General features: G+C 68.3%; 110 protein-coding genes, 2 tRNA genes and 1 riboswitch (2 of these 113 running past the window's edge). Of the genes, 57 read left to right on the forward strand and 55 right to left on the reverse strand.

The genetic code is table 11. The annotated features are described in order from the left end of the window. A protein-coding gene (locus L0977_RS02155; protein WP_234263014.1) for a rhodanese homology domain-containing protein crosses the window boundary here: on the forward strand, window positions 1-1346 show its 3' portion. Its footprint begins 253 nt before the window's first position; only the last 1346 of its 1599 coding nucleotides appear in the window; its start codon lies beyond the left edge, outside the window; its stop codon occupies window positions 1344-1346. Window positions 1347-1535: 189 nt separating this feature from the next. Here the strand turns inward: L0977_RS02155 and L0977_RS02160 are convergent, their stop codons facing one another. Then, window positions 1536-2513 (reverse strand): sulfonate ABC transporter substrate-binding protein, encoded by a 978-nt coding sequence (locus L0977_RS02160; RefSeq protein WP_234263016.1) that lies wholly within the window; start codon window positions 2511-2513, stop codon window positions 1536-1538. 209 nt (window positions 2514-2722) lie between these two features. Here L0977_RS02160 and L0977_RS02165 point away from each other — a divergent pair, with 209 nt between their 5' ends. Further along, entirely contained in the window at window positions 2723-4570 is a 1848-nt protein-coding gene (locus tag L0977_RS02165) for a hypothetical protein (RefSeq protein ID WP_234263017.1), read from the forward strand. Between the two features lie 22 nt (window positions 4571-4592). On the opposite strand, the gene wecB is transcribed toward L0977_RS02165, so the two are convergent. The 6 genes from wecB to L0977_RS02195 are packed head-to-tail and all read right to left on the reverse strand — an operon-like array spanning window position 4593 to window position 12389. Beyond that, a complete protein-coding gene (gene wecB, locus L0977_RS02170; protein WP_234263018.1) occupies window positions 4593-5729 on the reverse strand; it encodes a non-hydrolyzing UDP-N-acetylglucosamine 2-epimerase in 1137 nt (378 codons plus the stop codon). Then, window positions 5726-6763 carry a polysaccharide biosynthesis protein gene (locus tag L0977_RS02175; RefSeq protein ID WP_234263296.1) on the reverse strand — a complete coding sequence of 346 codons (1038 nt, stop codon included), beginning with the start codon at window positions 6761-6763 and terminating at the stop codon, window positions 5726-5728. The genes wecB and L0977_RS02175 overlap by 4 nt, the downstream gene beginning before the upstream one ends. A gap of 1 nt (window position 6764) precedes the next feature. Continuing rightward, window positions 6765-7625, reverse strand: coding sequence for a dTDP-4-dehydrorhamnose reductase family protein (locus tag L0977_RS02180; protein ID WP_234263019.1), 861 nt, complete (start codon window positions 7623-7625; stop codon window positions 6765-6767). Then, on the reverse strand, window positions 7622-10666 hold the full coding sequence (locus L0977_RS25375; protein ID WP_267966302.1) for a rhamnan synthesis F family protein: 3045 nt from the start codon (window positions 10664-10666) through the stop codon (window positions 7622-7624). Before L0977_RS25375 ends, L0977_RS02180 begins: the two co-directional genes overlap by 4 nt. Then, window positions 10663-11391 carry a nucleotidyltransferase family protein gene (locus L0977_RS02190; protein ID WP_234263020.1) on the reverse strand — a complete coding sequence of 243 codons (729 nt, stop codon included), beginning with the start codon at window positions 11389-11391 and terminating at the stop codon, window positions 10663-10665. Before L0977_RS02190 ends, L0977_RS25375 begins: the two co-directional genes overlap by 4 nt. Next, entirely contained in the window at window positions 11388-12389 is a 1002-nt protein-coding gene (locus L0977_RS02195; protein ID WP_326491039.1) for a GDP-mannose 4,6-dehydratase, read from the reverse strand. The genes L0977_RS02190 and L0977_RS02195 overlap by 4 nt, the downstream gene beginning before the upstream one ends. A gap of 84 nt (window positions 12390-12473) precedes the next feature. Between L0977_RS02195 and L0977_RS02200 the strand changes: the two genes are divergently transcribed. The 3 genes from L0977_RS02200 to L0977_RS02210 are packed head-to-tail and all read left to right on the forward strand — an operon-like array spanning window position 12474 to window position 16626. Beyond that, on the forward strand, window positions 12474-12923 hold the full coding sequence (locus L0977_RS02200) for a hypothetical protein (protein WP_234263022.1): 450 nt from the start codon (window positions 12474-12476) through the stop codon (window positions 12921-12923). An 8-nt stretch (window positions 12924-12931) separates the two neighbouring features. Further along, a complete protein-coding gene (locus L0977_RS02205; protein WP_234263023.1) occupies window positions 12932-14131 on the forward strand; it encodes a glycosyltransferase in 1200 nt (399 codons plus the stop codon). Beyond that, on the forward strand, window positions 14128-16626 hold the full coding sequence (locus tag L0977_RS02210; RefSeq protein WP_234263024.1) for a glycosyltransferase: 2499 nt from the start codon (window positions 14128-14130) through the stop codon (window positions 16624-16626). The genes L0977_RS02205 and L0977_RS02210 overlap by 4 nt, the downstream gene beginning before the upstream one ends. 16 nt (window positions 16627-16642) lie before the next feature. Here L0977_RS02210 and L0977_RS02215 read toward each other — a convergent pair whose 3' ends face one another. From L0977_RS02215 to L0977_RS02265, 11 genes are all read right to left on the reverse strand, one after another. Continuing rightward, a complete protein-coding gene (locus tag L0977_RS02215) occupies window positions 16643-17593 on the reverse strand; it encodes a CysB family HTH-type transcriptional regulator (RefSeq protein ID WP_234263025.1) in 951 nt (316 codons plus the stop codon). A 55-nt stretch (window positions 17594-17648) separates the two neighbouring features. After that, complete coding sequence (locus L0977_RS02220) at window positions 17649-18944, reverse strand: O-acetylhomoserine aminocarboxypropyltransferase/cysteine synthase family protein (protein WP_234263026.1); 1296 nt, start codon at window positions 18942-18944, stop codon at window positions 17649-17651. 137 nt (window positions 18945-19081) lie between these two features. Beyond that, entirely contained in the window at window positions 19082-19297 is a 216-nt protein-coding gene (locus L0977_RS02225) for a TOBE domain-containing protein (protein WP_234263028.1), read from the reverse strand. Window positions 19298-19334: 37 nt separating this feature from the next. After that, complete coding sequence (locus tag L0977_RS02230; protein WP_234263029.1) at window positions 19335-20144, reverse strand: ATP-binding cassette domain-containing protein; 810 nt, start codon at window positions 20142-20144, stop codon at window positions 19335-19337. A gap of 2 nt (window positions 20145-20146) precedes the next feature. Continuing rightward, entirely contained in the window at window positions 20147-21112 is a 966-nt protein-coding gene (locus tag L0977_RS02235) for an aliphatic sulfonate ABC transporter substrate-binding protein (RefSeq protein WP_234263031.1), read from the reverse strand. A 152-nt stretch (window positions 21113-21264) separates the two neighbouring features. Continuing rightward, window positions 21265-22134, reverse strand: a complete 870-nt coding sequence (gene ssuC, locus L0977_RS02240) for an aliphatic sulfonate ABC transporter permease SsuC (protein ID WP_234263032.1) — start codon at window positions 22132-22134, stop codon at window positions 21265-21267. A 12-nt stretch (window positions 22135-22146) separates the two neighbouring features. Continuing rightward, a complete protein-coding gene (ssuD, locus tag L0977_RS02245) occupies window positions 22147-23370 on the reverse strand; it encodes an FMNH2-dependent alkanesulfonate monooxygenase (protein WP_234263033.1) in 1224 nt (407 codons plus the stop codon). Window positions 23371-23391: 21 nt separating this feature from the next. Beyond that, on the reverse strand, window positions 23392-23613 hold the full coding sequence (locus L0977_RS02250) for a hypothetical protein (protein WP_234263034.1): 222 nt from the start codon (window positions 23611-23613) through the stop codon (window positions 23392-23394). Then, window positions 23610-23819 (reverse strand): hypothetical protein, encoded by a 210-nt coding sequence (locus tag L0977_RS02255; protein WP_234263036.1) that lies wholly within the window; start codon window positions 23817-23819, stop codon window positions 23610-23612. The genes L0977_RS02250 and L0977_RS02255 overlap by 4 nt, the downstream gene beginning before the upstream one ends. An 85-nt stretch (window positions 23820-23904) precedes the next feature. Further along, window positions 23905-24501 (reverse strand): NADPH-dependent FMN reductase, encoded by a 597-nt coding sequence (ssuE, locus tag L0977_RS02260; RefSeq protein ID WP_234263037.1) that lies wholly within the window; start codon window positions 24499-24501, stop codon window positions 23905-23907. A 32-nt stretch (window positions 24502-24533) separates the two neighbouring features. Beyond that, a complete protein-coding gene (locus L0977_RS02265; protein WP_234263038.1) occupies window positions 24534-25547 on the reverse strand; it encodes a sulfate ABC transporter substrate-binding protein in 1014 nt (337 codons plus the stop codon). A 244-nt stretch (window positions 25548-25791) separates the two neighbouring features. On the opposite strand from L0977_RS02265, the gene L0977_RS02270 reads away from it, so the two are divergent. From L0977_RS02270 to L0977_RS02280, 3 genes are all read left to right on the forward strand, one after another. Beyond that, entirely contained in the window at window positions 25792-26817 is a 1026-nt protein-coding gene (locus L0977_RS02270) for a ZIP family metal transporter (RefSeq protein ID WP_234263040.1), read from the forward strand. A gap of 169 nt (window positions 26818-26986) precedes the next feature. Then, entirely contained in the window at window positions 26987-28351 is a 1365-nt protein-coding gene (locus L0977_RS02275; protein WP_234263041.1) for an MBL fold metallo-hydrolase RNA specificity domain-containing protein, read from the forward strand. Window positions 28352-28428: 77 nt separating this feature from the next. After that, window positions 28429-29640: a lytic murein transglycosylase gene (locus L0977_RS02280; protein ID WP_370465307.1), complete on the forward strand. Its 1212-nt coding sequence runs from the start codon at window positions 28429-28431 to the stop codon at window positions 29638-29640. Window positions 29641-29662: 22 nt separating this feature from the next. Here the strand turns inward: L0977_RS02280 and L0977_RS02285 are convergent, their stop codons facing one another. After that, complete coding sequence (locus tag L0977_RS02285; RefSeq protein ID WP_234263042.1) at window positions 29663-30085, reverse strand: hypothetical protein; 423 nt, start codon at window positions 30083-30085, stop codon at window positions 29663-29665. Further along, a complete protein-coding gene (locus tag L0977_RS02290) occupies window positions 30082-30429 on the reverse strand; it encodes a heavy metal-binding domain-containing protein (protein ID WP_234263043.1) in 348 nt (115 codons plus the stop codon). Before L0977_RS02290 ends, L0977_RS02285 begins: the two co-directional genes overlap by 4 nt. 210 nt (window positions 30430-30639) lie before the next feature. Between L0977_RS02290 and bfr the strand changes: the two genes are divergently transcribed. After that, complete coding sequence (bfr, locus tag L0977_RS02295; protein WP_234263298.1) at window positions 30640-31104, forward strand: bacterioferritin; 465 nt, start codon at window positions 30640-30642, stop codon at window positions 31102-31104. A gap of 24 nt (window positions 31105-31128) precedes the next feature. Here the strand turns inward: bfr and L0977_RS02300 are convergent, their stop codons facing one another. The 3 genes from L0977_RS02300 to L0977_RS02310 form a co-directional block, all read right to left on the reverse strand. Then, window positions 31129-31773, reverse strand: a complete 645-nt coding sequence (locus tag L0977_RS02300) for an ABC transporter ATP-binding protein (RefSeq protein WP_234263045.1) — start codon at window positions 31771-31773, stop codon at window positions 31129-31131. Next, window positions 31766-33409 carry an ABC transporter permease gene (locus L0977_RS02305; RefSeq protein WP_234263046.1) on the reverse strand — a complete coding sequence of 548 codons (1644 nt, stop codon included), beginning with the start codon at window positions 33407-33409 and terminating at the stop codon, window positions 31766-31768. Before L0977_RS02305 ends, L0977_RS02300 begins: the two co-directional genes overlap by 8 nt. Window positions 33410-33557: 148 nt before the next feature. Continuing rightward, the gene (locus L0977_RS02310; protein WP_234263048.1) at window positions 33558-34598 is read right to left on the reverse strand and encodes a thiamine ABC transporter substrate-binding protein; all 1041 of its coding nucleotides are present in this window, start codon (window positions 34596-34598) and stop codon (window positions 33558-33560) included. A gap of 64 nt (window positions 34599-34662) precedes the next feature. Beyond that, a riboswitch (TPP riboswitch) is annotated at window positions 34663-34767 on the reverse strand. Window positions 34768-34905: 138 nt separating this feature from the next. Between L0977_RS02310 and L0977_RS02315 the strand changes: the two genes are divergently transcribed. Beyond that, on the forward strand, window positions 34906-35292 hold the full coding sequence (locus L0977_RS02315; RefSeq protein WP_234263049.1) for a hypothetical protein: 387 nt from the start codon (window positions 34906-34908) through the stop codon (window positions 35290-35292). 20 nt (window positions 35293-35312) lie between these two features. On the opposite strand, the gene L0977_RS02320 is transcribed toward L0977_RS02315, so the two are convergent. From L0977_RS02320 to L0977_RS02335, 4 genes are read right to left on the reverse strand one after another with little or no spacing between them, the layout of a single operon-like run. Then, window positions 35313-36932 (reverse strand): DHA2 family efflux MFS transporter permease subunit, encoded by a 1620-nt coding sequence (locus L0977_RS02320; RefSeq protein ID WP_234263050.1) that lies wholly within the window; start codon window positions 36930-36932, stop codon window positions 35313-35315. An 11-nt stretch (window positions 36933-36943) separates the two neighbouring features. Further along, on the reverse strand, window positions 36944-38263 hold the full coding sequence (locus tag L0977_RS02325; RefSeq protein WP_234263052.1) for an HlyD family secretion protein: 1320 nt from the start codon (window positions 38261-38263) through the stop codon (window positions 36944-36946). Between the two features lie 53 nt (window positions 38264-38316). Then, complete coding sequence (locus L0977_RS02330; RefSeq protein WP_234263053.1) at window positions 38317-39765, reverse strand: efflux transporter outer membrane subunit; 1449 nt, start codon at window positions 39763-39765, stop codon at window positions 38317-38319. Window positions 39766-39808: 43 nt separating this feature from the next. Beyond that, window positions 39809-40324, reverse strand: a complete 516-nt coding sequence (locus L0977_RS02335) for a MarR family winged helix-turn-helix transcriptional regulator (RefSeq protein ID WP_234263055.1) — start codon at window positions 40322-40324, stop codon at window positions 39809-39811. 100 nt (window positions 40325-40424) lie between these two features. Here L0977_RS02335 and L0977_RS02340 point away from each other — a divergent pair, with 100 nt between their 5' ends. From L0977_RS02340 to L0977_RS02350, 3 genes are all read left to right on the forward strand, one after another. Then, entirely contained in the window at window positions 40425-42980 is a 2556-nt protein-coding gene (locus L0977_RS02340; RefSeq protein WP_234263056.1) for an ABC transporter permease, read from the forward strand. Beyond that, window positions 42980-44083, forward strand: a complete 1104-nt coding sequence (locus tag L0977_RS02345; protein ID WP_234263058.1) for a lipocalin-like domain-containing protein — start codon at window positions 42980-42982, stop codon at window positions 44081-44083. Before L0977_RS02340 ends, L0977_RS02345 begins: the two co-directional genes overlap by 1 nt. A gap of 119 nt (window positions 44084-44202) precedes the next feature. Next, window positions 44203-44544, forward strand: a complete 342-nt coding sequence (locus L0977_RS02350) for an Mpo1-like protein (RefSeq protein WP_234263059.1) — start codon at window positions 44203-44205, stop codon at window positions 44542-44544. Window positions 44545-44581: 37 nt separating this feature from the next. On the opposite strand, the gene L0977_RS02355 is transcribed toward L0977_RS02350, so the two are convergent. Then, on the reverse strand, window positions 44582-45610 hold the full coding sequence (locus L0977_RS02355) for a LacI family DNA-binding transcriptional regulator (RefSeq protein ID WP_234263060.1): 1029 nt from the start codon (window positions 45608-45610) through the stop codon (window positions 44582-44584). A gap of 221 nt (window positions 45611-45831) precedes the next feature. Here L0977_RS02355 and L0977_RS02360 point away from each other — a divergent pair, with 221 nt between their 5' ends. From L0977_RS02360 to L0977_RS02390, 7 genes are read left to right on the forward strand one after another with little or no spacing between them, the layout of a single operon-like run. Next, entirely contained in the window at window positions 45832-46521 is a 690-nt protein-coding gene (locus tag L0977_RS02360) for an amino acid ABC transporter permease (RefSeq protein ID WP_234263062.1), read from the forward strand. Between the two features lie 33 nt (window positions 46522-46554). Then, window positions 46555-47226 carry an amino acid ABC transporter permease gene (locus L0977_RS02365; protein WP_234263063.1) on the forward strand — a complete coding sequence of 224 codons (672 nt, stop codon included), beginning with the start codon at window positions 46555-46557 and terminating at the stop codon, window positions 47224-47226. A gap of 45 nt (window positions 47227-47271) precedes the next feature. Beyond that, entirely contained in the window at window positions 47272-48000 is a 729-nt protein-coding gene (locus tag L0977_RS02370) for an amino acid ABC transporter ATP-binding protein (RefSeq protein ID WP_284306319.1), read from the forward strand. Window positions 48001-48049: 49 nt separating this feature from the next. Further along, window positions 48050-48844: a transporter substrate-binding domain-containing protein gene (locus tag L0977_RS02375; protein WP_234263066.1), complete on the forward strand. Its 795-nt coding sequence runs from the start codon at window positions 48050-48052 to the stop codon at window positions 48842-48844. 48 nt (window positions 48845-48892) lie between these two features. After that, entirely contained in the window at window positions 48893-49435 is a 543-nt protein-coding gene (locus L0977_RS02380) for a VOC family protein (protein WP_234263067.1), read from the forward strand. A 10-nt stretch (window positions 49436-49445) separates the two neighbouring features. Next, window positions 49446-50726, forward strand: a complete 1281-nt coding sequence (locus L0977_RS02385) for a ribulose-bisphosphate carboxylase large subunit family protein (protein WP_234263068.1) — start codon at window positions 49446-49448, stop codon at window positions 50724-50726. Further along, the gene (locus tag L0977_RS02390) at window positions 50723-52060 is read left to right on the forward strand and encodes a four-carbon acid sugar kinase family protein (RefSeq protein WP_234263070.1); all 1338 of its coding nucleotides are present in this window, start codon (window positions 50723-50725) and stop codon (window positions 52058-52060) included. The genes L0977_RS02385 and L0977_RS02390 overlap by 4 nt, the downstream gene beginning before the upstream one ends. A gap of 18 nt (window positions 52061-52078) precedes the next feature. Here L0977_RS02390 and L0977_RS02395 read toward each other — a convergent pair whose 3' ends face one another. Further along, on the reverse strand, window positions 52079-52483 hold the full coding sequence (locus tag L0977_RS02395; protein ID WP_234263072.1) for a transcriptional repressor: 405 nt from the start codon (window positions 52481-52483) through the stop codon (window positions 52079-52081). 752 nt (window positions 52484-53235) lie between these two features. Between L0977_RS02395 and L0977_RS02400 the strand changes: the two genes are divergently transcribed. The 15 genes from L0977_RS02400 to L0977_RS02470 all read left to right on the forward strand — a co-directional run bounded on the left by L0977_RS02400 (window position 53236) and on the right by L0977_RS02470 (window position 63378). Then, the gene (locus L0977_RS02400) at window positions 53236-54573 is read left to right on the forward strand and encodes a tyrosine-type recombinase/integrase (protein WP_234263074.1); all 1338 of its coding nucleotides are present in this window, start codon (window positions 53236-53238) and stop codon (window positions 54571-54573) included. A 21-nt stretch (window positions 54574-54594) separates the two neighbouring features. After that, complete coding sequence (locus L0977_RS02405) at window positions 54595-54918, forward strand: type II toxin-antitoxin system RelE/ParE family toxin (protein ID WP_234263075.1); 324 nt, start codon at window positions 54595-54597, stop codon at window positions 54916-54918. Further along, complete coding sequence (locus tag L0977_RS02410; protein ID WP_234263076.1) at window positions 54915-55193, forward strand: helix-turn-helix domain-containing protein; 279 nt, start codon at window positions 54915-54917, stop codon at window positions 55191-55193. The genes L0977_RS02405 and L0977_RS02410 overlap by 4 nt, the downstream gene beginning before the upstream one ends. Before the next feature lie 98 nt (window positions 55194-55291). Beyond that, window positions 55292-55873: a hypothetical protein gene (locus tag L0977_RS02415; protein ID WP_234263078.1), complete on the forward strand. Its 582-nt coding sequence runs from the start codon at window positions 55292-55294 to the stop codon at window positions 55871-55873. A gap of 142 nt (window positions 55874-56015) precedes the next feature. Then, entirely contained in the window at window positions 56016-56216 is a 201-nt protein-coding gene (locus L0977_RS02420) for a DNA-binding protein (protein ID WP_234263079.1), read from the forward strand. Beyond that, window positions 56216-56548 (forward strand): helix-turn-helix domain-containing protein, encoded by a 333-nt coding sequence (locus L0977_RS02425; RefSeq protein WP_234263081.1) that lies wholly within the window; start codon window positions 56216-56218, stop codon window positions 56546-56548. The genes L0977_RS02420 and L0977_RS02425 overlap by 1 nt, the downstream gene beginning before the upstream one ends. Then, a complete protein-coding gene (locus L0977_RS02430; RefSeq protein ID WP_234263082.1) occupies window positions 56545-56712 on the forward strand; it encodes a hypothetical protein in 168 nt (55 codons plus the stop codon). Before L0977_RS02425 ends, L0977_RS02430 begins: the two co-directional genes overlap by 4 nt. A gap of 1 nt (window position 56713) precedes the next feature. Further along, on the forward strand, window positions 56714-57838 hold the full coding sequence (locus tag L0977_RS02435) for a hypothetical protein (protein WP_234263083.1): 1125 nt from the start codon (window positions 56714-56716) through the stop codon (window positions 57836-57838). Between the two features lie 95 nt (window positions 57839-57933). Continuing rightward, the gene (locus L0977_RS02440) at window positions 57934-58185 is read left to right on the forward strand and encodes a helix-turn-helix transcriptional regulator (RefSeq protein ID WP_234263085.1); all 252 of its coding nucleotides are present in this window, start codon (window positions 57934-57936) and stop codon (window positions 58183-58185) included. Beyond that, a complete protein-coding gene (locus L0977_RS02445) occupies window positions 58185-58448 on the forward strand; it encodes a hypothetical protein (protein ID WP_234263086.1) in 264 nt (87 codons plus the stop codon). The genes L0977_RS02440 and L0977_RS02445 overlap by 1 nt, the downstream gene beginning before the upstream one ends. Before the next feature lie 14 nt (window positions 58449-58462). Next, window positions 58463-60061 carry a hypothetical protein gene (locus L0977_RS02450; protein ID WP_234263088.1) on the forward strand — a complete coding sequence of 533 codons (1599 nt, stop codon included), beginning with the start codon at window positions 58463-58465 and terminating at the stop codon, window positions 60059-60061. 112 nt (window positions 60062-60173) lie between these two features. Next, entirely contained in the window at window positions 60174-62210 is a 2037-nt protein-coding gene (locus L0977_RS02455) for a hypothetical protein (protein WP_234263090.1), read from the forward strand. Between the two features lie 58 nt (window positions 62211-62268). Beyond that, window positions 62269-62841 carry a terminase gene (locus L0977_RS02460; RefSeq protein ID WP_234263092.1) on the forward strand — a complete coding sequence of 191 codons (573 nt, stop codon included), beginning with the start codon at window positions 62269-62271 and terminating at the stop codon, window positions 62839-62841. Further along, complete coding sequence (locus tag L0977_RS02465; RefSeq protein ID WP_234263093.1) at window positions 62838-63092, forward strand: hypothetical protein; 255 nt, start codon at window positions 62838-62840, stop codon at window positions 63090-63092. Before L0977_RS02460 ends, L0977_RS02465 begins: the two co-directional genes overlap by 4 nt. Then, window positions 63034-63378, forward strand: coding sequence for a hypothetical protein (locus L0977_RS02470; protein ID WP_234263095.1), 345 nt, complete (start codon window positions 63034-63036; stop codon window positions 63376-63378). The genes L0977_RS02465 and L0977_RS02470 overlap by 59 nt, the downstream gene beginning before the upstream one ends. A gap of 441 nt (window positions 63379-63819) precedes the next feature. Here L0977_RS02470 and L0977_RS02475 read toward each other — a convergent pair whose 3' ends face one another. Beyond that, a complete protein-coding gene (locus L0977_RS02475) occupies window positions 63820-64152 on the reverse strand; it encodes a hypothetical protein (protein WP_234263097.1) in 333 nt (110 codons plus the stop codon). Between the two features lie 905 nt (window positions 64153-65057). Between L0977_RS02475 and L0977_RS02480 the strand changes: the two genes are divergently transcribed. From L0977_RS02480 to L0977_RS02510, 7 genes are all read left to right on the forward strand, one after another. Then, window positions 65058-65354, forward strand: coding sequence for a hypothetical protein (locus L0977_RS02480; protein WP_234263099.1), 297 nt, complete (start codon window positions 65058-65060; stop codon window positions 65352-65354). A gap of 314 nt (window positions 65355-65668) precedes the next feature. After that, complete coding sequence (locus L0977_RS02485; RefSeq protein WP_234263100.1) at window positions 65669-65911, forward strand: hypothetical protein; 243 nt, start codon at window positions 65669-65671, stop codon at window positions 65909-65911. Further along, window positions 65908-66171 (forward strand): hypothetical protein, encoded by a 264-nt coding sequence (locus L0977_RS02490; protein WP_234263101.1) that lies wholly within the window; start codon window positions 65908-65910, stop codon window positions 66169-66171. Before L0977_RS02485 ends, L0977_RS02490 begins: the two co-directional genes overlap by 4 nt. A gap of 3 nt (window positions 66172-66174) precedes the next feature. Next, entirely contained in the window at window positions 66175-66465 is a 291-nt protein-coding gene (locus L0977_RS02495; RefSeq protein WP_234263103.1) for a hypothetical protein, read from the forward strand. Then, window positions 66462-66809, forward strand: a complete 348-nt coding sequence (locus tag L0977_RS02500) for a hypothetical protein (protein WP_234263105.1) — start codon at window positions 66462-66464, stop codon at window positions 66807-66809. The genes L0977_RS02495 and L0977_RS02500 overlap by 4 nt, the downstream gene beginning before the upstream one ends. Next, window positions 66802-67182: a hypothetical protein gene (locus tag L0977_RS02505; protein WP_234263106.1), complete on the forward strand. Its 381-nt coding sequence runs from the start codon at window positions 66802-66804 to the stop codon at window positions 67180-67182. The genes L0977_RS02500 and L0977_RS02505 overlap by 8 nt, the downstream gene beginning before the upstream one ends. Continuing rightward, window positions 67175-67654, forward strand: coding sequence for a hypothetical protein (locus tag L0977_RS02510; RefSeq protein ID WP_234263108.1), 480 nt, complete (start codon window positions 67175-67177; stop codon window positions 67652-67654). The genes L0977_RS02505 and L0977_RS02510 overlap by 8 nt, the downstream gene beginning before the upstream one ends. 678 nt (window positions 67655-68332) lie before the next feature. Here L0977_RS02510 and L0977_RS02515 read toward each other — a convergent pair. From L0977_RS02515 to L0977_RS02535, 5 genes are all read right to left on the reverse strand, one after another. Continuing rightward, window positions 68333-68408: transfer RNA gene (locus L0977_RS02515), tRNA-His, on the reverse strand. 48 nt (window positions 68409-68456) lie between these two features. Continuing rightward, complete coding sequence (locus L0977_RS02520; RefSeq protein WP_234263109.1) at window positions 68457-70361, reverse strand: SurA N-terminal domain-containing protein; 1905 nt, start codon at window positions 70359-70361, stop codon at window positions 68457-68459. A gap of 62 nt (window positions 70362-70423) precedes the next feature. After that, window positions 70424-70499, reverse strand: a tRNA-Val gene (locus tag L0977_RS02525). A 21-nt stretch (window positions 70500-70520) separates the two neighbouring features. Then, complete coding sequence (locus L0977_RS02530) at window positions 70521-70832, reverse strand: HU family DNA-binding protein (protein ID WP_284306318.1); 312 nt, start codon at window positions 70830-70832, stop codon at window positions 70521-70523. A 259-nt stretch (window positions 70833-71091) separates the two neighbouring features. Next, a complete protein-coding gene (locus L0977_RS02535) occupies window positions 71092-72186 on the reverse strand; it encodes a tartrate dehydrogenase (RefSeq protein WP_234263112.1) in 1095 nt (364 codons plus the stop codon). Window positions 72187-72288: 102 nt separating this feature from the next. Here L0977_RS02535 and L0977_RS02540 point away from each other — a divergent pair, with 102 nt between their 5' ends. After that, complete coding sequence (locus L0977_RS02540; protein WP_234263114.1) at window positions 72289-73263, forward strand: LysR family transcriptional regulator; 975 nt, start codon at window positions 72289-72291, stop codon at window positions 73261-73263. Here the strand turns inward: L0977_RS02540 and L0977_RS02545 are convergent. Genes L0977_RS02545 through uvrC form a run of 3 tightly spaced genes read right to left on the reverse strand, consistent with a single transcriptional unit; the run spans window position 73211 to window position 76793 of the window. Continuing rightward, window positions 73211-74113, reverse strand: coding sequence for a DMT family transporter (locus L0977_RS02545; protein ID WP_234263115.1), 903 nt, complete (start codon window positions 74111-74113; stop codon window positions 73211-73213). The genes L0977_RS02540 and L0977_RS02545 overlap by 53 nt on opposite strands. Window positions 74114-74126: 13 nt before the next feature. Further along, window positions 74127-74696 carry a CDP-diacylglycerol--glycerol-3-phosphate 3-phosphatidyltransferase gene (gene pgsA, locus L0977_RS02550; protein WP_234263117.1) on the reverse strand — a complete coding sequence of 190 codons (570 nt, stop codon included), beginning with the start codon at window positions 74694-74696 and terminating at the stop codon, window positions 74127-74129. Between the two features lie 27 nt (window positions 74697-74723). Continuing rightward, window positions 74724-76793: an excinuclease ABC subunit UvrC gene (gene uvrC, locus L0977_RS02555; RefSeq protein ID WP_234263119.1), complete on the reverse strand. Its 2070-nt coding sequence runs from the start codon at window positions 76791-76793 to the stop codon at window positions 74724-74726. A 17-nt stretch (window positions 76794-76810) separates the two neighbouring features. Between uvrC and earP the strand changes: the two genes are divergently transcribed. From earP to L0977_RS02575, 4 genes are all read left to right on the forward strand, one after another. Further along, window positions 76811-77878 (forward strand): elongation factor P maturation arginine rhamnosyltransferase EarP, encoded by a 1068-nt coding sequence (gene earP, locus L0977_RS02560; protein ID WP_234263120.1) that lies wholly within the window; start codon window positions 76811-76813, stop codon window positions 77876-77878. A 325-nt stretch (window positions 77879-78203) separates the two neighbouring features. Continuing rightward, window positions 78204-78758, forward strand: a complete 555-nt coding sequence (gene efp / locus L0977_RS02565) for an elongation factor P (protein WP_234263121.1) — start codon at window positions 78204-78206, stop codon at window positions 78756-78758. 137 nt (window positions 78759-78895) lie between these two features. Further along, on the forward strand, window positions 78896-79774 hold the full coding sequence (locus tag L0977_RS02570) for an AEC family transporter (protein WP_234263123.1): 879 nt from the start codon (window positions 78896-78898) through the stop codon (window positions 79772-79774). 44 nt (window positions 79775-79818) lie between these two features. Next, the gene (locus tag L0977_RS02575) at window positions 79819-80706 is read left to right on the forward strand and encodes a TIGR00730 family Rossman fold protein (protein WP_234263124.1); all 888 of its coding nucleotides are present in this window, start codon (window positions 79819-79821) and stop codon (window positions 80704-80706) included. Between the two features lie 60 nt (window positions 80707-80766). Here L0977_RS02575 and L0977_RS02580 read toward each other — a convergent pair whose 3' ends face one another. The 3 genes from L0977_RS02580 to L0977_RS02590 are packed head-to-tail and all read right to left on the reverse strand — an operon-like array spanning window position 80767 to window position 86599. Next, a complete protein-coding gene (locus L0977_RS02580; RefSeq protein WP_234263126.1) occupies window positions 80767-82173 on the reverse strand; it encodes an efflux transporter outer membrane subunit in 1407 nt (468 codons plus the stop codon). Next, complete coding sequence (locus tag L0977_RS02585) at window positions 82166-85318, reverse strand: efflux RND transporter permease subunit (protein WP_234263127.1); 3153 nt, start codon at window positions 85316-85318, stop codon at window positions 82166-82168. The genes L0977_RS02580 and L0977_RS02585 overlap by 8 nt, the downstream gene beginning before the upstream one ends. Before the next feature lie 12 nt (window positions 85319-85330). Continuing rightward, entirely contained in the window at window positions 85331-86599 is a 1269-nt protein-coding gene (locus L0977_RS02590; RefSeq protein ID WP_370465187.1) for an efflux RND transporter periplasmic adaptor subunit, read from the reverse strand. A gap of 172 nt (window positions 86600-86771) precedes the next feature. Between L0977_RS02590 and L0977_RS02595 the strand changes: the two genes are divergently transcribed. Beyond that, on the forward strand, window positions 86772-87473 hold the full coding sequence (locus L0977_RS02595) for a TetR family transcriptional regulator (RefSeq protein WP_234263131.1): 702 nt from the start codon (window positions 86772-86774) through the stop codon (window positions 87471-87473). Here L0977_RS02595 and L0977_RS02600 read toward each other — a convergent pair. Genes L0977_RS02600 through L0977_RS02620 form a run of 5 tightly spaced genes read right to left on the reverse strand, consistent with a single transcriptional unit; the run spans window position 87436 to window position 93022 of the window. Further along, a complete protein-coding gene (locus tag L0977_RS02600; RefSeq protein WP_442786602.1) occupies window positions 87436-88641 on the reverse strand; it encodes an MFS transporter in 1206 nt (401 codons plus the stop codon). The two genes, L0977_RS02595 and L0977_RS02600, sit on opposite strands and share 38 nt — an antisense overlap. Further along, window positions 88638-90161, reverse strand: a complete 1524-nt coding sequence (gene rmuC / locus L0977_RS02605) for a DNA recombination protein RmuC (RefSeq protein ID WP_234263132.1) — start codon at window positions 90159-90161, stop codon at window positions 88638-88640. The genes L0977_RS02600 and rmuC overlap by 4 nt, the downstream gene beginning before the upstream one ends. Window positions 90162-90211: 50 nt before the next feature. Beyond that, window positions 90212-91201, reverse strand: coding sequence for a 2-hydroxyacid dehydrogenase (locus tag L0977_RS02610; protein WP_234263134.1), 990 nt, complete (start codon window positions 91199-91201; stop codon window positions 90212-90214). A gap of 16 nt (window positions 91202-91217) precedes the next feature. Further along, on the reverse strand, window positions 91218-92642 hold the full coding sequence (locus tag L0977_RS02615; protein ID WP_234263136.1) for a sodium:proton antiporter: 1425 nt from the start codon (window positions 92640-92642) through the stop codon (window positions 91218-91220). Window positions 92643-92674: 32 nt separating this feature from the next. Next, window positions 92675-93022, reverse strand: coding sequence for an FKBP-type peptidyl-prolyl cis-trans isomerase (locus tag L0977_RS02620; RefSeq protein WP_234263137.1), 348 nt, complete (start codon window positions 93020-93022; stop codon window positions 92675-92677). 203 nt (window positions 93023-93225) lie between these two features. Here L0977_RS02620 and L0977_RS02625 point away from each other — a divergent pair, with 203 nt between their 5' ends. Genes L0977_RS02625 through L0977_RS02635 form a run of 3 tightly spaced genes read left to right on the forward strand, consistent with a single transcriptional unit; the run spans window position 93226 to window position 95552 of the window. Next, window positions 93226-93696 (forward strand): RidA family protein, encoded by a 471-nt coding sequence (locus tag L0977_RS02625; RefSeq protein ID WP_234263139.1) that lies wholly within the window; start codon window positions 93226-93228, stop codon window positions 93694-93696. 22 nt (window positions 93697-93718) lie between these two features. Then, complete coding sequence (locus L0977_RS02630; RefSeq protein ID WP_234263141.1) at window positions 93719-94297, forward strand: flavin reductase family protein; 579 nt, start codon at window positions 93719-93721, stop codon at window positions 94295-94297. A 16-nt stretch (window positions 94298-94313) separates the two neighbouring features. Further along, the gene (locus L0977_RS02635) at window positions 94314-95552 is read left to right on the forward strand and encodes a glycosyltransferase family 4 protein (RefSeq protein ID WP_234263143.1); all 1239 of its coding nucleotides are present in this window, start codon (window positions 94314-94316) and stop codon (window positions 95550-95552) included. Window positions 95553-95577: 25 nt separating this feature from the next. On the opposite strand, the gene L0977_RS02640 is transcribed toward L0977_RS02635, so the two are convergent. The 6 genes from L0977_RS02640 to L0977_RS02665 are packed head-to-tail and all read right to left on the reverse strand — an operon-like array spanning window position 95578 to window position 103343. Next, window positions 95578-96858, reverse strand: coding sequence for an alanine racemase (locus L0977_RS02640; RefSeq protein ID WP_234263144.1), 1281 nt, complete (start codon window positions 96856-96858; stop codon window positions 95578-95580). 18 nt (window positions 96859-96876) lie between these two features. After that, a complete protein-coding gene (locus tag L0977_RS02645; protein ID WP_234263145.1) occupies window positions 96877-98004 on the reverse strand; it encodes an MBL fold metallo-hydrolase in 1128 nt (375 codons plus the stop codon). Between the two features lie 55 nt (window positions 98005-98059). After that, on the reverse strand, window positions 98060-98248 hold the full coding sequence (locus tag L0977_RS02650; RefSeq protein WP_234263146.1) for a hypothetical protein: 189 nt from the start codon (window positions 98246-98248) through the stop codon (window positions 98060-98062). Between the two features lie 2 nt (window positions 98249-98250). Further along, window positions 98251-100608: a DNA topoisomerase IV subunit A gene (gene parC, locus L0977_RS02655; protein WP_234263147.1), complete on the reverse strand. Its 2358-nt coding sequence runs from the start codon at window positions 100606-100608 to the stop codon at window positions 98251-98253. 3 nt (window positions 100609-100611) lie between these two features. Then, a complete protein-coding gene (locus L0977_RS02660; RefSeq protein ID WP_234263148.1) occupies window positions 100612-101376 on the reverse strand; it encodes a lytic transglycosylase domain-containing protein in 765 nt (254 codons plus the stop codon). Then, complete coding sequence (locus L0977_RS02665; RefSeq protein ID WP_234263149.1) at window positions 101376-103343, reverse strand: DNA topoisomerase IV subunit B; 1968 nt, start codon at window positions 103341-103343, stop codon at window positions 101376-101378. The genes L0977_RS02660 and L0977_RS02665 overlap by 1 nt, the downstream gene beginning before the upstream one ends. Before the next feature lie 180 nt (window positions 103344-103523). On the opposite strand from L0977_RS02665, the gene L0977_RS02670 reads away from it, so the two are divergent. The 5 genes from L0977_RS02670 to bamC all read left to right on the forward strand — a co-directional run bounded on the left by L0977_RS02670 (window position 103524) and on the right by bamC (window position 107622). Continuing rightward, window positions 103524-104768 carry an MFS transporter gene (locus L0977_RS02670; protein ID WP_234263150.1) on the forward strand — a complete coding sequence of 415 codons (1245 nt, stop codon included), beginning with the start codon at window positions 103524-103526 and terminating at the stop codon, window positions 104766-104768. Next, window positions 104765-104893, forward strand: coding sequence for a hypothetical protein (locus tag L0977_RS25380; protein ID WP_267966304.1), 129 nt, complete (start codon window positions 104765-104767; stop codon window positions 104891-104893). The genes L0977_RS02670 and L0977_RS25380 overlap by 4 nt, the downstream gene beginning before the upstream one ends. Then, window positions 104890-105480 carry a class I SAM-dependent methyltransferase gene (locus tag L0977_RS02675; RefSeq protein ID WP_234263152.1) on the forward strand — a complete coding sequence of 197 codons (591 nt, stop codon included), beginning with the start codon at window positions 104890-104892 and terminating at the stop codon, window positions 105478-105480. Before L0977_RS25380 ends, L0977_RS02675 begins: the two co-directional genes overlap by 4 nt. 78 nt (window positions 105481-105558) lie before the next feature. Beyond that, complete coding sequence (gene dapA, locus L0977_RS02680; RefSeq protein ID WP_234263153.1) at window positions 105559-106446, forward strand: 4-hydroxy-tetrahydrodipicolinate synthase; 888 nt, start codon at window positions 105559-105561, stop codon at window positions 106444-106446. A gap of 51 nt (window positions 106447-106497) precedes the next feature. Then, window positions 106498-107622, forward strand: a complete 1125-nt coding sequence (gene bamC / locus L0977_RS02685) for an outer membrane protein assembly factor BamC (RefSeq protein ID WP_370465184.1) — start codon at window positions 106498-106500, stop codon at window positions 107620-107622. A gap of 70 nt (window positions 107623-107692) precedes the next feature. On the opposite strand, the gene L0977_RS02690 is transcribed toward bamC, so the two are convergent. The 3 genes from L0977_RS02690 to L0977_RS02700 form a co-directional block, all read right to left on the reverse strand. Continuing rightward, window positions 107693-108001 carry a hypothetical protein gene (locus L0977_RS02690; RefSeq protein ID WP_234263154.1) on the reverse strand — a complete coding sequence of 103 codons (309 nt, stop codon included), beginning with the start codon at window positions 107999-108001 and terminating at the stop codon, window positions 107693-107695. Between the two features lie 215 nt (window positions 108002-108216). Beyond that, window positions 108217-108729, reverse strand: a complete 513-nt coding sequence (locus tag L0977_RS02695; RefSeq protein ID WP_234263155.1) for a hypothetical protein — start codon at window positions 108727-108729, stop codon at window positions 108217-108219. 55 nt (window positions 108730-108784) lie between these two features. Further along, the gene (locus L0977_RS02700) at window positions 108785-109936 is read right to left on the reverse strand and encodes a JmjC domain-containing protein (protein WP_234263156.1); all 1152 of its coding nucleotides are present in this window, start codon (window positions 109934-109936) and stop codon (window positions 108785-108787) included. 14 nt (window positions 109937-109950) lie between these two features. Between L0977_RS02700 and L0977_RS02705 the strand changes: the two genes are divergently transcribed. Further along, window positions 109951-110039 carry the start of an FKBP-type peptidyl-prolyl cis-trans isomerase gene (locus L0977_RS02705; RefSeq protein WP_234263157.1) on the forward strand. Its footprint extends 439 nt past the window's final position, so 89 of the gene's 528 nt are visible here — the first part of the coding sequence; it begins with the start codon at window positions 109951-109953; its stop codon lies beyond the right edge, outside the window.

A 110039-nucleotide genomic window follows, 5' to 3' on the forward strand; every position in this document is an offset into this window, starting at 1 on the left:
ATACCCGCGTGAGCCTGCTGCAGGGCGGCCTGCAAGGCTGGCGCGAGGCCGGCGGCGAAATCTTCATCGACGTCAACGTGCCCAGCAAAGCCTTTGGCGAACTGGTCGAAGCGCAGCGGCACACGCCCTCGCTGCCGGCACCCGAGGTGCAGGCCCTGCTGGCGAATGGCGCCGACGTGGTGGTGCTCGACGCGCGCCGCTTCGACGAATACCAGACCATGAACATCCCCGGCAGCACCAGCGTGCCCGGCGCCGAACTGGTGTTGCGCGCCCGCGCGCTGGCGCCCGACCCGGCCACGCGCATCATCGTCAACTGCGCCGGGCGCACGCGCAGCATCATCGGCACGCAGTCGCTGGTCAATGCCGGTATTCCCAACCCCGTGGCAGCGCTGCGCAACGGCACCATCGGCTGGACCCTGGCCGGCCTCACGCTCGAAAACGGCGCCAACCGCCGCGCCCCGGCCGGGGTACCGGCGGAACAGCACGCCCAGGCCCGGCAGTCGGCCCGGGCCGTGGCCGACCGCGCCGGCGTGCAGCGTGCCGGTCTGGCCGACCTGGTGGCCTGGCAACACGAAAGCGACCGCACCACCTACCGCTTCGACGTGCGCACGCCCGAGGAATACGCGGCCGGCCACCTGCCGGGCTTTCGCAGCGCACCGGGCGGCCAACTGGTGCAGGAAACCGATGTGTCGGCACCGGTGCGCGGGGCACGCCTCGTGCTGGTCGACGACGACGGCGTGCGGGCCGACATGACCGCGTCGTGGCTGGCCCAGATGGGCTGGGACGTGTGGGTGCTGGACGGCGCCGCACCGGGCGACTTCACCGAAACCGGCGCGGCCCCGCTGGCGCTGCCGGCGCCCACGCAGCCGGTGGCGCACATCGCCCCGCAGGCGCTGGCCGACGCCCTGGCGCACGAGCCCGCCGGCAGCGTCGCCGTGATCGATCTGGCGCCCAGTGCCCAGCACGTGCGGCGCCACATTCCGGGCGCGTGGTTCGCGCTGCGCTCGCAGCTCGCCCAGGCCGTGGCACGCATCCCGCGCGCCCGGCGCTACGTGCTGACCTGCGACAGCGGCCTGCTGTCGCCCTTCGCCGCCGCCGAGCTGGCCCAGGCCACAGAGGGCGCCACGGTGCAGGTGCTCGACGGCGGCAACGCCGCCTGGTTCGCGGCCGGGCTGCCGGCCGAAGCGGGTGAACAGCGCCTGGCCAGCCCGCGCATCGACCGCTACCGGCGCCCCTACGAAGGCACCGACAACCCGCGCGAGGCCATGCAGGGCTACCTGGACTGGGAGTTCGGCCTGGTCGAACAACTGGGTCGCGACGGCACACACGGTTTCCGGGTGATCTGAGCCGGCCCGGCATGCCGCGGTGCTGCGCACGGACGGTACAAAAAAAGGCCCGCGATGACGCGGGCCTGTGAACCGATGACCGCTGATGGACGGCCATCGACAGCGCCTGACAGCATCAGGCAAGCACATCCGCCCCCGTTTCCACCCCCATGGTTCCCTCCGGGGCGAATGTGGACTGCACGGGCACGCTCACTGGTCTTTCCAGCGCCAGACGATCTCGCTCACGTTGATCTTGCGCGGAATGATGCCCAGCGACTGGAAGGTGTCGGCAAGTTGCTGCTGTTGGGCCAGGTGCGCGTCGGTCACCGGGCCGAGCGAGAACTCGGCGCGATCGAAAGCGGCGGTCCAGGACTTGACGTCGATGCCCGTGGCTTCGGCCGCCAGCGCCGCCAGTTCGGCCCGGTTCTGCCCGGCCCATTCGGTGGTCTTGCGGATTTCGTCCAGCACCGTGGACAGCACGCCCGGGTACTGGTGCGCGAAGCGCCTGGACGCGATGTAGTAGGACGAACTGGCCAGCCGCCGGTCCGCCGTGTCGGCGATGGAGCGCGCACCATAGCGTTCTTCGGCAATGGCGTAGTACGGGTCCCACACCACCCAGGCGTCGATGTTGCCGCCGTTGAACGCGGCGGTCGCATCGGCCGGCGACAGGTAGGTCGGCTGGATATCGCTGAACTTCAGGCCCGCCAGTGCCAGGGCCTTGACCGTGACGTTCTGGGCGCTCGACCCCTTGCCGAACGCCACCTTCTTGCCCTTCAGTTCGGCCACGGTCTTGATGGGCGAGTTCTTGGACACCAGCACCGCGTGCTGGGCCGACGGCGTGGCCGCGGCGTAGACCAGATCGGCACCCCCCGCCTGCGCGAAGATGGGCGGCGTGTCGCCCACCGATCCCAGGTCGATGGCCCCGGCGCCCAGCGCTTCGAGCATGGGCGGGCCGAACTGGAATTCGACCCACTTCACGCTGTCCACGCCCAGCGCCTTCAGGCGCTTTTCAATGACCGCCTGCTTCTTGGTCAGCACCAGCACGGCCGAGCCTTTCTGGAAGCCGATGCGCACCTCCTTGGGCAGGGCCTGGGCGGCTGCCGGGCCGGCCTTCAGCCCCAGCAGCGAGGCGGCGTAAAGAGCCGCCAGCGCGGCCCCCAGTTGTCGACGGTTCAAACGGTTTTTCATGCGGCGATCGGCTTGTTGATGGAACAGGCTGTCAGCGTAGGGGGCCGAGGCGAGCGCGTCGACGAAGCAAAGCGCAGATCGATATGCGCAAACGAGCGGCGCACCAGCGGTTCTGGCATCGATCACCTGGCTCGGGCGGCTACCATGTCGGACGTTGCGCCGCATCGGTGCAGATCGAAGCAATACACGGACTTACGTTGGAGCACGGGATGGGCGGAATGCGGGACGAACAGTGGCGGCTGGATGCCGAAGAGACGTCCACCTTGGAAGACACTGCCGGTGCGCGCAGCTGCGGTCCGGACACCCGGTTGGGCTGCGTAGCGGTGCCCATCCTCGCGAGCGACATCGACCACCGCTTCCGAGACCTTCTGGCCCTGTGGTCGGATCCGCGCTTTTTCCCCGTGACGCGGCGCCACGCCCGCAAGCCCCACCTCCTGGTGGTGGTCAACAACGCCCCCCCAGAAGCCCTGGCGAAAGCCGAAGCCGTGTTCCGGGCGTTCCCCAGCCTGGCCGAGTGTTTCGCCGCTTGCCACGCGCACAGTGCCGGGCTGGAAGGCGATCGCGATCTGTACGTGCGCGGAGCCACGCGCATGCACGGCCGCTTCGGCAACAAGGCGGGCCCCAACCTGCTGTTCCAGCAGACCATGCAGTTCGCCCGGCAATTTGGCGGGTTCACCCTGCAGACCGAGCTCGACTGTCTCCCGGTGCAGGCGGGATGGCTGGAGTCGGCGCAGGCCGTGATCGCGGCCAATGCACGGGCCTGGATCATCGGGTCCACGTTCGCCGGCAGGCAGCGGTTGACGCACGAAATCCAGATGCACCTCAATGGCAATGCCATTTACAAGGCAGGCGACGACGGCTTCCAGGCCTTCCTCAACAACGTCTGGATGCCCGGCATCTTTTCGCGAGCAGACACCGACCCGAACCTCGCCTACGACTGCTGGTGGGCCTTGATGAAGCACAAGGCCAATCAGAACGACGGCGAAGAAGCCTGGCAACTTTTCCAGCGCTACGACGCCTACTTCCACAACGACCCGTTCATCGTGAACCTGCTGTCGGCACGCGCCGAATGCCAGGAATACCGAAACGTCTTCGAGCGCCTGGTGGAAACCGGACGCACACCGGTATTCCTGCACGGGCCGGCGATGACGAGCCTGCTCAGCGTGCTGCTGAACCACCCCAAGGACAGCGTCTTCGACGCGATCGACCGCATCGCGCCGCCCGCACATCCCCATGAGCGCACGCATGCCCTGGTTGGCGCAACGGGCACCTGGGCATTCGCCCCCCGCGGACATACCGACAGGGGCCGCACCACGCCATCGCCCCTGGCCGATTTGGCCGTGCTGGCTGACGAGGTCGTGGCCGGGGCCACTGAGTGGTCGTCTGCCCTGCTCGCCGCGCTGGCCACAGAACTGCTCCTGCACCCGGTCGAGACCCTGGCCTGGCTGGCGGAAGACGAGCCCCTGCGCCAGGCCATCGCCCGGGCCAGGACGGACGACAGCCTCGAAGCCCCGTTGCGCGCCCACTTCAACGACCTGCTGCTGTCGCTGCCGGGCCAATGGGGGCAGGCCCTGTTGACGGGCGAACACGGGGAAGAGACGCAGCTCCGGGCCCCGGCAGGGCAGGACGATATCCGCCTGCTGCGCAACCAGCTTAGCCTGCTCCAGCACACACTGGCCCGGTTGCTTGCCGGCAGCGTGCTGCCGCCCTCCGATGTGTTGCCCGCGGCAGAAAAAGCCCTGGCCCGGGCGATGGCGGTCGTGCGGGCCGAAACCGATGCGCGCGCCGGGCTGCTTGTCCACCCGCAAACGCCGCCTGCGACGTCGCCGGAGCGGCAACGGATCGAGCAGGAATGGCGCGCCACCCAGGACCTGCTCCAGCGGGCGGCCCAGAAAGGCGGCTCCCTGGTCAAGGCCATTGCCAGCCAGGCCCAGGAGATCGAGACGGGGCACGCCATACGCGAGGAACTCGATCGCGTCTACGCCTCGCGTTCGTGGCGGCTGACCCAGTTGCTGCGCACGATCTCCCTCCGGTTCGGCCAGAAACCACGCGACTGAACCGCGCGACGCGAGCCCCCGCTCAGATGCGCGGGCGTCGCCAGGTGCGTTCGTTGACCGCGTCGATCAAGCTGGCAACGATCCGCACCACGGCGTCGGAAACGGCGCCGGCCTCGTAGTCGGAAACCGGGCGGCGGTCTGCGGCGGCTCGCGAAAAACCGTCACGCACGATGCGAACCGCCTCCACCAGCCGGTCTGCACGCGCGTCGCAGAAAACCAGAACCCCGGCATCCACGCCTTCGGGCCGCTCGTGCGAGTCGCGTACCGACACGGCCGGCAGACCCAGCAGGGATGCCTCCTCGGTGATCGTCCCGCTGTCGGAGATGACACAGAACGCGGCCTGCTGCAGCCGGATGTAATCCGAGAACGAGAACGGTGGCAGGAAGCGGATCGGCCCGTGCGCCACGTCGCGGCCGGCCACCGCGAGCCGGGCTCTGGTGCGTGGATGGGTGGAGACGATCACGGGCATGCCGTGGCTGTCGGCCAGCGCCAGCAGGCCATCAACGAGGTGACGGAGCCGGGCCGGGTCGTCGACGTTTTCTTCGCGGTGCAGGCTGGCAACGAAGAACCGGTCGGGCACCAGCCCGAGGCGCTCCAGCACGTCGGAAGCAGCGATGCGCTCGCGCTGGTGCGCCAGCACTTCCGGCATGTGCGACCCAAGCTTGTAGATCCGATCGGCGGGCAGGCCCTCGGCCAGCAGGTGGCGACGGGCGTGTTCGGTCAGCACCAGATTGACATCGCTGGCGTGATCGATGACGCGGCGGTTGAGCTCCTCGGGGACCCGATCGTCGAAACAGCGGTTGCCCGCCTCCAGATGGAAAACAGGAATCCGTCGACGCTTGGCCGCCAGCACGCACAAGCCCGAATTGGTGTCGCCGTACACGACCAGCGCCTCGGGGCGTTCGGCCTCCAGAAGCGCATCGACACCCTCGATGACACGGGCCACCGTTGTCATCGCATTGCCGCCAGCGACAGCCAGGTGGTGGTCAGGCGCCCGGATCTCCAGATCCTCGAAAAAAATCCGTGCCAGGGCGTCATCGTGGTTCTGCCCGGTATGGACCAGCACGTGATCGAAGGCCCGGTCCAGCTTGTCGATCACCCGCGACATCTTGATCAGCTCGGGACGGGTGCCCACCACGGTCATCACCTTGCGCTTCATGCCTTGGGCTCCTGCACCGGTTGAGAAGCACACAATTGCGCCTGGATGTAATCCAGGCCCAGCAGCAGCTCGATCAGTTCGGCACGGTCGAGCCGGCGGGCGTTGCGGGAGCTGAAGTCGTCGGCGTCGTCGAGCATCACGCCGCCATCGGAGAAGAAGCCTGCGTAGTCGAGGTCGCGCCCATCGGGCGGAATCCGGATGTAGCGGTCGCCGTCGACGGCACGCGCCATCTCTTCGTGCGCCACCAGGGTCTCGTGCAGCTTCTCGCCGTGGCGGGCGCCCATGTTCTGCAACGGCGTGCGGCCGCCGAAGATCTCGATCAGCGCCTCGGCCAGATCGAGCACCGTGGCCGCAGGCGCCTTCTGGACCAGGATGTCCCCATGGCCACCCCGGGCACAGGCTTCGAGCACCAGCTCCGCCGCATCGGGCAGCGACATCATGAAGCGCGTCATGCGCGGGTCGGTGAGCGTCAGGGCCTGGCCCTGCCTGATCTGTTCGACGAAGTGCGGAATGACCGAACCGCGCGATGCCATCACGTTGCCGTACCGCGTGACACAGATGCGGGTCGGCCCGTCGGGCCAGCGGCGTGCCTTGGCAATGGCCAGCTTCTCCATGAGTGCCTTGGACATGCCCATGGCGTTGATCGGGTAGACCGCCTTGTCGGTGCTGAGCAACACCACCGCCCCCACCTCCCGCGCCAGGGCAGCGTCCAGCACGTTTTCGGCACCCAGTGCGTTGGTGCGGATCGCCTCCAGCGGATGGAACTCGCACGAAGGCACCTGCTTGAGCGCCGCGGCGTGGAATAGCAGATCGACCCCGCGCAACAGATCGAGCAGGCCGTCGCTTTGCCGCACGTCGCCAATGTGGAAGCGCACCCGCGAGTCGTTCAGTGCCAGCCGCAGGTGGTGCTGCTTGTTTTCGTCGCGGCTGAAGATGCGGAGTTCGGCCACCCCCTCGCGCAACGCCCGTCGGGCAATGGTTTCGCCGAAAGACCCCGTGCCCCCGGTGATGGCCAGGATCTTCCCTTTCAGCAAGTCAGTCATATCGCTCCAGGGTGTGCAGGTCCGTCAGCATGTCCTGCCAGGACGGGGGGCGATAGCCCAGGGCCTCGCGCAGTCGCGTGCTGTCCAGGGAGCGGTCGATGACCGGCTGATCGCACGGCTCGATGGGAATGGCATGGCCATAAATGCGCCCCGCCAGCGACAGGAAATCGAGCTTCGAAATCGGATCGGCGCTCAGGTGGTAGACCCCGTGAAGATCCGGCCTCGCCAGCAATCGATCCCGGACGATGCGCGCCAGTTCCAGAGAAGTGAAGCCCGAAAAGATGGCGTGCCGAAATCCGCGCACGGCTTGGTGCTGCGCCAGGAACCAGGCCAGCAGGCCATGGGTTGTGCCGAGCTCGGGCCCGACGAACGACACCCGCAAGGTCAGCACCGCCGGATCGTTCGCCACTTCCCCCAGCAGCTTGGTGCGCCCGTACAAGTCGACCGGATCGCTCGGGTCCGACTCGCGGTAGGTGCCGCGTGCGCCGGAGAACACGCAATCCGTGCTGAAGTGGATGAGGCGTGCCCCCACCTGTTGGCACAGACGGCCCAGTTGGTGAGGCAGCACAGCGTTGACTTGCAGCGCTGGCAGCGGATCGCAGGCGGCCATGTGCTGCTTGACCAGACCGACACAGTTGAGCACGACGTCGGGCCGGACCTCGGCCATCAGGGCCCTCAGACCACCGGTATCCAGCGCGTCGACGCCGGTGCACAGCGCAACGCGACCGAATCCGGTCAGCGCCGGCGCGGGTGCACGCACGGTCCCGATGACCGTCAGGTCGCGGGACGCCCCCAGCTCCCGCAGCATCATGTGGCCGAGCATGCCGCCCGCTCCCAGGATCAGCACCTTCATGCCAGTTCTCCGTGAGGCGCCAGGGCCAGTCGGCGCAAGATGGCCCGCAAATCTTCGTCGGTCAGGTCGCTCAGCAACCAGGGGTGGTGGCCGTGCCCGAAGAAGCGGCGCTGGCGCTCCACCAGGTCCACGGCATGGGACAGGCTCGCCCCGTCGGCCGCCAGAAACACCTCGCTGGCGCGGGTATCGAGCGGCGGCGGCAGACCCGGCCCCGGCAGCGGCACGGTCATCGCCCGGCATTCAACGCCGGGCAGCATCGCCTGCGCCAGAACCTGGCACGCGGCCCAGCGTCGCGCCGGCACCTCGGTGCCGGTCAGCAGCGTCAGGCGCGGCGACCGGTCTGGGTCCGGCCGCAGGCGCCAGCCTCCTCGCCCAGCAGCCGAAGTCCACAGCCCCCGGTCGGAGAGCAGGAACGTCACGGCCCGCAGGTGCTCACGCAGGGGTGCGGCGCCATGCACCACCTGCGGAGGCGGATGCACTGGTGCGAGGTCGGGGCGGGCCAGTTTGACCCAGGTGTGTCCGGCGTGTTCGCAGAGCCGCGGCAACAGGCGCAGAGCGGCCTCGAAGCCGCCGGGTTGGCCCGCCTCCGCCGGCAGGTCACGCAGTGGCGCCAGGGCGGCAGGTCGGGCCCAGAACAGGCCGGCTGCGGGAAAATCCAGCGGCTGATCCGGACGGACGACCAAGCCAGCACCACGGGCCATGGCCTCGGCCTGTCCGAACACGCCCTGCCATCCGGTGTGGGCGCGGTCTGCCTCGCTGTGCTGGGGGAACACCACGCCCAGCAACGGATCGGCGCTGAAGGCAGCCAGCACCGAAGCCACCACCCGGGGCGAACCCAGCAGGGCCTGGCAGGCGGCGCCCGGCAAGGGCTGACGGTCGTGCAGGTGCAGCACCAAGTCATGGTGGCGCTCGTCTGTCAGGACATCGACCGCGAAGGCCAGTTTGCCATCGCGGTATGGCACGGTGCACAGATCGACGCTGCCGGCCGCCCAGTCCGCAAAGACCGGGGCAATCGCGTGGCGCCGCTCGTCATCATCGGTGCGGATGAACAGATCGCAGGGGGCGGGCACATGGCGCAACAGCTCCCGCATCGGTTCGGCCGTGTCGTCTCCCCACAGGTGAACGACGGCCGCCACGCGCTGCGCCGGCGACAGGGGGATGTCCAAGGCAAAAGGCACGACCAGACTCTGGTCCAGTCCTTCGGGCACCGCGCTCGGCGCGCCGTCGATGGGCTGGCAGGGTACCGGTGGGCTGGGGGTGTCCCGCTCACCCGTTCTTGCGCGCCACCAGGACAGCAACGCGTGGTCGCGACCGCCCCAGGAAGTGCCTGCCCCGGGCGTGGCAGGCGGCGGAACCGCCGGCATGGACAGTCCCCGGACCTCCAGCGCGGAGCGCACCTGCTCGATCAGCGGCGCGCTGCGCCATTTGTGGGCCAGCCACCAGGCCGCGCCCAGCAGGCGGTGGCTGATCAGTCCCTGGGCAGTGGCTTCGATGGCCGTCAGGTCGAGCGACGGGTCGGCGGTCGGCAGACTCACCACCGGCAAACCCAAGACGTCGGCGCGCAACGCCAGATCGGTCAGTGCGGCGCTGGCGTCCAGGTGCTCATCCAGCTCACCGACGCGCTGCGCCAGCGCGCGGGAGATCACCACGAAGCAGCCAGGGATCCGGGGCAGGCCCGCAGTGGCCGCTGCCGGTATCTGCACCAGCGCCTCCGGCCCCTGTTGACCGAACACCGCGAGCGCGTCGGCCAGGGTCTTTTCATCGAAACGGCCGTGCGGGTCGGTCAGCACGTAGACGTCGGCCCCCTCATCGAAAGCCCTCTCGATCAGGCGCCGGTGCGCCGCGACAAACCCGGCCGCCCCGCGTGACAGGCAGACGGTTTCGGGCGGCAGCCAGTTCTCCAGTGCGAAGGCCGCACCGTCATCGGCCACCAGCACCAGACCGGTTCTGGCCTGTCCCACATGGGCAAGGGCCGAGCGTGCGCGGCCGACGACACGCTGGACACGAAAAGGGGCATCGCCAGCCACCGCGATACCGAACGCCACCCGCATTCCGGCCATGGGTGCCCCCACCGCGCTGAGCACCGGTCCGGCGCCCGAAGCGGCCCCTGCAGGCGCAGCCGGTGGCATCGGGGACGGGGCATTCGCCTGCGCCGCCCGTTGACGCAGGGCTTCGCGTCGGGCATGCAGGCCCTCCCGCAAGCGCCCCCGCAAGGTCCACCAGGCGAGCCTGAGTGCTCGGCGCAGAAAAACCCGCAGGCCGTCGGGCAACCGGCTCGCCACCCGTTGCAGCACCATGGCCACGCGGTAGGTGTTGCTGCCCTCGATCGCCTCGATCCGGTGCGAAAGCGTCTGCTCGCGCTCCGCCGCGGCCTGCAGGCCAGCCCGGTATCCGGCCTGCACACGCGCCTCAAGCACCTGCGCCTGCTGCAGCCAGTGCATCTCCCGCTCGGCCATTGCAGCGCGTGCCGTTTCGGCTTCGCGCCAGCGCTGCGCATGGGAAAGACCGGCTGCAGCCTGGTGGGCCGCATCAAACAGGGCGGCCAGGGCCGGCCCGCCTGCGCACAGCTCCCGCACCGACGCCGGGGCGTGTTCGGGCGTCGGCAACAGCAGGCCCAGGCCCGGACCGGCGGGAAGGTCGAACGCCGCATCCCCGGGCACCGACTCGCGCCAGCGGCACCACAGCGATGCTGCCGCCTCGCCAGGCTGGACGCCCACGACCATCACCACGGCGCCCGGAGCGAGACGCCCGGTCCAGTAGGCGGGGTCCGACTGGTCGCCCGCCAGCGGCGACTCGATCACCAACAGATCGGCCAGCGGCTCGCTGCCCAGGCACAGCTCGCAGAGACTGCCCGCCTGAGGAATCAGGCGCCGCATCTCGTCAAAGGCCGGGCCGCACCCGGCGAGCCGCCAGACATCGCGGGCCCGCGCCAGCCAGTGCCCCACGGCGACATGCTCCCAGCGCGTTGGCACCCCGAATGAATGGACAAACAGGTCGGGCAGGCTGTCCCGCAGCGCGTTTCCGGAGAGGGTGTCCGTCATGGTCTCGTGGCGGCTTCCGACAGACCCTGTACCAGTGCCTGGGCCTTGACGAAGTCTTCCGGCCGCCCGATGTCCAGCCACGCACACTCGGCCTCGTAGGCACGCACGTCGTGGCCTGCGGCCACGAGGGCCTGCAGCAGTTCGGGCATGTCGAGCCGCTGGCCCAGGGGCAGGTACGGCCGCACGCAGGCGCGCGTGAGCGCGTACACGCCCATGTTGATCAGGTACTCGGTGCGTGGCTTCTCACGGATGCGGGTGATCTGCCCTTGATCGGTCACGTCGAGCACCCCGTATTCCAGCTGGGCGCCATAGCGCAGGGCAGCCACCGAGGCGGCCGCTCCGGACTCCGCGTGATGGGCGATCAAGGCCTCCATGTCCATATCGGTGACGAGATCACCATTGAGCAACAGAAACCGCTCTTCCATCTCGTCGATCACTTGCGCCAGCAGACCGCAAGTGCCCAGGGGCTCGTCTTCCACCGCGTAGGTGATCTCCATACCGAGCGCATGCCCGTCGCCGAACAGGGCCTGAATCAGGTGACGCAGGTGATTGACCGCCAGGCACACGCGACGCACCTGGTGGCGCCGCAGCAGACACAACAGGTGTTCGAGCACCGAAGCATCACCCAGGGGCATGAGCGGCTTGGGCAGCACCGTGGTGTAGGGCAGGAGACGGGTGCCCTTGCCGCCCGCCATGATGAGAGCCTGGAACGGCGCCGAACTCATTGGGCGAAACCGCTGCGAGGCAGCTCGTCGGGGTGTGCCTGGAAGAACTCGATGGTGCGCTGCAAGCCTTCGGCCAGCGACACGCGGGGTTGCCAGCCGGTGGCGGCACGGAACGCCTGGTGGTTTGAGACCAGACGGTCAACCTCGCTGGCGGCGGGCCGCAACCGACGCGGGTCTTCTTCGATGCGGGCAGACACCCCCATCAGGTCGAGAATGGTCCGCGCCAGGTCGCCAATGGCGATCCCCTGCCCCGTGCCCAGGTTGTAGCAGCCCCCCACGACCGAATCGGGAGCGGTCGCGGCGGTGATGAAACCGTCCACGGTGTCCGACACGAAGGTCAGGTCGCGCACCGGTGTCGTGGTCCCCAACTGGATGACCGAGGGCCGGCTCAGCGCCTGGGCGATGACGGCCGGGATCACGGCACGCGCGGACTGGCGCGGACCGAAGGTGTTGAAGGGGCGTACCGTCACGGCGCGGACGCCAAAACTGCGCACATAGGATTCGACCAGCTTGTCGGCACCAATCTTGGTCGCGGCATAGGGCGACTGCGCCTGCAGCGGATGCGCCTCGTCCATCGGGATGTAGCGCGCGCTGCCGTAGACCTCCGAGGTGCTGACATGGACCAGCCGCGGGGTTTCGCAGGCCTTCACAGCCTCGAGCACGTTCAGCGTGCCCAGGACGTTGGTTTCGACATAACTGCGGGGGGCCGAATACGAGTGCGGGATCGCGATGAGCGCGCCAAGGTGGAACACCGCATCCACCCCTTCGACCACCCGTTTCATGAACTCACCATCGCTCAGGTCGCCATGAACGGTGTTGACCGCGGCCAAGGTCCCGGGATCAAGCCATCGCAGGTTGCCCAAGCCGTTCTGGGCGTTGTAGTGAAGCAGCGCTTTCACCTCTGCGCCGGCATGAACGAGCGACTGAACCAGATGGCTGCCAATGAATCCGCCAGCCCCGGTGACCAAGATTTTTTTCTGCTGCAAAGCGCACTCCAACGATGGGCCGCCCTGATCAAGACCGGCTGGTAAAGTGAGAACGGGTGGCCCATCCGGCGCGCGCTGCCCAGGATGGATTGCCATATGACTCTACCGCAAAACGACGCCGCGACAGATGACAGACCGCTGGTCGTCGATGGCCTGGAAAACATGCAGGGACGCGGCTTGCTGACGATCTCCGCGCTGGCACTGATCGCCGGATCGCTGGACAACGTGCCGGTCGCGGTCCTGACGCATGGGGACCCGGTGGTGAGCACGGCAGCCCAGTGCCTGCAGCACGACCGGGCGCTGCGGCTCGCGGTGGTCGAGGACGACAGCCGGGCTCTTGCCACGCTGCACCGGGCACGGCTGTACGTGGCGGTGGGCTTCAAGGCCTTCGTGTCGCCCTATCACGCCCAGGCCATTGCCCTGGGCATTCCCATGCTGGTGGTCGTGCAGTTTCCGGAAGTCCGTGCCTCGGGCCATCTGCTGTCGCAGGTGCGTGCAGCGCACGACCCTCGCGTGCTCGGCGAAACGATCCTCGCCCACCTGTGAGCCACCACATGACCCCTTGCATCCTTGTCGTTGCGCTCGGCGCCAGCGTGCACACCCAACGCTGGCTGCAGATGGTGGCCTCCCCCCGGCACCGGCTGGTGCTGCTGTCGTCCACCCCTCTGCAGCCCAACCTGCCTGCATTGGCGGCCCTGCCGACCATCCGCTCGCGCGAGGATCTGGATCGGCTGCCACCGGGCATGGCGGGCCAGTGGGCCCGCGATCCGCTCGACGAACAGCCAGCCGACGACGACCTGCCACCACCCGTCTTTCTGAGCGCCCGCGCAGCGCTGGTCCGGAGCGCCAGTGTCGAGCACGCGGTCCGTGTGCTGCAACCGGTCCTGGTGCATTCGATGGAGATACAGATGGCGGGGTATGCCTGTCTCAAGGCGGCTCAGGCCATGGGTACGGACTTCCCGCTCTGGCTGGTGTCGAACTGGGGCAGCGACCTCTATCTCTACGAAAAGCTCGACACGCACCGGCCCGTGCTGCAGGCACTGGCCGCCCGCGTGGATGCCCTGCACTGCGAATGCGCGCGGGACGTTGCGATGGCGCAGCAGCTGGGCTACCGGGAGGGGTGTCCCACCCATGTCCAGCCCGCATCGGGCGGGGTGGACTTTGCCGACATGCCCCTGCCCGGGACACCACCGTCGCAGCGCAACCTCATCGTGATCAAGGGTTATCACGGCTGGTCGGGACGGGCCCTGCACATCCTGTCCGCGCTGCTGATCGCCGCCCCACACCTGCAGCGGTTCCAAGTGCGTATCGCCCTCGCGGGACCAGAGGTGGCCGAGATGGCCGCCGAAGTGGCTCGGGTGACCGGACTCGATATCCAACCGGACACATGGCAGGCCGATCATGGCCCGGCCCTGGACCGGACCGCCCAGGCGCGCCTGGTTGTGGGGGTCGGCATCTCGGACGGGATCGGAACCTCCTCTCTCGAGGCCATGGCCCTGGGAGCGTTTCCCATCGCGGCCGACACCGGCTGCCTGTGCGAGTGGATACGGCCCGGCATCGACGGCCTGATCGTCGACCCGCACGATGTGGCGGCACTGGCGGACGCCATCGTCACAGCCGCGACCGACGACGCCCTGGTGGACGCGGCCTACAGGCGCAACCGGCAGGAGGTGGAAAAGCGCTGGGACGCGCGGACCAATGGCGCACGCGCCCTGCGCATGTACGACGACGTCATCGCCCGGGGTTGCGCATGAAATCGACACACCACGATCTGGTGAGCATCGTCATTCCGGTCTATAACGGCGCACGCTACGTGGGCGAGGCCATCGAAAGCGCCCTGGCCCAGACCTGGCCGGCGATCGAGGTCATCGTGGTGGACGACGGCTCGAACGACGCGGGGGCGACCCAGCGCGTGATCGCCCGCTATGGCGATGCGGTTCGCGTGCTCGCCAAACGCAATGGGGGCGTCTCCAGTGCATTGAATGCCGGCATTGCCGCCATGCGCGGGCAATGGTTCTGCTGGCTCAGCCACGACGACGTGTATTTGCCCACGAAGGTCGCGGACTACATGCAGGCGGTGCGTCAGGCTGGCGGTCCCGCGATTGCGTTCGGCGAGATCGACTTCATCGACGAGACCGGCACGGTCACCCAGCGGGGGGGCTTGTTGCGCCACTGGGATGGCCGGACCGACGATCCCCGCTGGCTCGTGCTGGAAGGCCGGCTCCACGGCTGCGCCATGCTGATTCCCGCCGAATGCCTGCCCAGAAGCGGCGCGTTCGACCCCGGTCTGCCAACGACCCAGGACTATGCACGGTGGTTCGATCTGGCCGAAAGCCATCCCTTCGTGCCGGTACGTGCAGCGCTGGTGCGTGCACGCCAGCATGCCGGGCAGGACTCGCGCGCCGGGCGGCATCCCGAAGAGGCTGGCCTGTTGTGGATCCGGCTGCTGGAACGCATGGCACAGACCGACGGTGCATCGACCACCACCCTGGTGCCCCGACTGCGCCGGGTCCAGCGCTACCTCCGCCAGGTGACCTACCACGGTGCACGGTCCTACGTCGATGCGCGCCTGCGCGAGTGCCTGGACGGCCGCGCTGTCGCGCTGGTCTGTATCGCCCATTCCGGGACACCGCCCGCGCTGGCGTTGCAGGTGCTCGCCGAAGCGGGAGGACGCTGCACCGAACTGCTGCTGCTGGACCCGGACGATGACATCGCCAGCGCGCAGCGCTGGTCAGATACGGCGTGGCCGGTTCCGACGCAGGCCGCGCCGCTGCTGGCCTCGCAAGCACACCCGGCTGGCGTGCTGGCGATGGCGCTGGCGCGCACCTCGGCCGAAACCCTGGTGGTGATCGACCCGTCGGCACCCGTGGACGTGCCGACATTGCGCGAGGGCCTGCATGCCCTTGCTGCCGGAGAAATCGACGCCTGGCTGTGCAACATTCCACCCATTTCCTGGCTGGGCAGCCTGCAGGGTGCGGCGCTGTCGCGGCAGGCTGCCGAAAAAGCCATCGCCCCCGGACCGCAGGCCTTCGCCATGATCGGCCTGCGGGTTCGCCTGCGGCCTGCCCGCCTGGACGGCTCTGTCGAACCGGAGGCGCCGTCGGCAGCGGCGCCTGCGGCACCCGGTGTGACCCGTGACGCCACGGGCCATGGGGCTCTGCCGCTGCGCACCATGCCACAGGCCCACCGCCCTACTGTGCTGGTGCTGACACCACCGCCCAACCGGGACACGGTGCGGCAGGCGCGCTTGCTCGCCGCATCCTTGGGCCCCCGTGTGAACCTGTTGTGGGGATGGCAAACCGGGGACCAGGAGCTTCACCTGTCCTCTGTGGCCCCCGGTGCTGCAGAAATCACGTATACCTTGCCCAGGCAATGGAGAGAACTGGTCGCCGACCTGTGCGCCCTCTTCATCGCGCGGGTCAATGTGATGCAACCGCCAGACGCAGCCGGTGACACTGCCGAGCTGCTCGCGCGGCTGGACCGCCCTTACGACGTCACGCTGCCCGACGACGCCTTCTTTATCCCCCCGGCACCCGAAGCGCTCAGGCTTGTGGCGAATGCCGACCGAGTGATCGCCAGCAGCCGCGAACAAAGCACGCTCGTGGCCCAGCGGGTCCAAGGCGCAGCGGTCATCGCCGCGCGCCTGCCGGAACCTGGCCGTCCCGAGCGCTTTGCACCGCACCCCGCACCACTGGCCGATGGTGAGTGGATGCGGGTGCTGTATCTGGGCACCTCGTCCCCGAACCCGGACGTGGTCATGCTCACCGAAGTGACCCATTTGCTGGCGCAATGGCAATGTCCGGTCCGCATCGAATGCCTGGGACCACTGGCCAACGACCCAGCGTTGCCGGCCGACGCCCTGTCAAACCCCCATCTGCGCCTGTGGGGCCAGTGCGCACCTGAGAGCCTGCACATGCAGATCTGCCGCATCCGGCCTCATCTGGCGTGGCTGCCGTTTGCCACACCGCCGTCGCATGGCTTCGTACTGTCCGATGCCCTGCTGCAGGGCCTGCCGGTGCTGGCCTCCGGGGTTGGCCCGACCGCGGAACGGCTCCACAGCCGACCAATGAGCTGGGTGCTGCCACCTGGCCAGGCCGATGCCAGGAGCTTCGCCGAATGGTTGGACCGCTTGCAAACCGAGCGCTTGTCAACCCCCCCGTGCGGGCCATCCCTCGACCACCTGCCGCCCCTGTTCGACGCCTTCTACCCGGACGCATACCTGCGCCCAATCGGCTGGCCGCACCGTTGACGCCGGCCCAGCCTGCTCAGGCGGGCAGCGCCTCGGCGCTCACACCCTCGCTCAGCGCCTGATCCACCACCTCGCGCGTCAGCGTGGGCGCAAAGATCTCGATGAACTTGTAGGCATATCCGCGCAGCCAGACCCCGCGCCGGATCGCCAGCCGCGTGACGTTGATGCGGAACAGATGGCGCGCGTCGAGCGTGCGCAGGTGCTGGTCGCGCTCGGGGTCGACAGCGATCGACGCCACGATGCCCACCCCCATGCCCAGCTCCACGTAAGTCTTGATCACGTCGGCGTCCATCGCCGTGAGCACCACCTCGGGCTGGATGCCCGCTTCGTGGAACGCTTCATCAATGTGCGAACGGCCGGTGTAGCCCACGTCGTAGGTGATGATGGGATAGCGGGCCAGATCGGCCAACGTGACCGGTCCGGCCACCTGCAGCAGCGGGTGGCCCGGTGGCACCACCACGCTGTGCGTCCAGCGGTAGCACGGCAGCGTCACCAGTTGCGGGTAGTTGGCCAGGGCTTCGGTGGCGATGCCGATGTCGGCCTCGCCCTGCAGCAGCATCTCGGCAATCTGCCGGGGCGAGCCCTGGTGCAGGTGCAGCGTGACCTGCGGAAACACCGAGCGGAAGTCGCGCACCGCATGCGGCAGGGCGTAGCGCGCCTGCGAATGGGTGGCGGCCACGGTCAGGCCACCTTCCTGGCGGGAGACAAATTCCTTGCCGGCCTGGCGCAGGTTCTGGGCCTCCTGCAGCAGGCGTTCGACGATGGGCAGCAGCGCCGCGCCGGGTTCGGTCAACCCGGTCAGGCGCTTGCCGGCACGCACGAAGATGGACACACCCAGCTCCTCCTCCAGCTCGCGGATCTGGCGGCTGACACCCGGTTGCGAGGTGTACAGCATGGCCGCCACCTCGGTCAGGTTGAAGCCGCAGCGCACGGTTTCGCGCACGGATCGAAGTTGCTGGAAATTCATGGTGTGTCCCTCTGGCGGCCAGGCGCTCACCGCCCTGGCCGCCGCGGTGGTCCGCTCAGACGGCGGCCAGCGCCAGGTCCAGATCGGCGCGCAGATCGTCGATGTGTTCGATGCCCACCGACAGGCGCACGGTGTCTTCCGACACGCCGGCCTTGGCCAATTCGTCGGGCGACAGCTGGCGGTGGGTGGTCGACGCCGGGTGCGTGGCCAGCGACTTGGCATCGCCGATGTTCACCAGGCGCGTGAACAGCTGCAGCGCGTCCAGGAAGCGCGCGCCCGCAGCCCGGCCCTCGCCGGCCGCGCTCTTGACGCCGAAGGTCAGCAGACCCGAGGACTTGCCGCCCAGGTACTTCTGCGCCAGCGCGTGGTCCGGGTGCTCGGGCAGACCGGCGTAGTGAACCCAGCCCACCTTGGGGTGCCGCTGCAGGTGCTGCGCCACGGCCAGTGTGTTGGCATGGATGCGGTCCATGCGCAGGGCCAGGGTTTCGATGCCTTGCAGGATCTGGAAGGCGTTGAACGGCGAGAGCGCCGCGCCGGTGTTGCGCAGCGGCACCACGCGGGCACGGCCGATGTAGGCGGCAGCGCCCAGGGCCTCGGTGTAGACCACGCCGTGGTAGCTCACGTCGGGCTCGTTGAGGCGCTTGAAGCGCGCCTTGTGTTCGGCCCAGGGGAACTTGCCGCTGTCGACGATGGCGCCGCCGATGGTGGTGCCGTGGCCGCCCAGGTATTTGGTGAGCGAGTGCACCACGATGTCGGCCCCGTGTTCGAACGGGCGCAGCAGATAGGGCGAAGCCACCGTGTTGTCCACGATCAGGGGCACGCCGTGGCGGTGCGCCACCTCGGCCACCGCCGCGATGTCGGTGATGTTGCCCAGCGGGTTGCCGATGGACTCGACGAAGATGGCCTTGGTGCGCTCGTCAATCAAGGCCGCGAAGCTGGCGGGGTCGCGGTGGTCGGCGAACCGCGTGGTGATGCCGAACTGCGGGAAGGTGTGCGCAAACAGGTTGTAGGTGCCGCCGTACAGGGCTGCGCTGCTGACGATGTTGTCACCGGCTTCGGCGATGGTCTGGATCGCATACGCCACGGCCGCCTGGCCCGAGGCCAGCGCCAGTGCGCCGATCCCGCCTTCAAGCGACGCGATGCGCTGCTCCAGCACGTCGTTCGTCGGGTTCATGATGCTGGTGTAGATGTTGCCCGGCACCTTGAGGTCGAACAGGTCGGCGCCGTGCTGCGCGCTGTCGAACGCGTAGGCGGCGGTCTGGTAGATCGGCACCGCCACGGCCTTGGTGGTGGGGTCGGGCTGGTAGCCGGCGTGCACGGAGCGGGTCTCGAACTTCCAATGGGCTGACATGGGATCTCCTGGGATGACGGGGTGTTATGAAAAAAGGCTCTCAGACATGAGGCACCTGGTTCTGGCCGGACGGCCACAGGCCCGCCGATTCTCGACCATGAACGCAGGGCCGCTTCACCCTGCAGCGTGCACCGGCATCAGAGCTTGGCGATCGACACCTCGGTCGACTTCACCAGCGCCACGACCTCGGAGCCGATCTGCAGGCCCAGGTCCTTGACCGAGCGCGTGGTGATGACGGAGGTGACGATGCCCCAGGGCGTTTCGACATCGATCTCGGTCACGACATCGCCCTGGATGATTTCCTTGACCTTGCCGCGGAACTGGTTGCGCACGTTGATGGCTTGGATGGACATGGTGGTTTCCTTTCGGGTTGGGGGTAAAAAAACCGGTTCAGACGGCCCAGCGCAGGCCGTGGGCGGGCACACCGGTCCACGACAGATCGGCGTCGGGTTGTTCGGCATCGGGCTGCTGCAGCACCCGGTCGAGAATGCGTTTTTCGATCGCAGCAAAGTGGACGTCGCCCCGCGAGCGCGGCCGCGCCAGCGCAATGCGCTCGTCCAGCGCGATGGCGCCGTTCTCGATCAGGATCACGCGGTCGGCCAGCGCCACCGCCTCCTGCACGTCGTGCGTGACCAAGAGCGCGGTGAAGCCGTGGCGTTTCCACAGCCCTTCGATGAGTGCGTGCATTTCGATGCGGGTGAGCGCGTCCAGCGCACCCAGCGGTTCGTCGAGCAGCAGCAGGTGCGGCTGGTGCACCAGCGCGCGGGCCAGCGACACGCGCTGGCGCTGGCCGCCCGACAGGCGTGCCGGCCAGTCGCCCAGCCGGTCGCCCAGGCCCACCTGGCCCAGCACCGCTTCGGCATCCTGGCGGCGCTCGGCCGGCAGGCCCAGGGCCACGTTGTCCAGCACCCGCTTCCAGGGCAGCAGGCGCGCGTCCTGGAACATGATGCGCGTGTCCGGGTTGAGCCCGGCCACCGGCCGGCCGTCAAGCAGCAGTTGGCCGCCGGTGGCGCGCTCCAGCCCGGCCACCAGGCGCAGCAGCGTGCTCTTGCCGCAGCCGCTGCGCCCCACGATGGCCACGAACTCACCGGGTTCGATCACCAGGTTGTTCTGGCGCAGCACCTCGCGCGGGCCGTAGTGCTTGCTGAGCTGGCGCAGTTCCAAGCGCACGCCCGGGGTGTTCGGGTCGGTGTCGGCCATGCTCACGCTCCGGGCTGGTAGAGCGCCACGTCCAGCGCGTTGAGGCGCCGTGGCAGCAGCTTCTCGGCGAAGAAGGCGTCGGCGATCTTCTGCTGTTCGCTCAGGTTCTGCGGTGTGACCGCGCGCACCGCGTAGCTGCGGCGTGCGTTGGCCTGTTCAATGATGGCCGCGTCGAGCCCCCAGAACGGCGCCAGCAGCGCAGCGGCCTCCCGGGGGTTGCCCTTGACCCAGCGACCGGCCTTTTCGAGTTCGGCGTACAGCACGCCCAGCACGTCGGGGCGGGCTTGCGCGAACCGCGTGCTGGCCAGGTAGTAGCGCTGGTACGAGGCCAGGCCGGTGCCGTCGGCCAACACGCGCGCGCCGGCCTGCTTCTGCGCGGCCGAGAGGAAGGGGTCCCACACCACCCAGGCGTCGAGCGATCCGCGCTCGAACGCCGCGCGGCCGTCGGCCGGCGTGAGGTAGGCCGGGTCGATGTCGGCAAACGACAGACCGGCCTTTTCCAGGGCAGCCAGCAGCAGGTAATGCACGCCCGCGGCCTTGGCAAACCCCACGCGCTTGCCCTTGAGGTCGGCCACCGATTTGAGCGGCGAATCGGCGCGCACCAGGATGGCCTGGGCGGTCGGCGACGGTGCTTCCTGCGCCACGAAGGTGAGCTGCGCGCCGGCGGCCTGGGCGAACACCGGCACGGTGTCGGCCACGTCGGCGCTGAGGTCGATGTTGTCGAGATTGAGCGCCTCCAGCAGCGGCAGCCCGCTGGTGAACTCGTGCCAGCTCAGCTTCACGCCCAGCGGCGCCAGCCGCTGCTCCAGCGAACCCTGCAGCCGCAGCACGGCGATCAGCGTCGACGACTTCTGGTAACCCAGGCGCACCGTGCGCGGTGCCGTGCCCTGGGCCAGCGCCGCCCCGGCCACGAACGAACCGATGGCGCCCAATGCGGCGCGGCGGTTGAAAGAAGAAACGTGTGTCATGACTGGCCTATGAAAAGAAAAGAAGGTGGTGTGAGAGGCGTTCGCTGCAGGGCAGCGAGGGTCCGGCTCCGCCGGCCCCAGCTGCCGTCCCCCTGACCAGCGCCGAAGGCGCGCCAGAGCGGGGGGAAGCCGCGCAGCGGCGCAGGGGGGTGTCACCCCTGGTACCCCGGATGCCAGCGCAGCCAGTAGCGCTCCAGGGCACGCGCCAGCACGTCGGCCAGCTTGCCCAGCAGGGCGTAGAGCAGGATGCCCACCAGCACCACGTCGGTCTGCAGGAATTCGCGCGCATTCATCGTCAGGTAGCCGATACCGGCCTGCGCCGAAATGGTCTCGGCCACGATCAGGATCACCCACATCAGCCCGAGCGAAAAACGCAGGCCGACCAGGATGGACGACAGCGCGCCCGGCAGGATGATCTGGGTGTACAGGCCCCAGCGCGACAGGCCGTAGCTGCGCCCCATCTCGATCAGGCCCGGGTCCACGTTGCGGATGCCATGGAAGGTGTTGAGGTAGATCGGGAAGAACACCGACACCGCGATCAGGAACAGCTTGGCCGCCTCATCGATGCCAAACCACAGGATGACCAGCGGAATCAGCGCCAGCGCCGGGATGTTGCGCACCATCTGCACGGTCGAATCGAGCAGGGTTTCGAAAAAACGGACCGAGCCCGTCAGCAGCCCCAGCACCAGCCCCAGGCCGCCGCCGATGGCCAGGCCCAGCAAGGCCCGGCCAGCGCTGACCTTGACGTGGGTCCACAGCTCGCCGGAAGCGGTCAGGGTCCAGAAGGCCACCACCACGTCCACCGGGGCCGGCAGCACGCGCGAGGACAGCCAGCCGGCCGACGACGCGGTCTGCCAGGCCACGATCAGCAGCACCGGCACTACCCAGGGCAGCAGGCGCGCGCCCACCGCCTGGAACCAGGGCGCCAGGCGGCTGCGGGCCCAGCCGGTACCGGCGCCATCCGCCGTGTCGCCAGCATGGGGAACGGGGGTGACCTGCAATTCGCGCACAGAGGTGTTCATGTCGGGCACTCCTCAGCTTTGGGCGGCACGGGGCACGTAGACATTGGCAACAGCCTCGCCCACAGAGCCGGTCGGCCCCTGGTCGTTCGCCGGTGCGCGCCACGCTTCGCGCAGGCGGCGCGGCAGCAACGGGAAGACCAGCTCCGCGAAGCGGTAGGCCTCTTCCAGGTGCGGGTAGCCCGAGAACACGAAGGTCTCAAGCCCGAGGTCGGCGTACGCCTGGATGCGGGCCGCCACCTGCTGCGGATTGCCCACCAGCGCGGTGCCGGCGCCGCCCCGCACCAGACCGACACCGGCCCAGAGGTTGGGGCTGATTTCCAGCGCAGCGCGGTCGCGCCGGACCCCGCCCGCATGCAGCGCGGCCATGCGGCGCTGGCCCTCGGAATCCATCTTCGCGAACGCGGCCTGCGCGCGCGCCACCGTGGCGTCGTCCACCTTGCTGATGAGCCGGTCGGCGGCGTCCCAGGCCTCGGCCTCGGTCTCGCGCACGATCACGTGCAGGCGGATGCCGAACTTCACCGTGCGGCCGGATCGGGCGCCCTCGGGGGACAGCGCAGCGTGGGGGTCGTCGTATTTCGCCGCGCGGGAGCGCACGTCGGCCACCTTCTTCGCCACCTCGGCCGGCGGTTCGCCCCAGGTCAGGTAAGTGTCGACCTGCTCGGCCGCCAGTTCGTGCGCCGCTTCCGAAGACCCGCCGAAGTACACCGGCGGGTGCGGACGCTGCAGCGCCGGAAACAGCAGCCTGGCGCCCTTGACCTGCAGATGCTGGCCGTCGTAGTCGAAGGATTCGCCGGTGTGGCCGCGCGCGATGATCTCGCGCCAGATGCGGATGAACTCGGCCGACTGCGCGTAGCGCTCGGCATGGTCGAGAAACACGCCGTCGCCCTCGAGTTCGGCACGGTCGCCGCCGGTCACCAGGTTGATCAGCAAGCGCCCGCCCGAGAGCCGGTCAAACGTGGCGGCCATGCGCGCGGCCAGCGCCGGCTGGTGCAGGCCCGGCCGCACCGCAACCAGGAACTTGAGCCGCTGCGTCACCGGCAGCAGGCTGGCGGCCACGACCCAGGGGTCTTCGCACGAACGGCCGGTGGGGATCAGCACGCCTTCGTAGCCCAGGCTGTCGGCCGCCTGCGCGACCTGCTTGAGGTAGTCGTGGTTGACCGTGCGGCCGCCTTCGGCGGTGCCCAGGTAACGGCTGTCGCCGTGGGTGGGGATGAACCAGAAGAACTGGAGAGACATGGAAACAGGCTCCGGAAAATGTCAGGCAAAGGGGTGCGCGGCGTGGCACACACCGAGCGGGGTGGCGCTGCACGGCCAGAACCGGAAGCGGTCGGCAAGGGGCAGCGGGTCGCGGCGAGAACGCTCGGTGGCCGGGGAGGCCAAGGCTTCGCCGGCCTGCGCGGGATCGAGCCCCCACTGCACCGCTGTCACCGCACGGATGCGCAGCCAGGGCGCAGAGGGGTGGACCACGGGCCGCGTCATGGCTGGTGCTCCAGCGGGGGCGTCAACAGCCAGCCCGACACCGGGACCACCGGCTGCAGCAGCAGCGCCAGGCCAAAGATCGCCAGCACCACGGCCACCGCGACCTGCAGCCACCGGCGCCAGCCGCGCTCGCTGAGGTCCACCTCGTCGGGCACGGGCAGCGGCGCGTCACCGGCCCGCTCTTCGGGCGATGAATGAATGTTCATGAACCACTCCTGAAAGGTTTGGCGGGCGCAGCACGCCCCGGGCTGCCGACGGCAGCCGCCAAAAAAAGCCGATGGGGGGGAATGCTCAGACGCTACATCGCACCTGAGCGAACGGCACGGGCGCGAACCCGGCCGCGATCGGCATTCGAAGCCCTTCCTGGAGCAGGAGATTCACCGCATCGTCCAGCCGCTGGCCGATGTCGGTAACGAGGCGGTACTGGCCCTCAACGTCTTTGGGAATCTGCACGTCGGTGGCGTAGACACCGGGCAGGATGTGGCGCGCCCCGAGCGACTGCAACACCGGCCGCAGCGCGTAGTCCAGCGCCAGCATGTGGTGCGGGCTGCCGCCGGTGGCCAGTGGCAGCACCGCCTTGCCCTTGAGCGCGGTCTGCGGCAGCAGGTCCAGAAACACCTTGAGCACCCCGCTGTAGGCCGCCTTGTAGACCGGCGTGGCGATCACCAGCGCACGGGCCTGGGCCACCTGCTCGATGGCCCGGGCCACGCTCGCATGGCCCCAGTCGGCCAGCAGCAGCGCCTGCGGCGACAGGTCGCGCACGCGCAGCCGGTCGACCGGAAGGCGGCGCGCATCGACCAGTTGGTGCAGGCGTTGTTCGACCCCGTCGAGCAGCGCCGCAGAACGCGAGTGCTCGGTGGGGCTGCCGCCGATCAGCAGGACAGACATGCTCAGAGACTCCGGTGATTGGGCCGCGCGGCTTACTTCTTGGTGTAGATCTGGTCGAAGGTGCCGCCATCGGCGAAATGCACCTTGGCCGCCTGTGTCCAGCCCCCGAAGGCCTCGTCGATCTTGAACAGGTTGATCTTGGGCAGTTGCTTGGCGTACTTGGCCTGCGCCTTGGCCGAGGTGGGTCGGTAGAAGTGCTTGCCGATGATGTCCTGCGCCTCTTCGGTGTAGAGGAATTCCAGGTAGGCCTGTGCCACGGCGCGCGTGCCCTTCTTGTCCACGTTCTTGTCGACCACGGTCACGGCCGGTTCGGCCAGGATCGACAGGCTCGGGTAGATGAAGTCCACCTTGCTGCCGAACTCCTTTTCCAGCAGGTAGGCCTCGTTCTCCCAGGCGATCAGCACGTCGCCCTGGTTGCGCTGCGAGAAGGTGATGGTCGAGCCGCGCGCGCCGGTGTCGAGCACGGGCACGTTGTTGTAGAGCTTGGCCACGAACTCTTTGGCCTTGTCGTCGCCACCGTACTTGCGCTTGGCGAATTCCCAGGCGGCCAGGTAATTCCAGCGGGCACCGCCCGAGGTCTTGGGGTTGGGCGTGATGACCTTGACATCGGGGCGAATGAGGTCGTCCCAGTCCTTGATGTTTTTGGGGTTGCCGGCGCGCGTCACCAGCACGATGGTGGAGGCGTAGGGCGTGCTGTTGAGCGGCAGGCGCTTCTGCCAGTCGGCCGGGATCCAGTTGCCGTGCGTGTGCAGCGCGTCGGTGTCGCCCGCCAGGGCCAGCGTGGCGACATCGGCGTCCAGGCCGTCGATGATGGCGCGGGCCTGTTTGCCCGAACCGCCGTGGCTTTGTTTGATGCTCACGTCCTGGCCGGTCTTGGCCTTCCAGAACTTGACGAAGGCCGCGTTGTAGTCGACGTACAGCTCGCGCGTCGGGTCGTAGGACACGTTGAGCAGGGTCACGGGCGCAGGCTGGGCCCAGACGGGCAGCGCCGGCAGCGCGATCGCGGTGGCCAAGGCAGCGGTGAACAGGTGGCGGCGGGTGGTCATGAAAAAACTCCAGGCGGTGAAGAGAACGGAACGGATCATGAAAGCCGCACCACAAAACTGGAACGAATACGTTTTCAGTTGTTTATGACGAAAACAGCTATGGAGACCCCGATGCGCCTGCCGCACCCGCCATTCGCCCCCCCAGGTCCCGCCATTTTTCCTATGGAAGCCTTAAAAACTATCAAACCAAAAATATCGATAGATTTATAGAATCCTCCCATCCCCACCCTTTCTTTCCGTGCCCATGACCGCTCTCATTCGCCAGTTGAATCCGGTATGGACCCAGGTGCAGCGCCTGGAACTGCCCGTCCCGCCCCATGCCCTGCGCCAGGTCCTGCTCGCCCTGGGCGCCGGTCTGCTGCTGATGGCCGGCCTGGCCGCGGCCAGCACCTTCTGGGCCCCGACGCGCCACTGGTGGGACGCGGCCGGCGCCGGCAGCGCGCTGACCGCCGGTGTGCAGGCCTCGCTGCTCGCGGCCCTGGCCACGGCCGTCGGCGCGCTGCCGGTGTTTCTGGTGCAGCGCGTGAGCAAGCGGCAGGAGTCGGCCCTCATGGCTTTTTCGGCCGGCGTGATGCTGGCCGCGGCCCTCTTCGCCCTGCTGCTGCCCTCGCTGGCCGCCGGACGCGCACTGCTGGCGCCGTCCGGCCAGGCCAGTTCCGGGGCTGCGGGCCTGACGGCCATCGGCCTCGTTCTGGGCATGGGCCTGATGATGGCGATCGACCGCTTCATGCCCCACGAACACCCGGTGCTGCCGCCGGCCGCGCCCGGCCATGCCGGCATGTGGGTGGCGGCCGACGGGCTCGCCAATCCGGCCCACCAGCGCGCCTGGCTCATGGTGCTGGCCATCCTCATCCACAACGTGCCCGAAGGCCTGGCCGTGGGCGCCGCCTACGCCGGCCTGGACCCCTCGACCTCCGAAGGCGGCCAGGGCGGTGCCTCGGTCGCGCTGGCCATCGGCCTGCAGAACATGCCCGAAGGCCTGATCGTTGCCATGGCCCTGCGCACGCTGGGCCAGAGCGTGGCCAGGTCCTGGGCCGTGGCCGCGCTCTCCGGTCTGGCCGAACCCTTCGGCGCCCTGCTCGGCCTGGTGGCGCTGGGCAGCCTGCCCGCCTTCTACCCGGTCGGCCTGGCCGTCGCGGCCGGCGCCATGCTGTTCGTGGTCAGCCACGAAATGATCCCCGAGACGCACCGCAACGGCTTCGAGGGCCTGGCCTCGGTCACGCTCATGGCGGGCTTCATCTTCATGATGGGGCTGAACGAGGTGCTCTGACGCCCTGGCCCGTCATGCCCGCGCTGCGGTGGCCCGCCACACCACGCTGCCTGGGCCCATCGTGCCCCCACCACCTCGCCCGTCATGCCCGCGCAGGCGGGCATCCAGCGTTCCCGCACCCCGGCGGCCAGCACCCCGGGCGCCCAGACAACGGGGGTAACATGGCCGCATGAGCGTCCTCGTCCGATTCCTCGGAGCCGCCGGTACCGTCACCGGCTCCAAATACCTAGTCGAACACGATGGCCACAGTCTCATGGTGGACTGCGGCCTGTTCCAGGGCTACAAGCAGCTGCGGCTGCGCAACCGCGACCCGTTGCCCATCCTGCCCAACAAGCTCGGGGCGCTGATCCTCACGCACGCCCACCTGGACCACTCGGGCTACCTGCCGCTGCTGGCCAAGGAAGGCTTTCACAGCAAGGTCTGGTGCACACCGGCCACCCGCGATCTGGCGCAGATCCTGCTGCCCGACAGCGGGCATCTGCAGGAAGAAGACGCGGCCTTCGCCAACCGCAAAGGCTTCAGCAAACACGCGCCCGCGCTGCCGCTCTACACCGAAGAAGATGCGCTGCGCAGCCTCAAGCTGCTGCGCACGGTGCCGCTGCACCAGCCCTTCGAGCCGCTGCCCGGCTGGCAGGCCAGCTTCACCGGCGCCGGTCACATCCTCGGTGCGGCCAGCCTGCTGCTGGAAGTGGGCGGCAAGCGCCTGCTGTTCTCGGGCGACCTCGGCCGTCCCGACGACCTGCTGATGCTGCCGCCCGAACCGCCGCCGGCGGCCGACGCGGTGTTCATCGAATCCACCTATGGCGACCGCGAGCATCCGCAGGAAGACGTGCTGGCCGAACTGGGCCCGGCCCTGCAGCGCGCAGCGGCCCGCGGGGGCACGGCGGTGGTGCCGGTCTTCGCCGTCGGGCGGGCCCAGGAAATCCTGCACGCCATCGTGCAGCTCAAGGCCCGCGACGCGCTGCCGCGCCACCTGCCGGTGTACCTGGACAGCCCCATGGCCATCCACAGCACAGGCCTGTTCGCCCGCCATCTGGGCGAACACCGGCTCGACGCGGCCGAATGCCGGGCCATGGAACATTCGGCCGAGATGGCCATGTCGGTCGAGCAGTCCAAGGCCATCGCCATGAACCACGGCCCCAAGGTGATCCTGGCCGCCAGCGGCATGGCCACCGGCGGGCGCGTGCTGCACCACCTGGCGCGCTACCTGAGCGACCACCGCAACATGGTCGTGCTCACCGGCTACCAGGCGCCCGGCACCCGGGGTGCCTCGCTGGCCGGGCACGCGCTCACCCTGCGCCTGCACGGGCAGGACCTGCCGGTGCGCGCCGAAATCGTGCAACTGGCGTCGGCCTCCGCCCACGCCGACGCCAGCCAGCTCATGGCCTGGCTGCGGGCCCTGCCCGCCGCCCCCCACCGCGTGTTCGTGGTCCATGGCGACATGGAAGCCTCCGACGCGCTGCGCCACCGGGTCGAGGCCGAACTCGGCTGGCCCGCACTCGTGCCGGAACACGGCAGCACCTGGCGGGTCTGACACCGTCTGCCCCACCCACCCCACCGAACGGGGCAGGCCTGACCTGCCCCGCCCTGTTTCAGCCGCCACAGACCGTCATGAACAAGTCCCTCCCCCTGCTGACCGCGGCCCTGCTGATGGGCGCCGGCCTCCCCGCTTCCGCCCAAACCGAAAACAGCGTCTCCGACGCCGCTTTCCAGGCCTGCCTGCAACGGCTGGCGCCCGCCGCGCGCGAAGCGCGCGTGTCCGCCGAAGCCTATGCCCGTTTCACGCGCGGCCTCACCCCCGACGCCGACGTGCTGGCCAAGCTGGACAACCAGCCCGAGTTCCGCACCCCGATCTGGGACTACCTGGCCGGTCTGGTCGATGACGAGCGCGTGGCCGAAGGCCGGGCCCTGCTCGCGCGGCATGCCGAGGTGCTGGCCCGGGTCGAACAGCGTTTCGGCGTCGACCCCGCCACCGTGGTCGCGGTCTGGGGCGTGGAAAGCAATTTCGGCCAGAGCTTCGGCCGCTACCCGCTGCCGCAGGCCCTGGGCACGCTGGCCTGTTTCGGCCGCCGGCAAGGCTTCTTCCAGGGCGAGTTCTTTTCGGCCTTGCGCATTCTGCAGGCCGGTGACGTGACGCCCGAACGCCTGGTGGGTTCCTGGGCCGGCGCCTTCGGTCACACCCAGTTCATGCCGACCACGTTCGAACGGCTGGCGGTCGACTTCGACGGCGACGGCCGGCGCGACCTGATGGACAGCACGCCCGACGCACTGGCCTCCACCGCCAACTTCCTGGCCAAGGCCGGCTGGCGCGGCGGCCAGCCCTGGGGATTCGAGGTCCGGCTGCCCGCCCACCTGAACACCGCCAGCGAGGGCCGGCGCACCAAGCGCCCGATGAGCGAGTGGATCGCGCGCGGCGTGCGGCGCGTCGACGGCAGCCCGTTGCCCGACGGCCTGGGCAGCGCCGGGCTGATGACGCCGGCCGGTCCGCGCGGGCCTGCCTTCCTCGTGTTCCGCAATTTCGACGCCATCTACAGCTACAACGCCGCCGAAAGCTACGGCTTGGCCATCGCCCACCTGAGCGACCGCCTGCGCGGTGCCGGCCCCTTCGCCACGCCCTGGCCGACCGACGACCCCGGGCTCTCGCGCGCAGAGCGGCGCGAACTGCAGGGGCTGCTGATCATGCGCGGGCACGATATCGGCGCGGTGGATGGCATGCTGGGCGAACGCAGCCGCGACGCCATCCGCGTGGAACAGCAGCGCCTGGGTCAGGAGACCAACGGCCGGGCAGGCCAGAAACTGCTGCGCGCGCTGCGCGGCGGCTGAGCCGGCCGCGCGGCCGCTGCGGTCACATCACGACCGCAAAGTTGAACGCGTCGGCTTCCTGGACCCAGCTGCGCACGAACGCCAGCACCTCGCGCAGCTCGGTCGCCACCGCCTCGCGGTCGTTGCGCAGCAGGCCCAGGCGCGGGCGCTGGTTCTCCACATGGATGAGCAGCCCTTCGAGCAAGGCCAGCGCCTGCCCCATGGGCAGCCACTGGCCCCTGCGCGCCATCACCTCGTCGGTCGACGACAGCCCTTCTGGCAAGGCCTGGTCCGAGGTGTTGTAGTGCAGATCGGTGGTGTCGCAGGCCGACAGGAACGGGGGCAGTTCCAGGCGCCGCGACAGCACGTCGAGCCGATTCCGGTGCCGGTACAGCGCCAGGCGGTCCGTGCCGTCGCTGAGCGCCTGCCCCCGCACCCGCACATAGGCCCAGAGCACCATGCTCATGGCAGTTTCACCGCCGTGCCGCTGACCGCCACCATCATCATGCCGTTGGTCTCGCCCAGCACTTCGTAGTCGAAATCGATGCCGATGACGCCCTCGGCACCGCGCTCCCGCGCGGCCTCGATCAGGTCTTCCAGCGCGGCATCACGGGCACCGGCCAGGGCCCGCTCGTAGCCACCGGCGCGCCCGCCGACCACGTCGCGCACCGAGCTGAACAGGTCGCGAAAGATGTTGGCGCCGATGATGGCCTCGCCGTTGACCACACCCAGATAACACGCGCGCGGAATGTCCGGCGGCGTGGTGGTGGAGAGGAAGAAACCGTCCGTGTTTTTGGAAAACCAGCCCATACCCACCTTCCAGTCAAAGAGACGCCAGCCGCCCACGCGGCCTGCGCCGATTCTCGCACCAGCGACCTGTGGCGCCGGCGGAATGCGAATGCCTCCAATGCGGCTCTTCAGGCCCAGTCGCATCCAGACCGGGCTCGCAAGGCCAAACCGCCCAGCAGCCGCCAAAAGCCCGATACTGCGCATTTGATCCTGAATACCGAGACCGACACCATGCAAGGCCACCCCGACGTCATCGAATGCCTCAAGGAACTGCTGCGCGGCGAACTCGCCGCCCGCGACCAGTACTTCATCCACTCGCGCACCTACGAAGACCAGGGCTTCACCCAGCTGTACACGCGCATCGACCATGAGATGGCCGAAGAGACCCAGCACGCCGACGCGCTGATCCGCCGCATCCTGATGCTGGGCGCGCGCCCCGACATGCGGCCCCACGCCTTCGAGCCGGGCCTGACGGTGCCTGAGATGCTGCGCAAGGATCTGGACGTCGAGTACAGCGTGCGCGCCAGCCTGAAGGAAGGCATCGCGCTGTGCGAGCGCCTGGCCGACTTCGTCAGCCGCGACATCCTGGTCGCGCAGCTCGGCGACACCGAAACCGACCACGCCTACTGGCTGGAAAAGCAGATCGGCCTGATCGACAAGGTCGGTCTGCAGAATTACCTGCAGTCGCAAACCTGATCGGTCGCTGCCGGGCGCCGGCCGCTACCAGGCGGATTCGAGGCGCCCACCACGCAAGGTCCAGGCCCGCTGCGCCATGCCGCGTGCTTCCGTCTCGTCGTGCGTGACCAGCACGGCGGCCATGCCGGCCGCGCCAATGCGCTCGGCAAACTCGGCCCGCAACTGCTCGCGCAGCGCCGCGTCCAGCGCCGAAAAGGGCTCGTCCAGCAGCAGCACCCGCGGCCGGGTGATCAGGGCCCGGGCCAGGGCCACGCGCTGCTGCTCCCCGCCCGAGAGGGTCCACACCCGGGCCCGCGCGTGCGCTGCCAGGCCCCAGGGCGCGAGCAGCGCTTCGGCCTGCTCGCGCGCCTGCGCGCGCCGATGCCCCTGCTCGATCAGGCCGAAGGCCACGTTGTCGCGCACGTTCAGGTGCGGGAACAGCGCAAAGTCCTGGAACATCAGCGCAAAACCCCGCCGCTCGGGCGGCAGCGCGGTGATGTCGGTGTGGTCGAACCAGACCTGCCCCGATTCGGGCGCCTCCAGCCCGGCCGCGATCTTCAGCAGCGTGCTCTTGCCGCTGCCCGAAGCGCCCAGCAGGGCCACGGTCTCGCCGGCGGCCACGCCCAGGCTCACGCCCCGCAGCAGGGGCTGGCCGTTCCAGTGTTTGTGAATGTCGCGCAACTCAAGCATGGCTGGCAGTGTCGCCCTTCTGGCCGGATGAGGCACCCGCACCTTCGATCAGCACGAAGGCCAGCAGCGCAAGCCCCATGAGCAGCGCGGCCAGCACCATGGCCGCGTCGAGATTGGCCGCCCCGGGCCGGCCCAGGCGCTGGTGGATCAGCGTGGTGAGGGTGATCCACTCGGGCCGCGACAGGAACAGCGTGACCGCAAACTCGCCCAGCGCCGTGGCCGCCGCGAAGGCGGCGCCGCGGCGCAGCGCGGGCTGCACCAGCGGCAGTGTCACGCGCCAGAACACGCGCCAGGGGGTGGCCCCCAGCGTGGCCGCCGCCTGGGCCCAGTGGGCCGGCAACTGGTCGAGCGCGGTGGTGAGCGCGCGCGCCACGAAGGGATAGCCCAGCAGCGCGTAGGCCACCAGCAGCAGCCCCAGGCTGGCGGTCCAGTCGGGGTACAGCAGCAGCAGGCCGAAGGCCACCATCACGGGCGACACCACCAGGGGCAGGTAGGCCAGAGCCCGCCAGCCCAGCGCCAGACGGCCACGCCCACCGCGCCGCGCCGACACGGCGCCCAGCCAGCGCTGGGCCAGCGCGTGCGCGAGCCCGAGCGCCACGGCGAGGGCCAGGGCCGCCGCCGAAAAGCGCAGGGTGTTGCCCAGCGCCTGCAGGGTTTCGGGCGCCCACAGCACCGGTGCGGCGCCCGCCGCCAGCGCGTGCGCCGCGCGCCACGCAATGGCCAGCAGGGGGGCAGCGCACAGGATGCCAAAGCCCCCCATCACCGCGGCCACGGCGGCCCACTGCCCAGCGCCGGCCGGCCGGCGCCGGGGCACCGGCACCACGCGCGCCGGCGCTGCCAGCCGCTGCTCGATGGCGGCATACCCCAGCGCGACCGCGCCGGTCAGACCGATCATCCAGAGCGCCAGCACGCTGGCTGGGCCCAGCGCCAGTTCGTGCGCCACCAGGGTGTAGATCTCCACCTCCACCGTGCTGTAGCGCGGCCCCCCCAGCACGAGCGCCAGCCCGAAGCCCGAAAAACAGTACAGGAACACCAGGCACACCGCCGCCGCCATCCAGGGCGCGATGGCCGGCCACTCGACGCGCCAGAACGCCCGCCAGGGTGTCGCCCCCAGGCTGCGCGCGGCCGCCAACCGCGTGGCGTCGATCCGTTCCAGCGCTTCGACACCGGCGCGCACGACCACGCAAAGGTTGAAGAACAGGTTGCCGTACAGCAGCAGCCAGGGCGTGTCTTCCAGTTCGATGCCCCAGGCGGCCAGCGGTGCGCCAAGCACACCGCGCGGACCCCACAGCGCCAGCACGCCCATGGCCGCCACCAGCGTGGGCACCACGAAGGGCAGCATGAGCAGGCGCAGCAAGGCGCCCCGGCCCGGGAACGTCCAGCGCGCCAGCACCCAGGCCATGGGCAGCCCGATGGCGAACGCGGCCAGCCCCGTGACCGAAGCTTGCAGGAACGACCACAGCAGCCGCCAGCGCAGGTGCGCGTCCTGCCACAGGGCCCACCAACGCAACGGCTCACCGCCGAAGGCGTCCCGCCCGGCAAAGGCCTCGGCCAGCAGCCGCATCAACGGCGCCACCTGCACCAGCCCCAGAAACACCAGGGGCGGCGCCAGCAACAGCCAGCGCGCGCGCTTCATGCGAAAAGGACGCTTCGCGAACGAAGGCCCGCCCCCGCCACAGGGCATCGTGGAACCGGTTTCGCCGGGCCACAGGGTGCCGCCACCCCTCGAAGCGCCACCAGCGCGCTACGGAGGGGGGAAGCCGCGGCAGCGGCGCAGGGGGGGGTCACTTCAACACCACCTGGGTCCAGCGCTGCAGCCAGGCGCGGCCCTTTTCGTCGGCGAGCGCAGGCGGCGGATTGTCGAAGGTGGCGGGCTCGGGCGCGTGCAGGCGCATGACTTCGGCGCGTGCCGCACCGGCCTCGGCCGGGTACATCCACATCGTGGTCTGCAGGGCCTGCTGCACGGGGGCCGAGCGCAGGAACTCGATGAAGCGGCCCGCCGCCTCGCGCGCGGCCGGCTGGCCCCCGCGCACCAGCGCCACGCCCTCCACCTGGCGGAACACTGCACCCTTGAACGCCAGGTTGGCCGTGGGCGATTCGGTCAGCTTGTCCTTGGCGTAGAACACCTCGGCGGCCGGGCTGCTGGCATAGCTCACCACGATCGGGCGGCTGCCGCCGTTGCGCGTGAATTCGGTGTAGTAGGCCTCGGTCCAGCCCTTGACCACCTTCACGCCGTTGCTGCGCATCCGGGCCCACCAGGCAAAGGCGGCTTCTTCGCCCAGGCCGGCGATGGTGGCGTGCAGGAAGGCCTGCCCCGGGCTCGATGTACCCGGGTGCTGGACCACCAGCAGCTTCGCGTAGGCCGGCTGGGCCAGGTCGTCCAGGCTGGTCGGCAGCGCCAGGCCCTTCTGCGCGAACCAGGCCTTGTCGACATTGAGGCTCACGTAGCCGTAGTCGACCGGCACCACGCCTTGGCCCAGGGTGACCGCCGCCGCGCGTTGCGCCGCCGGGCCGGTGTAGGGCTCGATCACGCCCGCAGCCAGCGCCCGCGGCAGCAGGCTGTTGTCGATGCCGAACACCACGTCGGCGATCGGGCGTGCCTTGGTGAGGATGAGCTTGTTGGTCATCTCGCCGGCATCCCCCGACTTGACCAGTTGCAGCCGCACGCCAGCCGCTTTCTCGAACTGCGTCAGCAGTTCCTTGGGCAGGTCGAACGAGCTGTGCACCAGCACGCGCAACGGCAAGGGCTCGGCAGCCCATGTGGCCGGTGCCAGCGCTGCCAGGGAAAGAGAGGTGAGAGCCGAAAACAGAAACCGCCGTTGCATGGGAGACGCCTTGTCCTACGAAAAACGCCGCTCGGGTGGCGCTGGACGGCGGCTCGCCACCACGGCGGCCGGTCGTTCACGCTCCCTACGCTGGCACAACCCAGATCAGGTGAGAGGGGTATTTCTCAGCCGCGACGCCTATCGGCGCGCCGCACCCCCGGTGAAGCCTGGATTGTAGGCCGCGCAGGACCGCGCGCCAGCCGCCGGGCGGTGCTTGTCCGAACCACCAAACGCCCTCTAGCATGCGTCCACCCGGCCCCAGAACCGGCGTGGCCGGCCCCCGCCACCTTCTGCCCAGGAGACCCTCATGCGCCTGCGACCACATCTGCCCCTGCTGCCCTGGTTGTGCCTGCCCGCACTGGCCTGGCCGCAAACCGCCGCGCCCCCGGCCTTTCCGCCCGAGGCCCAGGCGCTCGCACCCGAAGCCCTTCGAGAGCGCCTGGTGGGCAAGTCCTTCGCCTACCAGAACCTCAACGGCAGCGAGGTCCGCCTGCAGTTCAAGACCGACTACGTCTACGTCGACACCCCGCAGGTGAGCGATTCGGGCCGCTGGCGCACCGAGGGCTCGGCCCTGTGCGTCGAATGGAACCGCTTGCGCGGCAGCAGCGGCTGCAGCGAGATGCGCGCTGCCGGCCCGCAGCTGTACCTGATGCGCCTGACCACCAACGACGTGGTCAGCCTGCGCGAGCGCTGAGCGGCGCCCGGCGCGGCGGCTCAGTGCGCGCCGCCGGCGTCGCCACTGCCCGCGCCGTGCACCGGCTTGGCGAACCAGATCACGGCCACCAGCACCAGGAACAGCACGGCCGAGAGGTGGAACAGGTCGTTCACCGCGAGCGTGAACGCCTGCTGGTTCACCAGCCGGTCGATGGTGGCCAGCGCCTGCTCGCGGCTCATGCCGGCCGCCATGAACTGCTGCAGGCTGGCCATGGCGGTGGCGTTGCCCGCGTGCACGGCTTCGGCCAGTTGCGCGTGGTGCAGCGAGGCGCGGCTTTCCCACAGCGTGGTGAACAGCGAGGTGCCCACGGCGCCGGCGGTGATGCGCACGAAGTTCGACAGGCCCGACGCCGAAGGCAGCTTCTCCGGCGGCAGGCCCGAGAACACGATGGCCTGCAGCGGGATGAAGAAGAACGCCATCGCCGCGCCCTGCAGCAAGGTCGGGATCAGGATGGTGGTGAAGTCGGCGTCGGTGTTGAAGTGCGAGCGCATCCACAGCACCCCACCGAAGCCCAGGAAGGCGATGGTGGCGAGCTTGCGCGGGTCCAGCCGGCCCACGTTCTTGCCGACCCAGGGCGACAGCACCAGCGCCAGCAGCCCCACCGGTGCGGTGGCCAGCCCGGCCCAGGTAGCCGTGTAGCCCATGAACTGCTGCAGCCACAGGGGCAGCAGCACCACGTTGCCGAAGAACAGCCCGTAGGCAATGGACAGCGACAGCGTGCCGGCGACGAAATTGCGGCGTGCGAACAGGCGCAGGTCGACGATGGGGTGCTTCTCGGTCAGTTCCCAGGCCAGGAAGAACAGGAAGGCGATCACCGAGACCACGGTCAGCATGATGATCTCGCCGGACTCGAACCAGTCCAGCTCCTTGCCCTTGTCGATCATGATCTGCATGGCGGCCACGAACAGCACCAGCAGCACCAGACCCACGCGGTCCAGCGGCACCCGGCGCGGGCCGGGGTCGCGCGTGCGGTAGATCGACCAGGTCAGCGCGGCCGCGAAGATGCCCACCGGGATGTTGATGTAGAAGATCCAGGGCCAGGCGATGTTGTCGGTGATCCACCCGCCCAGCAACGGGCCGGCCACCGGCGCGATCAGCACCGTCATCGACCACATGGCCATCGCCACGCCCGCCTTGGCGCGCGGGTAGCTGCCCAGCAGCAGGGTCTGCGACAGCGGGATCATCGGGCCCGCCACCAGCCCCTGCAGCACGCGGAAGGCGATCAGCATGCCAATGTTGGGTGCCAGCCCGCACAGCCACGAGGCCAGCACGAACAGCAGCACGCTCATGGTGAACAGGCGCACCTGGCCGAAACGCTGGGTCAGCCAGCCGGTCAGCGGCACCGAGATGGCGTTGGCCACCGCGAACGAGGTGATGACCCAGGTGCCCTGCGCCGGGCTCACGCCCATGTCGCCGGCGATGGCGGGAATCGACACGTTGGCGATGGACGTGTCGAGCACGTTCATGAACGTGGCCAGCGACAGCGCCAGCGTGCCCAGCGCGAGCTGGGCTCCTTGCAGCGGCGCGAAGGCCGGTCCCGCCGCAGCGGGGGGTGGCGGTGGCGCAGCGGGCGCGGGCGTATCCGCCCCGGCCGCCGGCCGGATGGCTTCGGTGCTCATGGTGCAGACACTCAGTGGGTGGCGGCGGTGCTGGCGGCGGCAGCGACCGTGGCGGCCCCGGGCGCGGAGGCGGCCGCCGCCTTCAGGGCCTTGGGCGCCTGGGCCACGGCCCGCGCAGCGCCCCCAGTGCCCAGGTTGCGGGCAATGATCTGGCGCACGCGCTCATCGGCGGCCGCGGCGTCCTGCGCGAACACCTCGGTAGCCTTGCTCGACGACGCGGCCGAAGCGGTGGACAGCACCGCGCCGTCGGTGCGGGAGATGTCCACCTTGGCTTCCATCGACAGCCCCACGCGCAGCGGGTGTTCGGCCAGTTCCTTCGGGTCGAGCTGGATGCGCACCGGCACGCGTTGCACCACCTTGATCCAGTTGCCGGTCGCGTTCTGCGCCGGCAGCAGCGCGAACGCCGCGCCGGTGCCCGCGCCCATGCCTTCGATGGTGCCGTGGTACACGACCTTGCTGCCGTAGACGTCGGCGGTCAGTTCCACCGGCTGCGCCAGGCGCAGGTGGCGCAACTGGCTTTCCTTGAAGTTGGCCTCGACCCACACCTGCTCCAGCGGGATCACCGACATCAGCGGCGAACCGGCGGCCACGCGCTGGCCCAGCTGCACGTTGCGGCGCGCCACGTACCCGTCCACCGGCGCCACCAGATCGGTGCGCTGCACCGCCAGCGCGGTTTCGCGCACGCGGGCCGCCGCGCGCTGCACGCTCGGGTGCTGTTCGGCGGTGGTGCCTTCGGTCAGCGACTCGCTGGCCGCGAGTTGGTCGCGCGCTGCCTGCAAGGCCGATTCGGCCGCAGCGGCGCTGCTGCGGGCCGCCGTCAGTTGCGCCCGGGCGTGTTCGAACTCTTCGCGCCCGACGGCACCCGTGGCCACCAGCGGCTGGCGGCGGTTGACGTCGTCCTCCAGCCGCGCCAGCTCGGCCCGCACGCGCGCCAGGTCGGCGTTGCGGGTGGCCACCTGCGACTGCGCGGTGCGGTTGTTGGCGTACAGGGTGCGCACCTCGCGCACGGTCTGCGCCAGTTGCGCCTCGGCCTGCTCCAGCGCCACGCGGGCGTCGGCCGGGTCCAGCCGCACCAGGGTTTGACCGGCCTTGACGTGGTCGGTGTCTTCGGCCTCGATGGCCAGCACGGTGCCGCCGATCTGCGGCGTGACCTGCACCACGTTGCCCGACACGTAGGCGTTGTCGGTGGTTTCGTAGTGGTTGAGCACCAGCGCCCAGTAGGCGCCATAGGCGATGCCGGCCACGGCCACGGCGGTGGCGACGGCCGTCAGGGCCTGGCGGCGGGCGGGGTTGTTTGAACGGGATTCGGAAGGCTGGACGGGAGCGTTCATGGTGGTCTCGGAGGCGTCGGGGTGTTCGGGAAAAGAGGTTCTCGCAGCGGTCTTCAGGCTTGCGGCACGTAGCCGCCGCCCAGGGCGCGCGCCAGCGCCGCCTGGGCAGCCAGGGCGCGGGCCTGCAGGTCCAGCGCCTGCCGGCGTTGCGACAGCACGGTCGATTCGGCCTGGATCAGCACCAGGTGGCTGGTCAGGCCGGCACCGTAACGCTGGCGTGCGATGTCGTAGGCCGACTCGGCCGCCGCCTGGGCGCGGGCCTGCTCGGCCTGCTGGCGGGCCACCGAGCCCAGCACGTTGAGCTGCTCGGCCGATTCGCGCACCGCGTCGATCACGGCGGCGTTGTAGCTCGCCACCGCCGCGTCGAGGTCGGCCGTGCGCACGCCCAGCTGGGCGCGCAGCGCGCCGGCGTCGAACACCGGCAGGTGGATCGCCGGGCCGATGCCGTACTGGCGGCTGCCGGATTCGACCAGTTGGTCGAGCCCGATGCTGGACAAGCCGGCAAAAGCGGTGAGGCTGATGTTGGGATAGAACTGGGCCTTGGCCGAGCGCACCGCCTGCCCCGCCGATTCGATGCGCCAGCGCGCGGCGGCGATGTCGGCGCGGCGGCCCAGCAGGTCGGCCGGCAACGTGCCGGGCAGCGGCAGGGCCTTCAGGCCCGCGAGCGACGGCGCCAGCGCCTGCAGCGCTTCGGGCGCCTGCACCGTCAGCGCCGCCAGCGTCAGGCGGGTGGCCGTGATCTTCTCGTCGATGGCCTCGATCTGCTGGCGGGCGTCGGGCACCGCGCCTTCGCCCTGGCGCAATTCCACCACGGTGTCCAGGCCGGCGGCGACGCGCTGGCGCGTCAGGGCCAGCAGGTCCTGGCGCTGCTGCCACGACTGTTGCGCCACACCGCGCTGGTCGTTCAGCAGGGCCAGTTGCACATAGGCCTGCACCACCTGGGTGGCGAGCCACTGGCGCGCGGCGGCCAGATCGGCCTCGGCCGCGCGCTCGCTGCCCACGGCGGCTTCGAGCGCGGCGCGGTGGCGGCCGAAGAAGTCGATCTCCCACGAGCCGGCGAACTGCGCGTTGGCCAGCGTGCGGGTCGAACCGCCCAGCGGGGCCGGGTAGATGCTGTTGGCACTGAAATGCTGGCGGGTGGCGTCGGCGCTCAGGCCGACCTGCGGGCCGCCAGTGGCCGCTTGTGCCGACACGGCCGACGCCGCACGCGCCAGGCGGGCCTGGGCCGCGCCGAGCGAGGGGTGGCCCGCCAGCGCGTGTTCAACCAACGCATCGAGCCGGGCGTCGCCCAGGCCGCGCCACCACTCGGCCTGCACAGCCGGCGCCGTGGCAGCCGCGGGCGCCGTCGGGGCGGCGGCGGTGGGCAGCCCCAGGCGCGCCGGGTCCAGGCGTTGGGCCTGGGGTTCGATGCCCGCGCTGCTGGCACAGCCGGCCAGCAGCGCCGCCAGCGCGAGGGGCGTCAGCAGCAACGCGGTGCGGGAAGACAGGAAAGGGGATTTCATGGGTGGGCTCGTCAACGGAACGGATGGGGAATGGCCAGGGGCATCAGGGGTTGTCGCTGCGCAGGCGGTCGCCGTTGTTGGCCATGCGCTGCAGCAGGTCGCGCAGCGTCAGCCACTCTTCGTGCGAGAAGCCCGCCAGGTGCTGGTTGAGCAGGTCGGACAACACCGCCGGCACGTGTTCGAGCGCCGCCTCGCCTTCGGGCGTGAGCCGCACGTGCACCACGCGCCGATCCTGCAGCGACCGCTCGCGGCGGCACAGGCCCTTCTTCTCCAGGCGGTCGAGCAGGCGCGTCATGGCGCCCGCGTCGGTGTTGTGCCAGCGTGCGAGTTCGGCCACCGTCATGCTGTCTGCGGTCTTGAGTCGCATCAGCGGGCCCCATTGCGCGGTGGTCAGGTCGTGCGAGGCCAGGCGCCGGTCAGCCTGCTGGCCCATCGACAGCAGGATGCGCTTCATGAGAAAGCCCACGCTCTCTTCGGCGGTAAAACGCTCGGCTTCGTAAAAGCGGGGGGCGCCATCAAGGGGCAAGGAGGGATGGGCAGCGGGGTCTGACGGTGACATGGCGGTAAATGTACAGGCAATTACTGCCTAGGCAATTAAAGCCCGGGCAAATAGTACCGCTGTCCGCAGGGTCTTTGCCCACACCGCGTAAGCTGCCGGCATGACCGCCCTGCTCCGCCACCTCTGCCTGCCCGAATGGCGCCACCACCCCTGGCGCACGGGCGTCGCGGTGGCGGCCATCGCGCTGGGCGTGGCGCTGTCGCTGGCGGTGCACCTGATCAATGCATCGGCGCTGGCCGAGTTCACGGGCGCGGTGAGCGCCGTCAACGGCCAGCCCGACCTGACCCTGCGCGCGCGCCAGGGCTGGCTGGACGATGCACTGCATGAGCGGATGGCCGCCCTCCCCGGCGTCGCCCAGGCCAGCCCGGTGATCGAGCAGACCGCCGCCCTGCACCTGCCCGACGGCCGGCGCGAGGCGGTGCGCGTGGTGGGGGTGGACGCGCTGTCGACCGCCGCCGTCTCGCCCGCGCTGCAGCCGCTGCTGGCGCGCGGCCAAGGCGACACGGGCCGGCGGCTGGACCTGTTCGCCCCCGACACCGTGTTTCCCAACCCGGCTGCCGCGCGCTTGCTGGGCGATGCGGTCGACGCCGTGCTGCGGGTGGATGGCGCTGAGGTGCGCCTGCGCGTGGCCGGCCGCGTGAATGCGGGCGGCGCTCCGCTGCTGGTGATGGACGTGGCTGCCGCCCAGGCCCTGCTGGGCCGGCCCGGGCAGCTCAGCCGCATCGACCTGCGGCTGGCGCCCGGCACGGCGGCCGACGCCGTGCTGGCCGGGCTGGCACTGCCACCGACCCTGCTGGCGCAACGCCCCGAACAGGCCGGCGAACGCGCCAGCAACCTGTCGCGCGCCTACCGCGTCAACCTCACCGTGCTGGCGCTGGTGGCGCTGTTCACCGGCGCCTTTCTGGTGTTTTCGGTGCTCTCGCTGTCGGTGGTGCGCCGCCAGCCGCAGTTCGCACTGCTGGGGGTGATGGGGCTGTCGGCGCGCGAGCGCCAGCGCCTGGTGCTGGCCGAATCGGCCCTGCTCGGCACCCTGGGCAGCGCCACCGGGGTGGCGCTCGGCACCGCCCTGGCGGCCCTGGCGCTGCGCCTGCTCGGCGGCGATCTGGGCGGCGGCTACTTCTCGGGCGAGACCCCGCCGCTGCAATGGTCGGCCACCGCAGCGGCGGTCTATGGCGCGCTGGGGGTGGTGGCGGCACTGGTGGGCGGCTGGTGGCCGGCGCGCGCCATGCGGCACCTGGCCCCCGCCCAGGCGCTCAAAGGGCTGGGCGGCCAGCACGCGGCCCGCCTCCACCCGGCGTGGGCGCTGGGGGCCATGGCGGTGGCCGCCGCGCTGGCCCTGCTGCCGCCGGTGCAGGGCCTGGCCCTCGGGGCCTATGTGTCCATCGGCCTGTGGCTGGTGGGTGGCATCGCCGCACTGCCGCTGGCCGTGGGTGCCTTGCTGGCCTGGCTGGCACCGCGTGTGCAAGGCCATGCGCTGGCGCTGCTGGCGGTGGAGCGCGCCCGCCGCCAGCGGGAAACCGCCGCCGTGGCCACCAGCGGCGTGGTCGCCAGCCTGGCCCTGTCGGTGGCGCTGACCGTGATGGTGGCCAGCTTCCGCGACTCGGTCGCCCAGTGGCTGGACAGCGTGCTGCCCGCCCCGCTGTACCTGCGCCTGGCCGAAACCGCTGCGGGCGAGCGCCCCCCGCTGCCCGACGCCTTCGTGCAGGCGGTGCAGCAGGTGCCCGGCGTGGCGCGGGCCGATGGCCTGCGGGCCGTGCCCGTGCAACTGGCGCCCGCCCTGCCCCCGGTGACACTGCTGGCGCGCCCGCTGCACACTGGGCCTGGTACCGCGCTGGCCCTGCCCCTGGTTGGCGAAGCCCTGCGCGCGCCACCCGGGTCGGGCGAGGTGCCGGTGTACGTGAGCGAAGCCTTCCGCGATCTCTACAGCGCCCGGCCCGGCCAGTGGCTGCCGGCGCTGGCCACCGCGTTCGCGCCCGAGCGCCTGCAGGGCCGGCGTTTCTTCGTCGCCGGGGTCTGGCGCGACTACGCCCGCCAGCACGGCAGCGTGGTGATCGACCGCGCCGACTACCTGCGCCTGACCGGCGATGCGCGCGTCAACGACCTCGCGCTGCAACTGGCCGACGGCGCCGACGAGGCCGACGTGCGGGCCGCCGTCACCCGCCTGGCGGCCAGCGCCGCGTTGCCCGAGGCACTGGCCTTCGCGTCGGCGGCGCAGATCCGCGCCACCTCGCTGCGCATCTTCGACCGCAGCTTCGCCGTCACCTACTGGCTGCAGGCGGTGGCCATCGGCATCGGGCTCTTCGGTGTGGCCGCCAGCTTCAGTGCCCAGGTGCTGGCACGGCGCAAGGAATTCGGCCTGCTCGCGCACCTGGGGCTGACGCGGCGGCAGATCCTCGCCGTGGTCGGCCTCGAAGGCCTGGCCTGGACCACGCTGGGCGCGCTGGCCGGCCTGGCCCTGGGCCTGGTGGTCAGCCTGGTGCTGGTGCACGTGGTCAACCCGCAGAGCTTTCACTGGACCATGGACCTGTCGCTGCCCTGGCCCCGGCTGGCGGCGCTGTGTCTGGCCGTGGTGCTGGCCGGCACGGTCACGGCCTGGCTGTCCGGGCGCGCCGCCGCCAGCCGCGACGCGGTGCGCGCCGTCAAGGAGGACTGGTGATGCCGATCCAGCGCCGCCACCTGCTGGCCACCGCCCTGGCCGCCGCCCCCGGGCTGCGCAGCGGCCCGGGGTGGGCCGAGACCCGCACGCTCGCGCCGCGCCCGCTGGCCTTCCCGCGCGACCACGGCAGCCACCACGACACCCGCACCGAATGGTGGTACCTCACCGGGCACGGGCAGGCTGGCGACGGCCGGCTCTATGGCTTCCAGATCACGTTCTTCCGCAGCCGGGTCGACGCGGCCGCCCGCTTGCCCGGGCGGCTGGCCGCGCGCCAGTTGCTGTTTGCGCACGCCGCCATCACCGACGTGGGCGGCGCCCGCCTCTGGCACGACCAGCGCATCGCGCGCTGGAACGGCGAAGTGCCCGCCGACCCGGAGCGCGGCGTCTTCGCGCGCGAGACCGACACCGAGGTGGTGCTGCGCGACTGGCACCTGCGGCGCCGGCCCGATGGTGGCTACGAAGCCCGCATCGGCGGCGACGAGATCGGCATCGAGCTGCAGGCCACACCGCGCCAGCCCCTGCTGCTGCAAGGCGATGCCGGCTTCTCCCGCAAGGGCCCGCAGCCCGCACAGGCGAGTTTCTACGTCAGCCACCCGCAACTGGCGGTGCAGGCCCGCCTGCGGCTGCCCGGCACGCGGGTCGCGGTGCGCGGCAGTGCCTGGCTGGACCACGAATGGAGCGAGGCGCTGCTGCACCCCGATGCCGTGGGCTGGGACTGGATCGGCATGAACCTCGACGACGGTGCGGCGCTCACCGCCTTCCGCCTGCGCCGCGCCGACGGCTCGGCGCTCTGGGCCGGCGGCTCGTGGCGCACGGCAGCGGGCGCGCTCACCGTGTTCGGCCCGGACGCGCTCACCTGGACACCACGGCGCCGCTGGACCAGCCCGCGCACCGGCGCCGACTACCCGGTCGCCTGGCGCCTGGACACGCCGGCCGGCAGTTTCACCGTGCAGTCCCTGGTGGACGCGCAGGAACTCGACAGCCGCGCCAGCACCGGCACCGTCTACTGGGAAGGCCTGTCCGACCTGCTCGACGCACAGGGCCGGCGCACCGGCCGGGGTTATCTGGAGATGACCGGCTACGCCGGCCGGCTGGCGCTCTGACCCACGTGCCCAGGCCGCGTCACGGGCGCGACCGCTGTGCGGGAAATCCCCCAAAGCCAGGCCGGACAACCCCCGCCTAAGATGCCCCTCGGCCGTCCGCCGACGGCAGGAGACCCGCCATGAACACCGCCACCGGTGCCGCCCCCGAGGCGGTCGACCCGCGCAGCTTCCAGCGCTTCGCCGACTTCTACCCCTTCTACCTGAAGGAGCACAGCCACCGCACCTGCCGCCGCCTGCACTTTGCCGGCTCGACACTGGCGCTGGTGTGCCTGGCCCTGCTGCTGGCCACGGGCCAGCCGGGCTGGCTGCTGGCCGGGCTGCTGTGCGGCTACGGCTTCGCCTGGTTGGGCCACTTCGGTTTCGAAAAGAACAGGCCGGCCTCGTTCAAGCGCCCGCTCTACAGCTTCATGGGCGACTGGGTTATGTACAAGGATCTCTGGACCGGCCGCATCCCCTTCTGAGCCACCCCGCGAGCGGGCGCCCGCAGCGCCCCGCCCATCAGGGCAGGTTTTCGCGGAACATGATCTGCCCACGCGTGACTTCCACCCCCGTCATCGCGTCGCGGCCATCGCGCAGGTTCGCGAAGATGCGCACGCAGGTCATCATGGCGCCCTGCGGGTTCTGGCTGATCACCGCGTCCATGGTGCCGTCGATCAGCAGCGCGCGCGTGTCGGGCGACAGGCCGTGCCCGATGAACACCACCTTGTGCGCGCGGCCGGCCTCCTTGAGCGCGCGGCCCACGCCGTCGGATGCGCCGCCGATGTTGTAGAGCCCGGCCAGGTCGGGGTACTGCTCCAGCAGCGTGCGCGTGAGTTCGTGATTGCGGTCGGCATCGTCGTGCCCTTCGCGCAGGCCCACCACCTCGATGTGCGGGAACGACTCCTTGAACAGGTGCAGGAAGCCCACCTCGCGCTCCTCGTGCGCGCGGTAGCTCAGGCTGCCCGCGATCATGGCCACCTGCGCCGGGCGCTCGCCGATGAAGCGCGCGATCAGGTACGCCGCAGTGCGGCCGGCGGCGCGGTTGTCCAGGCCCACGTAGGCGGCCCGCTTCGAGCCCGAGATGTCGGAAATCAGGGTCACGGTCGGCACGCCGCGTGCGGCCAGCGCGTCCACCGCATCGCGCACCAGCGGGTGCTCCAGCGCCATGAAGGCCACGCCGTCGGCCTTGGCGCCGTGGCGCAGCAGCGCCTGGGCCAGCACCTCGGGATTGAACCCCTCGACCCATTCGACCCGGCAGCGCACGTTGTAGGGCGACCAGTGCGCCTCGGAATAGCCGATGGTGTCGCCGAGCATGCGCAGGAACCGGTTGTGGCCCGCCGGCAGCAGAAACACCAGTTGCATGGGCGCGGGCTGCAGCGCATGGCGCAGGTCGGCGTCGGGCAGGTACTGCAGGCGCTCGGCGGCCTGCAGCACACGCTCGACCGTGGCCCGGCGCACGCCAGGACGGCGGTTGAGCACGCGGTCCACCGTGGCCGTGGAAACGCCGGCCAGCTGGGCAATGTCGGGAATGCGGGCAGGCTTTGCCATCAATAAACCATCAAAAAACATCAATCAAGAAACTGGCAATCTGGCGATGCCGGCAGTTATTATTCCCTCACGTTTGATGGATGTACACATCAAATTTGATCAAACAACACATCTTGTACCAGCCGCACCGCCGGCCCGGTACCCGGAGACAGGCATGCCGTTTTTCCCCCTGGGGCTGCGCCCCTTGAACCGCCGCTGCGCCGGCTGAACGGACCCCGCGCGTGGATTACGAATTCGATTTCGCCAGCGTGCTGGCCGCCTGGCCGCAGTTTCTGGACGGCGCCTGGCTGACCATCCAGCTTTCGGTGCCGGCCACCGTGATCGGTTTCATCATGGGCACGCTGCTGGCCATCGGCCGGCGTGGGCCGGTGCGCTGGATGTCGGCGCTGTGCGGCGCCTACGTGGAAGTGATCCGCAACACGCCGTTGCTGGTGCAGGTCTTCCTGGTGTTTTTCGGCCTGTCCAGCCTGGGCTGGAAGGTGCCGGCCTTCACGGCCGCGCTGCTGGCCATGGTGATCAACGTGGCCGCGTACTCGTGCGAAATCATGCGCGCGGGCATGGACGCCATCCACAAGGGCCAGCTCGAAGCCGCCGAATGCCTGGGGCTGACGCGCCGGCAGGTGTACTGGCACGTGATCCTGCGCCCGGCCATGGAGAAGGTCTACCCGGCACTGACCAGCCAGTTCGTGCTGCTGATGCTGGCCACCTCGATCACTTCGCAGATTTCGGTGGAAGAGCTCACCGCGGCTGCGGCCCGCGTGCAGTCCGACACCTTCCGCCCGTTCGAGGCCTACATCCTGGTGGCCGTGGCCTACCTGGCGCTGTCGCTGCTGATGCGCGCCGGCCTGTGGCTGTTCGGCATGGCGGTCTTCACCCGCCGCCGCCGTCTCGGCACGGGAGGCACCCGATGAACACGCTGTTGCTTTGCCTTGCGGAGGCCTTCCATGGTTGATGGCGGCCTGAATCTCTACCACCTGCAGTTTCTGGCGGTGGGCGCGCTGTGGACGGTCTGCCTGTCGCTGATCGCTTTTGTCGGCGGCGGCCTGGCCGGCGGGGTGATCGCGCTGTGCCGCATCAGCGCCTTCAAGCCGCTGCGCTGGCTCACCATCGCCTGGATCCAGATCATCCAGGGCACCCCGCTGCTGGTGGTGCTGTTCGTGTGCTACTTCGGCCTGAGCATCATGGGGCTGGAGCTGCCCGGCCTGGTGGCGGCCAGCATCGCGATGATCGTCTACGTCAGCGCTTACCTGGGCGAGATCTGGCGCGGCTGCATCGAGGCGGTGCCGCGCACCCAGTGGGAAGCGGCCGAGTGCCTGGCGCTCTCGCGCTGGCAGCGCATGCGGCTGGTGGTGCTGCCGCAGGCGCTGCGCATCGCCACACCGCCCACGGTGGGCTTCATGGTGCAGATCGTCAAGAACACCTCGCTGGCCTCCATCGTCGGCTTCGTCGAGCTGGTGCGCGCCGGCCAGCTCATCAACAACTCCACCTTCCAGCCCTTCCTGGTCTACCTGATCATCGCGGCCGTCTACTTCGCGATGTGCTACCCGCTGTCGGTCTGGAGCCGGCGCCTGGAAGCACGCCTGCACTTCGGCCAGCGTGCTGCCGGCCAGGCCTGAGACACCGCAGAACAAGGTTTCCGAGACATGAAAGCAACCCCCTCCATGAACGCGGTCGTCGAACTCCAGGACGTGCACAAGCGCTTCGGCAGCAACCCGGTGCTCAAGGGCGTGTCCTTCGCCATCCCCAAGGGCCAGGTGGTGGCCATCATCGGCCAGAGCGGTTCGGGCAAGAGCACGGCGCTGCGCTGCATCGACCGGCTGGAAACCATCGACAGCGGCACCATCCAGGTCTGCGGCCACGCGGTGCACGCGCCCGACGTGGACCTGCGCCGGCTGCGCCAGGACGTGGGCATCGTGTTCCAGAGCTACAACCTGTTCCCGCACTTGACGGTGGAGCAAAACATCACGCTCGCACCCAAGGCGGTCAAGGGCCTGTCCAGCGCCGACGCGCGCGCCATCGCCGAACGCACGCTCAGGCAGGTCGGTCTGGCCGACAAGGCCCAGGCCTATCCCGAACAGCTCTCGGGCGGCCAGCAGCAGCGCGTGGCGATCGCGCGATCGCTGGCCATGGAGCCGCAGGTGATGCTGTTCGACGAGGTCACTTCCGCACTGGACCCCCAGCTCACCGGCGAGGTGCTGCGTGTGATCGAGCAGCTCGCCGAAGGCGGCATGACCATGGTGCTGGTCACGCACGAAATGGAATTCGCCGCCCGCGTGGCCGACACCATCATCTACATGCACGCGGGCAAGGTCTGGGAGACCGGCCCCGGCGCCATGCTGAAGAACCCGCAAACGCCCGAGCTGCGCGACTTCCTGTCGCACGGGCTGTGATCCGGCGGCGCCCCTTTTTCCTTCACCACCACCCCAACGGAGACACACCATGACCCCTTCCCGCTTCCTGCGCCGCACCCTGCTGGCCACTGCCGCCGCCACCCTGTGCCTGCCCGCGCTGGCCGAACTGGCCGACGTCAAGGCCGCCGGCAAGATCCGCATCGGCATCGACCTGAGCGCCCCCTTCTACGGGTACGTGGACGACAAGGTGCAGCCCGCCGGCTCCGACGTGGACGCGGCCAAGCTGCTGGCCAAGGACCTGGGCGTGGAGCTGGAGATCGTCAACACCACCAACTCGGCGCGCATCCCCAACCTGCTGTCGAACAAGGCCGATCTGATCATCTCCTCGCTGTCGATCACGCCCGAGCGCCAGAAGGCGGTGGACTTCTCCATTCCCTACGGCGCCATCCAGGCCGCCGTGGGCGCGCCCAAGAGCCTGGCGATCAAAGGCATCGACGACCTGGCCGGCAAGACCGTGGCCGTGACCCGCGGCGGCCCGCAGGACAAGATCCTGTCGGAGCGTGCACCCCAGGCCAAGGTGGTGCGCTTCGACGACGAAGCCGCCTCCATCACCGCCGCCGCCAGCGGCCAGACCGACATCGTGGCGATCACGCCGCCCATCATCGCGGCCATCGCCAAGCGCGCACCGGCGCGCGAGTTCGAGGTCAAGTTCATCCTCCAGTCCTACCAGCTCGGCATCGCCATGCGCAAGAACCAGCCCGAGCTGATGAACTGGGTCAACGGCTGGGTCAAAACCAATCTGCACAACGGCAAGCTCAATGAGATTCACCTCAAGCACGCCGGCGTCGCCATCCCCAAAGAAATCATCGACGGCGCCAAGTAAGCGGCTGGCACCGCCACCCGCGCCCACGCCACACAGGAAGGAATCCGCATGAGCCGCCACTTCGGCGAAATCCGCCAACTCGGCTATGTCGTGCACGACATCGAAGCCGCCATGGACTACTGGAGCCGCACGCTGGGCGTGGGCCCGTGGTACTACAACCCGCGCGTGCCGATCAAGCACTACCGGTACGACGGACAAGACTACGAGCCGCACAACTCGGTGGCCCTGGCCAACTCCGGCTTCGTGCAGGTGGAGCTGATCCAGACCCGCAACGACGTGCCCTCGATGTACCGCGACTTCCTGCAGGCCGGGCGCACCGGACTGCAGCACGTCGCCTACTGGACCAGCGACTACGACGCCGATCTGGAACGCCTGCTGGCGCAAGGCTTCAAGCCCAAGATGCAGGGCGAGGTCGGTGAAAAGGGCCGCTTCATCTACTTCGACACCGAGTACCACCCGGGCACCGTGATCGAGCTGTCGGAAGTGGCCGGCCCCAAGGGCCGCATGTTCGACCTGATCCGCGAATCCTCCCTGACCTGGGACGGCGTGACCGACCCGGTGCGCCCCTTCCCCGACCTGAGCACGATCTGACCTCTCGCCCATGACGACGCCCGCCGACCGGCTGCAAGCCACCTACCTGATCGAAACCCCCCTGGAACCCGCGAAGGTGGCCGAGGTGATGGCGGGCGAACAGTCCTGCGGGACCTTCACCCGCGTGCAGGGCGAAACCGACGCGCTGCGCGAACGTGCCCGCGCCACGGTCGAACAGCTCGACGAACTGCCCGCGGCCGAAACGCCCAGCCTGCCCAACGCCTGGCTGGACCGCCAGGGCCGGGGCGGTCCGTGGCGGCGCGCTCGGGTGCGGGTGAGCTTTCCCACTGCCAACATCGGCGCCAACCTGCCGACGCTCGCGGCCACGGTCAGTGGCAATCTGTACGACCTGGGCGAAGTCACCGGGCTGCGGCTCGAATCCATGCAGGTGCCGGCCAGCTACCGCGCCCGCTTCGAGCGCCCGGTGGCCGGCATCACCGGCACGCGCAAACTCACCGGCGTGACCCACGGCGCGCTGGTGGGCACCATCATCAAGCCCAACGTCGGCTTCTCGGCCCAGCAGACGGCCGAACTGGTGGCGCAGCTGTGCGCGGCCGGCGTGGACTTCATCAAGGACGACGAGGTCTGTGCCGACCCCGACCACGCCCCGCTCGCCCAGCGCGTGCCCGCCGTGATGGCCGCCGTGCGCGCCCACCAGGCGCGCACCGGCAAACACGTGATGGTGGCCTTCAACATCACCGACGAAACCGAGGCCATGAAGCGCCACGCCGACCTGGTGGAACGCGAAGGCGGCTCCTGCGTGATGGTCAGCCTCAACTGGTGCGGCTTCTCGGCCGTGCAGACGCTGCGCCGCCACACCCCCCTGGTCATCCACGGTCACCGCAACGGCTTCGGCGCGCTCTCGCGCCACCCGCAGCTGGGCATTGGCTTCCAGGCCTACCAGACGCTGTGGCGGCTGGCCGGCGTCGACCACATGCATGTGCACGGCCTGCAGGGCAAGTTCTCGCAGCCCGATGCCGAGGTGAAAGAATCCGCGCGCGACTGCCTGGCGCCGCTGGCCGAAGGCTGCGACGACGCGGTGATGCCGGCCTTCTCCTCCGGCCAGTGGGCCGGCACCGTGCCCGCCACCTGGTCGGCCATCGGCACGGACGATCTGATGTTCATGTCGGGCGGCGGCATCCTGGCCCATCCGGGCGGGCCGGCCGCCGGCGTCACCAGCATCCGCCAGGCCTGGGCCGCGGCGCGCGCCGGCATCGCCCTGCCTGACGCCGCGCGCGCGGCGCCCGAACTGGCCGCCGCCCTGGACTTCTTCGGCCCCAAAACGCGGTGAACCCCGACACCGCCCGCCCCCGACTGGCTTGGTACGGCGACGACTTCACCGGCGCCACCGACACCCTGGCCACAACGGCCCAGGCCGGCCTGCGCAGCCTGCTGTTCCTGGGTGTGCCCAGCGCCGCGCACCTGGAGCGCGCCGGTCCGCTCGACGCGGTGGGCATCGCCGGCGCAGCACGCGCCATGGGGCCGGCCGAGATGGCCACCGAGCTCGAACCCGTCGGGCGTTTTTTCGCCCGCCTGGGCGCGCCGGTGGTGCACTACAAATGCTGCTCCACCTTTGACAGCGCGCCGCACGTGGGCAGCATCGGCGAAGCGGTGCGCTGCCTGCGCCCGCACCTGCCCACCGCCTGGGTGCCGATCGTCGGCGGTCAGCCCAATATCGGGCGTTACTGCTGCTTCAGCCAGCTGTTCGCTGCGGCCGGCACCGGCGGCGAGGTGCACCGCATCGACCGCCATCCCACCATGAGCCGGCACCCTGTCACGCCCATGGGCGAAGCCGACCTGCGCCGCCACCTGGCCGCACAAGGCCTGCCCCGCGTGCTTGGCCTGCATTACCCGAGCTACCAGACCGCACCCGCGCAGCAGGACGCCCTGCTCCAGCAGCTGCTGGCCGACGCACCCGACGCGGTGCTGTTCGACATCGCCAGCCCCGCCGACCTCGCCGCGGTGGGGCGGCTGCTGTGGCACCAGGCGCTGCAGGCTCCCCTGCTGGCCGTCGGCCCCAGTGGCGTGGAACAGGCCCTGGCCGCCCACTGGGCCGAGACCGCCGATGCGCATCCAGCCGCATCGGCCCCCTTGCGGCCCCCGAGACCGGCGCAGGGCCCGGTGTTCGTGTTTGCCGGCAGCCTCTCGCCCCGCACGGGCGAGCAGGTGGCGGCGGCCCATTCCTTCGAACGGCTGTCGCTCGATGTTCGCGATTTGTTGAGTGATCCGGCCGCGGCCCGCCACCGGTGTCAGAGCGTGCTCGCCGCCCTCGCCGCCGGCCAGCACGTGCTGCTCCACACCGACGCGCAGGCCCGCCATGGCGACCTCGATCCCCACGCCGTCGCCAACGCCACTGGCGAACTGGTGGCGGCCATCGTCAACGCGTGCGCCCAGACGGGCCGCCCGCTCCAGCGCATCGGCATCGCCGGTGGCGACACCTCCAGCTTGGCCGTGCAAAAGCTCGGGCTCTGGGGCCTGGCTTGCGAGGGCGTGCTGGCGCCCGGCGTCACCCTCAGTCGGGCACGCAGCGATCAGCCCGCCCTGGATGGGCTGGAGCTGATGCTCAAAGGGGGGCAGATGGGCCCGGTGGATCTGTTCGAGCGGCTGTTGCGCGGGCTGGCCTGAGCCCCGCCGTCATCCCCCTCAAGCCGGGCGACCGAACACCGTCACCACGTAATCCGTCATGGCCAGGCCGTGCGACTGCGCGATCGCCTCCAGGCGCGCCTCGATGGCGGGATCGTGGAATTCGTGCACCTCACCGTCGCGCAGCGACACCAGATGCCCATGGTGCGGCTCGCCATCGCACAGTTCGTAGACGGCACGCCCACCCCCGAACTGGCTCTTCTTGAGAATGCCCGTCTGCTCGAACTGCGCCAGCACCCGGTACACGGTGGCCAGCCCCAGGTCCATGCCCAGACCGACCATCTGGCGGTAGACGTCTTCGGCGGCCAGGTGGCGTTGTTCGCTGCGCTGAAACAACTCCAGCACCTTGATGCGCGGCAGCGTCACCTTCAGGCCAGTGGTTTTGAGCTTGTCCAGATGCTCCATGCGTCAAGGCCCTCAGGGCGCTGGCAACGCGCCACGTCGACAGGAATGCGGGAAAAAAAGCATGGCTGGTCGGAAGTCTTCCGATGGCTAGCTAAAAACGACCTTGAGGTGATGAAACCCCGGGTCGCCCCACGATGAAACACTGGCAGCCCCCGAACATCTGGAAATCCCCTGCCCGGTTGGCTGCAATGACTGCATCATAACATTGAATGCGAATAATTCCCATTAATTCGGAAAAATTTTTCCACCACCACGCCCACGGATGGGGACGCTGCTGCAACGGGCTGCCGGCGCCACGATGCCATCCCAGATCGGGTCGGGTCGGCCGGGAGCAACGAATGGCTGTTACAGGCTGGTCAGCGGGAGGGAAATCCAATGTGCGCAGACAGCCCATCGGTACCTGATGCCGCCGTTCCCTCAACTCCGCGGACCATACAAAGTGCTCCGCCGCACTGTGGCGGGAGGCGGCTCCGGCGCCCAACCCCATCGGTGATGGCCAGAAACGACAAAGCCCGGTGAAAACCGGGCTTTGTCAGGGAACTATCTGGGGTGGCTGATGGGACTCGAACCCACGACGACAGGAATCACAATCCTATTGAATATGTGTTTGCCTGTGTTGATTGTCGTTGGTAGAATCCATAAAAATCAACGGTTTATGGTGTTTTATCGCTGACAGACTGTTGATTTTCACATATCTGTATTCGGCTAATCTGCCTACAGATTGCCTACAGATTCCAGCCAAGCAGGAACACATGAGCAAGCAGCAGAACCGGGTCCGCATCACCGCCGGGCGCGTGGCCGCGTTCACATGCCCCGAAGGCAGGGCCCAAGCATTCCTGTGGGACACCGACACCCCGAGCATGGCGCTGCGGGCGACCCCCACGGGCAGGAAGACCTACGTTTTCGAGTCGCGCCTGAACGGAGCGACGCTGCGCATCAACATCGGCACCGCCGCCGAGTGGCCAATCGAGAGAGCCAGGGTAGAGGCCCAGCGGCTCAAGATGCTGGTGGACCAAGGCATCGACCCGAGGGAGCTAGAGCGCCAGCAGACAGCCGAGGCAGAGGCCAAGGCCATCGCAGCGGCTCGACAGGCCGTTACCGTAGGCGAGGCATGGAGTGCCTACATCGACGCCCGCCATCCGCATTGGGGAGAACTGAGCCTGCGCGACCACCAGAACATGATGCGCCCCGGCGGCGAGGCCAAGCTGCGCGGCAAGGGGCTGACGAAGCCTGGCCCGTTGCACCACTTCGCCGCCATGCGGCTGGTGGACGTGGCCCCGGATGTCGTGCAGGCCTGGGCCACCAGGGAAGCCCAAGACCGCCCCACCCGTGCCCGTCTGGCCTTGAATCTGTTGCATGCGTTCCTGGCCTGGTGTGCCGAGCAGCCGGAATATGCCGCCCTGGTGCCAGAGCGCAACCCAGCCCGCAGTCGCCGCGCCCGCGAGGTGCTGGGCAAACCCAAGGCCAAGGCCGATGCCTTGCTGCGCGAGCAGTTGCCGGCGTGGTTCGTGGCTGTGCGAGGCCTGCGCAACCCGTTGCACGCCGCCTACCTGCAATGCCTGCTATTGGTGGGCGCCCGCCCCAGCGAGTTGCTGGCGCTGCGCTGGGATGACTTGAACATCCAGTGGAAGGGGCTGACGCTGCGCGACAAGGACGAATCCAAGGGTGGCCAGGACGGCGTGCGTGTCATCCCTCTGACGCCCTATGTCCGTCATCTGCTGGCGAGCCTGCCGCGTCGTGGTCCCTGGGTGTTTGCAGGTACCGACGCAAAAGGCGAACCGCAGCCCATGAGCCCGCCCAATCGCACCCTTGCCGATGTCTGCTCCGTGGCCGGCATCGAGCACCTGACACTGCATGGCCTGCGCCGCAGCTTCGGCACCCTGTCGGAATGGCTGGAACTGCCGGCCGGCGTGGTAGCGCAGATTCAGGGCCACAAGCCCAGCGCCACCGCAGAGAAGCACTACCGCGTGCGCCCGCTGGACCTGCTGCGTGTCCACCACGAGCGACTGGAGGCTTGGATTCTGGAACAAGCTGGTGTGACATTCGACCCAAAAGCTGAACCGGGAAAGCTCCGGGCGGTGGCTTCATGAATATCGCAAAAAAGGCATAATATGAATCAGTGGTCAGTAGAAGTACTGCCGCAGGCCGAAGCGGAGTTGATGGGTTTACCTGCTGACATGCAGGCGCGCTTTCTGCACATCGCGGACCTGTTGGAGAGCTTCGGCCCGCAGCGCGTCGGCCTGCCGCACATTCGCCCGCTGGAAAACAAGCTGTGGGAGATGCGCATGCAGGGTCGTGACGGTATTGCCCGTGCCGTGTATGCCGCTGTCCACGGCCGCCGCCTGCTGGTGCTGCATGTGTTCGTGAAAAAGACGCCGGCGACACCTCGCAAGGCCATTGAAATTGCCCTGAACCGACTGGAGGCGCACCGATGAAATCGCTCAAAGCCCTGAAGGCCGAGATGCTGGCTCAACCTGACATTCGTGCCGAATACGAGGACCAGGTGGCCGAGTTTGAAATCGCCCGTGAACTGATCGCGGCCCGCGCTCGCGCGGGACTCACTCAGGTTGAAGTTGCGCAGCGCATGGGCACAACACAGAGCACCGTAGCCAGGCTAGAAGGCGGTAAAGACCTGCCCTCCCTGCGCAGTGTGCAGCGTTATGCCAAGGCCATCGGCTACCGCGCCGTTGTGCGCCTGGAACACGCCTGACTGTTTCGCCCCGGCTAGGCCCGCGAACCGAAAAGCGGGATACCTTCACCCGCCTGCCGGGGCATCCTCATGGAGGGCGCCGAGAAGGAGGCGCGATCATGGCACTCAAGCTGTCAAAAGGGGCTCGCGAAGCGCTGTACTCCGGCTCGTTCAGAGAGAACTTTCAAAAAAAGCTCGAAGAACACCGAAGAGCTTTCGAGGGGGGAGAGAAATTCGCGTTGTTCGAGGTTCTGTTGTGGTGCGGCATCCTCCAGGCGGTGATCCCCGAATGGGCCGTCGATGCACTGATTGCCATCAAAGATGATGTTGATCATGGACGCATCGCGGACGCCGAGAGTTTTGGCAGCACCATGGGCCCACCTGGGCGTCCAGTTGCCAGAGCCAAAGCCACGGCAATTAGGGATCACAGCGGCGTGGTCCTCATGATGATCGCGCGGCTACGAACTGAAGGCCTTGCCCTTGATAACAATGGGTTCGAAGCGGTAAAAGAAAGGCTTCTGCAGGAGTGCGGGCTCAACCTCTCCCGTAAAGACATTGAGGACGTTTACAAGGGAAGCGGTAAGGACTGGCTAAAGAAGATACCGCAGGGGGAGATGCCACAAGGTGGGCTATCGATCGGCCACGCGGTGGTCCCGTACGCAGAAATGAAGATGAGAGGACGCCCGCTTTTTAAACCGTAGGGGGCAAGGCTCCAGAAAAATACCCCCCAAAAACCATTGATTACCTCTCGGCTCACAACGCCGAGCATCAACGCCATCAACAACCCCAACAGGCAATTGATGATGGCAAGAAAAGCCATCGGAATTGTCAGAAAGGCAGACGATGGCACAGACCACCTACCCCCCGCTTGAGAGTGAAACCCGGCCGCTGATCGGCACCGACGCGGCGGCTTTCTACCTGAACCGAAAACAGCAGACCCTGCGCTGGTGGGCGACGTACGAGCGTGGCCCGGTCCTCCCGATCCGCATCAACGGCCGCTTAGCCTGGCCCGTGGCGCGCATCAAAGAAATCGTGGGGGTGTGATGAGCGCGGGCAAGAAAAAGCCCCGCTCGCTGCGCCAACAGCAACACGGGGCCACATCAAAGAAATCGCAACGCCAGTATAGCCGCAAGAGCACGTCTGGTGCAGCCCAACGGCAGCGCATTTTGGAAGCACTGCGCGTCGGGCCGAAGACCTCATTCGATCTGCGCAAGCTCGGCGTCTACCAGCACAGCGTCCGCATCTTCGAGCTGCGTGAAGCAGGCTTCGACATCGAGACAGCCCGCGTGACCATTGTCGACCACGACGGTTTCGAGCATCGCGGCTGTGCGCTGTACGCCCTGACCGGCGAACCGGTTGATGGAGGCGCGGCATGACCGACAAAGCCTTTGCCACGATGCAGGCTCGCTTTGCCCTGTTGGGGCACGAAATGCGTGTTGCCCGAGGCGGTGGCTTTGTCGTCACCGTCAACCGCCTGGGCGCGCATTTCTGCCCCGATGCGGCCGCGCTGGCCAGCCTGCTGGTGGTGCTGGGGGGCTGACATGCTCGCGCCCGCCTTCGAGGCCATGCCGGCCGAGCTGCGTGCGTGCCCCCGGTGGGTGACGCACCGGGCCAAGGTTCCCTTCGACCCATCACACCCGCGCAGCAAGGCCAGCGTGACCGACCCGGCCACCTGGGGCGCGTTCGGCCAGGCCGAGGCCGCCTATGGTGAGGGTGGGCGCGACGGCGTGGGCTTCGTCCTGGCCGGTGACGGCGTGGTCGGCATCGACCTTGACCACGTTGTCGACGATGGCGTGACCGAACCGGCCGCGCTGGAACTGTTGGACGCCGTGGGGGCTGAGTATGTCGAGCTGAGCCCCAGCGGCACCGGCCTGCACGCCTGGGGCCGCTGGAGCGAAGCTTTCCCCGGCCGCCGGGGCCGTCTGGACGGCCTGAGCGTGGAGGTCTACAGCCGCGAGCGCTACCTGACCGTGACCGGCCACCCGCTGCCGGGCAAGGCTGGGCCACTGGTGCCGCTCGATCTGGCCCCGCTGTTTGATCGGCTGGGGGCTGAGAGAGCTACCCCACAGAGACAGCAGAAGACAACACAGTGTCATTCTGTTGTCTCCGCTGACTCTGTTGTCTCTGTGGGTCTGGTGTCCGAACCGGCCACGGCCCCGCTGCACGAAGGCGAACGCAACCGCGCTCTATTCGAGTTGGCCCGCCGGCTGAAAGCGGCCCGGCCAGAAGCATCCGAGAGCGAGCGCCGCGCCCTGGTGCAGCAATGGCACAAGGCCCACTATGCGGTCATCCGGACGAAGGCCTTCTCGGTGTCGTGGGACGACTTCGAGCGGGCATTCAGGTCTGTCCGCATCTTGCCGGGCGAGACGATGGCGCGGCTGCTGGCGGGCGCGAACCTCCACGCACCACTGCCGCCCGCCCTGGTGGCCAAAGGCTACGGTCCGCACGAGGCTCCGCTGTGGCATGCCTGTCGTGCCTTGCAGGCGCACGCAGGTGACGAGCCGTTCTTTATCGGCAGCCGTACCGCCGCCGAATTGCTGGGGCATGCCGACCACAAGGCGGCCGCTGCGATGCTGCGAGCCTTCGTCCGCGACGGCGTGCTGGAGCTTGTCAGCAAGGGGGCGGGCCGGGTTGCGAGCCGCTACCGCATGAGGGTCGGGGCATGACTCCGGCAGCGTCCAACAGCCGCCGACGGTGTACCCCCTGTAGGGTTTTTCAGGCGGTCGACAAAGGTGGAGAGTTACCCCAGCAGGAGAACGACATGCGCGACGAACAGATTGAAAACCTCACCCGTTTGCCCGACGGCGCCATGGTGGATGTGCGGGCCTGGCCAGTGCTGGCCGGCATCTCCGTCTCCACCGCCTGGTATCGGGCCGCGAAAGACCCCGAGTTTCCCAAGCCGGTCCGGTTGGGCGAGCGATGCACGCGCTGGCGGCTTGGAGACATCCGCCGGTTCCTCGCGGGCGAAGCAGTTGCTATGGCCGGCAGCCATTTTTCAATGGAGCAAACCTAATGTCATCTCATCAGTTTGAACAAGCGCCCACACCGATCTACAGCCAGTTGGGAATGAGTGAAGCCGAGTATCTGGCCCTGCTCGTCGAGCGTGACCAGCGACAACTCGATGCTTTGAAATCAATCATGAAAACGCGTGGGTACACCGTGAACGATGACGGTCACGGGCGGTTCCATGTATGCCGTGGCAACTTTGACCAAGTTGCCAGAGGGTATGACGAGCTTCGAGCCATTGCAGTGCAACGCGGCGTCATTTTTTCTTGATGGAGGGGTACACAATGGACACGCAATCTGCCGCATCGATTTTGGGCAATATCTCAATCCGCCCTGCATCTGCCAGTAACCCCTCGGGGGCACCAACATCGGCCTATTCCGTTCTCTCTACTCTGCCGGCTGGAACAAGGCAGATTTCGCCAGGCATCATCCGGCAAGGGAACAGCTACAGCGATAAGCCACTCGGTGCTGTGGCGCGGGCGCTTATTCGGTTGCCGGCGCAGCAACCGGCGCCTACCGCCACACCGCCTGTCTCGCCGGCCGCTACCGTCTTGGGACAGGTTGACCCGACGAGCGCTGTGCGAAAGGACCCGGCCAATCCGGATCGGCTATCCGGTGCGGCGGCCACCCTCGGCACGCTGCCCACAGCAAGGCCTGTCGCGCCCGGCGTTTACAACCACGGCCGTGGTCAGTATTCCGACAACGCGGGCGGCATGAACTTCGGCAGTTTCACCGGCCAGCCCAGCGCCAGGAACAGCGCGGCGGCAGAAGCTCTGGCCAGCCTGCCGAGCAACCGGGGCACTGCTCCAACCATGTCGGCCGCCCAGGCATTGGCGCAACCGCCGTCGCAGAACCTGACCCCGCAAACCAGCGGCTCGGGCTATGGCCTGCTGGACCAGGGCTACCGTGACCGCCGCGCCGCGATGATGGCTGCGGAACAACACAAGCCGGGCGCCCGAGCCGCTCTGGCAGCCTTGTTGCAGCGCCAGAACGCAGACGCCCAGCGTGGGTTCGACCAGCAGCAGGCCACGGCCGACCGCACGTTCCGAGCATCGGAGAGCGCGGCCGAACGGGGGCTCAAGCGCGAGGGCATGGCCTCCGATGCGTTCAGCGCCCTTTCCCGGCTCAATATCGACCAGCAGCGCGTGAACCTCGACGCTACCGCGCCCGCACGGACGGCAGCGCAACAGTTGGCCCATGTCCGCCAGAGTTATCTCGACGCGGATAATCCGCAGGACGAGGAACGGGCCGCGCGGCGACTGGCAACGATCAATGGCAAGCCTGTTGAGGGTACAGAGAAGCCTTTGCCCGTCGCCGCGCTGAAGATGCAGCAGGACGACATCGACGCCATGGGGCTGGCTTCCACGACATCGGCAGACCTGGGGGCCATCGCCCAGCAGATCGACGACGGCACGTTGAATTTGGGACTGGTTCGCAACGCCTGGAACAAGGCGCGCAACTCAGTAGGCATGAGCACCGAAGAAAGCCGGGCCTTGGGCAGCTTCCAGTCCACGCTGGAGAAACTGCGCAACGACTCCCTACGCTTGAACAAGGGCGTTCAGACCGAGGGCGACGCACAGCGGGCATGGAACGAACTGTTCCAAAGCCTGAGCGACCCGAGGCTGGTGCGCCAGCGCCTGGGCGAGATCCGGGCCATCAACGAACGGGCGGCAGCCATGCGGGGTAGCAGCGTCCAGACACTGCGGGAGAACTACGGCGCGGCGCCGCTCGACATGAGTCGCCACACCACTGTACAGCCAGTGCTGGGCCAGCAGCAGGCAGCAGAGGCACAGCAAGGCCAGCGCACCATCGCCCGCACCGGGACGATGAACGGCCGCCGGGTGGTGCAGTACGCGGACGGGAGCATCAGCTATGCTGATTGATCCCAATCAAGTGCAGTGGGACGACGCACCCGCGCCGGGTGGCCAAGCCATCGACCCCGGGAAGGTGGTTTGGGATGAACCCGCTGAGGCCTCTCAACCCCAGCAGCGCGGCATGATCGCCGAACTTGGGCGCCAGGCGGGGCTGACGGCACGCTACGGCATTGAAGGCATCGCCCAGGCCGCCGAGATCGTGACCGAGCCCGTCCGATTCGTTACCGACCATGCCGCCCGCGCCATGGGCTTCTCTGGCGGCAAACCGTTGGGCGAGGTCGCTTCGGGGTTTGCCGACACCCTGGGCCTACCCAAGCCGGAGAACGCCACAGAACGAGTTGTTGGCGATATCAACCGCTTTGCCGCCGGTGGTGCCGGTATGGCCGGGGCCGCCCGTGGTGTTGCTCGTGCAGTGGCGCCAGCAGCACAGCAGGCCATGGGCGCGGGTGCCGCGCAGGTTGCCAGAGGGCCACTTCAGGCAGCCGCTGAAGGCATGGCCGCCAACCCTGGCATGCAGATCGCTGGTGCAGCAGGTACGGGCCTCGGTGCTGGCATCGCCCGAGAAGAAGGCGGTGGCACAGTTGCGCAGATCGTGGCGGGGCTGGCAGGTGGCATGTCCGCTGCGGGGCTGACTCAGGCTGCACGGTCTGTCGGGCAAGCCGCCAAGCGCCTGGTGCCGGTGCGCCATCGGGTTGTCGACCAACGCATTGACGAGGCCCTGAAGCAGGCCGGCGTGAATTGGTCTGAGGTTCCCGAGCAGGTCCGCCGCCTGGTGCGCGAGGATGCCGCGCAGGCGCTCAAGACCGGGGATGACCTCAACGCCGATGCGCTGTCCCGCCTGGTGGAGTTTCGCCGCGTGGGCGCCACGCCGACCCGAGGGACAGTCAGCCTCGACCCGGTGCAGATCACCCGCGAGCAGAACCTGGCCCGCATGGGTGCCAATGCTTCCGACGAGGGCCTGCACGGTCTGGCACGGGTGCAGAACGACAACAACCGCGCCTTGATCGACAACCTGAACCGCCTGGGGGCTGATTCGGCGGACGACGCCTTTGCGGCCGGCGAGCGGGCCATCTCCGGCTTGCAGCGTGGTCTGGACGCGCAAAAAGCAAATGTCGATCACCTCTACAGCCAGGCCCGTGACAGCGCTGGCCGCAGCTTCCCGCTGGACGGCCACAGCTTCACCACCACGGCATCCAAGCTGCTGGACGACAACCTGCTGGGCGGCGCGCTGCCGGAGTCGGTGCAATCCCACCTCAACCGCATCGCACAGGGTCAAGTGCCGTTCACCGTGGACTACGCCCAGCAACTGGCCACCGCCATCGGCAAGTTGCAGCGCGGTACCAGCGACGGGCAGACCCGCATGGCCCTGGGGCTGGTGCGCCGCGCCCTGGACGACACGCCCATCATGGAGATGGGCCAGCAAGGCCCCGCAGCCGGCGCCCGCATGACCGGCACGACCGCGCCCTACGCAGGCGGCCCGGAGTTGGGCCAGCAGGCTGTCGATGCCTTCAACAAGGCGCGGCTGGCCAACAAGATGATGATGCGGCGCATCGAGCGCATTCCGGGGCTCAAGGCCGTCTACGAAGGCAATGCCACCCCCGATGACTTCGTGCAGAAGCACGTCATCAGCTCGGCCGCCAAGGGGCAGGATGTGCAGGCGCTGGCTTCGCTGCTGAGGTCCACCGACCACCAGGCGCACGAGGCCGTGCGGGCCAGCATCGCCCAGCACCTCAAACAAGCCGCCATCGGCATTGCCTCGGACGAGGGCGGCAAGTTCTCGGCCAGTGGGTTCAACCGCGCTTTGTTTAGGCTTCGTGCCCAACGCAAACTGAAAGCCTTTTTCAGCCCCGAGGAAATCGAACAGCTCCAGGCTGTGGGCAGGGTCTCACACTACACCACGGCACAGCCGGCCGGCAGCGCAGTGAACAACTCCAACTCCGGCACCTTCCTGATGGGCCGTGGGCTGGACCTGCTGGACCGCCTTTCCTCGAAGCTGCCGCTGTTCAACATCGGCACGACGGTCTCGGGCGGCATCCGCTCGGTGCAGCAGCGCCAGGCGCAGAACGTCGGGGCGGCGCTGGCCAGACGCCCCCAACCCCAAACCGGCAACCCGCCGGCCATCACCTTCGGCACCCTGCAAAACGCTGGCGCCGAGTAACCCACAATCAAGAGTCAAGCCATGAATCCCGACGACAAAGCGAAGGAAACCCGTTTACATGTACACCCTGCCGCGCTGGCAACCTGATTCGAAGGGATCAAATATGCCGGCACCTATGGGCAATCGATATGCAGCAGGCAACAAAGGTGGCGGCCGGCCGTCGAAGTACGACCCCGCTGATCTTCGGTTTGTTGAGGCCATGTGCAAGCTGGGTGCAACCGATGAAGACTTGGCCAGAGAGCTTGGGGTAAGCGTGACAACAATCAATGCGTGGAAGAAAGAGCACAAAGAGTTTTCGAAAGCCCTGAAAAAAGGCAAGGCAATCGCTGATGCAGAGGTAGCCAGTAAGCTGTTCCACCGCGCCACCGGCTACGAGCATCCCGAGGACGACATCAGGGCGATCAATGGCGAGATCGTCATCACGCCGACGATCAAACACTACCCGCCTGACACCACGGCGGCGATTTTCTGGCTGAAGAACCGCCGACCCGACGTGTGGCGGGACAAGGTGGAGAACGCGCTTACCGGGGCTGACGGCGGGCCGATTCAGGTTTCTGTCAAGGACATGACGGATGCCGAGCGGGCCGTGCGTCTCTACGCCATCCTGGCCAAGGCAGAGGGGGGCGCATGACGGCTGTGCTCCCCAAGCCATCCGGCCGGCAGAAGGTGCTGGATGTGGTGCATGAGCAGTTCCGCCAAGGGCAGCAGGTATCCACGCGGGAAACCGTGGCGGACATTACCCGGCTGCCGCTGGTGACGGTCGACGACACCCTCAAGCGCCTGCACAACGACGGGGAGATTCAGCGCATAGCCCGAGGGCGGTATGCACCAGCCCCCCCCCATCAGGCCGTTCAGGGCGGTGCGCTGGGGCTGCGGTGGTGATGGCCAGTGGTTCATCGAGGCCGGCAGCGAGCGCATCGGCCTGGACATGGATAGCACCCACACCCTGGTGCGCAGTGTCTGCGACGACGCCATCCTCTACACCCTGGGCGATCAGTCCATCGAGCTGTCGGCCGACGAAGACCGGCGGGCGCGCGTTCTGCGGCAAGCAGCGGTATTGGCTGCTGGTGGGGCTGATTGGCGCGATGCCTTCGAGTCGCTGGCTGATCGGGCAGAACGGGCCATTGATGCTGTCCGGGTAGCTCGCAGACGGTCAGGCGGTCAGTGAAAGTTAGTGCCCGGCCTTTTTCTCCCTAAGCCGGCACCAGCCGTTGATAGCTGATGCCCCAAAAAAACAACCCCTGCCACCAGATCGTTCCAACCGCGATTGACTGGGCTGCCTGGTGTGCAGGGGCGGGTTCCTTCACCTGGCAGCGCGCCGGGGTCACCCCCCGGACAGGCCGCAAAGCATCAGGTTCCGGAGGAATGGTACCCAAGAAGCGGCAGGCCATAAAGGGGTAGCGTTTGGCGACCCCATGCGTTGATTGCAGCCTGCCGCGACGACGCCAGGGGGCGCCGCCAAGCAACACCCGTTAAACACCCGTGCAACAACCGTTGGGAAATCGTTCGGTAACCGTTCAACTACCGTTCGCGAACCCTCGCGAGCCTTCCCCGAAGCCTTCCCCGAAGCCTTCACCCAAGCCCCTGTCCGCAAGGTCGTGAAACCGATTCACACCCCTGCGGAACGGGGGTTATCAGAACCCCCCTCGGCCAGCTCATCAGCAGAGGTTGGCGCGGCCTTGGCCTGCGGTAGTTCGCGCTTGACCTTCTTGGTCGGCCTGTTCTCAACCTGTTGCACCGCCTTGGGCAAGCTGACCTCACCATGGGCCACCTTCTTTGCCAGCTCAGGGTTGGCCTTTGCCACCTTGTCGGCCATGCGCTGGGTACGTTCGCTGGCCCCGGACTGGGCCGCCCTGTCTTCCACACGATCTAATCCGGCAACGTTGCCGGATTTGGGCTTTCCAACGGTCTGCGCCTTCGCCCAGTCCTGCGCACTCGCCACGATGGCGGCCTGCTGACCGAAGGGACATGCACCTGCACTCCATAGCCCTGAAATTCGGCTAAAATGTCGTCATATGGCAATTTATACGACAAACCCCCTGTAGGGTTCGACTGAAGTTGCCAGTTTTCCGACCATGCGTTCTGTCAACGCTGTGGCGGCGGAAGACGATCAATAGAGCCCTTGCTCATGCGTTCCCAGACTCTCACGAGTCGTCCGCCGCCACAGCGGGAACGCAGCAGCAAGGGCTTTTTTGCGTTCCAGCGTCAGGGCGCGCATTGACGCAGCTAATGGGCCTGCATGGGCTGCACCCAAGGAACACCGCCAGCCGTTTCACCCCGGTATTGTGGCGTCCAGCCTGTCTGCGAGGGACCGGATAAGCGAGTGGCACCAAGGTGAAGACAAGGCCGCCCGTGAATGAATCGCAGCCGCCATGGTGTGCTGGGCCTGGAACAAGAAATCCAGTGCTGGGCAGAGGATGAATAGCCTGAGCTATTCACCCTTGGGGAACCTATGGCCAGACGGATAAATCAGCCCCCATGCCAGCAACAGGGCGGACGGCAGCGGGCCCCAGCGCAGAACAAGACCAACGCCAGCAGCATGCAGCAAGGGTGTCCCGAAGAAACTGGACACCCTTCAGCCTCGGGCCCGACGGGCTCACTTTTGAGCCGGTTGCGGGCGGGCATTGGGCTCACGGCCGAGCGCACCTACCATCTGATACTTCAGGGCGTTGGACTGGGCGTAAATCTGCGCCCAGCGCATTCATGGCGATGCGGGCCGGCCGCGGCGGGCAGCAGCCGGCCAAAGGTCCGCATTCTCAAGAGCACATCATGAAAGGGCAGCCAAGAAAGCGACGCCCTGCCGCCTGAAGAAAATCAAAATACCATCGCTGAACACCGGGAGACATCATGGTCATCGAGATTGCGCTGGGCATCGTGCTGGCAACTGTCCTGCTAGCGCTCATTCCTATTCTGTTTGTAGCGGGCGCTGAAATCTGGAGATGGTGTCTTGGCGACGGGCTACCAATGATGATTCTTGTTATCGGGTGCGTGACAGTGGCTCTACTGAAGGGGTGGCTGCCCACTTCAAATAGGACAGCAACGGAGATGCGGGAGCCTGTAAAAATCGACCCTAGTAAAGTGATCTGGGACGATCCAACACCCGCATCAGCCCCCGCTGCTGGCGGACGAAAGACACCACGCTAACACGGCCTTGCATGCCGTCCTGTCCCATGCCACAATGCACCCAACCCGAAAGGGCCGGTGCTTGAAAACACCTTCGGAACCAGCGGTTGCAGCCCCCACCGACAAGCGGGGTTTTGTCACGCCCATACACCGGCGGGCATGGCCTTCGGCCATCTCGCCACAGTGCCCCACCAGGGCACCCGTTTATGGACGGGATGAGCCTCCCCGCAAGGATGGCTGCACGGCTGGTTCCGTGTTTTCAACATCCCGTCCACCCGTTCGCGCTTGAAAACGCGGCCGAGTGGTTTTCCAGTCTCAACCAGGAGCCTGAAACCATGACCAAGGTCATACCCCTGGCCAGCCGCTGCGCTGCGCCGACCACCACCCCCGAGCCGCTGGAGGTCATCCAGCTCCATGCCCAGGCGCACAACGCGCTGTCCACGGCGCTGCACTGCCTGGCGCAGCCCGAGTGCACGACCTTGCACCTGAAAGTCGCCACCGGCCGTGCCTTGCGTGCGGCTACCTTGCTCAAGCGCGCCAGCGCGGCCAGCAGCGCGACGAAAGGAGGTGCAGCATGAGCGCCCCCTTCACCTTCATCCGCAAGGCCAGCACCAGCAGCATGTGGCACCACTGCGCCACGGCCCAGCCGAGCGAGGGCGGCATGGTGCGTGTGGAGTCGTTCACCCACAGCGGCACGGTCGATCTGGACTGGAGCAGCGGCCCGCTGGTGGCCAAGATGCGTTTCACGGCCGCAGAGGCCCGGGCCGTGGCCGCTGAGCTGCTGGCCTGCGCCGACGCGATGGACGCGGCACCTTGCCGGCAACTGGTGGAGGGCTGAGTGATGAACCAGGAAAGCAAACCCCTTGATCTGCATGAGGTGTGTCGCGAGCAGCGCGCTTGCGGCTACGACAACGACCTGCACTTGCGCAGTCGGGACGTGCAGACCATCGCTACGCGCGTGCGCGGCATCCAAGCCATCAGCGCCGTTCTTCTGGTTGATGACAGCCTGGACTGCACGCTTGGCGCGCACCTGCGCTATGGGCTGGTTGGCGCTATCCATGCGCTGGCCGCCGACATCGATGCCGATTTCGAGCAAGCCAATGAGGCCGTCATGAGGGAGCACACGAAATGAGCGCATCCGCCACATTGCAATTCTTCCGGGACAACACCAACCTGGGCTCGCTGCCGGATGCGGCCTTGGAGACGCTGGCCTTCATGTCGGACGGGGCTGAAGGCGAGATGCGCAACATCGCCGAAGTGATGCGCCGCATAGGCGGCTTGATCGTGTCCGATGCCGGGTGCCAGCAACGGGGTGAAATCCACTCTGGCAGCCTTCAGGACGGCCGGGGCGTGCCCACCCTGCTGTTCTTCCTGGCCGAAGCCATGCAGACGCAAATCGAGGCCCTGCACATCGCCGTGAATGCCGACTTCATCCTGAAAGACCGCCAACAGACAAAGGATGCCCGCCATGGCTGAGCAGAAAGAAAACCAGAACCTACCGACGTTCGCGCAGACCGTGAACCTGGCGATCTTTCAGGTCGGCAACACCCTAGCAGACCTTCGCAAGCTGGCCGAGCTTGAATACGGCATCGGCGGTGAAGTGGAGGATGTGGTCTACCTGCTTTCGACCATCATTGGTGGGATGAAGAAGAACCCGCCGAAGACGTGGAACGACTTCTGCGAACTGTGGTGCGGCATCATCGGCGTTGCGAGGGTCGCTAGCAGATACTTCCAAGTGGAAGGCGGCTACAAGTGCCTTTTGGAGCGGCTCCATCAAGAAACCGAGGGATTCCTCGATACCTTGGAGATTCTGGCGGCCAACGAGGAAAGCGAGGTTGCCCATGCGTAAGCAAGAAGCCTTCAAGACCGTGCAGTGGGCGACGGGCGCTCTGGTCGAGACTTGCCCGGAATGGGACTACATTTCCGGCAGCGAGCAGGATCTACGCGAGGCAGGGTATACCGGCGCCATGCCGAAGCGGGCTCGATTCCATGACCCGGCGTTTCCGGGGACGGACAGCCGCGACACGATCTATTGGGACGGGTTCGGGCCGTTCCGTTGGACGCGCTACCTGAGCGAGGATGAAGTGGCCGAGCGCAAGACCTGGGCCAAATTCAACGAGGTAGTTGACCCGGCCTTGACGACCACGGCGTGGTTCAGGAACGACCGGCGCTTCGCGGTGGCCCGTGCGCTGGAAATGCTGGCGGCCCGCATGGACGATGGTGCAGACAAGGCCATTGCCGAGGCGGCCATCGCCGTACTGCGCGACAAGGGTGCGTCTGCGTCCGAACTGGATGCGCTCATGGCTGCTGGGGTTCACTGACACCTTGCCGCCCACCGACAAGCCCGCTACGGCGGGCTTTTTCATGTCCGCCGCGCCGTGGTGCTGGAGCCTGGGGTAGGTATCCAAGGCACTGGTATCCACGCCGGTATCCATCCGAGCGCATGGCCGACACGGAAACCCACTGGTTTCACCTGGGTTTGCGCTGGGTTGCCCGTGGGCTTCCACCGACAGTCACTCGCTGGGCGCGTGAACCACGCGACAGTGACGCGTCAGGCACGCATGACGCCACCGTCCAAGGGGGTGCGGTGCCCCTCAGATTCTCAGCGGGTGACCTGCACGCATCTGCGCGCATGTGCTGTGCGACTGCTACGCGTGTGCTGGCAGCAATGCTGAGGTAACGCGCCGGGCGTTACCTGGGCGTTACCGGTGCCGTGATGTGTCCGCGTTCTGTCCGCATCGGATGCGGGCAGAACGCGGACGGGGGACGGCGGATAGGCGGAAAGCCTGCGGACAGGGGATGGCCCGAAGTCGCCGAGGTAGCCCATCTGTCGCTGTCGCAGATGGGGCTGTTCCTGAGGCCCATGAAGACCGACGAACCGTAGGTTTTGGGCGGCGCGCCAAGTGGCGGATTTGCCCAAGTTGCCTACAGATTGCCTACAAGGCTCACCCAGAAACGACAAAGCCCGGTACAGGACCGGGCTAAGTGCTTGATTCATCTGGGGTGGCTGATGGGACTCGAACCCACGACGACAGGAATCACAATCCTGGACTCTACCAACTGAGCTACAGCCACCGCAAGCCCAAGATTATAGCCTGAACCCGAGGCGTTTCCAGAACTTCATCAGGGTCTTTTCGGTTCCGGCACCAGGATACGCACCTTGAAGCGATCCTTGAGGGTCTCGTAGTAGGCCTGCGCCTCGGCGGTGGTCCACCATTGCGCGTACTGCTGGCGCTCCTGCGTGCGGCGTGCGGCCTCCGCTTCGGAACGGGGCAGCAGCTTCTCGACCTTGACGATGGCGTAGCCCTGCGCGCCCAGATCCACCCCCGCCCAGGCGGGCAAGGTGGTCGCCGGCGCACTCAGGGCCGCCCGCAGCACCGCAGCCGACACCCCCTGTGGCTGGTCGCGCGACACGGTCACCGCCGCCGGCAGACCCGAGGCATCGCCACCGGCCTTGAGGGCTTCCAGACGCTGGGCACCGGCTTCGCGGGCCAGCTGTGCCGAGCGCTGCGCCACCAGTTGGGCGCGCACCTGCTCGCGCACCTCGGCCAGAGGCTTGGTATGGGCCGCCTCGTGGCGGGTCACCCGCGCCGAGGTCAATTGCCCGCTGCCCGTTTCCAGCGCCTCGGTGTTCTGCTTCTTCTCCAGCGAATCGGGCGCAAACAGGGCCGCCAGCAAGCGCTGGTTGCCCAGCACGCCCGCGTCGGGCCGCGGCTCGCGGGTCACACCCTGGGCGGTCTGCACCGTCAGCTTCAGACGTTCGGCCGCCGGCTGTAGGCTGTCGGCCTGTTCGTAGACGAGGTTGCTGAAGGTTTCGGCCGCTTCGCTGAACTGCTTCTGGGCCTGCTGCTTCTTCAGATCACCTTCGAGCTGGGCACGCATCTCCGCAAAGCTGCGAACCTTGGGTGCGCGAATGTCGGTGAGTTCGATGATGTGGAAACCGAATTCGCTTTCCACCAGATCGGAGATACCCCCTTTGGCCAGCGCGAACGCGGCGTCCTCAAAGGGCTTGACCATAGCGTTGCGCCCGAAGAAGCCCAGGTCACCGCCTTGCGCCGCCGAACCGGGGTCCTGCGAGTGGGCCTTGGCCAGTTCGGCAAACTTGGCCGGGTCCTTGCGCACCTGGTCCAGCAATTCCTGCGCCTTCTGCCGCACTGCGGCCTTTTGTTCGGCCGAAGCGCCGGCTGGCACCGTCAGCAGGATGTGGCTGGCGCGGCGCTCTTCACCGCCGGAGAGCGCCACCGCGTTCTGGTCGTAATACGCGCGCAGGTCGGCTTCGTTGAGCGTGACTTCCTTGGCCAGGGCAGCGGCATCGAGCACGAGGTACTCGACATCGACCTGCTCCGGGGCCTGGAACAGCGCCTGGTTGCTGTTGTAGAAAGCCTCGATCTCGGCCTCCGTGGGCTGCACGCGGGCGGCAAAGTCCTTGGCCGCGAGCATCTGCACGCGAATTTCGCGGCGCTGGAAGAACGGCTCCAGCGCCTGTGCCGCCACGGCCGGCGTCACCAGGACCGATGCCGTGACGCCGCCCAGCACCTGCTGGCGCGAAAGGTCGGCGCGCACGCGGGCCTCGAACATTTCGGGCGACAGGCCCTGGCGGGCCAGCAACTCGCGATAGGCCTCGACGTCGAGCGTGCCATCGGGCTTGCGCAGCGTGGCAATCGCCTGGTTGCGCTGCAGTTCCGCCGCCAGGCGCGCGTCGGTGGTGTAGAGGTGGTCCTTTTCCGCAGCGACGGCCAGCACGCGGTCCCGCACCAAGCGGTCCAGCGTGGCGTAGCGGGCTTCGTCGCTGTCGAGCAGGCGTGCATCCAGGCCGGGCATGGACTCGCGCAGGCGCTGGGCCTCGACCTGGTGGGCCTGGTCCCATTCGGCCTTGGTGATGTCGTGCCCATCCACCGAGGCCACGGGTTCGCTGCGCTCATTGAAACGTGTGTACCCCTCGATGCCGAACAGCACGAACGAGGGAATGATCAGGATCATCAAGAAGCCCATGAGGTACTTCTTGTGGTTGCGGATGGAATCGAACATGCCTGGCTATCCTGAAATCGGCGAACAACAAAAAAGGCGAACCCGGGTTCGCCTTTTGGGGGTGGTGGGTGCTGACGGGGTCGAACCGCCGACCTACGCCTTGTAAGGGCGCCGCTCTACCGACTGAGCTAAGCACCCCACCTGAAATTCCCGGTGCCGTCAGTTCAGCGCGTCCTTGAGCGCCTTGCCAGGACGGAACTTGGGCACCTTGGCGGCCTTGATTTTAATCTCAGCGCCCGTGCGGGGATTGCGGCCCTTGCGCGCGGGACGCTTGGTCACGGCAAACGAACCAAAGCCCACCAGCGACACGGTACCACCCTTCTTCAGCGTGGTACGGATGGCCGCAATGGTCGAGTCCAGGGCGCGGGTCGCCGCAGCCTTGGAGATGTCGGCATTCTTGGCGATGTGTTCGACGAGTTCTGTTTTGTTCACGAAAAGCCCCTCTTGAAGTGTTGGAAGGAAATCGTTGATCCGAGCAGTGCCCGATGGGCAATACAAAGGCCGCAACAGAGGCGGCCTGCTACGCGCACATCACGCCGGACGCCAATGAGGCACGGGTGACGCGATGCCATGGGATTAGACCCACGCGCTTGCCAGACTGTCAATACGCAACGGCCACGCCGTCTGCCTGCCCGCGCGAAAGGCGGCATTCTAGACGCTCGGATGCACCAGAATGCGCAGCAGCCGTGAATTTTTGCCAGCGTTCCCGCCGCCCTTGCGCGGCGCGCGCTCAGCCTGCAAGTGCTTGGGCAATCGCCTGCCCGACGTCGCGCGTGCCGGCCGTGCCACCCAGGTCGCGGGTGCGTGGCGCGCCGCTGTCGGGTTGCAGCACGGCCTCGATCGCGCCGAGCACCGCATCGTGCGCGGCCCGGTAGCCCAGGAAATCCAGCATCATCGCGCCGCACCAGATCTGGCCAATCGGGTTGGCGATGCCCTGCCCCGCAATGTCGGGGGCCGACCCGTGCACCGGCTCGAACAGCGAAGGGTGTTCGCGCGTGGGATTGAGGTTGGCGCTGGGCGCAATGCCGATGGTGCCGGTGCATGCCGGGCCCAGGTCGGAAAGGATGTCGCCGAACAGATTGCTGGCCACCACCACATCGAAGAAGTCCGGGCGCTGCACGAAGTGGGCCGTGAGGATGTCGATGTGGAACTTGTCCACCTTCACATCGGGATACGATTTCGCCATTTCCGCCACACGCTCGTCCCAGTAGGGCATGGTGATCGCAATGCCATTGCTCTTGGTCGCACTGGTCAGGTGCTTCTTGGGGCGCGACTGTGCCAGGTCGAACGCGAACTTGAGCACGCGGTCCACCCCATGGCGGGACATCACCGTCTCCTGCATCACGATCTCGCGCGGCGTGCCTTCAAACATGCGCCCGCCGATGCTGGAGTATTCGCCTTCGGTGTTCTCGCGCACGATCATCATGTCGATCTCACCCGGCAGGCGCGGGCTGCCGTCGCGCCGCACCACGGGCGCGGTCACGCCGGGCATCAGGCGTGCCGGACGCAGGTTGATGTACTGATCGAACTCGCGGCGGAACAGCAGCAGCGATCCCCACAGCGACACGTGGTCGGCGATCTTCTCCGGCCAGCCCACGGCGCCGAAGTAGATGGCCTCGTGACCGCCGATCTGGTCCTTCCAGTTGTCGGGCAGCATCTTGCCGTGCTTCTCGCAGTAGTCCCAGCTCGAAAAATCGAAATGGTCGAACTGCAGGTCGATGCCGAACTTCGACGCGGCGACCTCCATCACGCGCAGGCCTTCGGGCATGACTTCCTTGCCGATGCCGTCCCCGGCGATGACAGCGATGCGATGGGTTTTGCTCATGGTGTCTCCTGAAAAATGGCCTCGGACCGGATGGTGGATGCGCAAGCATAAGCCGGCCCAAGGCAATAATCCGGAAACCCATTGATTCCTACAGAGCAAGAATTGGAACGCTCCGATCTCGAACTGGTCTGCGCCATCCGTGCCCAGGGCAGCCTCGCCGGCGCCGCCCGCGTGCTGCAGGTGGCCCCACCCGCTGTGAGCAAACGCCTGGCCGCGCTGGAAGCGCAGCTCGGGCTGCGCCTGTTTCTGCGCACCACGCGGCGCGTGAGCCCCACGGCCGAAGGCGAAGCCCTGTGTGAACAGGCCACGCGGCTGCTGGGCGCCTTCCAGGCCGTGGAGGAATCCCTGCGCGAGCAACGGCGCGAACCGGCAGGCAGCATCCGCCTGGCCGCCACCTTCGGGTTCGGCCGACACTGGCTCGGGCCCGCCCTCGCCGAGTTCCAGAGCCGCCACCCCGCCGTGACGGTGCAGTTGCACCTGACCGAACAGTTGCCCGATCTGGCCGTCGAGGGCTATGACGGTGCCATCTGGCTCTGGAACGCGCCCCAGCGGCGCGCAGGCGAATGGACGGCACGGCGCCTGGCACGCAACCAGCGCGTGCTGGTGGCAGCGCCGCACTACCTGCAATCGCGCGGCGCACCCGCGCAGCCCGAGGACCTGGCCCGGCACGACTGTCTGGCCGTGCGCGAAAACGTCCATCCCAGCAACCCACGCTTCGACGAATGGCGGCTGGTCCACGACAGCAGCGGCCGCCAGGCCAGCGTCGCCGTGCAAGGGCCGTTGAGCAGCAATTCTGGAGAGATGGTGCGCGACTGGTGCCTGGCCGGGCACGGCATCATGCTGCGCAGCCTGTGGGACGTGGCCCCCCGGCTCGCGGCCGGCGGTCTGGTGCAGGTGCTGCCCGCATGGTCCATGCCCGATGCCGATGTCCACTGGCTGGCGCCCTACCGGCCGCAGACGCCGCGCCGCATCCGGCTACTGGTGGACTTTCTGGCGCAGCGCTTCGAGGCCGAGCCCTGGAAGCTCAGCCCACCGGCTTCGGCACGCGCACCACGAGGCTCACGCCGAACGCCGTGAGCGCGATGCCGCCCACCGTCACCACCGTGATGGGTTCGCCGAACAGCAGCCACGCGATCAGCGCCGTGCACGGGGGCACGAGGTACATCAGGCTGGCGACCGAGGCCGCCGCACCGCGCTGGATCAGCAGGTACAGCAGCGAACTGCCACCCAGGGTCAGCCCGAGCACCGACCAGGCCATGGCGCCCGCCAGCTCGGCATTCCATTGCATGGGCTCGGCTTCCAGCAGCGCCAGCGGCAGCGTCACCAGCAGCGCCGCCGCCAATTGCACCGTGTTGGCGGTGCGCACGTCGCACGGTTTCACGAAACGTTTCTGGTAGAGCGTGCCCGCGGTGATGGCCAGCAAGGCCAGCAAGGCAAAAGACAGGTTCAGCCAGTTGGCCTGGTCGCCCGGCCCGCCCGAACCGAATTTGCGCGACACCACCAGCACCAAGCCGGCAAAACCCAGCAGCAGACCGGTCCACTGCCGGCGCGACACCGCCTGCCCACCCACGCTGGACAGCCACACTGCGGTCAGCACCGGCTGGATGCCGACGACCAAGGCCGATAAACCGGAGCCCATGCCGGCCTTGACCGCCGCCCACACGCCGCCCAGGTAGGCCGCGTGCATCAGCACCCCGGTGACCGCCAGGTGCAGGGTCTGGCGCCGATCGCCAGGCCAGCGCACACCGGCCCACCAGATCCAGGGCAGAAAACACAGGATGGACAGGGCATAACGCACCGCCAGAAACTTCATGGGCGGTGCATAGGGCATGCCGTAACGCGCCACGATGAAGCCCGTGCTCCAGATCAGCACGAACACCCAGGGCATGGCCTGGAGCCACCGGGTGTCGGTTGCGCGTTCGCTCATGAATGCCCGCGACTCATCGGGCCTTGGCGCGGATTTCCGGCAAGGCCTTGCGCAGGTAATAGACCATCGACCAGACCGTCAGCACGGCCGAGGCCCAGATCAGCCAGGTGCCCCAGACGCGTGTGTCGACCACACCGAGCAGCACGCCGTTGAACAGCAGGAAGGGGATCGCCACCATCTGCACCGTGGTCTTGAGCTTGCCGATCATGTGCACCGCCACGCTCTTGGTGGCACCGATGATGGCCATCCATTCGCGAAGCGCCGAGATGGCGATCTCGCGGCCGATGATGATCAGCGCCACGAACACGTTGGCGCGGTCCAGGTGCACCAGCACCAGCAGACTGGCACAGACCAGGAACTTGTCGGCCACGGGATCGAGGAAGGCGCCGAATGCCGAGGTCTGGTTCAGCTTGCGGGCCAGGTAACCATCGGCCCAGTCGGTCAGTGCAAACACCACGAACAGCACCGTCGCCAGCAGGTTCTGCTGCGCGGCGTTCAGACCTTCCCAGTAAAAGACGCCGATGATGAGCGGGATCGCAACGATGCGCGCCCAGGTCAGCAAGGTGGGAAGGTTGAAGAACATGGTGCGTGATTATGCGGGAGCCCGCCCTTAGCGCAGCGCACGGTAGATGGCATCGGCCAGTTCGGCCGAAATGCCGTCCACGGTCGCCAAATCCTCCACGCTGGCGGCCGCCACCCCACGCACGCCGCCGAAGCGTTGCAACAGACGGGCTCGCTTCTTGGGCCCCACGCCCGGAATGTCTTCGAGCTTGCTGCCACCGGTGCGCACCTTGGCACGTTGCGCGCGCATGCCGGTGATGGCGAAGCGGTGCGCCTCGTCGCGGATCTGCGCCACCAGCATCAGCGCGGCCGAATCGTGGCCCAGGTAGACCTTGGGCCGGCCGTCGGCGAACACCAGTTCTTCCAGCCCGACCTTGCGGCCTTCGCCCTTTTCCACACCGACGATCAGCGCGAGGTCCAGGCCCAGTTGCTGGAACACCTCGCGCGCCATCGACACCTGGCCTTTGCCCCCGTCGACCAGCACCAGGTCGGGCATGCGCGGTCCCTTGGGCGGCTCGGCCGATTCGGCGGCTGCCACGCCCCCCGGATCGGGCGCGTCGTCGCTGCGCTCCGGCGCCTCCGCCAGGGCCTCGCCCTGCTCGGCGCGCAAGGCCTCGGCGATCCTGCCGTAACGCCGCAGCAGCACCTGGCGCATGGCGGCGTAGTCGTCGCCCGGCGTGATGCCGTCGATGTTGTAGCGGCGGTACTGGCTGTTCTGCATCTTGTGTGCCTCGAACACCACGCACGAGGCCTGGGTCGACTCGCCCGCCGTGTGCGAGATGTCGAAACACTCGATGCGCAGCTCGTCGAGGTTGTCGTCCGGCAGGCCCAGCGCTTCGGCCAGCGCACGGGTGCGCGCCTGCTGCGACCCCTCTTCGGCCAGCAACCGTGCCAGCGCGATCTCGGCGTTCTTCTGCGCCATGTCGAGCCAGGCGCGGCGGTGCTCGCGCGGCTGGTGCACCGCGTGCACGCGGGCGCCGTTCTGCTCGGTCAGGGCCTCCATCAGGGCCTTGCTGACGGCGTGGCTGGTCACCAGTGTGTGCGGCAGCGCGGTGCCCAGGTAATGCTGGGCGATAAAGGCCTCGAGCACGCGCACGTGCACGCGCTCCAGCGGGTCCGCACAGGCCACCGGCGACGCGCCACCTTCCGTGCCCAGGCCCTCGTCGATCTGGGTGGCATCGTCAACGTGCGCGGGAAAGTAGGGCCGGTCGCCCAGGTGGCGGCCACCGCGCACCATGGCCAGGTTCACGCAAGCCTTGCCGCCGAGCACGCGCACGGCCAGGATGTCCACGTCGCGGTCGCTGGCGCTTTCCATGGCCTGCTGGTGCAGCACCCTGGACAGCGCGCTCATCTGGTTGCGGATTTCGGCCGCCTGCTCGAATTCGAGCCGGTCGGCGTGCGCCATCATGCGCATTTCCAGCTCGTCCAGCACCTGCTGGGTCTCGCCACGCAGGAAGCGCTCGGCCGCCGCCACGTCGCGCCCGTAGTCTTCCGAATCGACCAGGTCGACGCAGGGGCCGCTGCAGCGCTTGATCTGGTAGAGCAGACAGGGCCGCGTGCGGTTGGTGAACACCGTGTCCTCGCAGGTGCGCAGGCGAAACACTTTCTGCAGCAGCGTGATCGACTCCTTGACCGCCCAGGCGCTCGGGTACGGCCCGTAGTAGCTGTGGCGCCGGTCCACCACGCCCCGGTAATAGGCCATGCGCGGGAACGCCAGGGACGGCACGGGCAAGGCACCGGCGGTGCGGTAGGTTTCGCGCGTGCCGGTGATCTTCAGGTAGGGGTAGCTCTTGTCGTCGCGAAACAGGATGTTGAACTTGGGGTTCAACGTCTTGATCAGGTTGTTTTCCAGCAGCAGCGCCTCGGCTTCGGAGCGCACCACCGTGGTCTCCATGCGCACGATGCGGCTGACCATGTGGCCGATGCGCGTGCCATCGTGGTTCTTCTGGAAATAGCTGCTGACGCGCTTCTTCAGGTTGCGCGCCTTGCCCACGTAGAGCACCTGGCCCTGGGCGTCGAAATAGCGGTAGACGCCGGGCAAGGGCGGCAGTGCGGTCACCTGGGCCAGCAACGCCTGGCTGTGCGCGGGTTTGTCGGCGTCGGACGGGGCATCGGTCATGGGCGCTATTGTGGACAATGCGCGCCATGCCTTCGCTGCTCTGGGACGTTTTCTGCACCGTGGTCGACAACCACGGCGACATCGGCGTGGGCTGGCGCTTCTCGCAGGGGCTGGCCGCTCGTGGCCAACGCGTCCGTCTGTGGGTGGACGACGCCTCGGCGCTCGCGTGGATGGCGCCCGAGGGCGACCCGGACGTGCAGGTGCGGCCCTGGCAAGGCATGCCGCCAACCGGGCTGGCCCCCGGCGATGTGCTCGTCGAAACCTTCGGCTGCGACATCCCACCGGACTGGGTGCTGGCCGTGGCCCCGCGGCCCGGCCCCTGGATCAACCTGGAATACCTGAGCGCCGAAAGCTACGTGGCGCGCATGCACCGCCTGCCTTCACCCGTGCTCAACGGTCCCCTGGCCGGCCGCACCAAACACTTCTTCTACCCCGGCTTCACGCCGGACACGGGCGGCCTGCTGCGCGAAACCGACCTGGCGGCACGCCAGGTCCGCTTCGACCGCAGCGCCTGGCTGCATCGGCACGCCGACGGCTGGCAGGGCGAACCCGTGCACAACCTGTTCTGCTACGAACCTGCCGGCCTGCCCGCCTGGCTGGACAGGCTGCGCGCACCCGACCAGCCCCCCGCCCACGTGCTGGTGGCCCCGGGTCGCGCCGCCGCCGCGGTGCGCCAGCACCTGGGCCCGGCCACACAGCACGGCCCGTTGCGCCTGACCTGGCGCCCCCCTTGCAGCCAGGCCGAATTCGACGAAGGCCTCTGGGCCAGCGACACCAACTGGGTGCGGGGTGAAGACTCGCTGGTGCGCGCCCTGTGGGCCGGCCGGCCGCTGGTCTGGCACATCTACCCGCAACACGACGGCGCCCACCACGCCAAGCTGGCGGCCTTCCTGGACTGGCTGGACGCCCCGCCCGACCTGCGTTCGGTGCACCGCTGCTGGAACGCCGACACGCCGCAAGACATGCCCGCTCACGATCCGATGGACTGGGTAGCCACACTGGCCCGCGCCCGGGAACGGCTGCTCGCGCAACCCGATCTGGTGTCGCAACTGCTGGATTTCGTGGCGGCCACCGCGCCCCACTGACCCCGCCGGCGTGGCTCAGCCGGCGCGCCCCTCGCTCAGCGCCGGTGCCACACGCAGGAACGCTTCCCGCAACACCGCGACCGCCGGCAACTCGGGCCCCGGCCCCCGGTGCGTGAGCATCACCCCGTGCTCATCGGGAATGCCAACGCGATGCGGATCTGGCGCAACGCGGCCAGCATCGAAGGGCTGGACAGGCGGGGCGCCATCGGGATTGGTTAAAATCGCAGGTTTTGCAAAGGGCCACGGCCCGCTTTGCCGCCGGAAGTTCCGCATGGGGTGGGACCCCTGCCCCGCGGCTGGAACCCTACCTACTCCCAGATTCACCATGAAAATCGCCCAAGAAATCCGCGCCGGCAACGTCATCATGCACGGCAAGGACCCGATGATCGTCCTGCGCACCGAATACGCCCGCGGCGGCCGCGGCGCGGCCACCGTCCGCATGAAGCTCAAGGGCCTGCTGGGCAACATCGGCACCGAAGTCGTGTTCAAGGCCGACGACAAGATGGACCAGATCATCCTGGACCACAAGGAGTGCACCTACTCCTACTTCGCCGACCCGATGTACGTGTTCATGGACACCGAGTACAACCAGTACGAGGTGGAAGCCGAGAACATGGGCGATGCCCTGAACTACCTGGAAGACGGCATGGCCGTGGAAGTGGTGTTCTACGACGGCAAGGCCATTTCGGTCGAACTGCCCACCAGTGTCGAGCGCGTGATCACCTGGACCGAACCCGCCGTCAAGGGCGACACCTCGGGCAAGGTGCTCAAGCCCGCCAAGATCGCCACCGGTTTCGAAGTCGCCGTGCCGCTGTTCGTGGCCCAGGACGACAAGATCGAAATCGACACCCGCACCGGCGAATACCGCAAGCGCGTCTGAACACCGTGCTTGCACGCGCCGGCGCTGCGCGGATCGCCGCTCCCCGACAGGACGGACGGCCTCCAGCGCGCCCCGGCGGGAGGCCGTTGGCGACCTCCCACCCAGGCTCCTGACGGAGCCTTTTTTTCGCCCCCACCATGGAACTGCTGTCCCGCATCGCCGACGTGATCGTCCCGGTCTTCCTGATCGTGGCGATCGGCTACGCCTACGGGCGCCGGCACGCGCCGGACCTCGGCGCCTTCAACCGCATCGCGCTGGATGTGCTGGCGCCCCTGCTGGTGTATGCCGCCCTGGCCGACCGCGACTTCCAGCTTTCTGCCCATGTGCCCCTGCTCATCGGCGGCACCGTGTTGATCCTGGGCAGCGGCCTGCTGGCCTGGCCCCTGGCGCGCCGCTTCGGCGCCGAACCGCGCACCCTGGTGCCGGTGATCATGTTCAACAACTGCGGCAACATGGGCCTGCCATTGGCCCTGCTGGCCTTCGGCACCGCGAACTTCGGGGCCGCCGTCGCCCTGTTCGCGGTCAGCAACCTGCTGCATTTTTCTGTCGGGGCACGCATCACCAGCCGCGTGGCACGCACCCGCGACCTGCTCACCAGCCCCTTGATGATCGGTACCGCGCTGGGTTTCGCCAGCGCGCTGACCGACCTGCGCCCTCCCGCCCCGGCGCTGGCCGGCATGAAGCTGCTGGGCGACGCCCTGCTGCCCATGATGCTCTTTGCTCTGGGAACGCGCCTGACATCGCTCACCCGCAGCGGGCTTGCACAGGGCCTGCTCGGCGCCCTGGCCCGCCCGCTGATCGGACTCGCGCTGGGCATTCCGCTGGCCTGGGCCCTCGGCCTGGAAGGTGCGGCGCGGGGCCAGTTGCTGCTGTTTGCTGCCCTGCCACCCGCGGTGGTGCAGTACATGCTGGCCGAACGTTATGGCCAGGAGCCCGACAAGGTGGGCGCCATGATCATGCTGGGCAATGCCCTGTCCGTGGTCTTTGTCCCGCTGGCCCTCGCGCTCGGGCTCTGAGCGCCATCCTCCCGTTTCAAGACACCGCTGAAAGGACCCTCTCGATGCAACCCACCCAGCACCTGAGCGAACAGCGCCTGGCCGACGCCTGGGCCGAGCTGCAGGCCCAGTCCAACAACGGCACCGCCCTGACCGCCGACGCCTACCGCCTGGCCTTCGCCGACCCCGAGTTCATGCTCCGGCGGGAAACCCGGGGCATCCGCATCCAGCTGGAAATGCTCAAACCCGATCTGGCGCAGGCCAGCATGGGCGTTCAGCACACCGTCGTGGTGTTCGGCAGCGCCCGCATCCGCGAACCCGCGGTGGCCGCCGAACAGCTCGCCGCCGCCGAGGCCGGGGGCGATGCACGCACCATCGCCAAGGCACGCGCCCTGATGCGCAACGCCCACTACTACGACGAAGCCCGTGAATTCGCGCGCATCGTCGCCCGCTACAGTCGGCACTGCCCGCGCGAGGAGCAGATGTTCGTCTGCACCGGCGGCGGGCCCGGCATCATGGAAGCCGCCAACCGGGGCGCCCACGACGAAGGGGCCCTGAATGTGGGCCTCAACATCACACTGCCGCACGAGCAGTCGGGCAACGTCTACGTCACACCCGACCTGGGCTTCAAGTTCCACTACTTCGCGATGCGCAAGATGCACTTCATGATGCGCGCCAAGGCCCTGGTGGCGTTCCCCGGCGGTTTCGGCACGCTGGACGAGCTGTTCGAGGTCATCACGCTCGTGCAGTGCCAGAAAGCCAAGCCGGTCCCCATCGTGCTGTTCGGCAGCGACTACTGGCGCCGGCTGCTCAACCTCGATCTGCTGGTGGAAGAAGGCACGATCTCGCCGGAAGACGTGAACCTGGTCAAGTACGTGGACGACCCGCAGACGGCCTGGGAACACATCCTGGCGTTCTACAACCTGCCGGACGTGCCGTCGCGCTGCGGATAAACAGGGTGGCCCGCCGGCGGCGGGCCACCGGGACGCGGCAGACGCCGCGCCAGGGATGCTTCAGTAGCCGCCGCCCAGGGCCTTGTACAGCGTGACCTGGTTCAGGCGCTGCGCCAGCGCGGTCTGCACCTGCGCCTGCCGGGCCGTGAACAGCGAACGCTGGGCATCGAGCACGTCGAGGTAGCTGGCCACGCCGTTGCGGTAACGCAGCTCGGCCAGACGCATGCGGTCGGACTCGGCACGCACGAGGTCTTCCTGCGCCTTGAGCTGTTCGCCCAGGGTGGCCCGGCCGGCCAGCGCGTCGGCCACTTCGCGGAACGCGGTCTGGATGCTCTTCTCGTACTGGGCCACGGCGCCGTCGCGTGCGGCGCGGGCCGCGCCGAGCGAGGCCTGGTTGCGGCCGAGATCAAAGATCGGCAGCAGCGCCTGCGGTGCCAGCGTGAAACCCCAGGAGCCGTCCTTGAACAGCCCCGACAGCTCGGTGCTGGCCGAACCCAGCGACGAGGTCAGCGAGATGCGCGGAAAGAAAGCCGCACGGGCCGCGCCGATGTTGGCATTGGCCGCACGCAATTGCTGCTCGGCCTGGCGGATGTCCGGACGGCGCTCCAGCAGGTCCGAAGGCAGGCCTTCGGGCACATCGGGAAGGGCAACGGTTTGGGCCGAAGGCACCTGCGGCAGCCATTCGGCCGGCACCGCCTGCCCCACCAGCAAAGCCAGCGCATTGCGGTCCTGTTCGCGCTGGCGCTGCTGCTGGGCCAGCGTGGCCCGCGCGGTGGCCGCCAGCGACTCGGCCTGCCGCAGGTCCAGCGCGGACGAAGCGCCGTTCTCGAACCGCAGGCGCGTCAGGCGCAGCGATTCGTCGCGCGTGACCTGGGTGTCGCGCGTCAGCGCCAGCAGTTCCTCGTCGGCCTGCAGCGTCAGCCAGGTGCTCGTCACGGCCGCCACCAGGCTGGTCTGCGCCGCATGCAAGGCTTCTTCGCTGGCCAGGAAGTTGGCCAGCGCCGCTTCGCGCAGGCTGCCGAGGCGGCCGAAGAAATCGATCTCCCAGGCGCTCACCAACAGGCCGGCGGTGTAGGTGCTGCTGATGTTGCCGCCTTCGGTGGCCACACGCTCGCCCGTCACGCCCATGTTCAGCGTGGGCGCCACGTTGGCGCGGGCGATCTGGTGCTGGGCACGGACCTGTTCGACATTGGCCATTGCCACGCGCAGGTCGCGGTTGTTGGCCAATGCCAGCCGGACCACTTCGCGCAGGCGCTCGTCGGCCACAAAATCGCTCCAGGCCGGCAGGGCGGCGGCAGCAGCGGCCTGTGCGGCCGGCGCACCACTGAACGTGGCGGGCACGGGCGCCTCGGGGCGCTGGTACTCGGGCGTGAGCGAACAGGCGGACAGCGCGGCCAGGGTCAGGGCACCGAGCGCCCAGCGGCCGGAGCGGGAGAAACGGGTCAGGGGGGTAGCAAGGTCACTCATCGCTCTTGGCTCCGATGTGCGAATGTTCGGCCGCAAACTGTTGCTGGCGGGCGCTGCCCTTGAACAGCGAACGCACGACCACAAAGAAGATCGGCACGAAGATCACCGCCAGCGCGGTGCCGGTGATCATGCCGCCGATCACGCCGGTACCGATGGCCCGCTGGCTGGCGGAACCGGCCCCGGAGGCGATGGCCAGCGGCAGCACGCCGAGCGTGAAGGCCATGGAGGTCATGACGATGGGACGGAAGCGCAGGTGCGCCGCCGCCAGCGCGGCTTCGATCACGCTCTTGCCCTGGGCCTGCAGGTCCTTGGCAAATTCGATGATCAGGATGGCGTTCTTCGCCGACAGGCCGATGATGGTGATCAGCCCCACTTGGAAGTACACGTCGTTGGCATAGTTGCGAAGCAGCGTGGCCAGCAGCACGCCGAGCACACCCAGCGGCACCACCAGAATCACCGAGAACGGAATCGACCAGCTTTCGTACAGCGCTGCCAGGCAGAGGAACACCGCCAGGATGGCAAACGCGTAGACGATGAGCGCCTGCGAACCCGCCAGCTTTTCTTCGCGCGACTGGCCGGTCCATTCGAAACCGAAGCCCTGCGGCAGTTGCGCCGCCAGCTTTTCCATTTCGGCCATGGCGTCACCGGTGCTGAAGCCGGGCGCCGCGCCACCGCTGATGCGCATGGACGGGTAGCCGTTGTAGCGCACGGTCTGCATCGGGCCGGTGACCCAGTGGGTGCTGGCGAAGGCCGACAGCGGCACCGCCTGCCCCTTGCTGTTGAGCACGTTCAGGCGCAGCAGGTCTTCCGGCTGCATGCGGGCGGCCGCGTCGGCCTGCACCACCACCCGTTGCAGGCGGCCGGCGTTCGGGAAGTCGTTCACGTAGCTGGAACCCAGCGCGGTGCCGATCGCGGTGCTGATGGACGCGAAGTCCACCCCTTGCGCGTTGGCCTTGTCGCGGTCGATGTCGAGCTGCAGCTGCGGCGCGTCTTCCAGGCCGTCCGGACGCACCTGGGTCAGCACCTTGCTCTGCGATGCCATGCCCAGCAACTGGTTGCGCGCGGCGACCAGCGCTTCGTGCCCACGACCGGCGCGGTCCTGCAGGCGGAACGTGAAGCCCGACGACGCCCCGAGCTCGGGGATCGGTGGCGGGCTCAGCGGAAAGATGAACGCATCGCGGATGCCCGACAGCGCGCCGAAGGCACGGCCGGCCAGCGCCTGCGCCGAGCTGCCCGGCCCGGTGCGTTCGGTCCAGTCCTTGAGGGTCACGAACGCCAGCGCGGCGTTCTGCCCCTGCCCGGAGAAGCTGAAGCCCAGCACGCTCACCATGCTCTCCACTTCGGGTTGCTGCAACACGAAGCCTTCCACCTGCTTCATCACCTCCAGCGTGCGCTCGCGGGTGGCCCCCGGCGGCAGTTGCACGTTCACGAGCATGTTGCCCTGGTCTTCGTTCGGCAGGAACGATGTGGGCAGGCGGTTGTAGACCACGGCGGCGGCGGCCACGATGGCGACATAGATCACCAGCGTGCGGCCGGCGCGCGGCAACAGCGCCGCCACGCCCTTTTCGTAGCGCTTGGCGGTGCGGGAGAAGCCCCGGTTGAACCAGCCGAAGAAACCCTTCTTCTCGTGATGGTGCCCCGCCTCCACCGGTTTGAGCAGCGTGGCGCACAGCGCCGGCGTGAGCGACAGCGCCATGAAGGCCGAGAAGGCGATCGACATGCCCATCACCGCAGCGAACTGGCGGTAGATGTTGCCGACAGCGCCACTGAAGAAAGCCAGCGGCACGAACACCGAGATCAGCACCACGGTCACGCCGATGATGGCGCCCGAAATCTGGCTCATGGCTTTGCGCGTGGCCTGCAGCGGCGGCAAGCCCTCTTCGCTCATGATGCGCTCGACGTTCTCCACCACCACGATGGCGTCGTCCACCACGATACCGATCACCAGCACCATGCCGAACATGGTCAGCACGTTGATCGAGAAGCCCAATGCCAGCAGGCCCGCAAAGGTGCCCAGCAGTGCCACCGGCACCACGATGGTCGGGATCACGGTGTAGCGCCAGTTCTGCAGGAACAGGAACATCACCAGGAACACCAGTGCCACGGCTTCCAGCAGCGTTTCGGCCACCTGCTGGATGGAGATCTTCACGAAGCGCGAGCTGTCGTAGGGGATGGCCCACTGCATGCCTTCGGGGAAGTAGCGCTCCAGTTCGGTCATCTTGGCGCGCACCGCCTCGGCGGTGGCCATGGCGTTGCCACTGGGCGCCAGTTGCACACCGATACCGGTGGAAGGCTGGCCGTTGAGACGGGCTTCCGTGGCGTAGGCCTGGGCGCCCAGTTCGATGCGTGCCACGTCCTTGAGGCGCACGGTCGAGCCGTCGCTGCCGGCCCGCAGCACGATGTCGCCGAACTGCTCCACGGTGCTGAACTGGCCGTTGACGACCACGGTGGCGGCGATGCTCTGGCCGGCCACGTTGGGCAGGGCCCCGATTTCGCCAGCCGACACCTGCACGTTCTGCGCGCGGATGGCGGCGGTCACATCGGCCGCGCTGAGGTTCAGGCCCAGCAGCTTGGCCGGGTCGATCCAGACCCGCATGGCGCGCTCGGTACCGAACAGCTGGGCCTGACCCACGCCAGGGATGCGCTGGATTTCCGGCACGATGTTGCGAGCGGCATAGTCGCCCAGCGCCACCGGGTCCCACTTGGGGTCATCGCTCGACAGGATGGTGAACAGCAGGAAGTTGCTGCGCGACTTGTCCACGCGCACGCCTTGCTGCGTCACCGCAGCGGGCAGGCGTGGCGTGGCCCGCGACAGCCGGTTCTGCACATCCACCTGCGCCAGATCGGCGTTGGTGCCGGCCTCGAAACTCAGCGTGATGCTGCCGGAGCCGTCGGCCTGCGCCACCGACTCCATGTAGATCAGGCCGGGCGAGCCGTTCATCTCGCGCTCGATGACCGACAGCACGCTGTCTTCGAGCGTCTGGGCCGACGCGCCGGGATAGGCGGCCGAAACCACGATGGCGGGCGGCGCCACCGGTGGGTACTGGGCGATCGGCAGCTGCGTGATGGACACGGCCCCGAGCACCATGATGAACAGGGCGATCACCCACGCAAAGATGGGGCGGTCGATGAAAAACTTCGCCATGTCGGGCGCTCCTTATTCGCTCTTGGCCGGGGCCTGACCACCGGCCGGTGCCGCGGCGGCAGCACCTTGCGGCGCCCAGGGAACGGCCTTGACCGGCGTCCCCGGGGGCATCATCTGCAGCTTCTGGAAGCCGTCGACCATCACCTGCTCGCCGGTCTTGAGCCCATCCAGAACCACCCACTGGCCGTTCTGCTGGCCACCGATGCGCACAACACGCCGTTCGATCTTGCCTTCGGCCGACACCACCTGCACCGTGTCGCCCTGGGCCGATCGCGTGACAGCCTGCTGCGGCAGCAGCACGGCGTCACCGGCCTTGGCCTGCTCCAGGCGCACGCGCACATACAGGCCCGGCAGCAGCACGCCCTTGGGATTGGGCACTTCGGCGCGCAGCGTCACCTGGCCGGTGGTGCTGTCCACCGTGAGGTCGGAAAACAGCAAGCGACCGACCTGCCCGTATTCGGTGCCGTCTTCCAGCACCACACGCACCGCCGCGGCGTCCTGGCCAGCCGACTTGAGCTGGCCCGCCTCCATGGCGCGGCGCAGACGCAGGGCCTCGGTGGCCGACTGCGTGAAGTTCACATACAGCGGGTTGACCTGCTGAACCACCGCCAGCGCCGTCGCCTCGCCCTGCCCGACCAGCGCGCCCTCGGTCACCAGCGCGCGGCCGATGCGCCCGGAAATCGGCGACGTCACGTTGGCATAACCCAGGTTGATGCTGGCGGTCTGCACCGCCGCCTTGCCGGCCGCCACATCGGCCTCGGCCACCTTCTGCGCTGCCAGCGCGTTGGCGTATTCCTGCTGGCTGATGGCGTTTTCGGCCACCAGCGGCTTGTAACGGTCCGCCAGCGCCGTGGCCTGCACCAGGCTGGCTTCGGCCTTGGCCAGACTGGCCCTGGCACTGGCCAGTGCGGCTTCGTAAGGCGCCGCATCGATGCGGAACAGCACTTGGCCGGCCTTGACGTCGCTGCCTTCCTGGAAACTGCGTTGCTGCAGGATGCCCGCCGCCCGGGCGCGCACCTGGGCGACACGCGAGGCTTCCAGCCGCCCCGGCAATTCGGTCAGCAATCCCACATCACCCGGCGCCACCGTCACCACACCGACTTCAGGCGCCGGCATGCCCCCACCGGCCGCCGCCTGGGGCGCCTCCGACGGGCTGCAGGCGGCCAGCGCAGCAACCAGCGGCAACAGGAACAAGGGCCCCAGCGGGCTCCGGGAAACAGGCCGGCGACGCGGGTTCTGGCCGGCAACAAGGCAGCTTTGGGGACGTTGAGCGCTGGGCATGGCGATCCTTCGGGATGACGAGGGCGGAAAAAAACCACCAGCACGGGCTCTGCCCCGGCAATAACCGAGGACCCGGGTCTGGCAAAGCGGCGGAGTATACATACGTTCTTGAATGTATGTATATTCTGGGGAAATTCGACGACACGCTGATGACCGATGCAGGAGGTATGCCATGGTCCGACGAACCAAGGCGGATGCCGAAGCCACCCGGCACCGGCTGCTTGATGCGGCCGAGACGCTATTCCAGCACAAAGGGGTTTCCAACACGTCGCTCAACGATATTGCGGTGGCCGCAGGCACCACGCGGGGGGCGATCTATTGGCATTTCAAGGACAAGGCCGACCTGTTCAACGCCATGATGGAGCGGGTTTCGCTGCCGCTGGAGGAAGCCCTGGCCTGCCTGGGGGCCAGCGCCGACCGCGTGGACGACCCGGTGCGGGCGCTGCGCCTCATGATGCGGACGGCCCTGCGCCGCGTGGCGACCGATGAACAGACCCGCCGGGTGTTCGAGGTGGCGACCCACCAGGTGGAATACACCACCGAAATGTCCGCCGTCCGCGAACGGCACCTGCGGGTGCGCAACGATTGCATGCAGCAGTCCGAACAGGCGCTGGCCGCTGCTGCGGCCCGACAGCGCGTGCACCTGGCCATGCCCGTGTCCACAGCGGCCCTGGGCATGCATGTGATGATCGACGGCCTGATCCAGAACTGGCTGCTGCAGTCCGAGGCCTTCGACCTGGTGAACACTGGCACCCGCGTGCTCGACACCTATCTGCGGGGTCTGGGCTTCCGCCTGCCGGACCACGAAACGCTGGCGGACGACGACGACGCTGCGATCAACGCGGCCCCGCGGTGCCCGACCCAGCGCCCCTGACCCGTTCGGGGTCGGCCGCCGGCCGGGGCAGTCGCCAGGCCAGCGGCGCGCCCACCCCAACCAGCCCCCCCACACTCCAGAACACCGCCCCCACCCCCACCAGGGCCCCGGCAGACCCGAACAGCAACGGCATGACCACGCTGGACGCGTTGATCGCCATCGAACGCAGGCCCAGCGCTTCGCCATGCCGGTGCCGGGGCGTGATCTGGTGCAGGGTGCTCATCACCATCGGCTGCACCGAGCCCAGCGCCAGCCCAAGCAACACCGACAGGGCGGCCATGGTCCAGGCCGACGGCGCCAGGGGATACACCGCGAACAGCGCCGCCGTCGCCACCATGGCCACGGTGATCACCTGGGCCTCGTGCAGGCGCGCCGCGATCCAGGGCATGAGCAGGCGGATGGCGGTGGCAGCGAGTGCAAAGCCGCCCAGAATGCTGCCGATCACCGTGGCCGACAGCCCCCGCTCGTGGCCGATCACCGGCACCAGAAAGGTGTGCACATCCCAGCAGGACGACAGCAGCCAGTTGACCAGCATGAGATCGCGGAACCCCCGCTCGCGCAGCAGCGTCCACGACGACGAGCGCGCGGCCCCGGCCGGGCGCGGGCTGGCCGGCAGCTCGGCGACCGGCCTCACCCACCACAGCGCGAGCGGCGGCAACAGGGCCAGCAGCAGATAGGCGGCGCGAAACCCGGCCGCATCGATCAGCAGACCGGCCACGAACGGGCCCAGGAAGTTCGACACCGACGGCCCGAGCGCCAACCAGCTGAACACCTGGCGCAGCTCGGCCGGGCTGCTGGCCAGCGCGCCCACATGGCGCTGCAGAGCGATCACGGCCAGACCCGCCGCGGCGCCACTGGTGAGCGCGGTCAGGCACAGCACCCCGAACACCGGCCAGGCCACGGCCAAAGCCCCCCCGGCAACGGCCACCACCACGGCCACCCGCAGCGGTCGCTTGAGTCCGTGGCGGTCAGCGTAGCGCCCGGCCGGCAGCGACAGCACCACCTGCGCCAGCGAAAACAGCGCCAGCAGCACGCCCACCGCGATGGCGCTGTGCCCCTCGCGCAAGGCCATGAGCGGCGCGGCCATGCGAAAGCCGGTCATGCACCCGTGCACACAGACCTGCGACCCGATCAGGCGCACCAGCGACGGCAGCAGCGAGCGGCTCAAGCGTCACTCTGCGGGTCGGCCTGCTCGGGCGGCAGCAGTGCCTGCGCGCGGTCCTGCGGCAGCGCTTCGACCGACTTGAGCGCCCGCCCCATGGCACGGCTGCGCACCTCGGCCGCATCCAGGCTGTTGAGCACCGTCTGGGTCTGGTTCTTCACCTTCGCCAAGACATCGCCAAACTTGCCGAATTCGGTCTTGACCGCGCCCAGCACCTGCCAGACCTCGCTGCTGCGCTTTTCCAGCGCCAGCGTGCGAAAGCCCATCTGCAGCGAATTGAGCATGGCCATCAGCGTGGTCGGCCCGGCCAGCGTGACGCGGTGGTCGCGCTGCAGGGCCTCCATCAGGCCGGGCCGGCGCAGCACCTCGGCATAGAGGCCTTCGGTCGGCAGAAACAGGATGGCGAAGTCGGTGGTGTGCGGCGGCTCCAGGTATTTGTCGGCGATCGACCGCGCCTCCAGCCGGATGCGCTGCTCCAGGGCGCGCGCCGCGATCTCGGCGGCTTCGGCGTCGGCGCGCTGCTGGGCATCGAGCAGGCGCTCGTAGTCCTCGTTAGGAAACTTGGCGTCGATCGGCAGCCAGCAGGGCGCGCCGTCGTCACCGCGTCCGGGCAACCGGATGGCGAAGTCGACCACGTTGCGGCTGTTCGGCCGCGTTGCCACCTGGGCGGCATACTGTTCGGGCGCAAACACCTGTTCCAGCAAAGCCGCGAGCTGGGTCTCGCCGAACATGCCGCGCGTCTTCACGTTGGTGAGCAGGTGCTTGAGATCGCCCACCCCTTGCGCCAGGGTCTGCATTTCCCCCAACCCCCGGTGCACCTGTTCCAGCCGGTCGGCCACCTGTTTGAAGCTCTCGCCCAGACGGGCCTCCAGCGTGGCGTGCAGCTTTTCGTCCACCGTGGCGCGCATCTCTTCGAGCTTGCCGGCGTTGCTCTGCTGCAGCTGGGCCAGTTGCTGTTCCAGCGTGGCGCGCACCTCGGCCAGGCGGCGTGCGTTGGCCTCGCTCAGGTCCTGCAACTGGCGCGTGAGCGTGTCGCCCAGCGTGCCACGCAGTTGCACCAGTTGCTGCGCAAAAGCGTCGATCTGCGCGTTCTGTGTGCGCGTCGCCTCGGCCGCCTGCTGCGTGATGCCCAGGCTGATCGCCTGCAACTGCTGCGTCAGGGTGTCCCCCAGCGTGCCACGCAACTGCAGCAGTTGCTGGGCAAAGGCGTCGAGTTGCGCGTTCTGGGTGCGGGTGGCTTCCGCCCCCTGGCGCGATAGGGTTTCCTGGAAGGTGGCCAGGGTTTGCTGCACCTCCTGGCGGCCACCGCGCGCGTTCTCGCCGATCTCGCGCCGCAACTCGCTTTCAACACGCTCGATGCGCTGCGTGCTCTGCTGGCCCAGGCTCTGCAACTGCGAAAGCAGCTGCTGCTGACGCGCGAGCGCCTGGTCGTCCACCGGCGGCTTGCGGAGCCACAGCGCCACCCCGATCAACCCGTTGACCAGCAGCAACGCCAGCACCACCCACAGCCACCACATCTCGTTCATGGGGCGAGATTATCGGCGCCTGCCGCCACCCGCGCAGCGGGTGGGGCAACTCAGTGCCGGCCGATGACCTGCGGGTTCAGCGGGGTCAGCGCCCGCCCTTCGGTCAGGTAGGCGATGAGGTTGTCGGCCGCCAGGGTGGCCATGGCCAGGCGCGTGGGCCGCGTGGCGCTGGCGATGTGGGGCGTGAGCACCACGTTGGGCACGGTCAGCAGCGCGGGATTGACGGCCGGCTCGCCCTCGAACACGTCAAGCCCCGCCGCGGCCAGGCGCTGCTCGCGCAACGCCGCCACCAGCGCATCCTCGTCGACGATGCCGCCCCGCGCGATGTTGATGAGCGTGGCCGTGGGTTTCATGCGGGCGAGTTCGGCCGCGCCCACGGTGTGGTGCGCCGCCGGGGTGTAGGGCAGCACCAGCACGAGGTGATCGGCCTGGGCGAACAGCGTGTCGCGGTCCACATAGCGGGCGCCGACGCGGGCCTCCTGCTCGGGCGAGAGGGGCGAGCGGTTGTGGTAGATCACCGGCATGCCGAAACCGAGCGCGCCACGGCGCGCGATGGCCTGGCCGATGCGGCCCATGCCCAGAATGCCCAGGGTGCTGCCATGCACCTCGGCCCCGGCGAACAGGTCCAGCGACCACTGCTTCCACCGCCCGGCGCGCAGGTAGTGCTCGCTCTCGGTGACACGGCGGGCGGTGGCCATGAGCAGCGCGAAACCGAAATCGGCCGTGGTTTCGGTCAGCACGTCGGGCGCGTTGGTGCCCAGCACGCCGGCGCTGGTCATCGCTTCGAGATCGAAGTTGTTGTGGCCGACGGCCAGATTGGCCACCACCTTCAACTGCGGGCACGCCGCCAACAGCGCGCCGTCGATGCGTTCGCTGCCGGTGGTGAGCACGCCCACCTTGCCCTGCAGGCGTTCGCGCAGTTCGGCCGGCGACCAGGCCACGCCGTCGGGCGTGGTTTCCACCTCGAAGTGCAGCCGCAGCTTGTCGATCACCTCGGGGAAGACGGCCCGGGCCACGAGGATGGCGGGACGCGCGCTCATGCCAGTTGCCCCCGCATCACAGGAAGAACACCCAGGTCATCACCGCGAACAGCGGCAGCAGGATGGCGCCCGACCAGAGCATGTAGCCAAAGAAGCTGGGCATCTTGACGCCCCGGTCTTCGGCGATGGCCTTGACCATCAGGTTGGGCGCGTTGCCGATGTAGGAGTTGGCCCCCATGAACACCGCGCCGGCCGAGATGGCGGCCAGCGTGGGTGCCAGCGTGGTCATCAGCACCTGCGGGTCGCCACCGGCGGTGTTGAAGAACACCAGGTAGGTCGGCGCGTTGTCCAGGAACGAACTCAGGATGCCGGTGGCCCAGAAATAGGCCGCCGGATTGGGCGACCCGTCCGGGTTGGTCACCGCCTTCACGATGGCGCCGAAGGGCCCTTCCACCCCGGCCTTGAGCATGGCAATCACGGGAATGATGGTCAGGAAAATACCGGCGAACAGCTTGGCCACTTCCTGCATCGGTGCCCAGTTGAACTGGTTGTCCGCGTGCACGCTGCCTGGCGTGACCTGCAGCGAGACCACGGTCACAACGAGCAGGCCGATATCGCGCAGCAGGCCCGGCAGACCGACGTGGGTACCGGCGATGTCGAACACCACGTCGGACTTCCAGAGGCCGCTCATCAGCACCAGCCCCACCACGCAGCCGAGCAGCACGAAATTGATGCGACCATCGAAGCCGAACTTTTCGTCTGCTGGCGTGGGATCGACCGGCCGGATTTCTTCGCGGCGGTGGAAGTACCACCAGTCCATGGCGTAGAAGATCGCCAGCAGTGCACCGACCAGCAGCGCGGTGTCGGGCAGGATGTGGATGAAGGTCCACGAGAAATCCACCCCCTTGAGGAAGCCCAGGAACAGCGGGGGATCGCCCAGCGGCGTGAGCGAACCGCCGGCGTTGCTGACGATGAAGATGAAGAACACCACCACATGCACCACGTGCTTGCGGTTGTCGTTGGCACGGATCAGCGGGCGGATCAGCAGCATCGACGCACCGGTCGTGCCCATGAAGCTCGCCAGCACGGCACCGATGGCCAGGATGGCTGTGTTCAGCCCCGGACTGCCACGCAGATTGCCCCGGATGTAGATGCCTCCGGCCACGGTGAACAGCGCGGTGAGCAGGATGATGAAGGGGATGTACTCGGCCAACAGCGCGTGCACGATGCCCGCCCCGGCCACACCCGGGCCGAACACGATGGCGAAAGGCAGCAGGAACGCCAGCGCCCAGGCCGCCGAAATCTTGCCGAAGTGGTGGTGCCAGAACATCGGCGCCAGCAGCGGGAACAGGGCGATGGACAGCAGAATGCCGGCAAACGGCACGCCCCACATCACCGACAGCTGGCTGCCGTCCAGGTCGGCGGCGCGGGCCAGCGCCGGCGCCAGCAGGCCCAGGATGGGCAGGACCGCGCGCGGGGCGCGGGAAAACAGGGAGGTCATGAACGTGTCTCCAGAAGCGGGCCGCGCGGCGATCAGACGGCGAGCAGATCCACTTCAAACAGCAGGGTCGCGTTGGGCGGGATCACGCCACCGGCCCCGCGTGCGCCATAACCCAGCTGCGGCGGAATCACGAGGCGGCGCGTGCCACCCACGGCCATGCCCTGCACGCCTTCGTCCCAGCCCTTGATGACATGGCCAGCCCCCAGGGGAAACTCGAACGGCAGGCCACGGTCCTTGCTGGAATCGAACTTGGCGCCTTGCACGCCGTCCTGGAACAGCCATCCGGTGTAGTGCACCTGCACCGGGCGGCCGGCCTGGGCCACCTCGCCCTGTCCGATCACGGTGTCTTCATATTGCAGGCCGCTGGGGGTGGTGATCATCACGAATCTCCTTCGTTGATTGTGTTGGGCAAAGGCGCGATTATCCAACCACGCTCTGAGCACGGCCTGACGACGCCCTGTCCCCGGGTGCCGGACCGTCCGCGACAGCCCCGGATCACCGCCTGCCCCCCGATAGAATGGCCCGCAGCCATCGCGCTTCCGAGCCCCGACCGAGGGCGCCCACCGCACACCAGGAATCTTCCATGAGCGTCTACGACAAACTCCACCAACTCGGCATTGCCCTGCCCCCCGTGGCCGTGCCGGCTGCGGCCTACGTGCCCTTCGTGCAGACCGGCAAGCTGGTCTTCATCAGCGGCCACATCGCCAAGCGGGACGGCAAGCCTTGGACCGGGCAGCTCGGCCTGAACACCACCACCGACGAAGGCAAGGCTGCGGCGCGTGCCATCGCCATCGACCTGCTGGGCACGCTGGAAGCGGCGGCCCGCGCGGCCGGCACCGACCTTGACGGCGTCAAGCGCATCGTCAAGGTGATGAGCCTGGTCAATTCCACGCCCACCTACACCGAACAGCACCTGGTCACCAACGGCGCCAGCGAACTCTTCGGCGAGGTTTTTGGCCCGGCCATCGGTGCACACGCCCGCAGCGCTTTCGGCGTCGCGCAGATCCCGATGGGCGCTTGCGTGGAAATCGAGCTGATCGCCGAGCTGGCCTGAACGCGGCACACCGGCGCGGCCTATGGCGATGCATCCCGTTCCCCTCGACCGGGCCAGCCGTCTGCTCAACCACGGCCCCACCGTGCTGGTGGGCAGCCGGCACGGCGACCGCGCCAACGTGATGGCAGCGGCCTGGGCCATGACGCTGGATTTCGAGCCGCCGAAAGTCGCGGTGGTGATCGACAAGGCCACCCTCACCCGCCCCCTGGTGGAAGCCAGCGGCGCGCTCAGCCTCTGTGTGCCCTGCGCGGCCCAGGCCGGGCTGGTGCGGGCGGTCGGCAACGAGAGTGGTCGGGACCACCCCGACAAGCTCGACCGTTGCCAGGTGGCCTGGGAGCCCGGGCCGCTGACGGGCTGCCCGCTGGTGCAAGGGGCCATCGCCTGGATGGAGTGCCGGGTCCTGCCGGCGACCGCACACGTTGCCGGCCCGCACGACCTGATCCTGGCCGAGGTAGTCAGCGCCTGGGCCGACGACCGCGTCTTTTTCAACGGGCGCTGGCATTTCGAAACCGCCCCGCCCGATCTGCGCAGCCTGCACCACGTGGCAGGCGGGCACTTCTACGCCATCGGCGAGCCACTGCCCCCGCCGGAAACCCGCTGATCGCGGCCCTACCTCCGTGGATCCCCCCCCGACGCCCGCCCCATCCCCGGCCGGGTGCGCGCAGTGGGTCTGCGGATGGGACCTGGGCCACAACGCGGCCGGCCGCGCCCACACCCTGGCGGAACTGCATGCCCAGGCCGCACCGACCGGGCTCATGGGTTGCCTGGACGGCGCCACCCACGCCCACCTCTGGGAACCGATCCGCGACACCGCCCTGCCGCTCCAGGCCCTGGTGGTCGATGACTGGAGCGCCTTCGTGCGGCAGGCCCGGCATTTTGTCGAACACCACCCCTGCCGCCTGCTGCACCTGTCCAAGCCCCGCGGCCCCAACCTGGTGCTGGGCCTGCTCTACAAGCAGCGCTGGTCCACCACGGTGCTGATGGACATCGACGACGAGGAACTGAGCTTCGTCGGCGACCCCACACCAATCACCCTGGACGGGTACGTGGCCACACACGGTGCGTTGCCCCCATGGCACGAGTTGCGCGGTGCCGACTGGACCCGCATCGCGGTCGGCCATGCCCGGGACTTCGATGCCGTCACCGTGTCCAATCCGGCGCTGCAGCAGCGTTATGGCGGGCACCTTCTCGCGCACGCCCGCGACGGTTCGGTCGGCCCGGCGGACGAAGCCACCCGCCAACGCGGCCGCGCCGCGCTCGATCTGCCCGCCGGCGCGCGGGTGGTGCTGTTTTTCGGCACACCCCGGGCACACAAAGGTCTGTTGCACACGGCGCACGCCATGGCCTCGCTGCGCTGCCCGAACGCGGTGTTCACCGTGGTCGGCGAGTTTCCCGACCCCGACCTCCAGGCCGCGCTGCTCGCGGTGCCCGGGATCCGGGTGCACCTGCTGGGCAACCAGCCCTTCGGGCGCACCCCGGCCATCGTGGCCGCCGCCGACGCCTGTGTCCTCATGCAAGACCTGTCGTACGGCCCCGCGCGGTGGCAGATGCCGGCCAAAATCAGCGACGCGCTGGCCATGGGTGTGCCGGTGATCGCCAGCGCCGTCCCGGCCCTGCAGCCCCTGGTGGCCGCCGGAGCGCTGGAGGTGGCGACGCCTGCCAGCCTGGCCACGCTGCTGGACCGCCTGCTGCTGGACCCCGGACGGGCACGCGATCGCGGACTGGCAGGCCGCCGCTACTTCGACGCGCACCTGTCCTTCGCGGCGCAGCGCGAGCCGCTGGACACCCTGCTGCGGCAAACGGTGCCGAGGCCGCTGTCGCCCGCGTTGCAGGGCCTCCTCGCCCACCTAGGCTGAAGCGCTGCCGGCGCGCAGCACGCGTTCAGAACCAGGTGCTGACGGCATCCACCACGCAGTAGCCGTCGTCCACCAGCGGCAACCAGCGCCACTTGTCGAAGGTGGTGCAGGGGTGGGATGTACCGCTGGCCACCGTCTCGCCGAGATGTGGCCATTCGGCCGGGGGCGCGCTCGCGTCGAAGCGCAGATAGGCATGTTGGTCGTTGAGCGCGTCGATGCGCCAGTGGGCCGGCACCGGCTGTGGCGCACCGCCCAGGGCATCGGACCGCCACACAGGCTGCGGCAAGTCCAGGTCGTGGGCGACGTCGCGCTTGCCCATGGACAGCAGCGCCAGACCGGGTTCGGGCTGGCTTTGCACGCAGGCCAGCAGCTCCAGCGCCGGTTGGAGGGTTTCCTTCAGGTTCAGGCGCTCGCCCACACAACACAGGTAGCGCGTGTAGCGCTGGTGGTCGTGCGTGAGGTAGCAGCCCGAGCGCAGCACGCCGCGCACCGGGCGGCCCAGGTCGGGCTGCAGGCGTTCGGCCACCAGGTCGAAGATGGCCGAGCCGCCCGCGGTGAGGATGATCTCGTCGCGGCCGAACCAGCCTTGCGCAATGGCTTCGCGCGCGATGGCATCCACCCGGTCCATCAGGCCCTGCACGGTGGCGCTGTCTTTGGCGTGGTCGCAGTGGGCGGTCGTGCCTTCGTAGCACTCGATGCCCACGAGCTGCAGCACCGGGCTGGCAGCGATGCGCGCGGCCGTCTGCCGCGCCTCGTCCGCCGTGCGGGTGCCCGTGCGCTGGCCCGCGATGCCCAGTTCCAGCAGCACCTCGAAGCGGCCCTGGAACGACCGGCTGGCGGCCCAAGCCTCGATGGCGTCGACCTGCCCGACCGCGTCCACCAGGAACATCGAACGCAGATCGGGCCGCTCGGCGTGCAGCGCCGCCAGCGCGTCGAGCTCGGCACGCTGGATCACCTGGTTGGCGATCAGCAGCACCGGCACCCGATGGCGCGCGCCGACGGCGGCCTGGAACACGGTGGCAAAGCTGATGCCCCAGGCGCCCGCGTCAAGCTGCATCTGCCAGAGCTCGGGCGACATGCTGGTCTTGCCATGCGGTGCCAGATGCAGCCCGCGCTGCGCGCAGAAGTCGCGCATCCAGTGCAGGTTGTGCCGCAGGGCGGACTGTTTGAGCACCGCCAGCGGCAGCGGCAGGTCGCCACACAGCAGATTCCAGGCTTGCGCCGGGATCTGCTCGCGAACGAGTGGCGCGCCCGCCGAAGGGAAGCTCTTGAGGTGAGGTCCAAAGACAGGTCGGGGTGCGGTCATTGGCAGCAGACGGTGTATTCAGTCCAGCGGCCACTGCAGGGCCTTGGGCAGGTTCTTGGGCGGGTGATCGGGCTCGGCGGCCGGCACTGGGCCGGCTTTGATCTCGACGCGCCGCCACCACGGGTCGGTGCGTTCCACATGTGCGGGCTCCACCGCCTGGCCCAGTTGGGGCATCAGCAGCGACGCATCGTGTTTCTCGGCCAGCGCGTGCAACACCTCGGCCGGCTGGTCCCAGGCGTGCATGGCCAGGCTGAAGGTGCCCCAGTGCACCGGCAGCAGCACGCCCCCACCGAGCAGGGCATGCGCCTTCATCGCGTTTTCGGGCCCCAGGTGGATGTCGCCCCAGGCGGGGTGGAAGGCGCCGATCTCCAGCATCACCAGATCGAATGGGCCCAGGCGCTGGCGAATCTCGGCGTAGGCGTCGGTCAGCCCGGTGTCGCCGCTGAAGAACACGCTGTGCCGATCGGACCGGATCACCAGCGAGGACCACAGCGTGGCGTTGCGGTCCTTGAGGCCGCGCCCGGAAAAATGCTGCGAAGGCGCTGCGGTGACGGTGACCTCGCTGCCCGGCAGGCGGTGGCTCTCCCACCAGTCCAGCTCGGTGATGCGTTCGGCCGGCACGCCCCAGGCCTGCAGGTGCGCGCCGACGCCGAGCGAGGTGACGAAGGGCACCCCGCGCTTGTTCAGCTCGCGCACCGTGGGGTAGTCCAGGTGGTCGTAGTGGTCGTGCGAGACCAGGGCCGCGTCCACCGGCGGCAGTTCTTTGACCTTGAGCGGCACGGGCTGAAAGCGTTTGGGGCCAACCAGGGTGGACGGCGAGGCGCGCGGCCCCCAGACCGGGTCGGTCAGCAGGCGTTTGCCGCCAATCTCGATCAGCACCGTCGAATGCCCGAGCCAGGTGGCCCGCAGACCGCTCTGCGGGGCCCGGCGCCAGCCTTCGAGCGGGTTCACGGCGGGCAGCGGCGCGGTGGGCACGCGGCGCTCGCCGCCACACAGGAAATCGGTCAGGCCCGGAAAGGGCACACCCGGGTCGCGCAGCCCCGGCGCCACCGGGTAGACGTTGTGAAAGCCCTCGCCGCGCCACTGCGGCGAGCCCTTCATGCGGTCCAGCCGCTCGCCGTCAGCGCGTTTGCCCAGTGATTTCATGGCCGTCCTTTCCGTGAACCACCATTCTGCGGGCTGCGCCCAGGCCCCGCCCGCGTCAGTGCTTTTGTCGGCGCGCGGCGGCCCGCCGGACCTGCCGGCTCTGTTGCGCCAGGGCCTCGCGGGCCTGCTCCGCCGCACGGGCCTCGCGCCGCGCCCTGAGCCACCGGACGGCAAGCCGCGCCGCCCCGAACGCAAGCGCAAAGCCCACGGCCATGATCACCACGCTGGCACCGCTGAACGCCATGCTCATTCCACCCGGGTGATGCGCTGCGGCTTGAAGCCGAGGTCGGCCGCCTTGCCCTTGCGTGCCCGCGCGGCCTTGGCGTTGTTGAGGCTGCGGATTTCGAGCGTCTCGTCGCGCTCCTTGCCGCCACGGCCGATGCCGTCGATGCGGATGCTGCGCGTGTAGGCACAGGCGCCAGCCAGCGTGTCCTTGTCCTCCAGGTCGATCAGCATCAGGCCACGACCACCCTTCTCCATCAGCTTCAGTTCGCCGATCTCGAAGGTCAGGATGCGCCCGCCGGTCGAGGCGCAGGCCACGTGTGTCGCGGGCACCAGCGGCTGGCTGCCCGAGCTGTGGGCCACGTGCGAGGGCGCGCAGATGGTTTCGCCCTCGCCCACGCTGATGAAGGCCTTGCCCGCCTTCTGGCGCGAGACCAGGTTCTCGACCGTCGCCAGGAAGCCGTAACCGCCGGTGCCCGACAGCAGCAGCGTGGCGTTGGCCGGGCCGGCGAAGTAGTGCGCGGGCTGGGTGCCGGCTTCCAGATCGATCAGCGTCGTGATCGGCTGGCCATCGCCACGCCCCCCTGGCAGGCTGGCCACCGGCACGCTGTACACACGACCCACACCGTTCTGTGCCGTGCCGAAAACGATGAGCACGTCCACTGTGCGGCACTCGAAGGTGCCGTACAGGCCATCGCCGGCCTTGAAGGCGAAGCTGGCGGCCTCGTGGCCGTGGCCGGTGCGCGCACGCACCCAGCCCTTGCTGGAGATCACCACCGTGACCGGCTCGTCCACCACCTTGATCTCGGCCACGGCCTTCTTCTCGGCCTGAATCAGGGTGCGGCGCGGGTCGGCGAAGGTCTTGGCGTCCTGCTCGATTTCCTTGACCATCAGGCGCTTCAAGCTCGCCGGATTGGCCAGAATGTCTTCGAGCTTGCCCTGCTCTTCGCGCAGCTCCTTCAGTTCCTGCTCGATCTTGATCGCTTCAAGCTTGGCCAACTGGCGCAAGCGGATTTCAAGAATGTCCTCGGCCTGGCGATCGCTGAGTTTGAACGCCTCGATCAGCGCAGCCTTGGGCTCGTCGCTGTGGCGGATGATGCGGATCACCTCGTCGATGTTCAGCAGCACCAGCTGCCGGCCTTCGAGGATGTGGATGCGGTCCAGCACCTTGTTCAGGCGGTGCTGGCTGCGGCGAATGATCGTCGTCTGGCGGAATTCGATCCACTCCTCCAGCATTTGGCGCAGGCTCTTCTGCGTCGGCCGGCCATCGAGCCCGATCATGGTCAGGTTGATCGGCGCCGAGCTTTCCAGGCTGGTGTGGGCCAGCAGCGCGGTGATGAGCTCCTGCTGCTCGATGCGGCTGCTCTTGGGTTCGAACACCAGGCGCACCGGCGCGTCCTTGCTCGACTCGTCGCGCACCGCGTCGAGCACCATCAGCATGCTGGCCTTGAGCTGGGTCTGGTCCTGGGTCAGCGCCTTCTTGCCGGCCTTGACCTTGGGGTTGGTGATCTCCTCGATCTCTTCGAGCACACGCTGGCTGCTCACGCCGGGCGGCAGCTCGTTCACCACCAATTGCCACTGGCCACGCGCCAGGTCTTCGATCTTCCAGCGCGCGCGCACCTTGAGGCTGCCGCGGCCGGTGCGGTAGGCGTCGGCGATGTCGCCGGCCGGGCTGATGATCTGGCCGCCACCGGGGTAATCCGGTCCGGGCAGGATGCTCAGCAGTTCCTCGTCGCTGAGCCTGGGGTTTTTGACCAGCGCCACGCAGGCATCGGCGACCTCGCGCAGGTTGTGGCTGGGGATCTCGGTGGCCAGGCCCACGGCGATGCCGCTGGCGCCGTTGAGCAGGTTGAACGGCAGGCGCGCGGGCAGCTGTTTGGGTTCTTCGAACGAGCCGTCGTAGGTGGGCATGAAGTCCACCGTGCCCTGGTCGATCTCGTCCAGCAGCAGCCCGGTGATCTTGGACAGGCGCGCTTCCGTGTAGCGCATGGCAGCGGCGCCATCGCCATCGCGGCTGCCGAAGTTGCCCTGGCCGTCGATCAGCGGGTAGCGCTGGGAAAAGTCCTGCGCCATGCGCACCAGCGCGTCGTACGCCGCGCTGTCGCCGTGCGGGTGGTACTTGCCGAGCACGTCGCCGACCACACGGGCGCTCTTGACCGGCTTGGCCGCGGTATTGCCGGAAAAGCCCAGGCCCATGCGGTCCATGGCGTAGAGGATGCGGCGCTGCACCGGCTTCTGGCCGTCGGCCACGTCGGGCAGCGCGCGGCCCTTGACCACCGAAAGGGCGTATTCCAGGTAGGCCCGCTGGGCGTAGCTGGCCAGGTTGTCGTCACCGGCGTCGCCGCCCGCGGGCGCGGAAAGATCGGGAATGAGGGTGTCCATCGGTCAGTGAAGAAAAGCAGAAAGGGAGGCCGCCCCGGCCGGTGCCGGCAGCACCGCGCTCACGCGGCCGGGGCGCTCCCGCAGGGAGGCGGTGGTGTCGGCCGGCCCGGTGGCCGGCGGGCGCAGCAACTGGTGCAAGCGGGACACCGTGCGCACGTAGCGCTGGGTTTCGGCAAAGGGCGGAATCTGGTTGCCGTAGCGCTGCACCGCGCCTTCGCCAGCGTTGTAGGCGGCCAGCGCCAGCTCGGTCTGGCCGTCGAAGCGGCGCAGCAGCCAGGCCAGGTAGCGGGCCCCGGCCTGGAGATTGGTGCGTGGGTCGGTCAGGCGCGCGGGCACCGGCTGCCGGGCCGTGGCGTGCACACCGAAACGGCTCGCGGTGTCGGGCATGAGCTGCATCAGACCGATGGCCCCGCGCGGACTCACGGCCTGCGGATCGAAGCCGGACTCGGTCGCCACCACGGCTTTGAGCAGTTCGTATTCGAGCCCGGCCGCGGCCGCGGCTTCGCGCATCAGGTGGCGCACGGCCTTGTAGGCGATGGACACCTCGAACGTGGCCAGCAGGCGCGCCGGGGCTGCCGCAGCCCCCTCGGCCGCACCCACGTCGGCATCGCCCGCGTACAGCAGGGCGTAGCGCGCATCCACGCGTTCACCGGCAAAGTGCGGCACCCCTTGCGGGTCCACAAAACCCCAGACCTGGGCCGACGCCGGTCCGGCCAGGGCCAGCCACAGCGCCAGCAGGCAAGCCCCCGAGCGCGCCAGGTGGCGCATCAGACGTCGACCTCCACCGAATCGCCGTGCAGCTCCATCAGTTCGCGCCGCGCCGCCGCCTCGCCCTTGCCCATGAGCTTGGTGATCAGGGCCTCGGTGCCGGCGAAGTCGAGCGCGCCCAGCGCCACGGGCATCAGGCGGCGCGTGTCGGGGTTGAGCGTGGTGTCCCACAGCTGTTCGGCGTTCATTTCGCCCAGCCCCTTGAAGCGGCTGATCTGGCACTTCTCGCGCGGCACCCCGTCCTTGGCGCACTTGTCGAGGATGGCGTTGAGCTCGCCCTCGTCCAGCGCGTACTGCTTGCTGGCGGGCTTCTTGCCGCGCGCCGGCACGTCGACCCGGAACAGCGGCGGCCGCGCCACGTACACGTGCCCGGCCTCGATCAGCTTGGGGAAATGGCGGAAGAACAGCGTCAGCAGCAGCACCTGGATGTGCGAGCCGTCGACGTCGGCGTCGCTCAGGATGCAGACCTTGCCGTAGCGCAGGCCGCTCAGGTCCGGTGAATCGGCCGGCCCGTGCGGGTCGACGCCGATGGCCACAGAAATGTCGTGGATTTCGGTGTTGGCGAACAGGCGGTCGCGCTCGACCTCCCAGGTGTTGAGCACCTTGCCGCGCAGCGGCAGCACCGCCTGGCACTCCTTGTCGCGGCCCATCTTGGCGCTGCCGCCGGCCGAGTCGCCCTCGACCAAGAACAGCTCGTTGTGGGCGATGTCGCGGCTCTCGCAATCGGTCAGCTTGCCCGGCAGCACGGCCACGCCCGAACCCTTGCGCTTCTCGACCTTCTGCCCGGCGCGCTGGCGCGTCTGCGCCGCCTTGATGGCCAGCTCGGCCAGCTTCTTGCCGTATTCGACGTGCTGGTTCAACCAGAGCTCCAGCGCCGGCTTGACGAAATTGGACACCAGGCGCACCGCGTCGCGGGAGTTGAGTTTTTCCTTGACCTGGCCCTGAAACTGCGGGTCCAGCACCTTGGCGCTGAGCACGTACGAAGCCCGCGCGAACACGTCCTCGGGCAGGAGCTTCACGCCCTTGGGCAGCAGCGCGTGCAGCTCGATGAAGCTCTTGACCGCCTGGAACAGGCCGTCACGCAGACCGCTGTCGTGGGTGCCGCCCGCGCTGGTGGGAATGAGGTTGACGTAACTCTCGCGCACCGGCGCACCGTCTTCGGTGAACGCCACACACCAGCCCGCGCCCTCGCCTTCGGCGAACGTGTCGTCCTTGCTGTCGGCGTAACCTTCGCCGTCGAACACCGGGATCACCGGGTCGGTGGTAAGCGTCTGCTGCAGGTAGTCGCGCAGCCCGCCCTTGTACTGCCAGCTCTGGGTGTCGCGGGTCTTTTCGTTGACCAGCGTCACCTGCACACCCGGCATCAGCACGGCCTTGCTGCGCAGCAGGTGGGTCAGCTCACCCAGCGGCAGCGTGGCCGCGTCGAAGTATTTGGCGTCGGGCCAGGCGCGCACCGTGGTGCCCTGCCGGCGATCGCCCTCGCCCTTGGGCACCACCACCAGCGGCTCGATCACGTCGCCACCGGCAAAGGCCAGGCGCGCCACCCGGCCTTCGCGGAAACTGGCGACTTCCAGCCGGCTCGACAGGGCGTTGGTCACGCTCACACCCACGCCGTGCAGCCCCCCTGAAAAGCTGTAGGCGCCGCCCTTGCCCTTGTCGAACTTGCCGCCCGCGTGCAGCCGGGTGTAGACCAGTTCGATCACCGGGGCCTTTTCTTCCGGATGCAGACCGAACGGAATGCCGCGCCCGTCGTCTTCCACGCTGACCGAGCCGTCGCCATGCAGCGTGACCTTGATCTTCTTGCCGAACCCGGCCAGCGCCTCGTCGGCGGCGTTGTCCAGCACTTCCTGAATGATGTGCAGCGGGTTGTCGGTACGGGTGTACATGCCCGGCCGCTGCTTGACCGGCTCCAACCCTTTGAGAACGCGGATGGAGCCTTCGGAATAGTCGCTTGATTGGGTTGCCATGGCGGCGGATTGTAAGGTGCCCCGCACAAAACACTGTATGAAAGCACAGATCAAAAATGCACACGAAAGGCGAACTCCTGCGTTGATGCCGGCGGATCATCAATCGCCCGCAGTGATTTCATGACCCTGAGACGCGCAGGTGCATGCCGATTCCGGACGGATTGGCTACATTTGCCGGCTATGTCCGCCACTTCCGCTTCCTCCGCCGCGCCTCAGCGGCTGTCTGCCATGCAGGTGCTCGCCTGCGGCGCCGCCATCGTCACCCTGTCGATGGGCATCCGCCACGGCTTCGGCCTGTGGCTGCAACCGATCACCCAAGCCCAGGGCTGGACCCGGGAAACCTTTGCCTTCGCACTGGCGATCCAGAACCTGTCCTGGGGCCTCTTCGGCATCTTCGCCGGCATGGCGGCCGACCGCTTCGGGGCGTTCCGCGTGCTGCTGGTGGGCGCGGTCCTGTACGCCTTCGGCCTCATGGGCATGGCCCTGTCGTCCACGCCGCTGCTGTTCTCGCTGACCGCCGGGGTGCTGATCGGCGCGGCCCAGGCCGGCACCACCTATGCGGTCATCTATGGCGTGATCGGGCGCCAGATCCCGGCCGAACGCCGCTCCTGGGCCATGGGCGTGGCCGCGGCGGCCGGCTCTTTCGGCCAGTTCCTCATGGTGCCGGTCGAAGGCTGGCTGATCAGCGGTTTCGGCTGGCAGCAGGCGCTGCTCGTCCTCGCGGCGGCGGCCCTGCTGATCATGCCGCTGTCGCTGTACCTGCGTGAACCCGGCTTCGGCACGGGTGCGGCGCAGCACCGAGAGCAGACCATCGTGCAGGCCCTGCGCGAGGCCTTCGGCTACCGCAGCTTCCAGCTGCTGATGGCGGGCTACTTCGTCTGCGGCTTCCAGGTGGTGTTCATCGGCGTGCACATGCCCAGCTACCTCAAGGACCACGGCCTGTCGCCCCAGGTGGCCAGCTACGCGCTGGCGCTGATCGGTCTGTTCAACGTCTTCGGCACCTATGCCGCCGGCGTGCTCGGCCAGCGCCTGGCCAAACGCCACATCCTGGCATTCATCTACCTGGCGCGTGCCGTGGTCATCCTGGTGTTCCTTTGGGCGCCACTGACACCGATGAGCGTGTATGTGTTCTCGGCCGTCATGGGTGTGCTGTGGCTGTCCACCGTGCCGCCGACCAACGCCGTGGTGGCGCAGATCTTCGGCGTGGCGCACCTGTCCATGCTCGGCGGGTTCGTGTTTTTCAGCCACCAGATCGGCAGCTTCATGGGCGTGTGGCTCGGCGGCCTGCTCTACGACCGCACGGGCAGCTACGACGTCGTCTGGTACATCGCCATCGCGCTGGGGGTGTTTGCCGCGCTGATCAACCTGCCGGTGCGCGAGTCGGCCATCCGGCGCGGCCCTCAGCGGGTCGCGGCTTCCGCATGAAGCCGCGCGCCACCCAGGTGCTGGTGTGGCTGGCCGTGGCCGCAGCGCTGGCCGCCACGCTGGCGCTGTACCGCCAGCCGGACTTCATGGTGAACCTGGCCGATCAGCTCTGGAGCTGCTTTTGAACGCCCTGGCGGTGCAGCCGCCGCAGCCCCTGTCCCCGCCATCGGCCTGGGTCCGGCGCTGGTGCCACCTGATTCCGGCCGGCAGCGCCGTGCTGGACGTGGCCTGTGGATCCGGGCGGCATCTTTATGCGCTGCACGCACAGGGCCATCCCGTCACGGGCGTGGACCGATCGGCCGAAGCCGTGGAAAACACCCGTCCACTGGCCGAGGCCGGCGCGCGCATCGTGCAGGCCGACATCGAAAACGGCCCCTGGCCGTTGCCCGGCGAGCGGTTTGGCGGGGTGGTGGTCACCAACTACCTGTGGCGCCCGCTGCTGCCTACCCTCGTCGACAGCATCGCGGAAGGGGGCGTGCTGATCTACGAAACCTTCGCGGCCGGCAACCAGACCGTCGGCAAACCTTCGCGACCGGATTTTTTGCTGGCGCCCGGCGAACTGCTGCGCGCCTGCGCCGCGCTGCGCGTGGTGGCCTACGAAGACGGTTTTCTCGATCAGCCCGCGCGTTTTGTGCAGCGCATCGCGGCCGTGCGGGAACCCCGCCCTGCCCCCGACCAGCCCCTGCGGCACGCCCTGATGGGCGCTGGGTAGAATGAGCGATTCGCGCGGGTACCGCCTGGATCCAGTGACCTCCGGCGCCCGCCGCGTGCCACAAACTGACCGCATTCCATGAAGACCATCACCGGCAGCATCGTTGCTCTCGTCACCCCCTTCCTGCCCGACGGCAGTGTCGACTACCCCACCCTGCGCAAGCTGATCGACTGGCACATCGACGAGGGCACCGACTGCATCGGCGTCGTGGGCACCACCGGCGAATCGCCCACAGTCAGCGTGGAAGAACACTGCGAGATCATCCGCGTGGCGGTCGAGCAATCGGCCGGCCGCGTGCCCATCATGGCCGGCTGCGGCGCCAATGCCACCGCCGAAGCCATCGAGCTGGCCAAATTCGCGCGCAGCGTGGGCGCCGACTGCCAGTTGCAGGTCGTGCCCTACTACAACAAGCCGACCCAGGAAGGCCAGTTCCAGCACTTCAAGGCCATTGCCGAGGCCACTGGCGACCTGCCCATCATTCTGTACAACGTGCCCGGCCGCACCGTGGCCGACATGTCCATCGACACCGCCTTGCGCCTGTCGCAGGTGCCCGGCATCGTCGGCATCAAGGAAGCCACCGGCAACATCGAGCGCGCGCAATGGCTGGTGCGTGAAAAGCCCGAAGGTTTCGCGCTCTATTCGGGCGACGACCCCACCGCCGTGGCGCTGATGCTGTGTGGCGGCCAGGGCAACGTGAGCGTGACCGCCAACGTGGCCCCGCGCCTGATGCACGAGCTGTGCGTGGCCGCCATGGCTGGCGATGCGCGCAAGGCCATGGACATCCAGATGCGCCTGATGCCGGTGCACAAGAACCTGTTTGTCGAAGCCAACCCGATTCCGCTGAAGTGGGCCATGGAACGCATGGGTCTGTGTGGCGGTACCATGCGCCTGCCGCTGACACCGATGAGCGCCCACCTGGAACCGGTGGTCGAAGCCGCGCTCAAAGACAGTGGCCTGATCGACTGAGCTGCCCGGCGGCCCGTCGCTCTTTCCCGAACTCACCAACCAGAGCTTTCCATGCGTCTCACCGAATCCCGTCTCCTGCGCAGCCCCTCCCGCCTGGGCACCCTGGCCATGGCCGCCGCGTTGCTCGGTGGCTGCAGCGTGCTGCAGGAAGACAAGATCGACTACAAGTCCGCCCAGCGGGGCAATACGCTGGCGGTGCCGCCCGATCTGACCCAGCTGAGCCGTGACCCGCGCTTCCAGGTGCCGGGCGATGCGGTCAGCGCCAACAGCTACCAGGCCGCGCAGCCGACGGCCGCCCAGGCCACTGCCGGCAACACGGCAGCCGCCAGCCTCGGCGACGTGCGCATCGAACGTGCCGGCACGCAGCGCTGGCTGGTGGTCAACCGCCCGGCCGACCAGCTCTGGGCACCGGTGAAGGAATTCTGGGAAGAAAACGGTTTCCTGCTGCAGCTGGAGCAGCAGAACCTCGGCATCATGGAAACCGACTGGGCCGAGAACCGGGCCAAGATTCCGCAAGACTTCATCCGCTCCACCATCGGCAAGGTGTTTGAAAACCTGTACTCCACGGGCGAGCGCGACCGCTTCCGCACCCGTCTGGAACGCAATGCCAGCGGGGGCACCGAGATCTACATCAGCCACCGTGGCCTGGAAGAGGTCTACACCAGCAGCCAGAAAGAGCAGACCGTGTGGCAGCCGCGTGCGGCCGATCCGGAGTTGGAGGCCGAATTCCTGCGCCGCCTGATGGTCCGGCTCGGCGCCAGCGAGGCACAGGCCAAAGCCGCCGTGGCGACCGCGCCGTCGACGCCGCCCGCTGCCCGCGTGGTGACGGAAAACGGCGTGCCCACGGTGCAGCTGGAAGGCGATTTCGATCGCGCCTGGCGCCGTGTCGGCCTGTCGCTGGACCGCAGCGGCTTCACCGTGGAAGACCGCGACCGCAGCCAGGGCGTGTACTTCGTGCGCTACATGCCCGCGGGTGCCAACGAGACCGCCAAGCCGGGCTTCTTCAGCCGGCTGTTCAGCGGCACACCCGCTGCCCAGGGCCCGGACCGCTACCGCATCCAGGTGCGCAGCACCGGCAGCACGGCCGCCGTCACCGTGCTGGATGGCCAGGGGCAACCGGCATCGTCGGAAAACGCCCGCCGGATTGCCCAGTTGCTGGCAGACGATCTCAAATAACCCGCGCGGGTATCCGCCGACAAAAAAGCCGCTCAGGGAGCGGCTTTTTTTCTGGGCTCGCAGGCCCGGATTATTTGACGGCGTCCTTGACCGCTTCCACAGCGTCCTTGGTGGCGCCGGCCGCCTTGTCAGCTGCCTCCTTGGTCGCGTCTGCCGCAGCGGCCACGCCATCCTTGGTCGCTTCCACGGCCTGGCCGGCCGCTTCCTTGGTCGCGTCCACGGCCGCCGCAGCGGTGTCCTTGGTCGCTTCGACGGCTGCGGCCGCGTTTTCCTTCACCGCCTCCACCGAAGCGGCTGCGGGCGCCGGTTCTTCCTTTTGACCGCAGGCCACCAAAGCGGCAGTTGCCAGCAAACTGGCACACAAAAAAGTGATCTTCATGAGATATCCCTTGGATGAAAAACGCGCTGTTGTCTCGGCCCCTGCGGCGGCAAGACCTGCTTGCCGCCGCAGGGGTTCACGCTTCCCGGCGCGCGCACAACCCGGGACGTGCACGCAATGTACCTCCCAGGACGCAGGTTCCCATCCATCGGTAGCCGCTGTTTCTTTTGTTCACACCGCGATGCAGTGCCCACGCCGCGCCACTGTGGGGAATGTCACAGGCCAAGCACCGTCGCCGGGAAAGCCGGACTGCCCTTGAGCCAGAAGGCGTCCAGCCGCTCGCGCAACGCCACCTTGCGTTCGGGAGAGCGACTGGCCACCAGCACCGAGCGCTCCGGGTCGATGCGCTCCAGCGTCCACGCGGGGGTCCAGATCGCGCTGGGCACACCCTCGCCGCTTGCACCCCGGCACGCGCGGGCCTCGACGATGTGCGACCAGGTGGTGCGCCAGCCGACAAAGCGCGGATGCCGCTGGCGCAGCGTGTCGAACTCGCGGGCCAGCAGTTGCAGCGTGCGCCCGGTGCGCGACCAGGCGTTCAACGCCTCGACCACCGCACGCTCACCCAGCGGCCAGTCGGCAAAGTCGGTATCGCTCAGCAGCAGTTGCTGCCAGCCTTCCGACGCGGCTGCCTGCAGGGCCTGTCGCACGATCGCGCCAAAGTCTTCGCGGCCCACGATGCGGCCTTCCGGCAAAAGGGACGGTGACGGGGTGGAATCGGTCGGTGGCATGCCTGCTCCTGCTGCGGGTCCGGACTCGCCATCTGACACGGCAGGGGCAGCGGCGTCAAGCGCCTTGCCGCAACCAGCCGGCTTCGTACCAGTCCTGCAGGATGGCCCGCACCGCCTCGCTCGCACGCAGCACGTCGCCGGCGGCCAGCGAGCGCTGATCGGCCAGTCGCTGCATCAGGCGGGCATCGGCACCGCCAGCGCGAAAGCTCTCGCCGTTGATGAACACGTGGTCGGCGTCATACATCATGCGGGTACGGCGATCCAGCGCCACCGCCCCGGGCTGCCAGTCTCCGGTCGGCTCGTCAAACCAGACCTGTGGTTTCGGCTCGGTCATCGCCTCGCCCAGGGCGCAGGCCAGGGAGCGGCGATCGGCGAGCAGGCGCTGCAGCGCATCGGCGGCATAGGCGTGCAGCGCGTCCGGCACGGCTGCGGGCGTGGGCGTGGCCGCCTGCGCGGGATCGCGGTACAAGGTCTCGTCCTCGAACGCGTCGGCCATGCGCTGGACCAGCTCACCCGCGAGCGACGCGCGCTGCGGCACCCGGAAGCCAATGGAATAGGTCATGCAGTCACCCCCCACGGCGATCCCGTCGTGGGCCCAGCGTGGTGGCAGATAGAGCATGTCGCCCGGCTGCAGCAGATGCTCTTCTTCGGGCACGAAGTGGCTGAGGATCTTCAGCGGCACGTCAGGCTCCAGCGACAAGTCCTTCTGGCGGCCGATGCGCCACAGCCGCTCGCCACTGGCCTGCAGCAGGAACACGTCGTAGCTGTCGAAGTGCGGCCCGACCCCGCCGCCATCACTGGCCCAGGAGATCATCAGGTCGTCCAGCCGCGCGTCGGGTACGAAGCGAAAGCGCTGCATGAGTTCGTGCACCGGGTCGACATGCAGATCCACCCCCTGCACCAGCAGGCTCCAGCGCGGCTGTTTGAAGGGTGGGAAGGCCCCTTTCGCGAAAGGACCGTGGCGCAGTTGCCAGCCCGCGTCGCGGTGCACGATCAGGCGCGACTCCACCGACGGCTGACCCGCCAGCGCAAACAGCGCCGCCCGCGAAAGCAGTGGCTGAAAGCCGGGAATGGCACCGCGCACGAGCAAAGGCTTCTTCTGCCAGTGACGCCGCATGAACTGTTGGGGAGAAAGGCCGCCCAGCAAAGGGGTGGGCAGCGCCAGGTCGCCGACGAGGCCGGCGCGGGAAAGGGACACAGCTGTCATGGGACAATTGTCCGATGAAAATCACCCCGCAATGTGTCGTTTCACTCACCTGGACGCTCAAGGACACCCTGGGCGAAGAACTGGACGTGCTCGACGAGCCGGT

Source organism: Hydrogenophaga sp. NFH-34 (assembly GCF_021401345.1).
Lineage (GTDB): Bacteria > Pseudomonadota > Gammaproteobacteria > Burkholderiales > Burkholderiaceae_C > Hydrogenophaga > Hydrogenophaga electricum.

What these genes read in the sequence shown, in the direction of transcription:
- L0977_RS02160 (WP_234263016.1), bottom strand. Translation starts at nt 2,513, where the DNA reads ATGAAAAACCGTTTGAACCGTCGACAACTGGGGGCCGCGCTGGCGGCT.
- L0977_RS02165 (WP_234263017.1), top strand. Translation starts at nt 2,723, where the DNA reads ATGGGCGGAATGCGGGACGAACAGTGGCGGCTGGATGCCGAAGAGACG.
- wecB (WP_234263018.1), bottom strand. Translation starts at nt 5,729, where the DNA reads ATGAAGCGCAAGGTGATGACCGTGGTGGGCACCCGTCCCGAGCTGATC.
- L0977_RS02180 (WP_234263019.1), bottom strand. Translation starts at nt 7,625, where the DNA reads ATGAAGGTGCTGATCCTGGGAGCGGGCGGCATGCTCGGCCACATGATG.
- L0977_RS25375 (WP_267966302.1), bottom strand. Translation starts at nt 10,666, where the DNA reads ATGACGGACACCCTCTCCGGAAACGCGCTGCGGGACAGCCTGCCCGAC.
- L0977_RS02190 (WP_234263020.1), bottom strand. Translation starts at nt 11,391, where the DNA reads ATGAGTTCGGCGCCGTTCCAGGCTCTCATCATGGCGGGCGGCAAGGGC.
- L0977_RS02200 (WP_234263022.1), top strand. Translation starts at nt 12,474, where the DNA reads ATGACTCTACCGCAAAACGACGCCGCGACAGATGACAGACCGCTGGTC.
- L0977_RS02205 (WP_234263023.1), top strand. Translation starts at nt 12,932, where the DNA reads ATGACCCCTTGCATCCTTGTCGTTGCGCTCGGCGCCAGCGTGCACACC.
- L0977_RS02210 (WP_234263024.1), top strand. Translation starts at nt 14,128, where the DNA reads ATGAAATCGACACACCACGATCTGGTGAGCATCGTCATTCCGGTCTAT.
- L0977_RS02215 (WP_234263025.1), bottom strand. Translation starts at nt 17,593, where the DNA reads ATGAATTTCCAGCAACTTCGATCCGTGCGCGAAACCGTGCGCTGCGGC.
- L0977_RS02220 (WP_234263026.1), bottom strand. Translation starts at nt 18,944, where the DNA reads ATGTCAGCCCATTGGAAGTTCGAGACCCGCTCCGTGCACGCCGGCTAC.
- L0977_RS02225 (WP_234263028.1), bottom strand. Translation starts at nt 19,297, where the DNA reads ATGTCCATCCAAGCCATCAACGTGCGCAACCAGTTCCGCGGCAAGGTC.
- L0977_RS02230 (WP_234263029.1), bottom strand. Translation starts at nt 20,144, where the DNA reads ATGGCCGACACCGACCCGAACACCCCGGGCGTGCGCTTGGAACTGCGC.
- L0977_RS02235 (WP_234263031.1), bottom strand. Translation starts at nt 21,112, where the DNA reads ATGACACACGTTTCTTCTTTCAACCGCCGCGCCGCATTGGGCGCCATC.
- ssuC (WP_234263032.1), bottom strand. Translation starts at nt 22,134, where the DNA reads ATGAACACCTCTGTGCGCGAATTGCAGGTCACCCCCGTTCCCCATGCT.
- ssuD (WP_234263033.1), bottom strand. Translation starts at nt 23,370, where the DNA reads ATGTCTCTCCAGTTCTTCTGGTTCATCCCCACCCACGGCGACAGCCGT.
- L0977_RS02250 (WP_234263034.1), bottom strand. Translation starts at nt 23,613, where the DNA reads ATGACGCGGCCCGTGGTCCACCCCTCTGCGCCCTGGCTGCGCATCCGT.
- L0977_RS02255 (WP_234263036.1), bottom strand. Translation starts at nt 23,819, where the DNA reads ATGAACATTCATTCATCGCCCGAAGAGCGGGCCGGTGACGCGCCGCTG.
- ssuE (WP_234263037.1), bottom strand. Translation starts at nt 24,501, where the DNA reads ATGTCTGTCCTGCTGATCGGCGGCAGCCCCACCGAGCACTCGCGTTCT.
- L0977_RS02265 (WP_234263038.1), bottom strand. Translation starts at nt 25,547, where the DNA reads ATGACCACCCGCCGCCACCTGTTCACCGCTGCCTTGGCCACCGCGATC.
- L0977_RS02270 (WP_234263040.1), top strand. Translation starts at nt 25,792, where the DNA reads ATGACCGCTCTCATTCGCCAGTTGAATCCGGTATGGACCCAGGTGCAG.
- L0977_RS02275 (WP_234263041.1), top strand. Translation starts at nt 26,987, where the DNA reads ATGAGCGTCCTCGTCCGATTCCTCGGAGCCGCCGGTACCGTCACCGGC.
- L0977_RS02280 (WP_370465307.1), top strand. Translation starts at nt 28,429, where the DNA reads ATGAACAAGTCCCTCCCCCTGCTGACCGCGGCCCTGCTGATGGGCGCC.
- L0977_RS02285 (WP_234263042.1), bottom strand. Translation starts at nt 30,085, where the DNA reads ATGAGCATGGTGCTCTGGGCCTATGTGCGGGTGCGGGGGCAGGCGCTC.
- L0977_RS02290 (WP_234263043.1), bottom strand. Translation starts at nt 30,429, where the DNA reads ATGGGCTGGTTTTCCAAAAACACGGACGGTTTCTTCCTCTCCACCACC.
- bfr (WP_234263298.1), top strand. Translation starts at nt 30,640, where the DNA reads ATGCAAGGCCACCCCGACGTCATCGAATGCCTCAAGGAACTGCTGCGC.
- L0977_RS02300 (WP_234263045.1), bottom strand. Translation starts at nt 31,773, where the DNA reads ATGCTTGAGTTGCGCGACATTCACAAACACTGGAACGGCCAGCCCCTG.
- L0977_RS02305 (WP_234263046.1), bottom strand. Translation starts at nt 33,409, where the DNA reads ATGAAGCGCGCGCGCTGGCTGTTGCTGGCGCCGCCCCTGGTGTTTCTG.
- L0977_RS02310 (WP_234263048.1), bottom strand. Translation starts at nt 34,598, where the DNA reads ATGCAACGGCGGTTTCTGTTTTCGGCTCTCACCTCTCTTTCCCTGGCA.
- L0977_RS02315 (WP_234263049.1), top strand. Translation starts at nt 34,906, where the DNA reads ATGCGCCTGCGACCACATCTGCCCCTGCTGCCCTGGTTGTGCCTGCCC.
- L0977_RS02320 (WP_234263050.1), bottom strand. Translation starts at nt 36,932, where the DNA reads ATGAGCACCGAAGCCATCCGGCCGGCGGCCGGGGCGGATACGCCCGCG.
- L0977_RS02325 (WP_234263052.1), bottom strand. Translation starts at nt 38,263, where the DNA reads ATGAACGCTCCCGTCCAGCCTTCCGAATCCCGTTCAAACAACCCCGCC.
- L0977_RS02330 (WP_234263053.1), bottom strand. Translation starts at nt 39,765, where the DNA reads ATGAAATCCCCTTTCCTGTCTTCCCGCACCGCGTTGCTGCTGACGCCC.
- L0977_RS02335 (WP_234263055.1), bottom strand. Translation starts at nt 40,324, where the DNA reads ATGTCACCGTCAGACCCCGCTGCCCATCCCTCCTTGCCCCTTGATGGC.
- L0977_RS02340 (WP_234263056.1), top strand. Translation starts at nt 40,425, where the DNA reads ATGACCGCCCTGCTCCGCCACCTCTGCCTGCCCGAATGGCGCCACCAC.
- L0977_RS02345 (WP_234263058.1), top strand. Translation starts at nt 42,980, where the DNA reads ATGCCGATCCAGCGCCGCCACCTGCTGGCCACCGCCCTGGCCGCCGCC.
- L0977_RS02350 (WP_234263059.1), top strand. Translation starts at nt 44,203, where the DNA reads ATGAACACCGCCACCGGTGCCGCCCCCGAGGCGGTCGACCCGCGCAGC.
- L0977_RS02355 (WP_234263060.1), bottom strand. Translation starts at nt 45,610, where the DNA reads ATGGCAAAGCCTGCCCGCATTCCCGACATTGCCCAGCTGGCCGGCGTT.
- L0977_RS02365 (WP_234263063.1), top strand. Translation starts at nt 46,555, where the DNA reads ATGGTTGATGGCGGCCTGAATCTCTACCACCTGCAGTTTCTGGCGGTG.
- L0977_RS02370 (WP_284306319.1), top strand. Translation starts at nt 47,272, where the DNA reads ATGAACGCGGTCGTCGAACTCCAGGACGTGCACAAGCGCTTCGGCAGC.
- L0977_RS02375 (WP_234263066.1), top strand. Translation starts at nt 48,050, where the DNA reads ATGACCCCTTCCCGCTTCCTGCGCCGCACCCTGCTGGCCACTGCCGCC.
- L0977_RS02380 (WP_234263067.1), top strand. Translation starts at nt 48,893, where the DNA reads ATGAGCCGCCACTTCGGCGAAATCCGCCAACTCGGCTATGTCGTGCAC.
- L0977_RS02385 (WP_234263068.1), top strand. Translation starts at nt 49,446, where the DNA reads ATGACGACGCCCGCCGACCGGCTGCAAGCCACCTACCTGATCGAAACC.
- L0977_RS02395 (WP_234263072.1), bottom strand. Translation starts at nt 52,483, where the DNA reads ATGGAGCATCTGGACAAGCTCAAAACCACTGGCCTGAAGGTGACGCTG.
- L0977_RS02400 (WP_234263074.1), top strand. Translation starts at nt 53,236, where the DNA reads ATGAGCAAGCAGCAGAACCGGGTCCGCATCACCGCCGGGCGCGTGGCC.
- L0977_RS02405 (WP_234263075.1), top strand. Translation starts at nt 54,595, where the DNA reads ATGAATCAGTGGTCAGTAGAAGTACTGCCGCAGGCCGAAGCGGAGTTG.
- L0977_RS02410 (WP_234263076.1), top strand. Translation starts at nt 54,915, where the DNA reads ATGAAATCGCTCAAAGCCCTGAAGGCCGAGATGCTGGCTCAACCTGAC.
- L0977_RS02415 (WP_234263078.1), top strand. Translation starts at nt 55,292, where the DNA reads ATGGCACTCAAGCTGTCAAAAGGGGCTCGCGAAGCGCTGTACTCCGGC.
- L0977_RS02420 (WP_234263079.1), top strand. Translation starts at nt 56,016, where the DNA reads ATGGCACAGACCACCTACCCCCCGCTTGAGAGTGAAACCCGGCCGCTG.
- L0977_RS02425 (WP_234263081.1), top strand. Translation starts at nt 56,216, where the DNA reads ATGAGCGCGGGCAAGAAAAAGCCCCGCTCGCTGCGCCAACAGCAACAC.
- L0977_RS02430 (WP_234263082.1), top strand. Translation starts at nt 56,545, where the DNA reads ATGACCGACAAAGCCTTTGCCACGATGCAGGCTCGCTTTGCCCTGTTG.
- L0977_RS02435 (WP_234263083.1), top strand. Translation starts at nt 56,714, where the DNA reads ATGCTCGCGCCCGCCTTCGAGGCCATGCCGGCCGAGCTGCGTGCGTGC.
- L0977_RS02440 (WP_234263085.1), top strand. Translation starts at nt 57,934, where the DNA reads ATGCGCGACGAACAGATTGAAAACCTCACCCGTTTGCCCGACGGCGCC.
- L0977_RS02445 (WP_234263086.1), top strand. Translation starts at nt 58,185, where the DNA reads ATGTCATCTCATCAGTTTGAACAAGCGCCCACACCGATCTACAGCCAG.
- L0977_RS02450 (WP_234263088.1), top strand. Translation starts at nt 58,463, where the DNA reads ATGGACACGCAATCTGCCGCATCGATTTTGGGCAATATCTCAATCCGC.
- L0977_RS02455 (WP_234263090.1), top strand. Translation starts at nt 60,174, where the DNA reads ATGATCGCCGAACTTGGGCGCCAGGCGGGGCTGACGGCACGCTACGGC.
- L0977_RS02460 (WP_234263092.1), top strand. Translation starts at nt 62,269, where the DNA reads ATGTACACCCTGCCGCGCTGGCAACCTGATTCGAAGGGATCAAATATG.
- L0977_RS02465 (WP_234263093.1), top strand. Translation starts at nt 62,838, where the DNA reads ATGACGGCTGTGCTCCCCAAGCCATCCGGCCGGCAGAAGGTGCTGGAT.
- L0977_RS02470 (WP_234263095.1), top strand. Translation starts at nt 63,034, where the DNA reads ATGCACCAGCCCCCCCCCATCAGGCCGTTCAGGGCGGTGCGCTGGGGC.
- L0977_RS02480 (WP_234263099.1), top strand. Translation starts at nt 65,058, where the DNA reads ATGGTCATCGAGATTGCGCTGGGCATCGTGCTGGCAACTGTCCTGCTA.
- L0977_RS02485 (WP_234263100.1), top strand. Translation starts at nt 65,669, where the DNA reads ATGACCAAGGTCATACCCCTGGCCAGCCGCTGCGCTGCGCCGACCACC.
- L0977_RS02490 (WP_234263101.1), top strand. Translation starts at nt 65,908, where the DNA reads ATGAGCGCCCCCTTCACCTTCATCCGCAAGGCCAGCACCAGCAGCATG.
- L0977_RS02495 (WP_234263103.1), top strand. Translation starts at nt 66,175, where the DNA reads ATGAACCAGGAAAGCAAACCCCTTGATCTGCATGAGGTGTGTCGCGAG.
- L0977_RS02500 (WP_234263105.1), top strand. Translation starts at nt 66,462, where the DNA reads ATGAGCGCATCCGCCACATTGCAATTCTTCCGGGACAACACCAACCTG.
- L0977_RS02505 (WP_234263106.1), top strand. Translation starts at nt 66,802, where the DNA reads ATGGCTGAGCAGAAAGAAAACCAGAACCTACCGACGTTCGCGCAGACC.
- L0977_RS02510 (WP_234263108.1), top strand. Translation starts at nt 67,175, where the DNA reads ATGCGTAAGCAAGAAGCCTTCAAGACCGTGCAGTGGGCGACGGGCGCT.
- L0977_RS02520 (WP_234263109.1), bottom strand. Translation starts at nt 70,361, where the DNA reads ATGTTCGATTCCATCCGCAACCACAAGAAGTACCTCATGGGCTTCTTG.
- L0977_RS02535 (WP_234263112.1), bottom strand. Translation starts at nt 72,186, where the DNA reads ATGAGCAAAACCCATCGCATCGCTGTCATCGCCGGGGACGGCATCGGC.
- L0977_RS02545 (WP_234263115.1), bottom strand. Translation starts at nt 74,113, where the DNA reads ATGAGCGAACGCGCAACCGACACCCGGTGGCTCCAGGCCATGCCCTGG.
- pgsA (WP_234263117.1), bottom strand. Translation starts at nt 74,696, where the DNA reads ATGTTCTTCAACCTTCCCACCTTGCTGACCTGGGCGCGCATCGTTGCG.
- uvrC (WP_234263119.1), bottom strand. Translation starts at nt 76,793, where the DNA reads ATGACCGATGCCCCGTCCGACGCCGACAAACCCGCGCACAGCCAGGCG.
- earP (WP_234263120.1), top strand. Translation starts at nt 76,811, where the DNA reads ATGCGCGCCATGCCTTCGCTGCTCTGGGACGTTTTCTGCACCGTGGTC.
- efp (WP_234263121.1), top strand. Translation starts at nt 78,204, where the DNA reads ATGAAAATCGCCCAAGAAATCCGCGCCGGCAACGTCATCATGCACGGC.
- L0977_RS02570 (WP_234263123.1), top strand. Translation starts at nt 78,896, where the DNA reads ATGGAACTGCTGTCCCGCATCGCCGACGTGATCGTCCCGGTCTTCCTG.
- L0977_RS02575 (WP_234263124.1), top strand. Translation starts at nt 79,819, where the DNA reads ATGCAACCCACCCAGCACCTGAGCGAACAGCGCCTGGCCGACGCCTGG.
- L0977_RS02580 (WP_234263126.1), bottom strand. Translation starts at nt 82,173, where the DNA reads ATGAGTGACCTTGCTACCCCCCTGACCCGTTTCTCCCGCTCCGGCCGC.
- L0977_RS02585 (WP_234263127.1), bottom strand. Translation starts at nt 85,318, where the DNA reads ATGGCGAAGTTTTTCATCGACCGCCCCATCTTTGCGTGGGTGATCGCC.
- L0977_RS02590 (WP_370465187.1), bottom strand. Translation starts at nt 86,599, where the DNA reads ATGCCCAGCGCTCAACGTCCCCAAAGCTGCCTTGTTGCCGGCCAGAAC.
- L0977_RS02595 (WP_234263131.1), top strand. Translation starts at nt 86,772, where the DNA reads ATGGTCCGACGAACCAAGGCGGATGCCGAAGCCACCCGGCACCGGCTG.
- rmuC (WP_234263132.1), bottom strand. Translation starts at nt 90,161, where the DNA reads ATGAACGAGATGTGGTGGCTGTGGGTGGTGCTGGCGTTGCTGCTGGTC.
- L0977_RS02610 (WP_234263134.1), bottom strand. Translation starts at nt 91,201, where the DNA reads ATGAGCGCGCGTCCCGCCATCCTCGTGGCCCGGGCCGTCTTCCCCGAG.
- L0977_RS02615 (WP_234263136.1), bottom strand. Translation starts at nt 92,642, where the DNA reads ATGACCTCCCTGTTTTCCCGCGCCCCGCGCGCGGTCCTGCCCATCCTG.
- L0977_RS02620 (WP_234263137.1), bottom strand. Translation starts at nt 93,022, where the DNA reads ATGATCACCACCCCCAGCGGCCTGCAATATGAAGACACCGTGATCGGA.
- L0977_RS02625 (WP_234263139.1), top strand. Translation starts at nt 93,226, where the DNA reads ATGAGCGTCTACGACAAACTCCACCAACTCGGCATTGCCCTGCCCCCC.
- L0977_RS02630 (WP_234263141.1), top strand. Translation starts at nt 93,719, where the DNA reads ATGGCGATGCATCCCGTTCCCCTCGACCGGGCCAGCCGTCTGCTCAAC.
- L0977_RS02640 (WP_234263144.1), bottom strand. Translation starts at nt 96,858, where the DNA reads ATGACCGCACCCCGACCTGTCTTTGGACCTCACCTCAAGAGCTTCCCT.
- L0977_RS02645 (WP_234263145.1), bottom strand. Translation starts at nt 98,004, where the DNA reads ATGAAATCACTGGGCAAACGCGCTGACGGCGAGCGGCTGGACCGCATG.
- L0977_RS02650 (WP_234263146.1), bottom strand. Translation starts at nt 98,248, where the DNA reads ATGGCGTTCAGCGGTGCCAGCGTGGTGATCATGGCCGTGGGCTTTGCG.
- parC (WP_234263147.1), bottom strand. Translation starts at nt 100,608, where the DNA reads ATGGACACCCTCATTCCCGATCTTTCCGCGCCCGCGGGCGGCGACGCC.
- L0977_RS02660 (WP_234263148.1), bottom strand. Translation starts at nt 101,376, where the DNA reads ATGCGCCACCTGGCGCGCTCGGGGGCTTGCCTGCTGGCGCTGTGGCTG.
- L0977_RS02665 (WP_234263149.1), bottom strand. Translation starts at nt 103,343, where the DNA reads ATGGCAACCCAATCAAGCGACTATTCCGAAGGCTCCATCCGCGTTCTC.
- L0977_RS02670 (WP_234263150.1), top strand. Translation starts at nt 103,524, where the DNA reads ATGTCCGCCACTTCCGCTTCCTCCGCCGCGCCTCAGCGGCTGTCTGCC.
- L0977_RS25380 (WP_267966304.1), top strand. Translation starts at nt 104,765, where the DNA reads ATGAAGCCGCGCGCCACCCAGGTGCTGGTGTGGCTGGCCGTGGCCGCA.
- dapA (WP_234263153.1), top strand. Translation starts at nt 105,559, where the DNA reads ATGAAGACCATCACCGGCAGCATCGTTGCTCTCGTCACCCCCTTCCTG.
- bamC (WP_370465184.1), top strand. Translation starts at nt 106,498, where the DNA reads ATGCGTCTCACCGAATCCCGTCTCCTGCGCAGCCCCTCCCGCCTGGGC.
- L0977_RS02690 (WP_234263154.1), bottom strand. Translation starts at nt 108,001, where the DNA reads ATGAAGATCACTTTTTTGTGTGCCAGTTTGCTGGCAACTGCCGCTTTG.
- L0977_RS02695 (WP_234263155.1), bottom strand. Translation starts at nt 108,729, where the DNA reads ATGCCACCGACCGATTCCACCCCGTCACCGTCCCTTTTGCCGGAAGGC.
- L0977_RS02700 (WP_234263156.1), bottom strand. Translation starts at nt 109,936, where the DNA reads ATGACAGCTGTGTCCCTTTCCCGCGCCGGCCTCGTCGGCGACCTGGCG.